Source organism: Ramlibacter sp. G4-7, from assembly GCF_057784995.1.
In genome coordinates this window covers 1-108629 of the sequence record NZ_JBYNTT010000001.1, presented here as the reverse complement: position 1 = coordinate 108629, position 108629 = coordinate 1, and the positions used below count along the sequence as shown (strand labels likewise).

Below are 108629 nucleotides of genomic sequence, written 5' to 3'. Positions count from 1 at the left end.
GGTCGCTGGCGGATGCGGGCTTCTACGACCACGACGCCCGCACCGGCATGTACTCGCCCAGCGTGCGCATCCTGCTGGCCGCGGAATGGATCGGGGAGCAGCTGCTGAGCGAGAAGAGCCTGCTGGGCCTGATGGAGAAGGTGCACGTGCAGACGGGGCACACGGTGATGGTGGGCGCACAGCACGGGCTGCACGTGCGCTACCTGCACGTGCTGCAGGCGACGCGCGAGGGGCGCTTCACCGCGAAGACCGGCTCGCTGCGGCCGCTGTTCCACAGCGCGACCGGCAAGATGCTGCTGACCCTCAAGCCCGAACGCGAGGTGGCCCTGCTGCTGCGGCGGGCCAATGCCATCGAGCCGGAGCCGGCGAAGGTGCTGGCGCTGGAGGAGGTGCTGCGCGAGCGCGAACTGACGCGCCGCAACGGCTATGCCTTGTCGCTGGGCACCTCCGTGCCGGGCGCGGCGGCGCTCGCCATCCTGCTGCCCGTGCCGCGCGGAGAAAGGCCGATGACCTTGAGCGTCGGCGGACCGATGGGCGAGGTGGCGAAGGAAAAGGACAGGCTGGTGAAGGTGCTGTCAGCGGCGATTGCGGATCGGCATTGAGGCCGGATCGATGGCTTCGCCGCAGCCTGATCGCCACTCCCGACCCGCCCCCTTTCGCCGCCAGCGAGGTGGAGCGCGTCCATGCGTGCTGCCCGGCAGCACGCCTGTTGTCCTTGCCGCAGCGCTGCCTATACTGAACCGCATGCGCGATGCCGCCCTCTCGCTGGAGGAGCTGCTCTCCGCCGCCGGGCGGGGCGACCATGACGCGTTCTCCGAGATCTACGCCCGCACCAGCGCGCACCTGTTCGGCGTCGCCGTGCGCCTCCTGGGCCGCAACCAGGCGGCGGAGGAAGTCCTGCAGGAAGCTTTCGTCAGTGTCTGGAAGAACGCGGCCAGCTACCGGGGCGAGGTGGGCGGGCAGGCGATCCAGCCGATGACGTGGCTGATCACCATCGTGCGCAACAAGGCGCTGGACGCGCTGCGCGCACGCAGGCGCCTGGGCGAGACGGAATTCGATGCGGCCGGCGATGACGAGGACGAGGACGGATCCGTGCGCGAGCCCTCGCCCAGCGCGCTGGAGCTGTTCAGCGCCGCGGCGGAATCGCTGCGCATCGAACGCTGCATGGAAGGCCTGCAAGGCACCCAGCGGCAAAGCCTCGCGCTGGCCTACTACCAGGGCCTGTCGCACACCGAGGTGGCGTCGCAGATGGGCGTGCCGCTCGGTTCGGTGAAGGCCTGGATCCGGCGCGGGCTCGACAAGCTGCGGGACTGCCTGCAGCCGCAGGGAGTCGGCGCGTGAGGTACGCACAGCCCGAACTGGTGGACCGCCTCGCGGCCGCGTACGTGCTCGGCACCTTGTCGCAGCGCGCACGGCGGCGGTTCGAGCGGCTGCGCCGCGACCGCGCGGACGTGCAGCTGGCCGTCGGCGGGTGGGAGGCGCGCCTGAATCGCCTGGGCGCCTCGGTGCCTCCCGTGCAGCCGCCGCACCGTGTCTGGCGCACGATCGAGGAGGACACGCGCAAGGACGTGTCGGCCACGGCTCCCGCTTCCCGCACCCGCTGGTGGCTGCCCGTGGGCGCAGGCGCACTGGGTGTGCTGGCGGGTGGGGCGTTCGTGGCCGCGTTGTTGTCCGTCCTGCCGTCCCTGCTGTTCACGCCGGACCAGGTGGCGATGCGCGCCGGGCAGAAGCTGCCGCAAAGCTACGTGGGCCTGCTCACGGATGCGCAGGGCAACGGCAAGCTCCTCATCAGCTCGCTGCGCCACGGCCGCACGATGACCATGAAGGTGATCGGGCCGATCACGCCGCCGGCCAGCGGACGCCTCGTGCTGTGGGCGCTGCCGCGCGACGGCGCCGCGTTCGTGATCGGCAACGTGCCCACGAGCGGATCGTCCACGAGCGAGCTGCCGGACACCTCCGAGAAGCTGCTGTCGAAGGTGCAGCGCCTTGCCGTCACGGTCGAGACCGAGGCGAACCCCGTCGCGCCATCCGTGACGCTGTTCACGGGAACCTGCGCGAAGTTGTGGTGAGGTGCATCCGCGCGCGCTCTGCGGTGCATCCATTTCCTTGCTCCGGCCGTAGCTAGGGACGTGGGCGGGCCACAGCGGCCGGCACCACATCCCCAGAGGAACCTGCGCGCAGGAGCGGAGCCGCAGGTCCATCCCCCAGCCCCGCTCACCGGAGAAGATCATGCAAGAGCGCACCACGTCCAACATCTCCTTCCTCGCTTCCGTGGCCGCCGCCGCGATGGCCGCCGCCCTCATGAGCGGCAACGCGCGCGCCGAAGGACCGATCGAGGACATCCGGCCCATCACCGGCGCCGTGAGCCGCGACGCGGTGAAGGCCGAGACGATGGCGCACCGCCGCGAGCTCACGAGTTTCGCCACCGAGTACATGCAGCAGCAGCCGCGCGAACTGCAGGCGCGCTCGGAGCGCACGCGCGAGGAAGCCCGCGCCGAATACGTCGCCGCGCGCGACGAGGTGCGCGCGATGAATGCGGAGGACAGCGGCTCGGGTTATCTCGCGCTGATGAACGTGCGGATGCCGCAGCGGATGCTGGCGCAGGTGGGGCGCTGAGGAGAGCGGCGGCAATCGGTGGCCATCGGTGGGGTTCGCTGGCGCTCACCGTTGCGCGGCGGGGCCGCGGCCACCCTACAGGGAGAGGGGCCGGACGGCGCCAGTGAGTGTCCAGCCCAATCCGAGCAGCAGCATGCGCGTGCCTAGGTCCTCGAACGCGCACGGCTCCACGCGCGGGCCCATGTTCTCCAGCTGCTTGTCGCGCACGCGCACGAACGCGAGTTCGTGCGTACGGGCGAGCGACAGCCACAGGCGATGGGCGCCTTGCGACTGGCGGGGTCCGCTGAGCAGGCACAGGCCCGCTTCCAGTGCCCACACATACACGGCGCTGGCCACGCCACGTTGCCGGTAGGCAGTGGCGTACCGGGAGTGGGGGCTGCGCAGGGGGCGGGCGGCGGCACGATCGAGCTCGGGGACGCGGTTGAACACCGTGCATCCGGCCAGGACGCCGCGTGCGGCGTCCTCGACATGGACGTGGAACTCGCCATCGGATTCCCTGAACCTGAACGCGAGCTCGGGGAAGGGGCTGGCGATGCGCTGCATGTCGTGCAGCGCGTCTCCAGGCCGGCGCATGCGCGCATGCAAGGCGGCCAGTTCGGCCTCCAGGTCGCGGTGCTCCAGCGAGACGTCAATGCGCATGGCCGCTCCACCATCCGCTCATGAGACCCAGGGGCTTGTACCGTGCCGTGACCCGCGCGCTGGTTTCCCATTCGGCGCGCTGCACGCCGAGCCCGGCGAAGATCCCGTAGCCTTCGCCGGCCTGGATAGCCCCGCCGCACTCCAGCCCTTCCCCCGCGCGGATCGCGCCGGACGACGCGATGTCGCCGCCCGACTTGATGCCCCATCCGGCGTCCAGGTGCAGGCCGCAACGGATGGCTTCGTCGCTGATCAGACCCTGCCGCACGCGCAGTGAACCGGAGGCATCCACGCCACCGCGCACGCTCAAGGCCTTCGCGCTGCAGTCCCCGCCCACCAGCAAGTCGCCCTTGACCAGGGCCGCGCCTGCGATCGAAAGCTCGCCGCTGCAAGTCAGGCTGCCGGCGGCCTTCAGGTCCCCGGCGCGCACGCGACCGCCTGCGATCACGTGCCACCCGGTGTGCAGGGATCCCGCGCATTCGATGTGGCGCGCACAGTTCATGCCGCCCCCGGCCCGGACATCGCCGCCGGCGAGCACGTCCCGGCCCGCACGGATGCTGCCTTCGCAGCGGACGGAGCCGCCCACGCGCAGCACCGAGCCGACTTCGATGCTGCCCGCGACCTCGAGGCTGCCGGCATACACCATGGCCTCGGCGTCGAGCCGTTCCAGCTTCAGCGTCGTCTTCACGGCGCCGACGTTCTCCAGCAGCCAGCACGCGTCTTCCACGCGGCTATCGCGCACCAGGTGATCGAGCACCTGCTGGTACTCGCTCCCGTCGCGGTGGTGGCGCAGGTACCACCGGAACCCGTCGGCGCACGGGTTCTTGGCTCGGACGAAATCCTTGGTGAAGTCCATGGCAGTGCGCGCGTCCGCCGCTGCGGATGCGCTGAATCGTTCGTGGTTCTGGATTCGCCTGGGCGGCCGGGTCGGGCGCGGGCCGTGGTGAAGCCCGCGGGCTCAGGCGGCGCTGTGGGGCCCGACGGTCGGTGTGCGCTGGGGGAAGCTGCTGACCGCCGGGCTCAGGGATGGCCGGGTGTTCGCCCGCGACCGTAGCGCCGCAACGCCGACGTGCACGCGCGCACGCCCACCGCCATCGAGGATGGCGCGGCGGATGCAAGCAGCGGGCAACATGGAATCGGGTGCATGACGGGCAGGAGTATAGGCAGCGAGCGCGTGCGGGGGAGTGCCCGCGCCGCATTCTGGCAAGGATCGTCGGGTCATCCGTTATTGGGGTGCCGTCTATACTCGTGGGGCCATGCAACTCCACGCGCGTTCGTACCGCCATGCACACCGCGTGCCGCAGCATCCCGCTGCGGCCGGCATGACGGCGCCTGCGCAAACGCGCGCTGCGGGCCATCGAGGCACGCCAGCAGATTCCTGAGCCCGGCGGTCCGCCTCTTCCTTCAGCGCTGACCATGGACCGCCGGGCAAAGCCCCCGGCGCGATAGCGAGCCGCCCCGTGCGCTCGCACTCCATGGGAGTGCTTCGATGCATACGACACCGCTTGGTGGACGGCAGTCCGCCAGTTTCGACTTCCCCGTGCGTTTCGGCGATGAACCCGCCATGGGCCGCCTGCCGCTGCGCCAGCGTTGGCAGCTGCTGGGTGACAGCGCGCCGGCATCGGCAGCACCGCCCCTGCGCGAGACCGTTCCAGCACGTTCGAAATTCGCGCTCATCCCGCAAGGTGCCGGCGGCGAGATCTGGGCGCTGAACGAGCGCGCACTGCGCGAAGGCCGCGCGGCCGTCAGCGCGGGACATGGCGAGGGTGTCCGCTTCGGCGAGCTCCAGGTGCACACCTACGTGGACCCCGTGCGCCGCGTCCCCATGGAGCCGCTGATGTTCGTGAAGGTGAACGCGCGGCGTGAGCACCTCGACGTCCTCCTGCAGCAGCTGCGCGCGCGGGGAGCGCGCATGCACGAAGTGGAGCTCCAGAAGCAACGGGTGGTCCTGCGCGCCGAAGCGCGCCTCGCGCGGCTGCTCGGCCTCGAAGAAGCCGTGCTGGCCGTCGGCAGGCACTCGGCCCAGGTCTTCTCGTGGCTGGTCCGCTACGAGCCGGCACCGGTCCACTTCGTCGAGGAGTAGGCATCGAAGGATTGCGGCTCATCGCCGACCTGCGAATGCCGATGCCCATCCGTCCTCACGATCTTGCAGCCCCGTCCATCCAACCCGAGGAACCACCCGTGAAATACAGATCGAGCGCCGAATTCCTGGCGCAGGTGCAGGCCCGCAATCCCGGGCAGCCCGAATTCGTGCAGGCCGTGACCGAGGTCATCGCGAGCCTGTGGCCCTTCATCGCGGAACACCCGCGGTACGCGGAGCAAGGGTTGCTCGACCGCCTCGTCGAGCCCGAGCGCATCGTGCAGTTCCGCGTGTCGTGGGTGGACGACCAGGGCCACGTGCAGGTCAACCGCGGTTACCGCGTGCAGCACAGTTCGGCCATCGGGCCGTACAAGGGGGGGCTGCGCTTCCATCCCTCGGTGAACCCGTCCATTCTCAAGTTCCTCGCTTTCGAACAGACCTTCAAGAATGCGCTGACCACGCTGCCCATGGGCGGCGCCAAGGGAGGCTCGGATTTCGACCCCAAGGGCCGCAGCCCCGGCGAAGTCATGCGCTTCTGCCAGGCCTTCATGGGCGAGCTGTTCCGACACATCGGTGGCGACACGGACATCCCCGCCGGCGACATCGGTGTCGGCGCGCGCGAGGTGGGCTACATGGCCGGCATGATGAAGAAGCTGAGCAACCGCGCCGACTGCGTGTTCACCGGCAAGGGCCTGTCCTTCGGCGGCTCCCTGATCCGGCCCGAGGCCACCGGCTACGGCACCGTCTACTTCGCGCAGGAGATGCTGCGGCGCCGCGGCAAGTCGCTCGAAGGCCGGCGGGTGATCGTGTCCGGGTCCGGCAACGTGGCGCAGTTCGCGATCGAGAAGGCCATGGCGCTCGGCGCGCAGGTCCTGACGGCTTCCGATTCCGGAGGAACCGTCGTGGAGCCGGGCGGCTTCAACCCCGGGAAGCTTGCCCTGCTGATGGAAGTGAAGAACCAGATGTACGGCCGGGTGAGCGACTACGCGCAGCGGACGGGCGCGCAGTTCCTCCCCGGACGCAAGCCCTGGTCGATCGCCGCCGACGTCGCCCTGCCGTGCGCGACCCAGAACGAACTCGACGAAGCGGACGCCCGCACCCTGATCGGCAACGGAGTGCAGTGCGTCGCGGAAGGTGCCAACATGCCCGCCACCCTGGCGGCCGTGCATGCCTTCGAGGAAGCGGACGTGCTCTTCGCACCGGGCAAGGCGAGCAATGCGGGCGGCGTCGCGACTTCCGGGCTCGAGATGAGCCAGAACGCCATGCGGCTGGCGTGGCCGCGCGAGGAGGTGGACGCACGCCTTCTGACGATCATGCAAGGCATCCATGCGGCCTGCGTGCAGCATGGATCAGGGCGCAACGGCCACGTGAGCTACGTGCGCGGGGCCAACATCGCAGGCTTCGTGAAGGTGGCCGACGCGATGCTGGCACAGGGGATCCTCTAGCGCGGAGGCAGCACGCCCACGATGCGCGCCGCGTGCACGCGTCCGAAGGAGCGCCAGGTCGCGGTCTGGCCCGTGCACCGTCCCAGCAGGCTGGCGCCCAGGGGCGAGAGCACGGAGATGCGGCCCCGCGCGGGATCCACGTCCGCCGGATAGCACACGGTGATTCGGCAGAACTCCTGCGCGGGCCCCGCGACGAGGAAGACCTGCGCGTTCATGGTCACGAGGCCAGGGGATCCGAGCTCGGCGACCGCGCTCGTTTCCAGCGTGGTCTGCACATCTTCGCGTCCCGCCAGCGCCATGCCGCCCTCGGCGAGCAGGCGCGTGAGGCGGGCATGGTCGGTGTGGGTCAGCGTGCGGCGATGCGGGCGGATGCCGGCTTCTTCCATGATCACTCCCTTGCGAGTCCGCTCTTGCCGCGAACGCATCGCCGCCAGCGGAACCGGTTGCGCCTGGAGTGCCCGGCGATCGGGCTGGCGCGGGATACGAAGGAATCGCCGGGCTCAGGAAAGTGCTGCCACGCCGCCGAGTCTAGGGTGCGCGGGGCGCCGCGCCAAGCGCGCGCGCAATGCCCCCGCATGCCTTGCCAGAATGCATTGGGCGCCGATCGCAGGTTTCTTCCTATACTCGCTTCCATGGCACGCCACGCATGCACGCATCGGATGGCACCCGCGTTCTGGTTCACGCGGGCGGCGTCGCCACGCACGCCCGCACATTCCTGAGCCCGGCGGTCGCACCTTCCCCCCAAAGCGCCAACCTTCCTCCGCCGGGCAGAGCCCCGGCGTAGCTGCACGCTTCCCGCACTCACGGCGCACCTCCATGCGCGCCGGCAGGGGGCGACTTGCAAGGAAGGAATGAAGATGAACGACGCCCGCAGCGAACGCGCTCCATCGAAAATGAAGCGAGTGCTGGTGCTGCACGACCTGCACGCCGACGCCGACAACGCCGCCTGGCGCGCAGGCATGCTGGCGCGCGCACACGGTGGCTGGCTGCGCATCCTGAACCTGGGCCGCTTCGGTGACCCGGAGTTCGCCCGCAAGCGTCTCGAGGCGCTCGCGTGGCGATTGCAGGAGCACCTGCAGATCGCCGTCCTCGCGCAGGCCTATCGCGGCTCGGTCACGGGCGAGTTGCGCCGCGCCGCCGACGAGGCGGACTTGCTCGTCATGCGTGTCCCTTCGGGGCTGGACGCCGCGACCGGGCTGCAGCCCTTGCGTGCCGCGCGGCTCGCCGGCCGGCCGACGCTGGTCGTGCGCACGCCGGCGAACGTAGCGTACCGCAGGGTCCTCGTCGCGACGCCGCCCGACGGCGACGCGGAACACATGCTGGTGCCGGCAAGGGAGATGGGCGACGGCAAGGAACTGCCATCGAGCGCGCCCCTGCAGTCCGCCGCCGCGCTGCTCGGTCGCGAACGGCAGCTGTTCCCCGACCTGGTGGTCGTGCCGTGCGTGCAGGCGCCCTCGATCGCGCGCCGCTTCCTCTCGCTGACGAAGGCGGATACCTTGCTGCTGCCCGACGCCGCGGCCGGTGTGTCGCGCACGGCGGGTTCCGCCGGCTTCGGGCACTACGTCGAACAGCCCGTACTTTCCGAGGCGGCACCATGAACGGACACCCGGAAGACGCCTCCTTCCTGCCGCTGCGCCACATCCTGGTCGTGAGCGACCTGGGCCCCGCGGCCGCCAACGCGCTCTGGCGCGCGGCGCACCTCGCGCGCGCGCAGGGGGCGGCGCTGCGCGTGCTGCACGTGTTGCAGGACGCGCGCCAGGCGGAGGCGGCGCAGTCCGTGCTCGCGCCCCTGGCGGACGCGGTGCAGCACCGCCTGGGAGTCGCCGTGAACGTGGACGTCGTCCGCGGCGATCTCGCACGGGAAACGGCCCGTGCTGCCGTCGGGGCGGACCTGCTGGTGCTGCCGGCGCGCGAAGGAAACACCTTGCGCGAACGCATCGCGGGCACGGCCGTGGAGCGCCTGGTCCACGCCAGCCGCATCCCGGTGCTGGTGGTCAAGCGGGCGCTGCCCCGCGCGCGCGACGGTGCGCTGCACCCGCCGTCCCGCAACGACCTCTACGACAGGGTGCTGGTGGCTGTCGATCTCACCGCGGAGGCGGGCGGTGTCATCGCTGCGGCGGCCTGCCTGTCGGCGGATCCGCGCATGGAGGTGTTCCACGCCCTGCCGCCGCAGAAGCACGCGGGCGTCGCGCTCCTGCCAGGCGGTGCCGGCTCGAACGCGGGCACCGAGGTGGAACGTGCGCGCGCTGCCCTCCTGGAGCGCATGGCACAGGCGGGGGTGCTGCGTCACGGCGCGCAAGTGGCGGTCGGGTTCGGCCATGCAGCTTTCTCCGTGGTCGCCAAGGGACGCGCGATCGGCGCCGAACTGCTCGTCATCGGCAAGCGCCAGCGCAGGCTGCTGGGCGGCCTGTTCCTGGGCGCGGTGGCGCGGGAGGTGCTTTCGGAATCCCGTTCCGATGTCCTGCTGGTGCCCACTGCGCCGCGCGCGACCACCTCGCTGCCTGCGGGATTCCGGGAGGGCTCGGGACCGGTCATCCACACGCCGGCAGCGGTGGCCGACCGCGCCGCTGTCGACTAGAGTTGTCTTTCCATGCCCGCGGGGTGGGCGCATCGCCCGCCTCGCCTGGCTCGCCCTGCGAAAGGACCGCGCATGAACCCTTCCACGAAACTCGAGCGGCTGCTGGCCGCCACGGATCTTTCCGCTCCGGCGCGCCACGCCGTCGAACGCGCGGCGCTGGTGGCGCGGGCCGCAGGTGCCCGGCTGGACCTCCTGCATGTCGCGGCGTTCTCGCGCATGGACGAACTGCGCCGCCTGGTGGCCAGCTTGCCGGCCGATGTCGAGACGCGCATGCGCGAGCAGACGCAGATGCTGGTCGACGCGCTGGCGGTCATGGTGCGTGAACGGCACGGCATCGAGGCCGCGACCCACGTGTCTTCCGGCCCGCTGCTGCCATCGATCGGGCAGGCCGCGACCGCCATCGATGCCGACCTGCTCGTGCTGGGCGCGCGCGGCAGCAGCATGCTGCGGCACCTGGTCCTGGGCTCGACCGCCGCACGGCTGATCGATGGCTTCGGCCGGCCGATGCTGGTGGTGAAGCGGGCCCCTGCCGCCGCGTACCGCTGCGTGCTGGTGCCGGTCGACTTCTCCGACGCGTCGCTGCCGGCGTTGCAGATGGCACGCGCCGTCGCGCCGGGGGCGCACATCGTGCCGCTGCATGCGTACGAGGCGCCGTTCGAAGGCAAGCTGCGCGTCGCGAGCGTCGAGGAACGCCATCTGCAAGAGTACCGCGAGCACGCGCGGGTGGAGGCGCAGGCCCGCCTGGCCGACCTGTGCCAGCGCGCGGGTCTCGGCGGCGCGGCCCCGCCCCTGCTGCTGCACGGTTCGCCCGCGCTGCGCATCCTCACGCAGGAAGACGAGCAGGATTGCGACCTCATCGTCATGGGCCGGCAGGGACAGAGCCGCATGGCGGACATGCTCCTGGGCAGCGTCAGCCGCCGCATCCTGGCGGAATCGGAGGCCGACGTGCTGGTGATGCCCTGAAGCTGCGCATCGCACGCAACAGGCCCGCAATGCCCCCGCATTCCTTGCCAGAATCGCTTCGCGGCGATATTGCACCGCGGCCTATACTTGCCCGCATGGCACGCCACGCTGCTTCCCGTCGAACCCATGGCACGGACCTCGCCCTCGCGGCGTGCGACGTGCGTGCGCGTTCGCTTGCCCCTTCGCGGGCGGGGCTGCAGCGAACGCCCGCACATTCCTGAGCCCGGCGGTCGCCACCCCCTTTCAGCGCCATCCATCGACCGCCGGGCACACACCCCGGCGTGATTGCGAGTCCCCCGTTTCTCGGAGCGGCTCGCGCTCGAATGGAGTGCCCCATGCGTGTCTCGAATGCCGGCGAGCAGAAGCTCACCGGGCTTGACTTCACCTCGCTCACCTGCAGGCCCATGCCGGCCGGCGAAGATGCCCGCCTGCCTGACGTGCGCAACAAGCTGGACCTCCTCCCGCTGCGCCAGATGGTGGCTGCGGCTGGCGATGCAGGCTGCGTGCTCGCCGGCCAGGGCTTGCTCGACTCGCTGTCCAGGCCCGGCCGCTTCCAGATCCTCCGTCACGGACACGGTGCCCAGATCCTGGCCGCGAGCGAGTTCGCCCTGGCGGAAGCGCAGGCCGTCCTGCGCGGGGCCTATGGCGAGTTGGTGATGTTCGGCGCGCCAAGCGTCCACACCTACCTGGATGCGCCAACGCAGGCCGTGATGGTGCCCGTCATGTTCCTGCGGATCGACGCGCCGCGCGCCCACCTGAAGGAACTGCTCGCGCTGCTGCAGGCGCGGGCCGCGGACCAGAAACAAGTCGATGTGCAGCGTGCGCGGGTGGTGATCCGCGCCGAGGTGGAGCTTGCCCGTGCGCTCGGCCTGCAGCGCCAGGTGCAGGAGGCCACCGACGGCGCGGCGCACTCCCTGTGCTGGCTCTCGGGCTACCGGCACCCGGTGCAGGGGTCGCGGAAGCCTTCGCAGCGATCCGCCTTCCCCGGGGACAACGAGGCAGGAGCAGCGTCATGACGACCGAAGACGTGTCCCTGCTGCTCGCCGTCCTTGGCAGCACCTCCGTGTTCACCTCCTGGGTGGCGCGCCGCACCGGCGACACCGCGCGGGATGCCTGGCTCATGTTCGGGGTGGGCGCGGGACTCCTGGGCCTCGCCGCCGCGGCCTGGCTGTGGTGAGCGTGCAAGGCACTGCCACCACCATGACAACCCTCATGCTTCCCGGGCCCCATCCTTGCTAGCATGCCCCGCACCACCATCCCGGAGCTGTTCCCATGCCTCTGCCTGTCTCCCGCATCGCCCTCGCCTGCGGCGCCCTCCTCTCCTTCGCCGCGGCGGCGCAAGTGCCGCCCACGCTGGACAAGGTCAAGGCCCAGGGCACGATCACCGTGGCCCACCGCGAATCGTCCATCCCCTTCTCCTACCTGGGGACCGAGGGCAAGCCGACCGGTTTCGGCTGGGAGATCTGCCAGCGCATCGTGGAGAACGTGAAGAAGGCCACCGGCCGCGCGGACCTGAAGGTCGAGACGCTGCCCGTCACCTCGCAGAACCGCATCCCGCTGGTGCAGAACGGAACCGTCGACGTCGAGTGCGGCTCCACCACCAACAACTCGGACCGCGCCAAGCAGGTCGCCTTCGCGATCAACTACTTCTACACGGGAACGCGCTTCCTGGTGAAGACCGACTCCAACATCAAGTCGCTCAACGACCTCAAGGGCAAGCGGGTGGTCACCACCGCGGGGACCACGAACTTCCAGGTGCTGCGCGCCGCGAACCAGCGGCAGTCCCTCGGCTTCGAGCTCTCGACGGCCAAGGACCACTCGGAGTCCGCGCTGCTGGTGGACGGCGGGCGCGCGGACGCCTTCGGCATGGACGACATCCTGCTGTACGGCCTGCGCGCCGCGGCGGCGAACCCTGCATCGCTGGCCGTCGTGGGCGAGCCGCTGCAGGTGGAGCCCTACGCGATCATGTTCCGCAAGGACGACCCCGCCTTCAAGAAGCTGGTGGACGACACCGTCGCCGGCCTGATGAAAAGCGGCGAGTTCGAGCAGCTCTATCGCAAGTGGTTCCAGTCGCCGATCCCGCCCAAGGGCATCAACCTGAACGCGCCCATGAGCCAGGAGCTGCAGGACAACCTGAAGGCGCTGTCGGACAAGCCGGCGCTCTGAGCGGCCGTATGCGGGGGGAGATGCGGCCAGCCGCATCTCCGCGCGGGTTCAGTACTCCCCGAGCGGGCGGTCGCGCCGCCGCTCAACGCGCTGGCTGCTGGGCGAGCTTCACCAGGGCCGCCGCCTGGTCTCGGTCCGCCTTCATGAAGGCCGCGAACTGCTGCGGCGACATCGGTGTCGCCTCGATGTAGCGAGCATCGAGGAACTCGACGAACTTCGGGTCCTGCAGCAGCCGCGTGAACTCCGCGTTGACGCGTTGCAGGATCGCCGCCGGCGTGCCCGCAGGGGCGGCCAGGCCCCACCAGACGCGCGCGGAGAAGCCGCCCAGCCCCGCCTCCTTGAGCGTGGGCACCTGCGGCAGCAGCGGGGAGCGCTTCTCCGCGGACACGGCCAGGGCCTTCACCTTGCCGGCCTGGAGGACGCCGGTGAAGTTGCCGATGCCCATCTGCGCCACCTGGATCTCACCCGCCGACAGCGCCGTGCTGATCGGACCGCCACCCTTGTAGGGGATGCCGGCGATGGCCGTGCCCCACTCGCGATTCAGCCAGGCCAGCAGCATCTCCTGCAGCGAGCCCTCGCCCAGCGTTCCGAAGTTGACCGCGGCCGGGTGCGACGCCGCGTAGGCACGCAGTTCCGCGACGTTGGACACGGGCAGCGTCGCGGGCACGAACAGGCCTTCGGTCACCTGGAAGAGCTTGGCGATCGGCGCGAAGTCGCGCTCCGGGTCGTAGGAGAGCCTGGGCGTCGTGTGCGGGTTGAGCGACATCGAGCCGAAGTACACCGCGCACAGCGTATAGCCGTCCGGCGCCGCCTTCGCGCAGGCGTCGGTGCCGACGATGGCGCTGGCGCCCGGCTTGTTGTCGATCAGGATCGGCTGTCCGAGCCGCGGCTGGATTTCCTGCGCGGCGGCCCGCAACACGACGTCCGTGACGCTGCCGGCGGCCAGCGGCACGATGATGCGCACGGGCCGGCTCGGCCAGTCCTGCTGCGCGTGCGCCCACAGCGGTACCAGGCCGGCGAGGAGCGCCAGGGCGCCGAGCTTGCGTCGAATCTGCATGGGGTGTCTCCGTTCTTGATCTCAGTGCAGGCTGGAAGCGCTGCCGGCCCTGGAACCGAGCAGGCCGATGATGCGGCCGAACATGGCATCGTCCTGTGCCATGTAGTGCGCGAACGCGTCGCCGAACTGCCAGGCCAGCGTGAAGGAGGAAGCCCGGGCTTCGCGCTGGAACTCCGGGTTGCCCGCCACCCGCCGCAGGGCATCGACATACCGGTCGCGCAGCGCCGTCGGCAGGCCCTTGGGCGCCACCAGGCCGCGCCAGTGCGCCACCGACCACGGGAATCCCAGCGCTTCCTCCACCGTGGGCACGGCGGAGAAGACCGCATGCCGCGTCGCATCCATGTTCGCCAGCGCCCGCGCTTGCCCGCCCTGCAGCGGACCGCGTGCATCGGTGAGCGTGATGGGAGCCACGTCGGCCTCGCCCGCGATGACCTGGGCCAGGCCCTGTTCGCCGCTGAGCGTCTCGCGCCACTGCAGGCGGCCCACGTCGATCCCCGCCCGGTCGAGAAGTCCGACGAGCGCGAACTTCCAGACGCCGAAGTTCGGGCCGCCGGAGCCGACGATGTCGCGGCCGCGGCAGGCGTCCAGGAATTGCGCCAGCGTTTGCCAGGGCGCGTCGGCACGCACGATGACCGCGGCCGCCTCCACGAAGGGCACGGCCAGGGGCGTGTAGTCGTCGGGGGCGAGCGGGGTGAGGCCGCCGTACCAGTGCATCATCCCGATCTCGCCGCTCACCTGGCCGATGGTGCGGCCGTCGGGCGCGGCCTCGGCGATGGCGGTATGGCCGACGATGGCGCCCGTGCGGTTCACCACCTCGACGGCTTCGCCGAGTTCGCCGGCCAGGTAGCGGGCCACCAGCCTTGCGCGCTGGTCGCTGCCGCCGCCCTGCACGTAGGGAACGATCAGCCGGATGGGATCACGGACATTGGCCATGCGCCCTCACTCCGGCAGGACGCCGATTTCCTTCGTCAGCTTCGCCCAGCGCGTGTGTTCCGCCTGCAGGAAGGCGGCCATCTGCTCGGGCGTTCCTGCGCCCTCGGTGATGGGGCCGACTGCCAGGATCTTCGCCGCCATCTCCTTGTCGCCCAGCACCGCATCCAGGTCGCGGTTGAACCGCTGGATGGCGGCAGCAGGCGTGCCCGCGGGCGCGACGATGGCCTGCCAGCCGGCGTAGTCGAAGCCGGGGATCACCTCGGACAAGGGGGGCACGTTCTCCAGGCCGGCCACGCGCGAGGCCGTGGTGACGGCGATCGGGCGCAGGCGACCGGACTTGATCATCTGCACCAGCGCGGGCACGTCGCCCATCACCGCGTCGGTCTGCCCGCCGACGGTGTCGGTGACCGCGGCACCGACGGACACGTAAGGTACCGCGTTGACCTGCACGCCCAGTTGGGCGCCGACCAGGCGGGTCATCATGCCGCCGAAGGTCTTGGGGCCCTCGTTGGCGACCGTCAGCTTGCCGGGGTTGGCCCTCGCCTGCGCGACGAAGTCCTGCAGGCTCTTCACCGGCGAAGATGCATTCACGCACAGCACGAACGGCACCTTGCCGATCATCCCCACGGGCACGAAGTCCTTCTGCGGGTCGTAGGGCAGCGTCTTGAACAGGTAAGGGTTGCTCACCAGCGCCGCGGAGGTGGCGTAGTAGAAGTTGTAGCCGTCGGCCGGCGACTTCGCGGCCGCCTGGGCACCGATGGCGTTCTGTCCGCCGGGCTTGTTCTCCACCACGATGGCCTGCTTCCACTTGCGCGAGAGCTGGTCGCCGATCATGCGCGCCATCGCGTCCGGACCGGACCCGGGCGGCTGCGACAGGATCAGCTTCACCGGCTTGTCGGGCCAGGTTTGCGCGCGCGCCGCGCCGGCCCCGAACGCGGTGAGCGATACGGCCGCGGCGGCCTGCATGAAATCCCTGCGCTTCATCGTCTGTCTCCTGTGTGTATGGGTTCTGTCAGGCCGTCGCCGTTTCCGGCTGCGACGCCGCTTGCGGCCAGCGTTGCCGCCACTGCGCAAGAAGTTCCTGCGTCTCGACACGGCCCAACGCCGTGCCGAAGACGTAGTGGTCCGGGCGCACCAGCGCGGTGTCGCAGCCGTGCTTTTGCATCCAGCGCGCGACCACGCCTTCGGCTTCGGGCGTGCGCTGCAGCGCCACGACCGTGATGCCTGGCGGCACATCGGCCGGCGCATCGCTGCCGGCAGCGAGCACCAGGCGCCAACCGCCGCCCACCGCGTGGTCCATCAGCGCGCCGGAGGCGGCCAGGCGGGGCTGCGGGAACAGCGTGCCGCGGCCGGTGGTGTCGCGCTCCATGAGGAAGCCGCCTTCGACGCGCGGCAGGATGTCCTGCCGCGGCGTGTCCTGCACGATGCCGCCGCAGTCGGCCAGCATCTTCGCGTCGCGCGCACGGGCCTTGGCCGCATCGCGCTCGCAGATCACGGCGCCCACGCCCTTGATGCGGCTGGTGAGCTCGCGCACGTGCGCCTTGCGCTCGGTGCCGTAGCTGTCCAGGAGCGCCTCGGCGGCGCCGCCTCGCACCTCGCCCTTGAGCACAGCGGCGAGCTTCCACGATAGGTTGCTCACGTCGCGCATGCCCTGGCACATGCCCTGGCCGAGGAAGGGCGGCTGCATGTGCGCGGCATCGCCGGCGAGGAACACGCGGCCCTTGCGCCATTGCGCGGCCACCAGCGCGTGGAAGCGGTAGCTGGCCTGCCGCCACAGCTCGCCGTCCTGCGGCGTGAGCCAGCGCGAGAGCAGCTTCCAGGTCGCCTGCGGCGTCGCGGCCTGTTTCGGGTCCTCGCCCGGCTTGAGGGAGATCTCCCAGCGCCTGTGGTTCTTCGGGCCGATCACCAGCGTGCAGGGGCGCTCCGGCTCGCAGTACTGCACGCTCACCTTGGGAAGCTTCGCGAGGCCGCGCTCGTTGACGAGCACGTCCACCACCAGCCAAGGCTCGTCGAAGTCCAGGTCTTCCAGCGGCATGTCCAGTTGCGTGCGCACGAAGCTCGCGCCGCCGTCGCAGGCGATCACGTACTGCGCGCGGACCGCATGCTGGGTGCCTGCAGCATCGCGCACCTGCAGCGTCGCGCCTTGCGCGTCCTGCTCGACACCGACGACCTCGGCCCCCAGCTCCACCTGCACGTTGGACATGGCCGCCACGCGCTCGCGCAGCGCCCGCTCCACCGGCGGCTGCGTGAACACCAGCGAAGGTGTGTGGCCCTGGGGATAGGGCGGCTCCACCATCGTCATGCGGCGGATCATCTTCCCGTCCACCCCGAAGTACTCCGAGGGGGTGAAGGGCTCCGTGAACGGCTGGACCGCATCGACCACGCCCAGCTGCTGGAACACCCGCATGATCTCGTGGTCCAGGGAGATCGCACGCGGGATCTCGTAGACGCCCGGCAGCTTCTCGCAGGCGTAGACCTTCAGCCCCGCCTGCCCCAGCAGCCCCGCCGCGACGACGCCGCTCGGGCCGAAGCCGACGATGGCGACGTCGTACAGTGCCTCGCTCATGCGCCCTCGGCCGCGATCGGGTTGCTCAGCGCGCCGACCTTCTCGATGTCGATCACGATGGTGTCGCCGGCCTTCATCCACACGGGCGGGTTGCGCGCCTGGCCCACGCCGGCCGGCGTGCCCATGACGATCACGTCGCCCGGCTCCAGCGTCAGCACGTCGGCCAGCAGCGCGATGGTCTCGGCGACGCTGAAGATCATGTCGCTGGTGTTCGCGTCCTGCATCACCTGGCCGTTGAGCAGCGAGCGGATGCGCAGGCCGGCGGCGCCCGGCTGCAGTTCGTCGGCCGTCACCAGGTGCGGGCCGAAGCCGCCGGTGCGGTCGAAGTTCTTGCCGATGGTCCACTGCGGCGTGCGCTTCTGGTAGTCGCGCACGCTCATGTCGTTGAAGCAGCTGTAACCGAAGACGTACTGCAGCGCGTCGGCTTCCTTCGTGTGGCGGGGCACCGTCTTGCCGATCACCACCGCCAGTTCCGCCTCGTAGTCGAACTTCGTGGACACCTGCGGCGCCCAGCCCGCTTCGCCATGCGCGACCAGCGAGGACGCGGCGCGGAAGAAGAACCAGGGGTAATCGGGCTTCTCGCGGCCGCCTTCCTTGGCATGGTCGTAGTAGTTCAGGCCCAGGCAGACGATCTTGCCGGGCTCGGGCACCAGCGGCGCGAGCCTGGCGTTGGCCAGCGGCTGGCGCTTGGCCTTGTCCTTGAGCGCCGCTTCGCCGACGGAGCGCAGGTCCACACCGGCTTTCAGCGCCATGCGCAGGTCGGCCGGCGTCTTGGCATTCGCGTCGTTGAGGTCGACGAGCGCATCGCCGTCGACGAGGGCCAGGCGGGCTTCGCCGCCGCGCAGGTAGGTGGTGAACTTCATGGCAGGGATCTCTCGCGGTTGATCAGGGGTTGGGGGCGAAGAAGACGCGCTTTTGCGCCTCCTTCAGGGTGGCGGAGGGCGGGGCGGAGATGCCCCACTGGTCGACGCGGCCGGCCGGCCACTTCCAGTGCTCGGGGCCGTGCGCCTCGTAGCTCTCGTCGATCTGCTCCACGTCGGCCGTGTACTCGATGACGATGCCGAAGGGGTCGAGGAAGTAGTTGAAGAGGTTGTTGCCCGGCCCGTGCCGCCCGGGGCCCCACTGGATGGGGAAGCCCGCGTCGCGCATGCGGCCGCCGCCGCGCATCACCGACTCGAAATCCGGCATCAGGAAGGCAATGTGGTTCAGCGCGTCGTTGTCGGAGATGCCCAGCGCGATCGTGTGGTGGTCGCGGTCGCAGTTCATGAAGGCCATGATTCCGGTGCGATCCGCCAGTCGGAAGCCCAGCGCCTCCTGCAGGAATTGCTGCGAGGCGTCGACGTCGTGGGTGTTGAGCACCACGTGCGTGAGGCGGATGGGACGGTCCTGCACCGGTGCGCTCTCGGCGCGGCGCGCGTCGCCGTGCACCACCTGGAAGGTGCGGCCATGCGGGTCCTGGAACTTCAGGCCGATGCCGCCGGCGGGGTTGCGCGTGAGCTCGTGCGGCTCGGCGAGGATCTTGCCCCCGGCACGCAGCACGTTCGCACGCACCGCATCCAGCGCCTCGCGATGGCGCGCCCGCAGCGTGACCTGGCGGATCTGCGGCACCTCGCCGCCCTGGTGCAAGGCGAGCAGGTGGTGGTCGCTGCCGCTGCCACGCAGGAACAGCTCGCCGTCGCCGCGGTGCGCGACCTCCAGGTGCCAGGTCTTCGTGTAGAACTCTTCGGCCTTTGCCAGGTCGGGCACGTAGAGCGCCACGCTGCGCAGGCCTGCGATCCAGGGACTCATGCGTTCGTCACTTTCTGCCGGGCGAGGAAGCGCTCGGCGTTGCGATGGACCAGCAAGGCAACGGTGTCGGCATCGAAGCCGGCGGCCTCGATGCGCTGCACCGGCGTGCGGTCGTGGAAGTTGAAGGGGTAGTCGGTACCGACCAGCAACTGCGTGGCACCGAAGGTGTCCGCGAGGTAACGCAGTGCCTTGTCGTCGAACACCAGCGTGTCGTAGAAGAGCCGGCGCGCCTGGTCCGCGGGCGCTTCGCTGACCTGCTCCTTCAGCGCCGGGAACACGCCCCAGCCCTGCTGCAGCCGCGGTAGCAACAGGCCCAGCGTGCCGCCGCCGTGGCTGAAGGCGATGCGCAGCTTCGGGCGGCGCGGCAGCAGGTTGGAGGTGATCACCGACGCCGCCGCCAGCCCCACGTCACCCGGGTACGCGAGCACCTGCTGCAGCGCCGGCGGGCCGACCAGGCGGTCCATGCCGGCCGGACGGATCGCGTGCACGAAGACGCTGGCGCCCAGCGCCTCGCAGGCCTCGAAGAAGGGGTCGAAGCGCGGATCGCCGATGGGCGCGCCGTTGACGTTGCTGCCGACTTCCACGCCCGGAAAGCCGAGCACCTTCACCACATATTCCAGTTCGCGGATGGCCAGGTCCAGGTCCTGCAGCGGCACGGCGCCGAGGCCCGCGAGCGCGCCGCTGCTTTCGGCCACCATGCCCGCGATCTGGTCGTTGAGGAAGCGCAGGAGCTGCTGCGCGTCGGCCGGCTGCATCCAGTAGGACAGCAGTTCCGGCATCGGGGAGACCACCTGCAGCGCGAGCCCCATCCCGGGCAGGTCCGCGAGGCGCTTGCCCGTGTCCCAGCACCGGTCGGACACGGTGCGGTACACCTTGCCCGAGATCATCACGTTGCGGTGGCACGCCTGCGCCGCGGCCATCGACGGCCAGTCGGCGGGGGCCTTGCTGCCGAGGTACGCAGGGAAGTTCTCCGGCACCACGTGGGCGTGGGCGTCGATCCCGCAGGGGCAGCCGGACGGATGGTTGTGCGCGCTCAATGTCTGTCTCCGCTGCGCATGGTAGGGAGGCCCGCCTTATCCGAACAGCCGATCCCGTGGATACATAGAATCCATGCCATGGATATCCGCGCCGTCGACCTCAACCTGCTGGTGGTGTTCGACGCCATGGCCCGCCACCGCAGCGTCAACCGCACCGCGGAGGCGATCGGCCTGAGCCAGCCCGCCACCAGCGCGGCGCTCGCCCGCCTGCGGGCGCAGTTCGACGACGCCCTGTTCGTGCGCGCCGGTGCGCAGATGGAGCCGACGCCGCGCGCCCTGGAGCTCGCGCCCGCCGTGCGCCGCGTCGTCGAGGCGATCCAGTCGGAGATCCTGCAGCCCGCGGGCTTCGATCCCGCGACGGCGCAGCGCAGCTTCACCATCCTCACGCCCGACATCGGCGAGGTCGCGTTCCTGCCCGGCGTGCTGCGGCGGCTGCGGCAGGAGGCGCCGCACGTGAAGCTGCAGGCAGTGGCCAAGCCGCGCGCGGCGGCGGGCTCGGCGCTCGAAGCGGGCGAGGCGGACCTGGCGGTGGGCTTCTTCCCCGACCTGCAGAAGGCCGGCTACTTCCAGCAGGCGCTGTTCAAGACCTCCTATGCGTGCATCACCTGCGCGCGCAACGAGGCGGTGGGTTCGCGCCTCACGCTCAAGCAGTACCTGGCCGCGCGCCACGTCGTCGTGCGCCCGGATGGCCGCGAGCACCTGCTCGATCGCTTCCTGGAGGACAAGGGCTGGCAGCGGCACGTGACGCTGGAGTTGTCGCACTTCATGAGCCTGCTGTCGCTGCTGCCCGGCACGGACCTGGTCGCGACCGTGCCCGACGACATCGCCACCGTCGTGGGCCGCCACGCGCCGCTCAAGCGCATCACGCTGCCGTTCCGCCCGCCCCAGATCCAGGTGCAGCAGTTCTGGCACCGCCGCATGCAGGACGACGCGGCCAACCGCTGGCTGCGCGGCCTGTTCTACGAGGTGAACCGTCGGGATGCCGGGTCGGCGCTTGCGCTGTGACGAAGATGCGGGGACTGCGTGCCCATGACCGCGAGGCTGTGACCATGGACATCGTGATCACCGAAAGCGAGGGCCTGCGCCAGCTGCGCTTCGGCAGCGCGTGGTGCCAGGGCGTGATGCGCATTGCCGCGCCGGACGCGCTGGAGCTCGCGTATGCGGTGCGCATGTTCGCCTGGCTGCCGTTCCACGACTGCGCATCGCTGGCGGACAAGCACCTCGTCACGCTCGGCCTGGGCGCCGGCTCGCTCACGAAGTTCGCCTGGCGGGTGCTGGGCATGCGGGCCACCGCGGTGGAGATCGACGCGGCGGTCATCGCCGCCTGCCGCTCGCATTTCATGCTTCCCCCGGACGGCGACCGCCTGCAGGTGCTGCATGCCGACGCGCTGGCGTTCGTGGCCCGCGCCGAAACGCGCGGCAGCATCGACATCCTCCAGGTGGACGCCTACGACGCCTCGGTCGACCGGCCCGCGCTCGACACGGAAGCGTTCTACAGCGACTGCCGCGCCAGCCTGCGGGAAGGTGGGACCGTGGTCGCCAACCTCATCGGGCGCGACCTGGACGTGCGCGCCTGCGTGGCGCGCATCCGCAAGGGCGTGCAGCCCCGCGCCGTCTGGCAGTTCCCGCCCACCGAAGCCGGCAACGTGGTCGTGGTCGCGCACTGCGGCGACGTGCCGACCGAGCAGGTGCTGGCGCAACGTGCCCGGGAGATCGAGCGGCGCTGGGACCTGCCGGCGCCGGCCTGGCTGGCCATGGCGCGGCGCTCCGCCTGAGCGCTCAGGACTTGGCCGGCTTCTTCGCGGGCGCTTCCGGCGCCTTGGCCAGCGCCGTGTCCCGGGGCACGTCGTAGGAGCCGAACTGCTGCTGCGGCGTGCGTGTCTCGGGCAGCACGTACACGTAGGCGCCCTGCTTCAGCACCGTCGGCCGCAGCACGCTGTTGTAGAACGCGGGCGGCACGTTGACGCAGCCGTTGGAGATGCGGTTGTCGCCGGGGTCGGGCGTGGCCATGCGCTCGGCCCGCCGTTCGCTGGCCGACACGCTGTGCATGCGGTGCATGGAGACGGCCGCCGCATAGTCGATCCAGATGATGTCGTCGTTGCGCGTGTTCTTGCCCGGCATGGCGAGGAAGCGGCCCGCCGGCGTGGTCTTCTCGCTTTCCTTGAGCTGCGACAGGGGCTTGTCACCGACGCCGGGCGCGGACGTGTCCCCGATCGCCTTGCCCAGCAGGACCTGCGAACGGCTCTTGAGCTTGCCCTGCGGATCGAAGACGTACATCTGCGCCTCCTTCTTGTCGATCACGACGAAGGCCTTTTTGCCGGCATTGCGCGTGTAGGAGACCCAGTTCGCGATGTGCACCACGTCCGCCGGTGCGTTCGTGCCGGCGAAATCGGCCAGCGGCCCGGGTTTCTGCTCCGTCGCCTTGGCCGTGGGCTTGGCCTTCGCGGTCGCCTTGGTCTTGGACTTGGCCTTGGCAGGGTCGTGCTTCTTGGCCTTCGCCACCGTCATTGCCGAGCCTGCCGCATCCTTTTCCGCCTGCGCACCCACGGCCGATCCGAGCGCCAGCGCCGCGCAAAGCGCAAGGCATCCGCGCAGCACGAGCCTGGAACAGGGTGCTGGCAGGCGTTGGGCGTTCTCGGTCGGCATCGGCATCCTCTGGTGTGGTCCTGTCCGCCCAGCGTACGGGCAGGCTGCGCCGCGGCGGTGCGACGCGGTCGGCAGCGCGTGTAGGAAAGTCGAGGTGCGGAGAGTCGCCGCTGTGCCAGCATGGCCGGATCGACCGGCGCCGCGCCCGCTACTCCGGCTGCACCCCGGCCGCGGCGATCGCCTTGCGGTTCGCCTGGATGTCGCGCGCGAGGTAGTCGCGAAACTCCAGCGGCGTGGAGCCGTGCGGCACCGCGCCGTTGCTCTCGAAGGCCTTCTGCACATCGGGCGCTTGCGCGGCGGTGGCGACCGCTTTCGCCAGCGTGTCGAGCAAGGCGGGCGGCAGGCCGCGCGGACCCAGCAGCCCGATCCAGCTGGAAAACTCGAAGCCCGGGAGGTCGGCCGCAATGGCCGGCGTCGGTCCCAGCGGCTGCGTCGCCGCCGCCATGCTGTGACCCAGCAGGCGCAGCCGCTTGCCGGCCACCAGCGCCATGGCCGCGGGCGCGGGCGTGAGCACCCAGTCGGTTTCACCCGCGACGACCGAGGCCACGCCCTGGCTGCCACCTTTGTACGGCACGTGCAGCGCCTTGAAGCCGGCGGCGCTCTGGAAGGCAGCGCCCGCCAGGTGGCTCACGGACCCAATGCCGGCCGACGCCATCTTCAGCTCGCCGTTTTTCGCGCGCCCGTACTCGATGAGCTCGCGCACGCCTTGCACCGGCAGCGCGGGATTGCACACCAGCACGTTGGGCAGCAGGGCCACGAGCGACACCAGCTCGAAGTCGCGCAGCGGCTGGTAGGTCACGGCTTTCTGCAGCAGCGGCGCGACCGAGATCGCGCTGCTGGATCCCACCAGCACCGTGTAGCCGTCCGGCGGGGCGGTGCGCGCGAGCTCGACGCCGATCGCGCCCGCGGCACCGGCGCGGTTGTCCACCACGAACGGCTGGCCCAGCACCTTCGCCAGCTCGATGCACAGCGCCCGGCCGATGGTGTCGACCGAGCTGCCCGGCGCGTTGGGAACGACGGCCTTGACGGGCCGCTCGGGATACGCGCGCTGCGCGTGCAGCGCAGGCGCGAGCGCCGCGCCGGCTGCGGCCAGCAGGGTGCGTCGGCGCAGCACTGCGGCGGGCATGTCAGCCGTGCTGCAGTCCGGCGGCCTGCACGCCGGCGATGCAGATGGCCTCGTCCTCGTCGCCGGTGCCGCCGCTGGCGCCGACGGCACCGATGCGGTTGCCCTGCGCGTCCTGGATGACGACCGCGCCCGTTTGCGGCAGGAACCTGCCGTCGGAGGTGGCCGCGAGCGAGACGAAGAAATTGGGATTGTCCTTGGCACGCTGGCCGAGGACGCGGCTGGACACGCCCATGCCGATGGCACCCCAGGCCTTGGCACGCGCGATGTCGAAGCGGAACATGCTGGCGCCGTCCTCGCTGGCGAAGGCCTTGAGGTTGCCGGACGCGTCCAGCACGGCGATGCCCATGGGCTGGTAGCCGCTCTCCTTCGATTTGGCGAGGGCGGCGGTGATGATCTGGCTGGCTTGTTGCAGGGTGAGCTGGTTCATGGCGCGATTGTGGCCTCAGAACGGATAGTGGCGGGGCGCGGTCTGCACCGTGATCCAGCGCAGGTCCGTGAACGCCTCGACGCCGGCCTTGCCGCCGAAGCGGCCGTAGCCCGAGTCCTTGACGCCGCCGAAAGGCATCTGCGCCTCGTCGTGCACCGTCGGGCCGTTGACGTGGCAGATGCCCGACTCGATGCGGCGCGCCACCTGCAGCGCACGGGCGATGTCGCGGCCGAACACGGCGGCCGACAGGCCGTAGGCGTTGTCGTTGGCGCAGGCGACGGCGGCTTCGAGGCCGGCCACGCGCACCACCGGCTTCACCGGACCGAAGCTCTCCTCGTGGAAGATCTTCATGTCGCGCGTCACGTGGTCGAGCACCGTGGCGGGCATCAGCGTGCTGTCGGCCTTGCCGCCGCACACCAGCTTGGCGCCCTTGGCCAGCGCGTCGTCGATCAGCGCGTTGCAGCGCTCCACCGTGCCCATGTCGACCACCGAGCCCAGCACCACGGGACCCTTGCGCGGGTCGCCCAGCGGCAGGCCGACGGCGCGCGCGGCCAGCTTGGCGACGAAGGCGTCGGCGATCTTCTCGTCCACCACGATGCGCTCGGTGGACATGCAGATCTGGCCCGAGTTGGCGAAGGCGCCGAAGATCGCGCCATTGACCGCCGCGTCGAGGTCCGCGTCGTCCAGCACCACCAGCGGCGCCTTGCCGCCCAGCTCCAGGATCGCGGGCTTGAGGTACTTGGCGCAGGTCTGCGCAATCAACCTGCCCACGCGCGTGGAGCCGGTGAAGTTCACGCGCCGCACCATGGGGTGCGCCACCATGGCTTCGACCACGGCGGCGGCATCGGCGGGCGCGTTGGTCACGAAGTTCACGACACCGGGCGGCAGCCCGGCCTCCTGCAGCGCCTCGATGATCAGGCCGTGCGTCGCCGGGCACGGCTCCGAGCCCTTGAGCACCACCGTGTTGCCGCAGGCCAGCGGCATCGCCACGGCGCGCACCCCCAGGATCACCGGCGCATTCCAGGGCGCGATGCCCAGCACCACGCCCGCGGCCTGCCGCACGCCCATCGCGAGCGAGCCGGGCACGTCGGAAGGGATCACCTCGCCGCCGATCTGGGTCGTCATGGCGGCGGCCTCCTGCAGCATGCCGGCCGCGAGGTGCACGTTGAAGCCGGCCCAGGGCGCCGCGGCGCCGGTCTCGGCGGCCATCGCGGCGATGAACTGCGGCGTGCGCGCCTCGAGCGCGGCGGCCGCCTTGAGCAGCAGGCCGCGGCGCTCGCCGGGGCCCAGCGCGGACCAGGCCGGGAAGGCCTTGGCCGCCGCCTCGACGGCGGTGAGCGCGTCCTGCGGCGTGGCGGCGGGCGCGCGCGTGGCCACGGCGCCGTCCAGCGGGTTGCGGCGCTCGAAGGTCTTGCCGGAGGCACTCGCGGTGCGTTCGCCGGCGATCAGCATCTTGATGTCGTTCATGGTGGTTTCCTTGGGCAGGGGCGCGCTGCGCGTGAGCGCCTCGAAGCCGTAGCGGTTCATGCTGCCGAACATCGGCATGGCGGGGTGGGGGAGGAATTTCGTGCGGCAGTCGATCACCGCCGGCAGGCCGCAAGCCAGCGCGCGTGCGATCGCGGGCGCCACGTCCTGCGCGCGCGTGACGGTCTCGCCGTGGCAGCCGAAGCCGCGCGCCACGGCGGCGTAGTCCGTCTCTTCGAGCCCGGTGCCGAGCTCGAAGTCGAACTGCATCTTCTGGCCCTGGCGGATGATGCCCCAGGCCGCGTTGTTGTGGATGATGTTCACCACCGGCAGGCCGTGCCGGCGCGCGGTGTCCAGCTCGTTCATCGTGAAGCCGAAGGAGCCGTCCCCGGTGATGTTCACGACCGCGCGGCCCGCGTGCTGCGACTGGATGGCCAGCGCGTACGGCAGGCCGAAGCCCAGGTGGCTCATGCCCGGCTCGTGGAAGCGCGTGCGCACGGCATGCACGGGCGTGAAGTCGTTGCTCCAGAAGGTGGTGTGGCCGCCGTCGAAGACCGCCAGGGCGTCGGCCGGCAGCGCGTCGGCGATCGCCTTGGCCAGCGCCGCCGGGTGCATGGTCTCCTCGGTGTCGGCCGCCATCACGGCAAGCTTGCGCTCGTAGCGCGCACGCACGGCGCGCACGTCGGCGAGCCAGCCCTTGTCCGAGGAAGCTTCGCCCTCGCCCCAGGCCGCGAGCAGGTCGTCCAGCGCGCTGCGCGCGTCGGCCTGCATGGCCACGGCGTGCAGCACGGGTTGACCGAGTGCGGCAGGGTCCACGTTGATGCTGATCACCCGGTGGTGCCGGCGCGCATAGGCACCGTGCTCGTCCCACATCCACGAGGACCAGCGGCAGCCGACGCTGAGCACCACGTCGGCGTGCGCGAAGGCATGGCGCACGGCCTCGCCGGCGATCAGGCCGCCGTGACCGATGAAGTGGGGGCTGTCGGTCGTGACCACGCCCAAGGCCATCTGCGTGGGCAGCACCGGCGCGCGCAGGTGCGCGGCGAGCGCGCGCACCTGCGTCTCCGCACCGCTGGCGACGACGCCGCCGCCGGCGACGATCAAGGGACGGCGCGCGGCGCGCAACAGGGCGACCGCCTCGCGCACATCGGCCGCGTCGGGCCGCGGACGCGAAAGCGCGCGGTAGCGCTCCGGCGCGATGTCGAATTCCTCGGGCGCGAAGCTGCACAGTTGCACCAGCACGTCCTGCGGCACGTCGAGGTGCACCGGCCCGGGCCGGCCCGACAGCGCCTCGCGGAAGGCGCGGCGCACGAGTTCGGGCAGGCGCCGCGCATCGTTGACCACCGCGTTCCACTTGGTGATCGGCCGGGTCACGGCGACGGTGTCCAGGTCCATGAACATGCCGCCGTGCGGATACGAGGCGGCGCGGTGCTGGTTGGTGGTGATCGCCAGCAGCGGCAGGTTGTTGGCGAAAGCGGTCCCCAGGCCGGAGGCCATGTTGAGGCCACCGGGACCCATCTCGCCCAGCGCCACGGCGACCCGGCCCGTCGCCGCGTGCACGGCGGCCGCCATCATGGGCCCGGCCGCCTCGTGCCGCACGCCGAGGAAGCGCATCTGCGGCTCCTGGGCGATCGCGTGCAGCAAGGGCCCGAGCTTGCCGCCGACGATGCCGAACACCTGGCGCACGTCCTCGGCGCGCAGCAGCTTCACCAGCGCCTGCGCGCCGGTGAGCATGCGCGCGCCGGCGCCGGTCGGGGTGTGGCTCACGCGCTCAGTCCTCCGCCGTGAAGCCGCTCGCCTTCACCACCGGTTGCCAGCGCGCGTAATCCGCCTTCAGGATGCGGCCGAACTCCTCCGGCGACTGGTGCAGCGGCTGCAGGCCGTTGTCCGCCAGCGCCTTGACGTACTCGGGCGAGGCGAGCGCTTCGCGCACCTGGGCGTTCAGCCGGTTGACGACCTCGGGCGGCGTGCGCGCGGGCACGAACCAGCCCAGGTACTCCTGCACCACGATGTCCTTGTAGCCCTGCTCCACCAGCGTGGGCACCTCGGGCAGGAAGACGGAGCGCTGTGCGCTCGTGACCGCCAGGCCGCGCAGCTTGCCGCTCCTGATGTGCGGCAGCACTTCGCCCAGCACGTTGATGCTCACCGGGATCTGGCCGCCCAGGACGTCGGCCAGCAGCGGCGCGCCGCCGCGGTAAGGCACGGCCTGCATCTCCACGCCCGATTCGCGCGTGAGCATCATGCCGACGAAATGCAGGGCCGACCCCGCCGCGGGCACGCCGTAGCTCGCCTGCTTCGGATTGGCCTTGGCCCACTTCAGCAGGTCCGGCAGCGTGCGGATGTCCGCCGGCAGGCCGGGCCCGGCGGTCACGACGAACTGGTAGGTGACCGTGCTCGTCACCGGCACGAAGTCGGCCAGCGGGTCATAGGCCAGCTTGCGGTAGGTGTGCGGGTACAAGGCCATCACGCCGCTGGGAATCTGCAGGATGGTCAGGCCGTCGGGCGCGGCGCGCTTGACGTATTCGGTGGCGATGCGGCCGCCCGCGCCCACCTTCGCCTCGACCAGCACGTTGCTGGCGTACTTGCCGCGCAGCTTGTCGGCGATCGGCCGGGCCACGTAGTCGCCCATGCCCCCGGGCGGGAAGCCCGAGATGATGAAGGCGTTGCCGTTGAGGGGCTGGGCGCGGCTGGCACCGGTCAAGCCCAGGGCGGCCAGGCCGGCGCCGCCGGCCAGGAAGTCTCGTCTTTGCATCGCTTGTCTCCAGGGGCGCGCGGCCCGCGTCGGGGGTGAACGCGTGGATCATGCGCGGCCGCCGCGCCGGTGGCGATGGACGAATGGGGCGCCGGCTTGTACTTTTCCGGCATCGCCGCACAATCGCGCCATGAAGCCCGCGCCCCTGCTCCTGGTTCCCTTCCGCGAGGTCCGCCACGACCAGCCGGACGACTGCGTCCACTACGAGGCGGTGGCGGTGCGCGGCCAGGAGATGGACTGGACGATTCCGGCCCACCGCCACGAGGGCCTGCACCAGTTCCAGCTGCTCGCGCGGGGCACCGTGCGCGGCAGCATCGACGGCCGCGCGTTCGAGGCGGCGGCGCCGGTGCTGCTGATGGTGGCGCCGGGCTCCGTGCACGGCTTCACCTACAGCCGCGACGCGGTCGGCCACCAGCTCACCATCCCCACCGGCACGCTCAGGCAGTTGCTCGGTGGCTCCGAGCTCGCGCAGGACACCTTGTCCGCCTCCTTCCTCGTGGACGGCGACGCAGCCGCGGCGACGGCAGGCGAAAGCGTGCGGCAGTTCGAGGCCCTGGCGCGCGAGTTCCTCGCCGACGCGCCCGGCCGCGTCCACGCGCTGCTCGCGCAGGCGACGCTGCTGGCGGTGGCCTTCCTGCGCCTGCGCGGCGCGCAGCACGCCTTGCAAAAGCCCCGCGGCGCCCGCGACACGCTGGTGCAGCGCTACCGCACTCTGGTGGAAGCGAACTTCCGGCGGCAGCAGCCGCTGGCCTTCTATGCGCAGGCGCTGGGCGTGAGCGCCGACCACCTGAGCCGCGCCTGCCGCAACGTGGCTGGCCAGTCGGCACAGCAGCTGCTGCACGAACGCCTGCTGCTGGAAGCCCGCCGCCTGCTCGCGTACACCGCGGCGCCGGTGGCGCAGATCGCGGCCCAGCTGGGTTACGCGGATCCGGCCTACTTCACGAAGTTCTTCGCGCGCAGCGTCGGCGAGACGCCGTCCTCATACCGCGGGCTGGTGGCACGCGGCGTGCGCAGCGCGGCTTAAGCTCCCGCCGGTGCGACCGACGCGCCTTCGATGCCGTGGCGCGCGAGCGCTTCGGCGACGAAGCCGCTGGCCTTCATCTCCTCGACGAAGGCGGACAGGGCGGCGGCCGCTTCCGCCCCGCGGCTGCGCGGGCAGCCCATGGCCTGGCGGATCACCATGAAGCGTCCGGGCAGCAGGCGCAGGCCGCCGATGCGCCTGGCGTCCATCTCCAGCTGCTGCTTCACGCCGGCCGCCACCTCGGCGCCGCTGTCCACGAAGTGCTGCACCACCGCCGGCGACGAGGGCGCGTGCACGACCTGCGCGGCCTTCAGCTCGCGCGACAGGTACAGGTCGTAGGCGCTGCCCTTGCCCACCACGACGCGGTGCCCGGCGCGGTCCACTTCCTCGTTCGCACGCAGCGGCGAAGCGTTGCGCACGAGGTAGCAGCCTTCGATCAGCACGTACGGCGGGGTGAAGGCGATGTGTTCGCTGCGCTTGGGATCGATGGCGAAAAAGCCGATGTCGGCCTGCTCGCCGGCAACGGCATCCACCGACTTGCCCGCCGTGTCGAAGACCACCAGTTCCAGCGGCACGCCCAGGCGCTGCGCGAAGGCGCGCGCGAGGTCGACCGATACGCCCCTGGCTTCGCCGGTGGCCGCATCCCTGCCCGCCAGGATGGGGTTGCCCAGGTTGATGGAGGCGCGCAGGGCGCCTTGCGGCGTGAAGCTCTTGGCCAGGGGCGCGGGCAGGTTCATGGCCCGCGACCATACCGCAAGTTCAGAACAGCGCGGGCTCCAGCCGCACCGGCACGGGGGGATCGAGCGGCTCCCAGCCGCGCTGGCGGATCACGTCGTTGCTCTCCACCGCCCGCCGGCCGGGGCCCAGCGACCAGGTGATGTGGTACGTGCTGCCGTCCGGGCGGTCCGTGCTGCCATCGAGCTGCACCACCATGGCTTCGACGCCGCGGCCGTCGTCGCTGCGGCCGACGATCACGCCGGTGGCCACCGGCGGCAGCACGGCGTCCTCGTGCACCCGCGCCTTGAGCGTGACGTGGTCGGCAACGACGTTGCCGTAGCGGGCGGGAAAGCGCGCCAGCAGGGCGTCGCGTTCGGAACGGTCCAGCTTCCAGCCCATGACGCGGCGCCCCGCGCGCGCCTGGTGGAAGGCCTGGCTGGCGGTGAGGACGGGAGGTTCTTGCCTGCTCATGACGCCTTTTACAAGTGTGCCGCGCCGGTGGTCTGCTCGCACTCACTGCTTGCCTGTCCGCGGGTCTATGCTGCGGGAGTGTGTTTCCCGGCGCGCGCCGAAGATCGCGCTGCGAGGGGGAATGATGTCCGCCAGCCATTCTGCAGTCTTGCACGTCACGGCCTTGCAGGCCGCGGCCGCATTGGCGCGCTACGAGGGCCACGTGCGCGCGCTGGCGGGCACCTGGCTGGACATGGAGTTGTACGAACAGGTCAGCGGCGAGATCGACGAGATCAAGGCCTTCTGCGCGGGCATGCCGCAAGTGACCGTGGCCTGGTCCGCGCTGCTCGTGTCGCATGCCGAGCTCATCCACGCGCTGTGGAAGGACGCCCACATGGCGCATCCCGCGGGGACCGAACCGGCCGATCGCCTGCTGAACGAACACATCGCCTGCATTCGCGTCCTTTCGTGGCGTTGCCTGCGGGTGGCCGCCGAGGTGGAGCGCCAGGGCCGGATGTGAGCGGCGCGCCGCTGCACGATCACGTAGCGCACCGTCCGACGCCCGAAGCTCCGCCGCTCCTGCACCGCCGCGCTTGCCCTCTTGGGAAGCTGTGCCACACACCCAGGAGCAAGCCATGGCTTTGAAGCGCCAGCCCGCCACCACCGACCCTGCCGAAGCCTCTGTCGTGCAGGAGAAGGATTGCGCCGGCCACGACAAGTCGGCGCCCAAGGAGCCGATGCCGCCGCGCGCGGGCCGCACCGGCGGCCTGGGCACCCGCGCGGAGCGCCCCTCCGACGGCAAGGGCCGCAAGCTCGCGGACAAGGGAACACCGGGGCGCGGCGCCAAGGCGCCCAGCGCGAACCAGGCTTTGGGTTCCGAAAAGTAGGGCGGCGCTGGCTGCCTATGATCGGCGGATGAGCTTTTCCTCCGCCCCCATGGCGCGCCGTCCTTGAGCGGCGAGCTGCGCAGCCTGTTCGCCGAACGCGAGTTCCTGCGGCTGTGGAGCGGCCGCATCCTGGCCGGTGCCGCCACGCAGATGATGATGGTGGCCGCCGCCTGGCAGATGTACGAGCTGACGGGCAGCGCCTGGGACCTGGGCCTGGTCGGCCTGCTGCAGTTCCTGCCCGTGCTCGTGTTCACGCTGCCCGCCGGCCACCTGGCCGACCGCCATCACCGTGGCCGCATCCTCGCGGCCACCCAGGCGGTGCAGATGCTCGCCGCGGCGGTGCTGCTGGCCGCGACGGTGGGCGGACATCTTTCGCGCGAACTGCTGTTCGGCGTCTCCATGCTGCTGGGCGCCGCACGCACCTTCCAGATGCCAGCACAACAGTCGCTGGTGCCCAACCTCGTGCCGCCCGGGCTGCTGGCACGCGCCATGGCGATGAGCTCCGCCGGCAACCAGGTGGCCGTCATCGGCGGGCCGGCCGCGGCCGGCGTCCTCTTCATCGGCACCGGCACGGCGGTCTACGTCGCGGCGGTGCTGCTGCTTGCAGGCGCCTTCTTCACGATCCTGAAGCTGCAGGACCGCCGGGTCGTGAGCCAGCGCGAGCCCACGACCTTGCGCTCCATGCTGGCCGGCGCGCATTTCATCTGGACGCGCAAGCCGCTGCTGGGCGCCGTGTCGCTGGACCTCATGGCCGTGCTGTTCGGCGGCGCCACGGCGCTGCTGCCCATCTTCGCCAAGGACATCCTGCACGTGGGCCCGGAAGGACTGGGCGCGCTGCGGGCGGCGCCTGCCGTGGGCGCGCTCGCCACCTCGCTGCTCCTGACGCGGCATCCGATCCGCGCGCACGTGGGACGCTGGCTGCTGGGCGCGGTCGCTTTCTACGGCGTGTGCATGCTGGTGTTCGGCGCATCCAGCAGCTTCCTGCTGTCGCTCGTGGCGCTGGCCTTGAGCGGCGGCGCCGACATGGTGAGCGTCGTCGTGCGCCAGACGCTGGTGCAGCTCGATACGCCCGATGCCATGCGCGGCCGCGTGGGTGCCGTGAACTCCATGTTCATCGGCGCCAGCAACCAGCTGGGGGAATTCGAATCCGGCGCGACGGCGGCGTGGTTCGGCCCGATCGGCTCCGTCCTGTTCGGCGGCGTCGCGACGCTGCTGGTGGTCGCGTCCTGGTGGCGGCTGTTCCCGGGGCTCGCACGGCGGCAGACGTTCAGCGAAGCGCCGCCGCCCTGAGCCGCGCTGCCGGTCCGCTCGGCGCGCAGGTGTGCCGCATCGCATGCTGCACCGCCACACCGATCGGGGTTTCCAAACGCGCGCGGCACGGCTAGAGTGGTGCCATGCAGATCGCACACGGCACGCACCACGCCGGGCTCATGAGCTCCGTCGCTGCGCCGCGGCCGCTCGTGCGACGGCAGCGCGTGCTGCGCTCCAATGCGCGGCGGCTCGATACGTCGGCCGCGCGGGCAGCCCACCTCAAGAGTCCGTGACGCCGCGCGTCCAGCGCACGCTGGACCGGCCGCCCCCCTGACGCCACACGCCGCGTGCCACGCGGCAGCTTCGTGCCGCGCCGGGGGCGCGTGTTTCTCAACCGTCACAAAGGAAAGCGTCATGTACAACCCCGTCCTGGCCTGGGGCGTGGGCGCCTGCGCCCTCGTCCTCGCGCTGCCGGCCGCCGCGGCCAACGGCAGCATGCCCAACGCCATGGTCCGCGACTCGGCACGCCGCATCGAACTGCAGCAGCGCGCCCTGGGGCCCGCCTGCGAAGGCATGAAGCGCGATGCCAACTCCGTGTGCGCCTCCGGCGCGGGCCCGGCCCGCGAGAAGGTGAAGAAGACCTGATGGATGCGACGCTCCGGCACCGTGCCCGGCAACGGGGCACGGCCGCCGAGCTGCTCGCGCGGTCCTTGCATCCGCGGCTACCCTGACCATACTGCGTAGCATCCACGCGCAAGGAGCCCGCGATGTGCTACCTCGTTCGCCAGAATGCAACTGAAGCGGAACACGGCGCCCTCTCGCCGCCGCCCGGATCGGAACGCATGCGCTCGCGCTGGGCAGGCGCCGCGGCTGCCACGCTCATCGGCGGCCTCGCCCTGGCCGGCCTCTTCTCGCCCGCCCCGACCGCGCCACCGAGCGTGCCCGAGCAACTCGCCGCCGCGCCGGTCGCCACTCGCACCGGCGCCGTCTCGGAGCGCCTGGTCATCGAGCAGACCGCACTGCCCGCCGGCGACGACGTGCCGACCGCGCCCGACGCGACCCGCGCCGGCATCGGCGGCTGCCACCACGGGCTCTAGCCTGGTGGGTCTTCTCCGGGGTCCTTGAACAGGTCCTCGAGCGACTTCCCGCCAGCCGCGCGGCCGGCGTTCCTCGGCGTGCCCTTCGGGTATTCCTCCGCGATCCGGTCCTCCCAGTAGGTCGCCGGGTTGGGCGCGCTGCAGAGCCTGCGGAACACTTCTTCCGGCACGTGCTTGTACGCGGTCACGGACTGGTTCTCCCAGTGCAGGTCGAGCTGGCGGGAGGAAGGGTCGTAGTCGGCCTTGCGGATGCGACCGCTGGTGAAGACCTTGATGGGCATGCCTGCACTCCGTGAACCGCGGGAAAGCGAATCATAGGGAGCGGCGCTTGCCGCTTGGTGCCCAGGAGAGGACTCGAACCTCCACGGAGTTACCCGCTAGTACCTGAAACTAGTGCGTCTACCAATTCCGCCACCTGGGCGTTCAGGAAGCCGGAGTATGCGGTGCGCTTCGGGCGCAAGCTGAAGCGTGGCTGAAGGGGACTACAGGTCGAGCTCGAGCTCGGGCCCGAGCGACCCCGAGCAGCACACCATCATCGTGCGGCCGGCCGCGCGGTCCGCGTCGGACAAAAGCATGTCGCGATGCTCCGGCTTGCCGCGCAGCACGCGCGTCTCGCAGGCGCCGCAGACGCCCTCGCGGCAGGAGAACGGCACGTCCACGCCGCAGGCCTCCAGCGTCTCGAGGATCGTTCGCCCGGGCGCGACCAGCACGCTGCGGCCGGTCCGCGCGAGATGCACGACGAAGCCGCCGCTGCGCGCGGAGGCCTCCGCCGGCCCGAAGGCTTCGAAATGCACGCGCGCCGGCTCGACCTCTCTGCACGCCGCCTGGAAGGCCTGCAGCATGCCGGCAGGCCCGCAGCAATAGAAGTGCGCGCCGTGCGGCGCCTCGCGCACGATGCGCTCCACATCCAGCCTCGCGTCACCCTCGTCCGCGAACGACAGGTGAACGCGGCCGGCGCGGTGCGCTGCCTGCACTTCCTCCAGCAACGCCGCCGTCGCGCGGTTCGCGTTGCCATAGTGCAGGACCCACGGCCGGTCCAGCTCCTGCAGCCGCTGGATCATGCTCCACAAGGGCGTGATACCGATCCCACCGGCAAGGAACACCGACGCCGGCGCGTGCTCGTGCAGCGCGAAGTTGTTGCGGGGCACGCTGACCTCGACCAGCTGGCCGGCGCGCGCCTGTTCGTGCAGCCAGGCAGAGCCGCCGCGGCTCGCCGGATCGCGCTTCACCCCGATCAGGTAGCGGTGCCGTTCCTTCGCGCTGTTCACCAGCGAGTAGCTGCGCACGACGCCGGTGGTCATGTGGACGTCGACGTGCGCGCCCGGTTCGAACGCGGGCAGTTCCGATGCCTGGGGTGCACGCAGGTCGAACAGCAGCACGCCTTCGGCGGCGTAGCTGATGGACTGGATCCGCAGGGGAAGGCGGCTCGCTTCGACGCTCACGCCTTACCCCGGCCCACCGGCGCGGGGCCGAGCACCTGGGCCGTGACCGGCGCAAGGTGGACGTTCACCACGGCGCTACGGCCGCCGCGCACGACCTCGCGTGCCTGCGCCAGCGTGGATCGCAGCTCCGCCCGCGCGGTCACGCTGAATCCCGCCGCACCGGTCGCCTCCGCGATCTGTTCGAAGCGCGTCCCCCGGCCCGCCGCGACCCAATACGTGTCGTTGCGATGGGCCGGTCCCTCCGGGTGCACCAGTTCGGTGGACACGCGCGGCGACTTCCAGCCGCCGTTGTTGTAGATCACCGTGAGCTGGGGGGCGCCGCAGGCGCCGGCGACCCAGTAGGCGCTGGCCGGCACGCCAAACTGGAAGCAGCCGTCGCCCACAAGGGTGATGACTTCCGCTTCCGGCACGGCCAGCTTCACGCCGACCGCTGCGTTGACGGCCCAGCCCAGGCCGGCGCCGTGGTTCTGGTAGTAGCCCCCGGGGCGATCGGTCTGCAGCACGGAGGCGATCATCATCGCGTGCGAGGGTGCCTCGACCAGAACCACCGTTCGTTCGCCGACCAGCTCGCGCACCGCCCGCGTGAGTTCGACCGGCGTGATGGGGCCCGTCGCCGGTGCGTCGGCCAGCGGCAGCGCGCAGCGTTTCTTCGCCTGCGCGATCCAGGCGAGCCGCTCCTGCTGCCCTTCCTGCGCAGGTGCTGCGTCGAAGGCGAGCAGCTGGTCCAGCACCTCGCAGGTGCTGGCGTGGTAGCTGCGCTGCACCGGAAAGTGCCAGTACCCCAGGTCACCCTTGAGGGGGTCGACGTCGACGTGGAACACGCGCGCATCCGGCCGCGGGCTGACGTTGGACTCCATCCAGGGCACGTCCACGTCCAGCAGCAGGATCAGGTCGGCTTCCCCCACCAGCACGTTGCGCTGGTAACCCAGGTGCATGGCGTGGCTGCCCGGGAAACTGACGTACTGCGGGCCCAGTTCGACCACGCCGACGCCGAAGCGTTCCGCCAGCGCGACCAGCTTGGCGACCACCTCCGGCTCACGTCCCGCATAGCTGGTGAGCACGAGCGGACGCCGGGCGCGGCAGAGCGCGTCGTGCAGTTCACGCGCATCGGCGGGCGCGAGCGCTCCCAGGCGCGCCGGCGTCCAGTTGGCCGCGGCTTCGCCCGCCGCCGGCGTGGCTGCTTCCCACAATTCGCGCGCACCGGTGAGATAGACCGGGCCCTGCGGCGCGGTCGAAGCAAGCTGCAGCGCACGTCGCACCACCGCCTCCGTCATCTCCGGGGCGCGCAGCTCGTACATCCACTTCATGAACGGCGCGACAATGTCGCTCTGGCGCGTGGTGTCCTGCGTGTAGTGGATGTATTCGTTGCGATGTCCCGGAACCGAGGGATCGGTGGACACCGGCGACAGGCCCGCCACCACGATCGCGGGGATGCGGCCGCGTGCCGCGTTGTGTACGCTCGCGCCCAGGTTCTGGGTGCCGACGTCCACGTGCACGAGCACCAGCTGCGGCCGGCCCGTCACCATGGCGTAACCGTCCGCCGCGCTGAGCGTCGTCATCTCGTGCGGGCAGACCACCACTTCGGGCATGGGTGCGCCCTCTTCCCGCAGCTTGGCGAAGGCGCTGATGAACGCCGGGTGGTCGCTGCCCAGGTTGCTGAAGATGTACTTCACGCCTTGCGATGCGCACACCCGCAGGAGTTGTTCGGCCGCGGTCTGCGGGCGCGCGTCGTTCGAGTCTTGGGTCATGTCAGAACAGCCACCCCTGAGGCGCGGAAATGCTTTGGCAGCCGAGGAAACCCAGCACGCCTTCGAAACCGAGATTGCGGCCGATGCCGCTGTCCTTGAAGCCGCCGAAGGGGGCGCGGTTGTCCTGCGCGAGCGGCCCGTGGCCGTTGACGTAGGTGTAGCCCGCTTCCAGCCGTCGCGCGGCCGCCAGCGCCCGCTGCGAATCCTGCGTCCACACCGAGGAGCACAGGGCGAAGCGCGAATCGTTCGCGAGCGCGATCGCTTGCGCCTCGCTGTCCACGGGGATGATCGGCAGCACGGGGCCGAACTGCTCCTCGCGCACGACGTCCAGCGACAAGTCCGGATCCATCACGAGCGTGGGCCGCTGGAAGAAGCCTTCGCGGTACAGGGGCTCGTCCGGCACTTCGCCAAGCTCGTGCACCTGCGCACCGGCGCTGCGCGCCTGTTCGATCAGGGCCGTAACGAACTTCAGCTGCCGCGCGTTGTTCAGGGGGCCCATGGTGGTCTGCTCCAGCAAGGGATCGCCGATCACCTGCCGCGCGGCGATCGCGGACAGCCCGTGCACCACCTCGTCATAGCGCGAGCGGTGCACATAGAGCCGCTTGATCGCCATGCAGATCTGCCCCGCCGTCATGAAGGCTCCGAGGTACATGCGTGTGAGCGCATCCTGGTCCAGCTTCGCGTCGTCGAACACCAGGGCAGCGTCGTTGCCGCCCAGCTCCAGCGTCACGGGTGTGAGGCGCGCCGCAGCCATCTGCATCACGTGCTTGCCCACGCGGACGCTGCCGGTAAAGTTGATGGTACCCACCTTCGGATGCGTCAGCATCGCGTCGCCGATCTCGGCCGCATCCCCGGTGACGACGTTGAGCACGCCCGGCGGCAGCATCTCGGCCATCATGGCCACGGTGTGCGCGGGGGCGATGGTCGCCTGTTCCGGCAGTTTGACCACCACCGTGCTGCCGGCCAGCAAGGCCTGCGGCAGCTTGGCGCCAAGGATGGACAGCGGCCAGTTCCACGGCACCACCAGCAAGGCCACGCCGCGCGGCTTGCGCGTGACGATGGTGTCGAAGGGCGGCCCGGGCAGGCGCTCGTCCTGCTCCAGGCGCGCGGCGTAGTCGGCCGCCTGGGTGAAGCGGGAGCCGAGGCGTCCCATCTCCACGGCCGACTCCTTCAGGATCTTGCCGTGCTCTCGCGTGAACAGGCGAATACGCTGTCGCAGTTCGGCTTCGTCCTGCGTCAGGCGCTCCGCGATGCGGCGCAGGAAGCCCGCCCGTTCGCCGTAGCCCAGTGCTGACCAGGCCGGGAAGGCGCGGCTTGCAGCATCGAAGGCGGCGTCCACGTCCTTGCGGCTCGCGGCGGCCGCATGCCCGACCACCTCGCCCGGGCGCGCGGGATTGTGCACGGCGTACGTCCGGCCGCCCTCGGCCGGCAGCGAGCGGCCGTCGATAAACAGGCCAGACGCGGCGGGTGTTTCGTTCGCATTCGTCAGCATCATTTCTCCTCTGTCTGCCCGCGGCGCTAGTCGGCGGTAACGCCGAGTTCACGCACCAGGGCACCGAGCCGGCGCGATTCGGACTGCACCAGCGCGTCGAAATCGGAAGCGGGGCCGGTCGCCACCAGCGACCCCAGCTCTTCCCACCTGCGCCGGATGGCCGGATCGCGCAGCACGTGCTGAAACACCTCGTTGAGGCGCATGACCACCGGTTGCGGGGTGGCCGCAGGCACCGACGCGCCATTCCAGGCGGTGAAGTTGAAGCCGGGCAGCCCCGACTCGGACAGCGTGGGCACTCCGCGCAAGGCAGGCAGGCGCTCCGCGCTCGTGACGGCGATCGGCCGCACACTGCCGGAGGCGATGTGCGGGATCGCGCCACCGGCGATCTCGAACATGAAGGGGATGCGGCCGGGGATCAGGTCCACCATCGCCTGCGCCGCTCCGCGGTAAGGGATGTGCTCCAGCTTCACGCCGGCGCTGCGCGCGAAGAGCTCGGCGGCCAGGTGTTGCGGCGTTCCGTTGCCGGCCGACGCATAACTCTTCGACTCGCCGTGGCGCAGCCATGCCAGGAACTCCACGGTGTTCTGCACCGGCAGCTTGCGATGCACGATCAGGACGAGCGGAAAGGCGGCGAGTTGCGCCACGCCGCGCAGGTCACGCTCCGGATCGAAGGGGAGCTTGCCTTGGTACAGCGTGCGGTTCACCGCAAGCGGACCGCTCGCGCCGAACAGGAGGGTGTGGCCATCCGCCGCAGACTTGGCGACCAGGTCGGTGCCCAGGTTGCCGCCGGCGCCGGGCTTGTTTTCCACCAGCACGGGCTGGCCGAGCTGCGCCTGCAGCAGGGGCTGCAGCAGCCTTGCCATCGCGTCGGCGATACCCCCGGGCGGATAGGGAACCACGAAGCGCACTGGCCGTGACGGGAAGGGCGCCTGGGCCAGCAACGCACGCGGCGAGAGAACGGCGGCGAGGCCGCCCGCCAGAACGTTGCGTCTTGACGGTGTCATGGGGCCTCAGAAGTCGTGCCGGATGCCGACGATCGCGGCACGCGGATCGGCATCGAAGGTCGTGCCGCCCACCTTCACGGTGCCCACGTTCAGCGGCAGGCGCGTGTTGGCATCGTTGCGCACCGTGCCCACGCCGGCGTACAGGGACGTGCGCTTGGACACGTGGTGGATGTAGGCGACGCCTCCCGTGAGCGCGCTGCCATGGCCGCGAGCCAGGGAATCGATGCTGGTGCGGGTCACCTGCGCCTTGATCTCACCCACTCCGACCGGAACGCTGGCGCCCAGCCACACGGCGCGGCTCTTGTCGACCGCGCCCGCGGTGGCCGTCACCGGATCCGCCTGCCAGTAGCCGGCGCTCGTCACGACGCTGCCGAAGTCGTACTCGAAGCCCGCGCCGCGTTCCTTCAGGGAGGTGAGCGCGGTCGTCGAGCCCGGCACCTGGTCGTGCCGGTTCTGCGCCGCCACGCTGAGGAACAGCTTGCCCGCGCGGTATTCGAGTTGCGCGCCGGCGAGGCGTCCGAGTTCATTCTCGGCGGCGGACTCCTTGCCGAAGGTGTAGGCGAGGCGCGCCCGGAATCCGCCCAGCACGGGGCTGTGATAGAAAAGTCCGTTGCTGGCGCGCGTGACCACGATCCCGCTGGAGGTGGCGTTGGTGCCCGGCAGGCCGAATCGGAAGCGATCGCTCTGGAAGACATTCCACCACCCGGGGGTGTAGTCGCGCCCCAGGAACAGGTCGCCCCATCCCCCGTGGATGCCCACCACCGACTTGCGGCCAAAGGTCGTGCCCGCGGGCTCGCCGAACGTGATGAACTCGCCGGTGTCGTTGAAGATGCCCATCTCCAGCTGGAAAGAGGCCTTCAGTCCGCCGCCCAAGTCCTCGGTGCCACGGAAGCCGAGGCGCGTGCCTGCTCCGTTGCCGGTGGCCAGCTCGCTCTCGTGGTGCTGGCCGGGCGCTCCCGTATTGCTCACCAGCACACCGGCGTCCATGATGCCGTAGATCTGCAGGCTGGACTGCGCCTGCGACGCGCAGGCAGCGGTGGCAAGCAGGGCCGCGGCCGCAGCCCGGATCGTCTTCGTGGATTTCAAGTTCTGTCTCCTGGTTGTTGTCATTCAGCGGGGCTGCGGGCACTGCGAGGGCTGCCCGCGTGGGTCCGTGGCGGGCCTCAGTTCGCCTTGAGGCCCAGTTCCTTGACCAGCTTCGCGTACTTGCCCATCTCGGCGACCTGGAACTTCGCGAGTTGCTGCGGCGTGCCCACGACGACGTCCACGCCGTCCTGCACAAGCGGATCGCGTACCTTGGGATCCGCGAACGCCTTGGCAGTCTCGGCATGGAGCTTCTGCACGATCGGCTGCGGCGTGCCGGCCGGCGCATACAGCGCGAACCAGAGCAGCACCTCGTAGCCAGGCAGGCCGGCTTCGGCCATCGTCGGCAGGCTGGGCACCGCCGGCGAGCGCTCGCTGCTCGTCACGGCCAGCGCCTTCAGCTTGCCGGTCTTGACCAGCGGCAGCGAGATCAGGGTGCTGTCGAACAGGATGTCGACGTGGCCGGCCAGCGTGTCCTGCACCGCCTGCGCCGGGCCGCGCGCCGGGACGTGCAGCAGTTCGATGCCGGCCATGGAGGCCAGCATGGCGCCGGCGATGTGGCCCGAGGTGCCGATGCCGGCGGAGGTGTAGGTCAGCTTCCCGGGATGGGCCTTGGCCTGCGCGATCAGGTCGCGCAGCGAGCGCGCCGGATTTGAGGGGTTCAGCAGCAGCATGTTCGGCACGGTGACCAGCAAGCTGATCGGCTCGAAGCTCCTGACCGGGTCGTAGCTCAGCTTCATCAGGCTGGGATTGATGCCGTGCGAAGCGTGGGCGCCGAGCAGCAGCGTGTAGCCGTCCGGCTTGGCGCGTGCGACGAAGTCGCTGCCGATGGTCGCTCCGGCACCCGGCTTGTTCTCGATGACGAAGGGCTGGCCCATGGTCTCGTACAGCTTCTGCCCCAGGGAGCGGCCGATGCGGTCGGTGACACCGCCCGGCGGGAACGGCACCACCAGCTTGATCGGCTGCTGGGGATACGGGCCCTCGTCGGCCCATGCGGGCAGCACGGCGACGGGCGACAGGGCGGCGAGGCCCAGGGCCCCGATGGCGTTTCTTCGGTTCATGCGACCACCTTCACTTCTTGTTGCGGGGCGGCTTCCGCCGCGGCCATCTGCTCGAGCAAGCGGCGCACGCGCGAGGGCCCCGCGTCGATCGCGAGCCAGGTGTACTGGCGCACGCCCGTGGCCTCCTGCTCGCGCTGGATGGCGCCGCAGATCACGTTGTCCTCCTCGAAGGTGCGGGTCATGCCCTCGATCAGGGAGGGTTCGAGCGCCTGGTCATCGACGCCGAAGTTGCGCACGTGCATCCAGAAGAAGTGCGTGGTGCCTTCGGTCTCGGGCGTCAGGAACTTGTAGCTGAATGCGCGGTGCCCGCGGTCCATGTTCTCTTCGCTGTGTTCCTGCCCCGCGTCCAGCGTGCACACGTCGACGCGGGACACGCAGGGGGCGAAGAAGTTGTAGTACTGGCAGCGGTCGGTCAGGCCGGTGAAGCCGCCGATCTGGCGATCGATCGGAGGCGGCGGGGCGTTGTTGGTCCAGCGCCAGCTCACGACGTGCTCGCCGTCCTGTTCCACCTTCACCGGAACCTCGCTCGCGGCGGGATTGCCGATCGTGGAGCGGTGCGTGTACGTGGTGTGCGCCGGGTCCTGCAGGTTCTCGGCGATGTTGAGGTAATTGGTCCGGTGGTACTGGTACTGGCTGTCGATGACGGCCCAGCCGGGCTCGCCGTAGCGCAGCACCTGGTGGACGGTGGCGGGGTCGGCCCTTTCCGGATCGCCCATCCAGATCCAGATGGCGTTGTAGCGCTCGACCACCGGGAAGCTGCGCACCATGGCCGTCGGCGGGATGCGGTCCTGGCCCGGCACCTTCACGCATTTTCCCGAGCAGTCGTACTCCATGCCGTGGTAGCCGCACTGCACGAAGTCGCCAACGAGTTGCCCCATTGACAGGGGCACGAGCTTGTGCGCGCAGCGGTCCAGCAGGGCGGCGGGGCTGCCGTCCTGCTTGCGGTACAGGACCACGGGCTCGCCGAGGATGCGGCGCTTGAACAGGGTGCGGCCGATCTCCTTCGACCACGCCGCTACGTACCAGGCGTTCCGGATGAACGTCGTCATGAAAGTCTCCAATGGGGGAGTGCGCGCCCCGGGTTTGTCAGTGGCCGTCCGTGAGCGTGATGAGGCCCATCCCGGTGGTCATCGGGGCGTAGTAGTTGCGGTGGATGCGTTTCACGTCGGGCGAGAGCGCCCCGCGCATCACCAGCCACATGATCAGTTCGATGCCCTCCACGCCGTACTTGTGCATCATCTCCTCGTGCGTGAGGCGCGTGAGGCTCTCCGGGTCGCTCTCCAGCTTGTCCAGGAAGACGAGGTCCTCGTTCTCGTTCATCGTGCCGAAGTTCGGGCCGGTGAGCAGGTGCGACATGCCGCCGGTGCCGACGATGGCCACCTTGATGTCCTTCGGATAGCTCTCCACCGCGCGGCGGATCGCCTGCCCGAACTTGTAGCAGCGGCGCGCCGTGGGCAGCGGGTGCTGCAGCACGTTCACCTGCACCGGGACCGAAGCCACGGGCCAGCCGTCCGCCCGCGGGTCGAAGCACAGGTGCATGGGCACGAGGAAGCCGTGCTCCACGGCCATCTCCTGGCAGATGGTCAGGTCGAACTCGTCGTACACGAGCGAGGTGCACAGGTGCTGGGAGAAGGCGACGTCGCCGCGGATCTCCGGCAGCGGCCGCACGCCGAAGCCCTCGTCGGCGACCGCGTAGCGGTCGGCGCAGCCCACCGCGAAGGTCGGGTACTTGTCGAAGAAGAAGTCGGCGCCGTGGTCGTTGTAGACCATGATGCAGACGTCCACTTTCTGCTCCTGCAGCCACTGGCGCACGGGCACGTAGGCGTCGAACAGCGGCTTCCAGGCCGGCGTGGCCGTCTTGCCGCGGTCGTAGGCACCGCCGATGGAAGGAACGTGGGAGGTGCCGATGCCGGCGACGATGCGTCCCATCACGTGGCTCCTGCGTCGTTGCGGGTGGCGAGGAACTGCTCGTAGCTTTCGCCACGCATCTTCGCGCCCATCTTGTAGAGGCCGTTGCCGGTGACCACACCGAGCTTGAGCAGGAAGTAGATATTGCCGCCGGCCGCCAGCAGGCCGGAGAAGTCGCGGCTGCGCACGAGCTGCTTTTCTTGCTCGCTCAGGGCGAAGCGGGCCATGAAGGCCTCCTCGTCCTGCTGGAAGGCGCTGCGGTTTTGGGCCTGCGACAGCGCGTTGCACATCTTGTTGATGCGATAGCCGCGCCAGGAAGCGGCGAGGTCGAAGACCTCGGAGCCCTGGATGCGCAGGCCGGGAGTGAGTTGGGTGACGGACATCGACTGGTGCTTCGAAGGATGCCGCCCAGTCTAGGAGTCGCGCCGATAATTCAACTATTGAACCATCGGCGCGGCAGCCTCCGCACAAACCCTGATGTCACTTTCTCATCCGCGCGGGTCGCGGGACCTCCTGAACTATCGCCTGAGCCGCTTGCTGTCGGCCAGCACGGCCATGCTCGTGCGCCTTTGCGAAGGACGTTACGGGATCACGCGGCGCGAGTGGCGGGTCATCGCCCAACTCGCTGAGGAAGGCGCGATGTCGCCCTCGGGCCTGGCCGAGCGCACGCACCTCGAGCGCGGACGCGTGTCGGCACTGATCACACAGCTCGTCGCCAAGGGGCTGGTGCAGCGCCTTGCGGTCGCCGGGGACGCCCGGCGCGCGGTCGTGAGCCTGAGCGCCAACGGCCGCGCGGTGTACGACGAGTTGCTGCCGCAGTCCGCTGCGTTCAACGGCGAGGTGCTCGCCGCCCTTTCCCCGCAGGAGCAGGAGGCGTTCGACACCATGCTGCAGAAACTGACGGAGGCCGCAGAGCGGCTGGAAGCGGCGCGGCCCGTGACGGAGAAGGCAGACCGCCGGCACGGCGGCGCGCGGCGCCTGCGGCCTCATTCACACGGTTGAGGCGACGTTCCCCTTCAACACCCCGCGGTGCACTTCCCGGCACCGTCGAATTCCATCGTGCGGCCCGACAGCGGGATGTACACCGGCATCTTCGCCGCGCGCTGGAAGGCTTCCGTCTTGCTGCCCGGACGCACCTTGCCGTTCACCGTGCCGACTTCGTTCGCATGCGATGCGATCACCGAGGCGGCCTTCACGAGATCGTTGACCACGTAGGCGGCTTCGACCGGGCCGGTGGTGAAGCCGTCGCCGATGTTCATCACGACGAGGCTGGCGCGGTACAGGTCGCGCACGACGCGCTCCTGGTCCGCCGTCACGCCGGTGTCGCCGGACAGATAGGCCACCAGGCCGTTGCTGAAGCGGACCACGTAACCCGTGGGCAGGCCGACGTCGCCCGCGATGCCGGCGTCCTTCATCGCCTTGCCCAGCTCGCCGCCGATGTAGTCGGGGTCCAGGCCGTTGCTGTGCATGGCCGTGACCGTGGCGATGCGGATGCCGTTGACGGTGACGCTGCCGCCGAAGCGCGCCAGGATGGAGTTCGCGGGATTGCCGCCGTTGGCGCGCAGCTTGGCCGCGAAGAAGGCGGGCATCTCGCTGCCGGTGACGACCTTCGCGTTCTTGGCCAGCGCGATGTTCACGGCGTTCGAGTTGGGCGTCGCCGCGACCGACATGTCCGGGTCGGCGCAGGTGCCGGAGTTCGGCGCCTTGTTGTGCGCGTTGCCCGCATGGTCGCCGTGCATGTGGCTGACCAGGAGGATGTCGATCTTGCCCAGGCGCGGATCGGTGGCGCCGGCCACGGTGCGTCCCGGGTCGTAGAGCACGCGCGTTCCGTTCGGGTCCTCGAAGACCAGCGCGCGGTCCTGCGGGCAGAACTCACCGTCGATGCCGCCCAGTGGCGTCACCTTCACGGTCTGGGCGAAGGCCGGCAAGGCCAGCGCGGCCACCAGGGCAACCAGGCCTGCCATCCAGGAACGACGTTTCATCTTCAACCTTTGCCGTGGTGTGGGGTGGCACGCTAACCGAGCCGGCGCCGGCGGGCAACAGCAGCTTCCCCGAGAATGCTCTCCGCCATGCAGATCTTCGACGCCGCCGCCACGGCCGCCGCCCTGCCCTTCGACCGGCTCGTGCCGGCCTTGCAGTCGCTGTTCGCGCAAGGCTGCGAGGTGCCGCCGCGCCACGTGCACGAGGTGCCCGTTCCGTGCGGCGCCGCCTTCACCTCGCTGATCATGCCGGCATGGATCCCCGGCCGGTACTACGGCATCAAGACCATCAACATCGCGCCGGGCAACGCGGCGCGCGGGCTGCCGGGCCTGCATGCGAGCTACATGTTGTACGACGGCAGCACGGGCGCGCCGCTGGCGGCGATCGACGGCGACGCGATCACGCACAGGCGCACGGCAGGCGCTTCGGCGCTCGCGGCACGCTGGCTGGCGCGCGAGGACGCGTCGCACCTCCTGGTGGTCGGCGCGGGCCAGGTCGCGCGCCTGCTGCCCGCCGCCTACACCGCCGTGCGTCCGATCGCGCGCGTGAGCGTCTGGGCGCGCGACGCCGCGAAGTCGCAGGCGCTCGCCACCGAACTGCAGCGACAAGGCCTGCCCGCACGCGCCGTCGCCGACCTGCAAGCGGCTTGCGGCGAGGCGGACATCGTGAGCTGCGCCACCTTGGCGACCGCCCCGGTGGTGCGCGGCGCGTGGTTGCGCCCGGGCACGCACCTGGACCTGATCGGCAGCTTCACGCCCGCGATGCGCGAGGCGGACGACGACTGCTTCGCGGGTGCCTCGCTCTACCTCGATACCGAAGAGGCACTGAAGAAGAGCGGCGAGCTGCTCGGCCCGCTGTCGCGCGGCGTGTTCCGGGCGGACGCCGTGCGCGGCACGCTCGCCACGCTCAGCCGCGGCGCGGCCGACGGACGCCGCACGCCCGCCGAGCGCACCGTGTTCAAGTCGGTCGGGACGGCGCTGGAAGACCTGGCAGCCGCGGTGCTCGTGTACGAGGCCCACAAGCAGACCCCTTGATCCCCTACACGGGCACCCGGCCCGCCGGCGCTACATTGGTCAGGCCATGCACGACAAGCCCGCCTCCGCCCCCGATGTGATGCCGCCGCACGAGCTGCCCAAGCCCGAGGACGACCCGATCCCGGAGGGCAGCAACGCCACCATCCACCACCCGGACCCGGACGCCGAGCGGCACCGGGTGATCCCCGAGCACCGCAGGGAGCGGGGACCGTACACCACCGGGAACGACTGAGCCCCGGCTGCGCGCCTGCGGCACACTGCGGGCCATGCACACCGACATCGCCCGCTCCTGGCTGGAGCGCAGCGCGCCCGTCGCCGCCGGCCAAGCCGCGGGCCGGCCGGTCGTCGCGCTCGAATCCACCATCATCGCCCACGGCATGCCTTACCCCGAGAACGTGCGCACGGCGCGCGAAGTCGAGGCGGTCATCCGGGCCCACGGTGCGGAGCCGGCGACGATCGCGGTGATCGACGGCCGGATCCGCGTTGGCTTGTCCGATGAACAGCTCGAGTTGCTCGGCCGCAGTGGCACGGCAGCCAAGGTGAGCCGGCGCGACCTCCCCGCGGTGCTGGCCAGCGGCGCGCTCGGCGCGACGACCGTCGCAGGCACGATGATCTGCGCCGCGCTGGCGGGCATCGAGGTCTTCGTCACCGGCGGCATCGGCGGCGTGCACCGCGGTGCCGCCGAGACCTTCGACATCTCGGCGGACCTGCAGGAGCTCGCGCGCACCTCGGTGGCCGTGGTGTGCGCCGGGGCCAAGTCCGTCCTGGACCTGGGCCTCACCCTCGAATACCTGGAGACGCACGGCGTGCCGGTCCTGAGCTGCGGCCAGGACAACTTCGCCGCCTTCTACACGCGCGACAGCGGCTTGCGCGCGGACTACCGGCTGGACACGCCGCAGGAGCAGGCGCGTTTCCTGCGCACCAAATGGGACCTGGGCCTGGCCGGCGGCGTGGTGCTGAGCGTGCCGGTGCCGCCAGCGGCAGCCATGCCGCGCGAGGAGATCGACCGGATCACGGACCAGGCGCTGGCCGAAGCGGGCGAGCAAGGCATCGCCGGCAAGGCCGTCACGCCCTTCCTGCTCGCGCGCATCCAGGCGCTCACCGCCGGGCGCAGCCTGGCCACCAACATCGCGCTGGTGAAGAACAACGCCGAGGCCGGCGCGAAACTGGCGGTCGCGCTGGCGCAGGCCAGGCGCGGCGCCTGATAGGCTCGCCCCCATGCTGCTCCAGGTTGGCGCCCTGGCCCGTTCCACGGGCCTCACGGTGCGCACGCTCCACCACTACGACGAGATCGGGCTGCTCAAGCCCTCGGTGCGTGCCGAGTCCGGCTACCGCATGTATGCCGAAGCCGACGTCGCGCGGCTGCACGCGATCCAGGCGCTGCGCCACCTCGGCCTGCCGCTGGCGGAGATCGGCCCGCTGCTCGATGGCCGCGGCGGCAGCCCGCAGCGCATCATCGAACAGCAGATCGTGCAGCTGGAGCAGCAGATCCGCCAGGCGAGCGAGCTGAAAGAGCGGCTCGCGCTGATGCGCGACACCCTGCAGAAGGGGGACGCGCCGTCCATGGACGACTGGGTGCGCGGCCTGTCCTTGATGACGACCTATGCCCGCCACTTCGACCCGCGCGAGATCCGCGACATCCTGCAGTCCTTCGCGGCCATAGAGCAGGAGTGGCTGGCGCTGATGCAGGAGGTGCGCGCGTGCATGGACGCCGGTGCGGGGGTGGACAGCGTGCGGGCGCAGGCCCTCACCCGGCGCTGGATGGCGCTGATGGTGCGCTGGATGGATGGGGACTTCGAGCGCCTGGACCGCTGGGGCGCCATGTACCGCAGCGAGCCCTCCGCGCACGGCGTCGGGTCGGCCCCTCCCAGCGACATGGTCGCGTACATGGAGGAGGCGATCGCCGTGCGCGTCGGCCTGCTGCGCGCGCACTTCGGCGAGCTGGACTTCCGCCCCGCACGGCTGGTGCCCGACGAGGACTTCGCCGCGATCGAGCGCGCCGGCCGCAAGCTGCTGCAGTCGCGCGTGCGTCCCGGCAGCCAGCCCGCACGCGCGCTGCGCGAGCGCTGGATCGGCCTGCTGGACCAGATGACTGGGGGCGATCCCGCCCGGCGCGAGAAGCTGCTCACGCTGCACCTGGGCGATCCCCTGCTGCTGGCCGGTGCGCCGCTCAGCCGCGAAGTGCGCGATTTCCTGCTCAAGGTGCCGCCCGCCCCTTGACCCTCACGCAACGTGAGGCCGCACAGTGCGTCCCGTTCGAAGAAAGACGAGGACCCCTGATGCATCCCGATCCCGGCGCCCGCGCCGCCCTCCTGCGCAGCCCCAACTTCCGCTGGCTGCTGGCCGGCAGCGCCATCTCGCTGCTTGGCGACCAGTTCACGCTGGTGGCGCTGCCCTGGCTGGTGCTGCGCATGACCGGCGACACCGTGGCCCTGGGCACCGTGCTCGCCCTGGTCGGCGTGCCGCGCGCCCTGCTGATCCTCGTGGGCGGCGCCCTGGTCGACCGGCTCTCGCCCCGGCGCGTGCTCATGGCCACGAAGCACGTGAACACCCTGCTGCTGGCGGTGCTCGCGCTGGGCGTCTGGCGCGACGCCTTGTCGCTGCCCGCCATCTATGCCCTCTCGCTGGCCCTGGGCATCAGCAGCGCCTTCGGCATCCCTTCGGGGACGTCGATGTTGCCGCACGCCTTGCCGCCGGCGCAGCTCGGTCCCGCCAACGGCATGATCCTGGGCCTGCGCCAGCTGAGCATGTTCGTGGGTCCGCTGCTCGCGGGCTTGCTGATCGCGCTGTTCGGCGACGGCTCGGGCGCGGTGCACGACGCGACGGGAATGGCGCTGGCCTTCGGCCTGGACGCGGCCAGCTTCGCGCTGTCGGCCTGGACGCTCTCGCGCGTGCGCACCCAGGAGCCGCCGGCGCGCACTGCGGCGCCCACCGGCATCTGGCGCTCGGTGCTCCAGGGCCTGCAACACGTGGCCGGCGACGCGCAGTTGCGCACCTGCTTCGCCTACTGGGCTGCGGTGGCGCTGCTCGTGCTCGGGCCGCTGCACATCGCCCTGCCGGTGCTGGCCAACAGCCAGCCGCAGCTCGGTGCGTCCGCCCTGGGGCTGATGCTGGGCGCGCACGGCGCGGGCACGCTGGCCGGCATGGTGGCCGGCGGCTTGCGGCCCGGCCTGCGGGTGGGCACGCTGGGCACCAGCCTGCTGCTGGCCGATGCGGTGATCGGACTCCTGTGCATGCCGCTGGGCGGCATCGGTGCGGCCTGGCAGGGCGCGCTGCTGATGCTGTCCATCGGCGTGCTCGGCGGCTTCCTGCAGGTCGCGGTGTTCACCTGGATGCAGAAGCGCGTGCCCGCCGCGATGGTGGGGCGCACCACCAGCCTGTTCATGTTCATCTTCATGGGCCTGGTGCCGCTGTCCTCGGCGCTCACCGGCGTGGCGATGAAATTCATCAGCCTGCCGCAGCTCTTCGTCGCGGCCGGCGGCCTGCTGTTGCTGGTGGCGGCGCTCGCCTGGGTGCTCACGCCGATCCGCCGCGTGAGCGATGCACCGGCCTGATCGGCTATCGTGCGGGTCTTCAGCGACCAGCGCACGGAGCGAGCATGACGACAGCGACCGCGCTTCCCACCTACGACGACGTCGCGGCCGCGGCGGCGCGCCTGCAGGGCCAGGCGCACCGCACGCCGGTGCTGACCTCGCGCACCGTCGACGAGGAGTTCGGCGCGCAGGTGTTCTTCAAGTGCGAGAACCTGCAGCGCATGGGGGCCTTCAAGTTCCGCGGCGCCTTCAACGCGCTGGCGCAGTTCACGCCGGCGCAGCGCCGGGCCGGCGTGGTCGCCTTCTCCTCGGGCAACCATGCCCAGGCGATCGCGCTGTCCGGGCGGCTGCTGGGGATTCCGGCGACCATCCTGATGCCGCACGACGCGCCGGTGTCCAAGGTGGAGGCGACGCGCGGCTACGGCGGCCGCGTCGTGCTGTTCGACCGCTACCGGGAAGACCGCGAGCAGATCGGACGCGACCTTGCGGAGAAAGAAGGGCTGACGCTGATCCCGCCTTATGACCACCCGCACGTGCTGGCCGGCCAGGGGACGGCGGCCAAGGAGCTGTTCGAGGAGGTCGGCCCGCTCGATGCCTTGTTCGTGCCTCTGGGCGGCGGCGGCCTGCTTTCCGGCTGCGCGCTGGCCACCAAGGCCCTGGCGCCGGCCTGCCGGCTCTACGGCGTCGAACCCGAGGCGGGCAACGACGGGCAGCAGTCCCTGCGCAGCGGCAGCATCGTCCACATCGAGACGCCCAGGACCATCGCCGACGGGGCCCAGACCCAGCACCTGGGCGCGTTCACCTTCGCGATCATCCGCCGCGACGTGACGGACATCCTCACGGCCAGCGACCAGGAGCTGGTGGAATGCATGCGCTTGCTGGCCGCACGCATGAAGATCGTGGCCGAACCGACGGGCTGCCTCGCCTTCGCGGCCGCCCGCCGCATGCGGGCGCAGCTGCGCGGCCAGCGCGTGGGCGTGGTGCTCAGCGGCGGCAACGTGGACCTGGCGCGCTTCTGCAGCCTGCTCGCCGCCTGAGCGCGCGAGCGCTGCTCACTCCCTCTGCGGCTTGGGCTCGTTCGGGTCCGCGTCGCGTTCCTTGCGGCCCTCGCGCGCCATGCGCGCCGTTTCCTCGATCACGCGATCGTCGGAGGCGGAAGGGATCGGTTCGTCCTCGGTTTCCGTGCCAGTCCTGGAGTCCGGATCGGAATTGCGGTTCGGTTGGGTGGGCATGTCTTTCCTTTGGCTGGGCCAGACGATTGTTGGCGTTGCGCGCGGGCCGCGGGTGGGAGCCGGACCCTGCGCGACGTAGGCGCGGGACTACCCGACCCGGTCAGGTCAGGCCCACGCCCTGCGCGCCCATGGCCCGCAGGCAGCGCCGGCGCAGCCCCTCGACGGCCGCGAGGTGCTCGTGCAGCAGCGCGGACGCGGCGGGCGCCGTGCGCTGGCAAAGCGCCTGCAGCAGGCGTGAGCGCGACAGCAGCACAGCCGTCCAGGACACGGACAGCTTGGGCAGCGAGGCGCACAGCAGGCGCAGCTCGCCGAACTCCTGCTGCACGCGCCGCACCAGGTCCAGGTCGAGCGACCTGTCGGCGAGCGCGCGCAGCCGCATGTCGTAGCGTTCGAGTGCAGCGGCCAGCTTGAACGTGGCCACCGGTGCGGATAGTTGCTTGAGTCGCATCGGTCCCCCTTGTCGTTGTGGCCCGGACTCTAGGCGATCCATGTGAGCTTTCCATGACGGTCATGGACTGTTACGGCGCGAGGTGTAAGCCCCTCCTGCGCCGCCGGCGGCGAGGTTCGCGATTTCCGTACTTTCGATCAGGAAATCCGGGAGCGATACCAAACGAATACAAACGCGCGGCGCGCTGAAACGACGCGATTACCGCCGGCGACCAGACTTGCCTTCAACCCACCCGGGGGCCGGCGGCAGGAGCGGAGCCGCAGGCCAATCCCCATCCCTTCGCTCACGGAGATCGCCATGAACCATCGCATCACTTCCTCCTTCGGCTTCCTCGGCAGCGTTGCAGCGGCCACCCTGGCCGCCGCCGTGATGACCGGGCAAGCCCGGGCCGAAGGCCCCATCGAGGACATCAAGCCCATCGCCGGTGTCCTGAGCCGTGCCGAAGTGCAGGCGGCCGTCATGGCCAACCGCAGCCAGATCACCAGCTTCGCCAGCGAGCTGTATTCGCAGCAGCAGGCGCCGGTGCTGGCCGCCAGCGGCTACACGCGGCAGGAAGCCCGCGCTGCCTTCCTCGCCTCGCGGGAGGAGGTGCGTGCCATGAACTCGGAAGGCGGCGGCGCCGGCTACGTCGCCCGCGCGATGCACCGCGCGTCCGCCACCGAGATCGCGGCGCGCCAGCAGTAGGCGCGAGGGCTAGACTTGCAGCCATGAGCAGGCCCGCGCTGCCACCCGTCGAGGACATGAGTGTCTCGCAGGTGCGCGGGTTTGCCCGCCTCGCGCTCGCCGCCGCGCAACCCGCGGGGGCGAGTTTTTTTGCGGACCTCGTGCAGGCGCTCGCCGCCGTCCTGCAGATGCCGCTGGTGCTGCTGGCCGTTCCGGCCGAGCAGTCGCGCCGTACGCTGCGCACCCTGGCCGTCTGCCTCGATGGCCAGCCCCTTCCGAATTTCAGCTTCGGGCGGCGCAGCGTCCCCGGTGCGGACGCCTCCCTGCTCGACTACCAATGCATTCCCGGTGGCGCGCTGGCGCAGTTGCCGGCGCGCTCCTTGTTCGCGCGCGAGCGCATGGACGCCGTCGCGACGCTGCCCCTGGTCGACAGCGCAGGCGACACGGTCGGCCTGCTGCTGGCCATGGATCGCCGGGGCCTGTCCGCGGGCGACGCCGAACGCGTCGAAATGCTGCTCGCGGTGGTCGCCGCCCGCGCTGCCGCCGAGCTCGAGCGCTCGCGGACCGACGAGACGCTGCGCGCCGTGGCGCTGGCGGTGTCCGCCTCCGGCAGCGGCTCGGTGTTCGAGGAGCTGGTCCGGCTGCTGGCCACCATCCTGCAGGTGGAGGTCGCCTTCATCGCGCAACCCGATCCCACCCAGGCCGAAGGCATGCGCATGCTCGCCATGTTCTGCCAGGGCAAGGTGCTGCACGACATCCCCTACCCGCTCGCCGGCACGCCCTGCGCCACCGTGCTGGGCCATTCCTTCCGCGCCTATCCGGCCGACGTGCAAGGGCTCTTCCCGGGCGACAAGGACCTGCGCGACCTGGGCAGCGAAGGCTATGCCGGCCATCCGCTGACCGCGCTGGACGGCACGCCCCTGGGCATCGTCTCGGTCGCCTCGCGCCGGCCGCTCACGCAGCTCGATCGCGTCAAGGCCACCCTGAAGATCTTCGCGGTGCGCGCCGCCGCGGAAGTGGAACGCCTGCGCGCCGGCGAGGCCCAGAAGCAGGCGGTGGAAGACCTGCGCCAGCGCGAAGCGCAGTACCGCGCGATCTTCGAAGGCTCGGTCGACGGCCTGTTCCTGTGGAACGAGGAACTTCGCATCGTGGACGTCAACCCCGCCGGCTGCGCCCTGTACGGCCACTCGCGCGAGGAGCTGGTCGGCCAGACCTATCCCGACACGATGCCGGCCGGCTACGTGCGCGAACGGCTGGACATGGTGCGGCGCGCCCTGGCCGGCGAGGGCACGCACGTGGAGACGACCGTGCTGCGCCCCAACGGCACCAGCTTCGACGCCGACCTGCGCGTGCTGCCCTTCGTGCAGCGCGGCCGGCCGCACGCGCTGGCGGTGCTGCGCGACATCAGCGAGCGGCGCCAGCGCGAGCGCGACCTGCAGCGCAGCGAGGAGCAGTACCGCGCGATCTTCAATGCCTCCGCGGACGCACTGGTGCTGCGCGCCGCCGACTTCAGCATCGTCGACGTCAACGCGACCTACGAGGCGTGGACCGGCTACACGCGGGCCGAGGTGCTCGGGGTGAATCGCATCATCGCCAACCCGCCCGAGGTCGCCGCGACGATCCGGGCACTGCACGAGGAGGCGCTCGCCGGCAAGACGGTGCGCCTGGAGACGCAGATCCGCCGCCGCGACGGCCACACCCGCGAGCTCGAGCTGCGCGGCGCCCCCTTCCTGCACCGCGGCGAGCCCCACGTTCTCTATATGGGGCGCGACATCACGCAGGCGCGGCTGGCCGAGCGCGCCCAGCGCGACAGCGAGGAGCAGTACCGCGCGATCTTCAATGCGTCGGCCGACGCGCTGGCGCTGCGCGATGCGTCCTACCGTGTCGTCGAGGTCAACCCGGCCTACCTGGCCATGAGCGGCTACACCCGCGAGGAGGTGATGGCCGCGGACCGCGTGCTCACCCAGCCCGACCCGGTGCTGCAAGGCCGCTACCGCGCCGACCACGCCCTGGCGCTGGCGGGCCGGGAGCTGCGCGCGGAGGCGGCGGTGCGGCGCAAGGACGGCTCCACCCTGTACGCCGAGGTGCGCGGCACGGCCATGACCTACCGCGGCCAGCCCCACGTGCTGTACGCCGTGCGGGACATCGGCGATCGCGTGGCGGCGGAACAGCGCCGCTCCGAGCTGGAACGGCAGCTGCGCCAGGCGCAGAAGATGGAGGCCATCGGCCAGCTCACCGGCGGCCTGGCGCACGACTTCAACAACATCCTCACCAGCGTGCTGGGCTATCTCGGCATGGCGCAGGAACGGCCCGCGGCCGAACAGGACGCCGTGCTGGCCAGCGAGCTGGGACAGGCCCGCCTGGCCGCCGAGCGCGCCCGCGAGCACGTCGCGCAGCTGCTCGCGTTCTCGCGGCCCCGGCGCGGAGAACGCCGCCTGCTGGGCGCCGCCCAGGTCACGGCCGAGGTGCTGCAGCTGCTGCGTCCCAACCTGCCCTCCACCATCGAGGTCGTGCGCGAAGGGTGCGATGCCGCGGACGCCGAGGTGCCGCCCGTGCTGGCGGACCCGGTGCAGTTCGAGCAGGTGCTGCTCAACCTGTGCCTGAACGCGCGCGACGCGATCGGCGAGCACGGCAGCCTGCGCCTGGGCATCGCCCACCGTGCCGCGCATGGCCATTGCTCCTCGTGCGGGGCCGCGCTGGACGACCGGCGCTGGGTGGCCTTCTCGGTCGAGGACAACGGGCGCGGCATGACGCAGGAAGTGCTCGACCGCATGTTCGAGCCCTTCTTCACCACCAAGGAGGTCGGCCGCGGCACCGGGATGGGCCTGGCGATGGTGCACGGGATCGTGCACGACCATGCCGGCCACATCCAGGTGAGCACGCAGCCGGGCCGCGGCTCCACCTTCCACGTCCTGCTGCCGGCGGCGGCGGAAGACCGCAAGGCGATGCTGCCGTGCACGCCCTCCGCGCCGCGCCCCGCCGCGATCGCGCCGCTGCAAGGCCGGGTGCTGCTGGTGGAGGACGAGCCCATCGTCAGCAACTACATGCGCGACCTCATGCGCGGCTGGGGCCTGGACGTGGTGCTGGAGCAGGACCCGCTGGCGGCCGCCCGGCGCCTGGACAGCCCCATGGAAAGCTTCGCCCTGCTGCTGACCGACCAGACCATGCCCGGCATGACCGGCCTGGCCCTGGCCCGGCACGCCCGCGCGCAGCGCCCCGGCCTGCCGGTGCTGCTGTACACCGGCAACGCCTTCGACATTGCCGAACAGGACCTCGCCGACAGCGGGGTCACGACGCTCCTGCGCAAACCGGTGGACACCGCCCTGCTGCGACCGCTGCTGGGGCGGCTGCTGGCGGGCGGGACGTAACCCGTGGTATCGCCGCTCGCCACCTGCGCCAACCCTGCTGCAGAATTTCCGGCCATGAACGCGCACTCGCGCCTGCTGGTGGTGGACGACGATCCGTCCGTGCGTTCGCTGCTGCGCGACTATCTGCAGAGCCACGGCTTCGGCGTGGCGGAAGCGGCCAACGGCGCCGAGATGCGCGCGCAGCTGGAGCGCGAACTGCCGGACGCCGTGCTGCTGGACATCCGGCTGCCGGGCGAGGACGGCCTGGTGCTGGCCCGCTACCTGCGCGAGCGCTACGAACTGGGGGTCATCATGGTCACCGCCTCCGGCGACGTGATCGACCGCGTGGTCGGGCTGGAGCTGGGCGCGGACGACTACATCGCCAAGCCCTTCGACCTGCGCGAGCTGCTGGCGCGCATCAAGAGCGTGCTGCGCCGCCTGCAAGCGACGCCGGCAGCGCCGCAGCCGCCGGCGGCCACGCCGGCCCAGCCTGCCGCCATCGCGCCCATCGCGGTCGCGCCGGCACGCCGTTGCCGCGTCGGACGCTGCGAGCTCGACCTCGATTCGCGCCGCATGTTCGAGGCCGACGGGGCCGAGGTGACGCTCACCAGCATGGAGTACGACCTGCTCGCCGCTTTCCTGGCGAGCCCCAACCGCGTGCTCACGCGCGACCAGCTCCTGCTGCGCACGCGCAACCGCGAGTGGGAACCCTTTGACCGATCGGTCGACATCCGCATCGGCCGCCTGCGCCGCAAGGTCGAACACGATCCCGAGGGCGAACCGCGGGTGATCCGCACCGTCCGCAACGCCGGCTACATGTTCGTGCCGGGCGACAACTAGCGACCTCCTTGGAGCGGCGGGGGGCCGAAGGCGCCGCCGCGTGCCTTACGCCAGGCGCACGCGGAAACCCACACCGCCCCCGGCCAGCCCCTCGGTGATCTCCACCTGCCCGCCCATGCGGGCCGCGGCCTGCTGCACGATCGCCAGCCCCAGGCCGGAGCCCGGGCGCTCGTTGCCCGGCACGCGGTAGAAGCGCTCGAACACCCGGCCGCGTTCCTGCGGCGGGATGCCGGCGCCGTCGTCGCGCACCAGCAGCTCCAGGCCGCCCTCGGCGGCGCGCAGGGTGGCGACGATCGCGCCGCCGTCGCGCCCGTAGCGGATGGCGTTGTCCACGAGATTGCCGAGGATGGAGCCGAAAGCGGCCGCGTCGACCTGCGCCCAGAGCTGCTCGGGCGCGTCGAGCGACAGCTCGATGCCGCGCTCCATGGCCAGCGGCGCGAGTTGCGCGAGCAGTTCACGCGCGGCCTGGGCGACGTCGACCCGGCGCGGCGCCGGGCGTGCATCCCCGTCCAACGTGGCGAGCACGAGCAGCTGCTGGGCGAGATGCGAGGCGCGGGCGATGGCCTGGTTCAGCAGCGCCAGCGCGCGCTCGCGGTCCTCCGCGGCCGGCGCATGCGCGAGCACGTGCGCCTGCGTGCCGACGACGGCCAGCGGCGTGCGGATCTCGTGCGCGGCGTCCTGCACGAACAGGCGTTCGCGGTCCAGCTTCTGCCGCAGCTGCGCGAGCAGGTCCTCCAGCGCCTCCGACAAGGGCTGCAGCTCCCGGTGACGCACCGCGTGACCGACCGGCGCCAGGTCGCCCTGCCGTCGGCCCTTGAGCGCGTGCGCGAACTGCTCCAGCGGCCGCAGCCCGGTGCGCACGGACCACCACACGGGCAGGACCACGAAGGGAAGCGCGAGCAGCAGGTACTCGATCAGGACCGAGGAGTTGTACGAGAGGAAGCGCTGCGTGGTGCGCACCGGCTCGGCCACGCGCAGTGTCCAGCGCGTGCCCCGCGTTTCGTGCAGCCGGAAGGCGCGATCCCCGATCTTCACCGTGTCGCCGCGCACCCAGGCATCGGGGCCCAGCGCCGCGAGCTGCGCCGATGCGTGCACCCGGTGGCCGGACGGATCCAGCAGCTCCGCGTCCATGCCCACCGGGAAGCGCGGGCCTTGCGCGCGGCGTTCGTTCAGCCAGCGCAGCGTCGCGCGCACCACGGCCTGCGCCTGGGCGGGATCGGGCGTGTCCTCCAGCGCGCCATGCAGCGCCTCGGTGAACTTGCGCAGCGGCTGCTCGGTGGCCAGGATGCGCTCGTTCTGCCAGTACACGTACGCCAGCAGCACGACCCAGATCAGCGCGAAGGCGAACAGCACGTAGCCCACGCTGCGCCGCTGCAGCGTCGGCTGCGTGATGCGGCCCCACCAATCCAGCGCTGCGTTCATGCCGCCGCCAGCATGTAGCCGACCCCGCGCACGGTCAGGATCGCCTGCGCGCCGATCTTGCGCCGCAGGTTGGAGACGTGCACCTCGATGGAAGCGAAGTCCACCGGGTCGCCCAGCGGCTCGAGGCGCTGGGCGATCACCCCCTTGGGCACCACCGTGCCCGCATCGCGCGCCAGGGCGAGCAGCAGCTGGAACTCGCGCGGCGACAGCTCCAGTGGTTCGCCCGCGCGCGCCGCGCGGTGGCTGCGCGGCTCGATCGTGAGGTTGCCCAGCGTCCAGCGCTCGCTGGTCTGGCGCGCCGAGCGGCGCAGCACCGCGCGGATGCGCGAGACCAGTTCGGCCGTCGCGAAGGGCTTGACGACGAAATCGTCGGCGCCGCCGTCCAGGCCCCGCAACCGGTCCTCCACCGCGCCGCGCGCCGTGATGACGATGACGGGCACCGGGTTGTTCGCAGCGCGCCAGCGCGCCAGCAGGTCGAAGCCGCTGCCGTCCGGCAGGGTCAGGTCCAGCAGCACGCAATCGACGACGGCGGGATCCACGGAGGCGGGCGCGTCGGCCGCGCGCCGCAACCATTCGCTGCTGAGGCCTTCCACCTTGAGGGCGGCCTGCAAGGCGCGGCCCAGGTCCAGGTCGTCCTCGATCAGCAGGATGTGCATGGCTGGATTCTCCGGGCGCGTTCCTCAAGGCCAGCCAAAGCGGCCCTTTGGCTGCCGTTAAGCATACCCAAGGAAGAATGCGCGCCACGCCATCCCCAAGGAGGATCCATGCGCCGTCCCGCGCTCCTGCTGTTCGCCGCCTTCGCGCTGCTCGCCGGCTGCGCCACGGCGCCCCGGCATCCCGCCATCGTCGGCGCCGAAGCGGCCGGCACGCTGCCGCCGCTGGTGCCCCTGCGCCGCTTCGTCGCCAACATCGATTACGCGGGCGGCTACAGCCTCTCCCCGGACGGGACGCAGCTGGTCTGGTCCCAGGTCGTGGGCACGGACACCGGCCTGGCCGTGCGGCCGGTCGCCGGCGGCGCGGCGCGCTCCTTCGCCACCGGCTACCTGGCCCGGCCGGCCGGGCCCATCTACGTCTGGCTGCAGGACAGCCGCCACATCGCCTACCTGAAGGACCTGCGCGGCGACGAGAACACGCAGCTGCACGTGTTCGACAGCAGCCGCGACTTCGCGCCGTGGAACGTGACGCCCTGGCCCGGCGTGCGCTCGCACTTCGTCGGCCACGGCGCGCCGGGCAGCGCGAAGTTCTTCTTCGCGAGCAACCGCCGCGACCGCGCCACCATGGACCTGTACGAAGCGGATGCGGACGCGCGCACGGTGCGCGAGGTCGCCCGCAGCGACGGCAACGTGCTGTGGTGGGTGGTCGGCAGCGACCACCAGCTGGCCGCGCGGGGCCGCCAGCTGCAGCCGCAGGACGGCGCCGACGTCGCCTTCGAGGTGGTCGATGCGCAAGGCCGGTGGCGCACCGTGAAGGTGGGCGGCGGCTGGGACGCGCTGTGGGTGCACCGTGTCGACCGCCAGGCCGGCAAGGCCTGGGCGCTGTCCAACATCGGCCGCGACCGCAATGCGCTGGTGGAAATCGATCTCGCCACGGGCGCGGAGAAGGTGCTGGCGGAGCACCCCGAAGTGGACCTGCAGGTCGTCTACTACCCGCGCGCGCCGGGCGGCCCCGTCGGCTACTTCGCCGACGCCGGCCACCCGCGGGCGCTGTACCTGGACGCGGCGCTGGCTGCCGACGTCGAGCGCGCGGTGCAGCGGGCGCTGGAGCGCGGCTGGCTGGGCGCCGCGCCCCGCTTCACGCGGCCGCAGAGCGTCTCCGAGGACGGCCGGCGCTGGGTGATGCGCGCCATCGGCGATTTCGAGGATGCGGAACTGCTGGTCGACCGGGCCACCGGCGACGTCGCCCGCCTCGACCCGCCGGAGCCGGAAAAGCGCGCGCTGCTCTCCGCCGAGGAACCCTTCGCCTTCAATGCGTCCGACGGGCGCAGGGTGCACGGTTATGTGGTGCGCCCGCGCGGCCTGGACAAGCCGGCACCGGCGGTGGTGGTGATCCACGGCGGCCCCTGGGCGCGCGACTCCTGGTCCAGCGCCGCGTTCAACGCCACGCAGATGCTGGCCAACCGCGGCTATGCCGTGCTGTCGGTCAACTACCGCGGGTCCTGGGGCTACGGCCGCGAGTTCATGATGGCCGGCGCCAAGGTCACCTTCACGCGCCTGCAGCAGGACATCGCGGAGGCGGCGCAGTGGGCGGTGGACCGCGGCATCGCCGACCCGGCACGCATGGCCGTGCTCGGTGGCAGCTTCGGCGGCTTCTCCGTGCTGGCGCAACTGCAGCGCAAGGACCACGACTGGCGCTGCGGCGTCGACATGGTGGGCGTGGCGAACTGGCCGCGCGTCATCGAGAACTGGCCGCCGTTCTGGCGCAACCGCCACATGTTCCACGCCTTCTTCGGCGACCCCGCGGACCCGGCACAGCGCGCCGAGATGCTCGCCAATTCGCCGATCTCGCACCTGGACAAGATCACGGCGCCGCTGCTCGTCATCCACGGGGCCAACGACATCCGCGTGCTGCGCCAGGACTCGGACGACGTGGTCGCGGGACTGCGCGCGCTGGGACGGCCGGTGGAGTACCTGTCCTTCCCGGACGAAGGCCACCAGGTCCGCCGCTGGCGCAACCGCCTGGAGATGTGGCGGCGCGTGGAGGACACGCTGGCCACCTGCCTGGGCGGCCGCAGCGCGGGCTGGGACTACTACCAGCTGATGCCGCGCGCGCAGTGAGGAACGTAAAGTTGCGGCGGATCCGGCGCCTCGCGGCATGAGGCGCCCCCATGGGACGAAAGTCCCGATGGCGCGCCGCGCGGCAGCGGAGTATGAAGGCGGCAGCGGCGCAGCCGTTTGCCGCCAGGAGAAACGCATGAACTCCCTTCTCCTCCCGCTCGCGCTCGCGGCCGCGCTGGCCGGTTGCACGACGTACTACGCGCCGGTCGCCCCGCCGCAAACCGTCGTCGTGCCCAACTCCGAGGCCAATGCGGTGGTGCAGTACTACCCGCCCTCCGCGTCGGGATATCCCCCCTACCCGTATCCGTATGCGTATCCGTACGCGTACGGCTATGGCTACCCTTACTACCCCTGGTACGGGGGCCTGTGGCTGTCGGGCGCCTTCGTGTGCTGCGGCGGCGGCCATGGCCACGGCCATGGACACGGCCATGGCCATGCGCACGGAGGCTCCTGGGGGCACACCGGTGCCGCGGCCATGGGCGGGTCGCGCGGCGGCGGCTGGGGCGGTGGGGCCCGGGGCGGTGGCGGGGGCGGCGGCAGGGGCCGCTGAGCCCCGGGCCGTCACCGCGGCTCAGAACGCGTGCCGGATCCCGACGTCGATGCCCGAGGCCGCGCGCCCCGGCGAGGGCGTGGGTCCCGCTTCCGCGCCGACGTTCACGGGCAGCGCCAGCGCGTTGCGGTTGTCGATGTGCGCGTAGGTCGTGTAGAGCGCGGTGCGCTTGGACAGGCTGTACACGTAGCCGAAGGCAATCTTGGTCGCGTAGCTGTCCTGCGCGTCGTTGCGGCTCACGCGCGTGAAGGCGATCGGCACGTAGCCCGGTCCCAGGTAGACCATGGCCCCGAGCTGCCAGAACGGCGCGCGCGTGCCGTTGTTCAGCGCCGCCACCGGGCGCCCGGTGCGGTTTTCACCCGCGAGGAACATCAGGCGGGCGAAGCCGGCCTCCCACATGCCGCCGCCCGCGGTCTGCGTGAACTCCAGCACCGTGTCGTTCTTGGTCTTGCTCTGGGCGATGGAGACCTCCCAGGTCGGCGTGGAGTAGCCCAGGCGCACGCCGGCCACGTTGCCGTTCCTCGATTGCGGCGTGCCGCTCGGGTTCTCCCCGAAGGCGTACATCAGCTGCGCGAACGCGCCCTTGCACTGCACCGCATCGCACCCGGGCGTGAAGTAGCCGATGCTGTTGGATGCGCGCAGGTTGGTGACGGTGGAGCCGAGGATGGTGACGCCGCCGAAGCCCACGCCGGTGCGGAACGGGTCGTAGAGATACAGGGGCCAGAACGAAGGCACGTAGTCGCGGCCGAACCGCAGCTCGCCCCAGCCGCCCCCCATCGCCACGATGGAGCGGCGGTTGAAGGTGAGCGAACCGTCGGCGGGCGCCAGCCCCGTGACCTGGTTGTTGTTGTTGGAAGTCAGACCGAGGCCGGTGTCGGGGCTGAACCCCGCTTCCAGCTCGAACCACGCATACAGGCCGCCGCCGAGGTCCTCGCGGCCGCGGATGCCGATGCGGTTGTTCTGGTTGCCGCCCGGCATCAGCTGGGTCTTGGAGCCGCCGCCGTTGCCCTTGTAGTACGCAACCGCGAGGTCGATGCCGCCGTAGACCGTGAGCGACGACTGCGCGCACGCAGGCCCGGCCCACGCTGCCGCCCACAGGGCAGCCACGATTCTTCCGTCCATGTCCCAGCCCTCCGCGAGGGCCGAGCTTACTCCAGCGTGAATCCGACTTTCAGCGTCACCTGCCAATGGGCGACCTTGCCGTCGCGGATGTGCCCGCGCGTCTCGATCACCTCGAACCACTGCATGTTGCGCACCGTTTCACTTGCCTTGGCGATGGCGCCGCTGACCGCCTCCTCGATGCCCGCGGAGGACGAGCCGGTGAGCTCGAGGATCTTGTAGACGTGGTCGGACATGCAGCCTCCTGCGTTCGGGGTGGGGTGGAGCGCGCCCGCTGGAGAAACAGGGGCAGCACGCGCGCGGGGAGAGCATAGGAGTTCCTCCTGCGCGCGGCAACACGACCGCCCCGGTCAGCCGGGGCGAGGCCTGCAGTCGAGCAGGCCAGCCTCGCCCCGTGCGGCTTCAGCGACGGTACGGATTGTTCGGCGCGTGGTCGTAGCGGTTCGGCACGCCGTCGCGGTCGGCATCGCCCCAGCCGCCGTGGCGGTGGTGCGCCCGGTAACCGTGGCCGTAGCCGTACCCACCCTGGTAGTAGACCGGTTGCGGCTGCACGTACACCGGTTGCGGCTGCACGTACACGGGCTGCGGCTGGACGTACACCGGCTGCGGCTGCACGTAGACCGGGGCGGGCTGCACGTAGCGCACGGGCGCATCGATGCCGATCGAGAAGAACACGTCGGAGCGGGCGTGCGCCGCGGACGTGGCGGCCAGGGCGCCGAATGCGATGGCGGCGGCGGCGAGGGTCTTGGCGTTGGAGAGGCGGTTCATGGTGGCTCCTCGGTTGGGATGCCCGCATGGTGCGCCGGTGCAGATGAATCGAACCTGAACGGCGCGCAGACAGGGACAACCGTGGTATTTCCCCCAAAGGGAGGGCGAGGAACGCCCGCTAAGCCCCCGCCGGGCGCTGCTCCGCCTCGAAGCGCTCGCTGAATTCCTTGCGCAGCGCCTTGCGCAGCGTGGCCGCCTCGCAGCGGCGCTTTTCGTCCGGTGTGAAGGGCCGCAGCGGCGGCACCGCGACCGGCTTGCGCTCGTCGTCCACGGCCACCATGGTGAAGAAGCAGCTGTTCACGTGGCGCATGCGCTGGCTGCGGATGTCCTGCGCGAGCACCTTGATGCCGATCTCCATGGAGCTGGTGCCGGTGTGGTTCACGCTCGCCAGGAAGGTCACCAGCTCGCCGACGAAGATCGGCTCGCGGAAGGTGACCTGGTCCACGGAGACGGTGACGACGTAGCGCGCCGCGTAGCGGCTGGCGCAGGCATAGGCCACCTGGTCCAGCCACTTGAGCAGGTGCCCGCCATGCACGTTGCCCGCGAAGTTGGCCGTGTCGGGGGTCATGAGCACGGTCATGCTCAATTGGTGGGCGGGCAGGTCCATGCTCGGAAGGAAGGTGGCGCGGGCGCCCATTATCGATCGGAGCGCCGCGGCCTTCCCGGCGCTACACGACCGTGACGCTCACGTCCATCTTCGTGATCTCCAGCGGCCCGTAGTTGGAGAGGAACGCCACGTCGGCCGCGTCGCGCCCGTACGCGACCACCACGCGGCCGCCGCGGGGCTCCGGCTGCGTGGGATCGAACGCGTACCAGTGGCCGCCCAGGTACACCTCGTACCAGGCGTGCATGTCCATGGGATCGAGCTCGTGCAGGTAGCCCACCACGACCCGCGCCGGCATCATGAGGCTGCGGCACAGGGCGATGCCCACGTGGGCGAAGTCGCGGCAGACCCCGGCGCCCTGCTCCAGGGTGTCCATCGCGCAGGTGCTCGCCTCGCTCACCCCGTACTTGTAGACGATGTTCTCGCGGATCCAGTCGGCGATGCGCTGGGCCTGCGGGTAGCCGGGCGTGCAACCGCTGACGATCTCCTCGGCGCGCTCGGACATCTTGTCGCTGGGGCAGTAGCGGCTTTGCAGCATGTACTGCAGCGTCTCGTCCGGCAACTGCGCCGGCGGCACCCGCAGGGCCCGCCCGTTCACGTCGATCTGCGCCGCGACTTCGACCTCGTGCTGCACGTCCAGCACGCTCTCGCCCTGCGGCAGGGTGAAGCGCTGGCACAGGTTGCCGAAGGCGTCGACGTACTCGGTGGCCGGCACCCAGGGTTCGATCCCGTAGCGTTCCGCCACCACCCACTGCTGCGAACCGCTGCGCGGACGCAGCAGGGCAACGAGGGGACAGGCTTCCTCGCAATGGATGGCGATGCGGTTGCGGGTACGGAGTCGCATGGCCGGGAGGATGAGCCATGCGGCCAGGCTGGGCCGTAGGAGGCGGACGATTGTCACGCGCCCAGGCTTCCGACAGGGCGACGGACAAGGTGCACCGGTCCCTGTCCGCGCGCCGCCTGGACGAAGCATCCGGCCCACCGCGGCCCCGCGCGGTCCCCCTCAGCGACGGGTGATCACGATCTCGAGATACTCGCTCGGCAGGACGAGGTCGCCGCTGGCGGAGGTGTTGAACTCGTTCATCAGGGCGATCAGTTCCGTGGCCAGCGCCTGCTGTCCGTCGGCGTCCAGGGCGGCGAAGGCCTTGAGCACCGGCCCGTAGTAGCCGCGGAAGACCTCCAGCATGTGCTCGGGCGAGCGGTAGCGGAAGGTGAAGTGGCGCTTGACGGTCACGACGGACTGCGCGCTGGCCTCGAACAGTTCGTTGATGCGGTCGCGGCTGCCCCATTGCGCCGGCGAGGTGACGCCCGCCGGCGGCGGCACGTGCCGGCCGACCGTCCTGAACAGCTGGCCGATGAAGCTCTCCGGCGTCCAGTTGGCCATGGCGATCCGGCCGCAGGCGCGGCACACCCGCAGCAGTTCGGCGGCCACGCGCGGCGGGTTGGGGGCGAACATGCAGCCGAAGGTGGAGAGCACCACGTCGAAGCTGCTGTCGTCGAAGGGCAGCGCCTCCGCGTCGGCTTCGCGGAAATCGATGGCGTGCAGGCGCTCGGCCGCCGCCCGCTCGCGCGCGCGCTCCAGCAGGGCGGGCACGTAGTCGGTCGAGGTGACCTCGCACCAGCGGCGCGCCGCCGCCAGCGTGGCGTTGCCGTTGCCGGCGGCAACGTCCAGCACGCGCTCGCCGGCGCGCAGGTCGGCGGCCTCGCAGAGCGTCTCGCCGACGATTTGCAAGGTGGTACCGACCACGGCATAGTCGCCGGACGCCCAGGCGGCCTTCTGGCGCGTCTTGATGGCGGCGAAGTCGGGCGTGGCGGCGGCCTGCGGGGCGGTGGCGGTCAAGGCGGTCATGGCTTGGCTCCTGGGTGGTGGGACGGTGTCGCGGCGGCTGCCGCCGACCGGCACACTCTCGATGGGCGGTGTGGAAGCCAGCGTGGAGGCCAGCGTGGAAATTGCCGTGGAAACGCCGACGCCGGCGCAAGGGCAGCCGGCCACCCCGACCGTCCTGGCGCTGCGGCTGCTTGGTCCCTTGACGGTCACGCGCGCCGGCACCTCCCTGGCCCTCCCGCGTTCGCGCAAGGTGCGCGCCCTGCTCGGCTATCTGGCGCTGGCCGGCCGCGCCACCACCCGCAGCCACCTGTGCGAACTGCTGTGGGACCTGCCCACCGACCCGCGCGGCGAACTGCGCTGGTGCCTGAGCAAGCTGCGCGCGGTGCTGGACGAACCCGGCCGGCAGCGCGTGCTGGCGGACGGGGACAGCGTGGCGCTGGACCTGTCGGATTGCAGCGTCGACGTGCAAGAGGTCGCCCAGGCGCTGCGCAACGGCGTCGCGGAGCTGCCGCCCTCGCAGCTTGCGGCGCTGTCTGCCGCCTTCGCGCAGGGCGATTTCCTCGCCGGCCTCGACGTCCCCCGCAGTCCGGCGTTCACCGGCTGGGTGATGGCGGAACGCCGCCGTTTCCGCGCGCGCCACGCCGCCGTGCTGGAGCACTGGGTGCGTGCCCTGCCGCTGGCCAGCGACACCGCCCTGGCGGCCCTGGAGCGCTGGCTCGCCATCGCCCCCTTCGACCGGCAGGCGCACGAGCGGCTGCTGCAGACGCTCGCTGCGCTGGGACGCCTGCGCGAAGGCGACGAACACCTGGCGGCCGTTGCCCGACAGTACGAGGCCGAAGGACAGGACTGGGGCTGGCTGGGACATGCCTGGCGCGCGGCCAAGGGCGGCCATGCGGGCGGCGTGAGCTCGCTCGTCACGGTCACGTCGGCGCCGGAAGAAGACCCCGCGGCGCCGCCGCTGCGCGCCTCGCTGGGCGTCATGCCCTTCACGGACCGCACGCCGGGCGCCGCCCTGCGCGGCGGCCTGGGCGACGGCATGGCGCACGACGTGATCAACCGGCTGGCCAGGCTGCGCAGCATGTTCGTCATCGCCGAAGGCACGATGTTCGCCCTGTCCGAGCGGCGCGTGGACGCGGAGGACGCCGGCCGCCGGCTCGACGTCGATTACGTGGCCAGCGGATGGCTGCGGCGCGGCCCCGGCTCGCGCCTGACCGTGACCGTGCAACTGGCCGAGACGCGCACGGCGCAGGTGGTCTGGGCCGAAGACTTCTGCGGCCACCTCGATGACACCTTCGCGGTGCTCCAGGAGATCGGCGACCGCATCGTCACCGGCCTGGCCAACCAGGTCGAGGCGGCCGAGCGCAACCGCGCGGTGCTGAAGAACCCGCATTCGCTCAACGCCTGGGAAGCGCACCACCGCGGCTTGTGGCACATGATGCGCTTCAACCGCGAGGACAACGAGCAGGCGCGCCACTTCTTCGAGACGGCGGTGCGCCTGGACCCCACGTTCGCGCGCCCGCAGGCCGGCCTGTCGTTCACGCATTTCCAGGACGCCTTCCTGGGCTGGCGCGATCGCGCCGGCGCGATCGAACGCGCCTATGCCGCCGCCGCCGAGGGCGTCATGGCGGACGACCACGATCCGGCGGCGCACTGGGCGCTGGGGCGTGCGCTGTGGCTCAAGGACAGCCAGGACGAGGCCTTGCGCGAGCTGCACGCGGCGGTCGATCTCAGTCCCAACTTCGCGCTCGGCCACTACACCCTGGGCTTCGTGCATGCGCAGTCCGGCGACCCGGAGATGGCGATCGAGGAGGCGGATCACGCGCGCGAGCTGAGCCCGATGGACCCGATGCTGTTCGCGATGCTCGCTTCCCGCGCCCTGGGCCTGCTGCGCCTGGGCCGCTACGAGGAGGCGGCCGACTGGGCCGTCCGTTCGGCTGCGCGCCCCAATGCGCACGTGCACATCCGGGCGATCGCCATGCTGTGCCTGGCGTCGGCGGGCCGCCTGCCGCAGGCCCGGGCGCTGGCCGCCACGGTGCGCCAGGCGCAACCGGGCTACGGCCTGGCCAGTTTCGCGCAGGCCTTCCGGTTCGGCCCCGATCTCACCGCGCTGGTGCGCAAGGCGGAGCCCCTGTTGCGCGAGTGAGGTTGCAAGCGGGCCGCTTCGCGGGCACGATCCTCCTGCACTGCCATGTTTTACCTCTGGCCCCAGTATCTCTGGCTGTTGCCGGCGCTCGCGCTGCTGCCGGTGGTGTACGTGTGGCTGCTGCGGCGCCGGCGCAAGTCGGCGGTGCGCTACAGCAGCCTGGCCGTGGTGCGCGCGGCCACGGCGGGCCGCGCATGGCGGCGGCACGTGCCGCCGGCGCTGTTCCTCCTGGCGCTCTCGGCGCTGCTGTTCGGCGCCGCGCGTCCGGTCGCGCGCGTGCCCTTGCCGTGGGCGCGCTCGACCATCATGCTGGCGATCGACGTGTCCCTGAGCATGCGCGTCAACGACGTGAAGCCCACGCGCCTGGTCGCGGCGCAGGAGGCGGCCAAGCTGTTCCTGCGCGACCTGCCCAAGGACATCGAGGTGGGCCTGGTCACCTTCGCGGGCAGCAGCCAGGTGGCGCAGCGCGCGACGCTGGACCGCGAGTCGCTGGTCGCGGCCATCGACGGCTTCCAGATGCAGATGGGAACGGCGGTGGGCAACGCGATCGTGCAGTGCCTGGCCGAACTCTTCCCGGACCAGGGCATCGACGTGGGCGAGATGACCTTCGGCAGCAAGCCGCCGCGGGGACGCAGCCTCGACGAGAAGGACAAGCCGCCGCCCAAGGAGATCAAGCCGGTGCCACCGGGCTCCTACGGGCCCGCCGCGATCATCCTGCTGAGCGACGGCAGGCGCACCACCGGCGTCGACACGCTGGAAGCCGCGCAGATGGCGGCCGACCGCGGCGTGCGCATCTACGTGATCGGCCTGGGCACCTCCGTCGGCGACGCCGCGGCGCCCGAAGGCATCCCGATCTACATGCAGCTGGACGAACCCACCTTGCGCGAAGTGGCGCGCATGACCGGCGGCGAATACCACCACGCCGGCACGGCCGAGACCCTGCGCACCGTCTACGAGAACCTGGGCTCGGAGATGCAGGTGGTCACGCGCGAGACGGAGCTGACCGCTCTGGTGGCCCTGCTGTCGGCACTGCTGATGGCGGCGGCAGGGGTGCTGTCGGTGGTGTGGTTCCGGCGGCTGGACTGAGGGCGGCGCGCCGCGTTCAACCCACCGCCCGAACCACCTTGCACGGATTGCCCGCCGCGAACACGTCCGCCGGCACGTCCCGTGTCACCACGCTGCCGGCGCCGATCACGGCGCGGTCGCCGATGCGCACGCCGGGCAGGATGATCGCGCCGCCGCCGATCCACACGTCCGCGCCTATGTCCACCGGCCGGCCGAACTCCTGGAGGCGGCGCTCCTGCGCATCCATCGGGTGCAGCGGCGTGTAGATCTGCACGCCGGGGCCGATCAGCGTGTACGCGCCTATGCGCACCTTGCACACGTCGAGGACGACACAGTTGAAGTTGAAGTACACGCCCTCGCCCAGCTCGATGTTCGTGCCGTAGTCGCAATGGAACGGCGAGGTCACCGACACGCGGGTGCCCAGCGCGCCGAACAGCTGGTTCAGCAGGACGGCCCGCTCGGGGTCGTCCGCTTCCATGCCGTTGATGCGGCGGCACAGGGACTGCGCCCGCAGGCGCGCCGTGACGAGCTCCGGGTCCTGGGCGTTGTAGAGCTCGCCCGCCAGCATCCTGTCGCGTTCCGATCGCATCCGCGCATTCTGGCCGCGGCCGCGGCTCGGTGCGCGTAGGCATGCAACTACACGAAGGGGCGTGCCCGGTTGCGGCCTGCTCGTGCGCAGGCGGGTTAGCTTGGAGCTTCGACCCAAAGCAAGGAGAACACACGATGGCTCAACAGGATGCAACCATGCTGCTCGACGCGGACCACAACGAGGTGATCCGCATGTTCGAGCAGTACAAGGCCGCACACGATGCGCGCCGGCAGCAGGCGCTGGCTTCGGAGATCCGCCAGTCCCTGCTGGTGCACATGCAGATCGAGGACGAGATCTTCTATCCGGCCTTCCAGCAGGCGACCGGCGACCAGGAACTGCTGAAGGACGCACAGCGCGAACACGCGGAAGCGCGCGAGATGCTGCGCAAGATCGATGGCGACCGGCAGAACGCGAAGCTGATGCTGGAGCTGGAGGACGCGATCCTGCACCACGTGAACGACGAGCGCGAGAAGATGTTCCCCAAGGCGCGTGCGACCAAGTCGATGGACCTCATGCAGCTGGCCGACCGGCTGCAGGCGCGCAAGGCGGAACTGCAACTGGCGGAGGGGCACCCGGCCTGACCGGCCCGGTGCGCGCGCGGCGGGCTCAGGCCGCCGCGTAGCGCAGCACCGCGACGAAGTGGCAGCCGCTGGCGCCCAGCACCAGCAGGTGCCACACGAAGTGGGCATAGGGCACGCGTTCGTCCAGGTGGAAGACGATCGCACCCAGCGTGTACAGCACCCCGCCGGCCACGATCAGCGCCAGCCCTTCCTGCGGCACGTTGCGCAGCAGCGGGTCGAGGATGAACACCGCCAGCCAGCCCAGCGCGAGGTACGCCGCCGTGGAGAGCACGGGGTGCGTGAGGCGGTTGGCGCACTTGGCCACCGTGCCGGCGGTGGCGATCAGCCACACGAGGCCCAGCACCCAGTAGCCGCTGTCCTCGGCCAGGCTTCCCAGCATGAACGGCGTGTAGGTGCCGGCGATGAAGAGGAAGATCGCCGCGTGGTCCAGGCGGCGCAGCAGGTCCTTGGTCGCACCGGCGGGCAGCCAGTGGTACGCGGCGGACACCGAGAACAGCAGGATCATCGAGGCGCAGTACACCGTGGCGGCCAGCGCCTGGGTGGTCCCCGCCTGCATCGCGTTCATGATCAGCTGCGGGCTGAAGATGGCGGCGAGCACGGCACCAAGGCCGTGGCTCAGCGAGTTCGCGACTTCTTCCTGCGGCGTCTGGGCCCTGCACGCGACGGCGGCCATGGAATCTCCCTTCTTGGACTGCATCGTGGCAGTCCGCGCAGGGGCGCCTTGTCAGCCGCGCGTGTACAGCCAGGTCGGAGATGCCCCGATTCCCGCGCCAGCCACGGGGTGGCTCAGAACTTCCCGAATTGCCGGTAGGCCAGCTGCGGGTCCATGCCTGCGAGGATGGCCGTGCGCACCTTGTTCTCGGTGGCGATCGCCGCCTCGGCCTGCTCCAGCACGTCTTCGACGATCGCTTTGGGCACACGCAGCAGGCCGTCCCGGTCGCCCAGCAGGAAATCGCCTGGCGCGATGATCACGTCGCCGATGCGGATGTCGACGTCCACGGCGCGCGGCAGCCAGTAGCCGACGATGTCGCGTGGCGTGAAGCCGCGCGACCAGGTCTGGAAGCCCATGGCGAGGAGGAAGTCCACGTCGCGCACGTAGCCGTCGGCCACGCATCCGAGCACGCCCTTGTTCTTCAGGGTCTCGGCCGAGAGCTCGCCCATGTGCGCCACCACGCGGTCGTTCGGCTGGCTGACCCACAGGTGCCCGGGCCTGGCCCGGGACAGCAGCCCGGTCCACGCGAGCAGCGTCTCGTGCGCGTCGGCGCGCGGGTCCACGCGGCCATCGATCGTGAAGGCCGGCCCGGCCATGCGGCGCTCGGGAAAGAGCGGCCGCAGTTCGGGCGGCAGCGTGAAGTCGCGCAGTCCCATGGCGCGCATCACGTCGTGCACGACCCCCGTGTAGCACTGGGCCAGGCGTTCGCTGGTGCTGTCCATCGTTTCTCCGTCGGTGTCGGTTCAGGCGCGGATCGCCTGCAGGCGCGCCCAGTCGAAGGCAATGCCGTGCCCCGGCAGCTCGGGCGCGTACGCGTAGCCGTCGGCGATGCGCAAGGGCGCGGCGATGTAGGCGTCCAGCCCGAAGCCGTGCGCCTCCAGGAAGCTGCCGTTGGGCACGGCCGCCAGCAGGTGCACCGTCACGTCGTGCGCGCCGTGCGAGGTCACGGGCAGGTTGAACGCTTCGGCGAGGTGGGCGATCTTCAGGAAGCTGGTGATGCCGCCGCAATTGGTGACGTCCGGCTCGGGAAAGGTGACGCCGCCTTCGGCGATGAGCTGCTTGAACTCCCACAGCGTGCGCAGGTTCTCGCCGGCCGCGATCGGGATGCCCGCCTCGCGCACGACGCGCACGTGGCCAGCGACGTCGTCCGGCACGATGGGCTCCTCCAGCCAGGTGAGGTCGTACGGCTGGAAGGCGCGGGCCGCGCGGATCGCCTGGTCGGCGGTCCATTTCATGTTGGCGTCCGCCATCAGCGGGAAGCCCTCGCCCAGGTGCTTGCGCATCGCGGCGACGCGCTCCACGTCCTCGGCGAGGCGGTCGCGCCCGACCTTCATCTTGATCGCGCGAAAGCCCCGCTCCAGGTTCCCATCGGTCTGGCGCAGCAGCTGGTCGACCGACAGGTGCAGGTCGATGCCGCCGGCGTAGCAGCTCACGCGCGGCGCGTGCCCGCCCAGCAGCTTCCACAGCGGCTGCTTCAGCCGGCGCGCCTTCAGGTCCCACAGCGCCATGTCCAGCGCCGACAGCGCCAGCACCGTCGGGCCGCCGCGGCCGCCGTAGTGCGAAGCCCACCACAGGCGCTGCCACAGGTGTTCGATGCGATCCGCGTCCTCGCCGATCGCCACCTCGGGAAAATCTCGCCGCAGCACGGCATCGATCGCCGCGCCATTGCGGCCGCAGGTGAAGGTATAGCCCACGCCCTCCTCGCCGTCCGCATCGCGCACCCGCACCGTGTTCAGCTCGAAGGCGCGCATCTCGCCGTGCATCGCGTCGCTCAGGCCCTCGGGCAGAGGCAAAAGGTAGTAACCGGGTTCGATCGCGGTGAGTTTGGCCATGCGGCGGTGTATGCGATGCCCGCTCGCGCGGCCATCGTGGTTTTCCTTGAGCGTAGACTGGCCGCATGCAACGCGAGCTCCCCGGCGGTGAGTCCGTGTCCGCGCTCGGGCAAGGCACCTGGCACGTCGGTGACGACCCGCTGCGCCGCGGCGAGGAGATCGCCGCGATCCGCCGCGGCCTCGACCTCGGTCTCACGCTGGTGGACACCGCGGAGATGTACGGCGACGGGCGCTCGGAAGAACTCGTGGGCGAAGCGATCGCCGGCCGCCGCGACGAGGTCTTCCTGGTGAGCAAGGTCTATCCGCACAACGCATCGCGCGGCGCCATGCCGCGCTCCTGCGATGCCAGCCTGCGCCGCCTCGGCGTGGAGACGATCGACCTGTACTTGCTGCACTGGCCGGGGAGCGTGCCCCTGGCCGAGACGGTCGCGGCGTTCCAGGCCTTGCAGCGCGCCGGCAAGATCCGCCATTGGGGCGTGAGCAACTTCGACACGGAAGCGATGCAGGAGCTCTGGCAGATGCCGGGCGGCACGCAGGCGCAGGTGAACCAGGTGCTCTACCACCTGGACGAGCGCGGCATCGAATGGGACCTGCAGCCGTGGCTGCGCGAGCGGCGCGTCCCCTTGATGGCGTACTCGCCGTTCGACCAGGGACGGCTGCTGCGCCGGCCGGCCCTGCTGCGCTTCGCGAAGGCCTGCGGCATGACGCCGTCGCAGGTCGCCCTCGCGTGGCTGCTGGCACGCGAGGACGTGATCGCGATCCCGAAGACCGTCAGCGCGCGGCGGGTGGAGGAGAACGCCGGCGCCCTGGCCCATCCGCTGACGGCTGATCAATTGCGCGAACTCGACCGCCTGTTCCCGCCGCCTCCTGGCCCCACGCCGCTCGCGATGCTCTGACGCGGCAGCAGCTGCCTCGGCACTTGCGGGATTTCGGTCGCCGCCAGGCATCGAATTACGCCAATCGCCGAATAAGGCACAGGCCGAGCTGGAACGCGAGGGCTCCTACGGCGTCTATCCATGCCGTCCTACAGAACAAGGCAGCCCCCAAAGATGCAGAGCTTCACCAAGTCCCCCACCCGTACCGCAGCCCTGATCGCCGTCCTCGGCGCCGCTGCCCTGTCGAGTCAAGCGGGTCTGACCATGGCGAAGCATCCTTCCGCGCAGCCGGCCCGCAACGCAGTCAGCGCGATCGCCGCGCGCGCGGTGGGCACCACGGCGGCCAACGCCGTTGCCGCCGTCGCTGCGGTGGCTGGCCCGCAGGACATCGCGAAGAAGATCCGCTGGGTGCCGGTGCGCCAGGGCGGCAAGACCCTGCGCACGCTGGACGAAGCGTCGCGCCTGATGCTCGCGCGCTCCGCCGCCGAGCGCGCCGGCCTTGCGAGCGTGGGCCTGTCCTACCAGGACGTGTACGGCGTGATCGAAGCGGAGACCTCGTGGGTGCCGCGTGAAGGCATGGGCCGCAACGGCGTCGCCAGCATGGGCCTGGCGCAATTCGAGCCGCGCACCGCCAAGGGCCTGGGCCTCGAAGATCCCAACGACCCCGTGCAGGCCGTGCACGCGGCCGCGGTGTACATGAAGCACGGTGCCGAGTGGGCGGCGCAGCGCATCGCGCACCTGAAGCTGTCGCCGCAGGAGCACGCGGCCAAGCTGCGCGAAGGCGTGTCGGTCTACTACAACCTGTCCGTCCGCGGCCGCAACAAGTGGGACGGCATCAACACCGCCTCGCTGCCGCTGGAAACGCAGCGCCACATCGCCAACGTGCGCACCGGCGCGCAGGAAGCGCTGCAGCTCGCCGGCCAGTTCGCCTGAGTCTCAGGCGAGTTCGAAGCAGCCGATCTCCACGCTGTCGGGACGGCGCACGCCGGTGCCCACGAAGATGCGCTCGTTGATCCAGCGCAGCGAGGGCGCCGCGGTCTCGAAGGACGGGACGCAGCGGAAATACACGAGCGCCGGATCCACCGGCTCGCCGCGCACCAGCTTGGCCGTGATCTCGGGCGGCGCGACGCGGATCGCGCTGTTCTGCACGAAGATCAGCTCGCCCGCTTCGGTCTCCAGCAGGTAGCGCGCATCCAGCTTCGCCAGCGTGGGCGTCACGATCTGCTGGAAGTCCGCGCCCCCGGGCAGGATGCGCGCCTTCCAGCCTTCCCCGACGGCTTGCCCGCCCAGGATGGAGATGACCCGCCGGCGTCCGCCGGGCGTTTCACCGACCTCGTGCGCGGCGGCCACCTGCACGGACAGGTCGGCAAAGAAACGGAGCTGGGGCGGGGACATTCGCGACATGGCACGATGATGCCCGATGCGCTGTGAAGACGTTCCCTCCAGTCCCGAGTTCCGCCACCTGCCCAGCCTCGCGGGACTCGCCGTCGACCTGCGCTATGCCACGGTCCACAACTTCGTCGGCCGCAACCTGTACGGGTCGCTGGACTGCGCCTTCCTGCACCGCATGGCGGCCGCCGGCCTGGAGCGCGCGCTCACCTTCCTGGCCAAGGAAGGGCCGGGCCACCGGCTGCTCGTGCTTGACGCGCTGCGTCCCCACCGCGTGCAGGTCCAGCTGTGGGACCACCTGGCCGGCACCGACCTGCGCCAGTACGTGGCCGACCCGGCGCGCGGCTCCATCCACTCCTTCGGCATGGCGCTGGACCTGACCCTGCTCGACCCGCAGGGCCGCGAGCTCGACATGGGCACCGGCTACGACGCGATGACCGAGCTGTCGCACCCCAAGCTCGAGGCGGAACACCTGGTGACCGGCCGGCTCACGCCCCAGCAGGTCGGCCACCGCGAGCTGCTGCGCAGCGTCATGGGCCAGGCCGGCTTCAACGGCATCGACAACGAGTGGTGGCACTTCGAGATGCTCGACCGGGATCACGTGCGCCGCCACTTCACACGCGTCGACTAAAAAAAAAGCCACCTTGCGGTGGCTTTCAAGTCCTTGGAAGGACGTCGTTGGGAGGAGGCCAGTGTGCCGCTGCCGCGTCGCGCTGTCCATGCCCTTTGGTCCCATTGGCGTCTTTTCGACGGACGGAAAATGCAGCATGGCCGACCTCCCCCACAGCCCCGCCGCGGAGCGCAACCGCCAGCCCATCCTCGACGTCCTGCGCGCCGTGCTGGGCCCGCAAGGGACGGCCCTGGAGATCGCCTCCGGCACCGGCCAGCACGCCGTTTTCTTCGCTGCTGCGCTGCCGCAGTGGTCCTGGCAGACCAGCGAGTTCGATGTGGGCTTGCTGCCGGCGCTGGCCGCGCGCATCGCGCAGGCGGGGGTGTCCAACGTCCGCGCGCCCGTCCGGCTGGACGTGACGGCCGCGTCCTGGCCCGTCACGGGGCGGTTCGACGCGATCTTCTGCGCCAACCTGCTGCACATCGCGCCTTGGGCCGCCTGCGCCGGCCTCATGGCCGGGGCGGCGCGCCACCTGGCGGCCGACGGCCTGCTGCTGACCTATGGGCCTTACCTGGAAGACGAGGTGGAGACCGCCCCCAGCAACCTGGCCTTCGACCAGAGCCTGCGCGCGCGCGATCCGGCCTGGGGCCTGCGCCGCAGGAAAGACGTGGAAGCCACCGCACGGCAGCACGGACTCGGGCTGCGCCAGCGGCACGCCCTGCCCGCCAACAACCTCCTGCTCGTCTTCGGGGCGGCCCGCTCGGCATAGGCCGCGCGCCGATGCGCGGCTCCGCGCCCTCCTACTGGCGCGGCCCGCGAACTCAGGGGATACTCGCCACAACCGTGGCCCGAAGAGACATGGACAGCGGAAACAAACGCAAGCCCCCGCGCGACGACGACAGCAAATGGCAGGAATCCCGCCTGCCCGGGCAGCGCTCGGGCGAGGGATTGAAGGACCTGTTCGAACTGCTGCTGCGGGACATCCGCCGCAAGGCCGGCTTGCCGCCCAAATCCGGCGACGACCCCAAGTCCTGAGCGGACTCAGCGCTTGGTGGCGCCGGCCGGACCATCCAGGTCGGCCTGGACGCTGGCGCTCCAGTTGGCCGGCATGCTGTCCGGAAGCTGGGCATCCAGTTCCAGCAGCTTGATCGCCTCCCGGATGTCGCCCATCACTTCGCCATTGCGCAGGCTGGACGAGGCATGCACCCAGATCCCGCCGAAGTGGCTGACGTCCATGAGCCAGGTGGTCTCCAGGGACTGGCGGGTCTTGGCTTCCAGCAGGGGCAGCGCGACCAGCAGGCGCAGCGTCGTGCGCGCCTCCCACTTGACCAGCCGCACCATCGCCAGGTAGACCTTGCGGCCGTCCTGCATGGTGCCGGCCGAGCGCACTTCCACTTCCACGTTTTCCAGCGGGACGCCCAGGCGCACGAGCTGGGCGCGGACGAGCTCCTCGTACTCGCGCTCCAGCCCTTCGCCGGCCAGCTGCGAGCTGTAGTGGGTCTGCGCGGATTCCTGCTCCGCCGGTTCGGGCGTCTGCGAACGTTTCGCGAAGATCATCGTGGGAGGTGGTGGGGCCGGTGCTCTTCCGGCGTTTGCCAGCCCGACTGTATAGCCCCGGCCCCGGCTTGCGAAGGATTCGCGGTGGCGCAGCCCCGATCTGTGGCGGCCGGCCGACGAGGGCCGCTGGCTCTCCGGTACCATTGCTGCACCGCAGCAGCCCATCGCGCACATCCCATGACCATCGACGAGTCCTACCGCGAACTTGGCCTCGCCCCTGGCTCGACCGACAGCCAGGTGAAGGAGGCCTGGCGCCGGCTGGCCGCCCGCTGGCATCCGGACCGCAATGCCAGCCCCCACGCGCTCAAGAAGATCCAGCGCATCAACCGAGCGCTCGACGAGATCCGCCGGGCCAAGGGCGAGGACGGTTCCAGCGCCGAGGCGCCCGCAGCGTCGCCGGCCGGTCCAGTGGTCGAGCACACCGTGCGCATCCGGCTGGAAGAGGCGTGCACCGGCTGCATCCGCGAACTGCAGGGCGAGGTGCGCGAGGAATGCGGCGAGTGCGCCGGCACGGGACTGCACCAGCGGCCCAGCACCTGCGGCGATTGCGGCGGCAGCGGCAGCGTGCGGCCGCACCTGTGGTTCTCCTGGCTGTCGGGCAGCACGGAATGCGGCACCTGCGCCGGCCAGGGCACGCGCCGCCTGCGCTGCCCCGCCTGCGAAGGCAGCGGCCACGCCCGCCCGCGCAAGTACCGTTGCCGCGTGGAGGTGCCTGCGGGCGCCCGCACCGGCACGCTGCTGTCGGTGCGCGCGCGCGTGCACGGCCGCAGCCGCCACCACGAAGTGGACTTGCGCGTGCGCGTGGAACTGCTGCCGCATGCCCTGTTCACGCTGCAGCCCGACGGCAACGTGCACTGCGAGATGCCGGTCGATGGTTTCGCCTGGATGGCCGAGCGCTGGACCGAGGTGCCCACCCCGCGCGGGCTGCAGCAGATGCGGCTGCGCCGCGGCTTCCTCAGCTACCGCATCAAGGGCCAGGGCCTGCCGGCAGGCGAGGCGCAGCCGGCGGCGGCGGACTGCATGGTGACGGTGGTGCCGCTGTTTCCCGAGGAACTGGACGCGCGGCAGCAGGCGCTGGTCGACAAGCTGGTGGCGGGCAACACGGGCGCGGCCGCGACCGCGGCCGGCCAGCGCATGGCGCAATGGCAGGCGGCGATGCGCGCGTCCCTGGCCGGCGAAGGCTAGGACCGCGCAGGCGAGGACAGCGCTTCAAGCAAGCGGCATCGGCCGCACGTCGCCGGCCACCTCGAGCTTCGCCTCGGTGGCCGCAAGCACCTGCTCCACGCTCACGCCCGGCGCCGTCTCCAGCAGCTTGAGGCGCCCGCCCTCCTGCGCAATGACGGCCAGCTCCGTCACGATCAGGTCGACCGGCCGCGCGGAGGTCAGCGGCAGGCTGCAGCGCTGCACGATCTTGGCCTTGCCCTTGGCCGTGTGCTGCATGGCGACGACGACCCGGCGCGCGCCGGTCACCAGGTCCATCGCCCCCCCCATGCCCGGCACCATCTTGCCGGGGATCATCCAGTTCGCGAGCAGTCCGGCCGCATCCACCTGCAGGCCGCCCAGCACCGTCATGTCGACGTGGCCGCCGCGGATCAGGCCGAAGGACATCGCGCTGTCGAAGGTGCACGCACCGGGGATGGCCGTGACCGGGCGGCCGCCGGCGTCCGTGAGCCGCGCCTGCGCCATCGCCCCTTCCGGGATGGCGCCGGTCCCGATCAGGCCGTTCTCCGACTGGAAGAACACGGCCACTCCCGGCGCCACGTAGCCGGCGACGAGCGTCGGGATTCCGATGCCCAGGTTCACCAGCATGCCGTCGCGCAGCTCCAGCGCGATGCGGTGGGCGATGACGGTCTGCGCGTCCATGGTCAGGCCCTCGCCACGAGATGGTCCACCAGCACGGCCGGCGTGACCACGTGGTCGGGCGAGATCATGCCCACGGGCACGACCTGCTCGACTTCCGCGACGACGGTGCGGCCCGCCATCGCGATCACGGGATTGAAGTTGCGCGCGGTCAGCGCGTACACCAGGTTGCCGAGGTAATCGGCCATGAAGGCCTGCACCAGGGCGAAGTCGGCGTGCAGCGCCGTCTCCAGCAGGTAGGGACGGCCGTCCACCTCGATGCGGCGCTTGCCTTCCTCGACGATCGTGCCCACGCCCGTCGGCGTGAGGATGCCGCCCAGGCCATGCCCCGCGGCGCGGATGCGCTCGATCAGCGTGCCTTGCGGGACGAGCTCCACCTCCAGCGCGCCGGCGATCATCTGCTTCTGCGTCTCGGGATTCAGCCCGATGTGGCTGGCGATCACCTTGCGCAGCACGCCCGCGCTCACCAGCTTGCCGATGCCGGTGCCGGGCAGGGCGGTGTCGTTGGCGATCACGGTCAGCTCGCGGCGCCCCTGTCGCACGATCTCGTCGATGACGCGCTCGGGCGTGCCCACGCCCATGAAGCCGCCGATCATGAGCACCGCGCCATCGGGGATGAGCGCGGCCGCTTCTTCCGCGGTGTTCGCTTGCATGGACCCACGATAGGACGGGCGACCGGCCGGGAGGATTGGACCTTGGGGCCATGTGCGGCGCTTTTCGCGCTAGGCTTGGCCCCATGAGCCGTTTGTTCGAACGCTGGCAGCTCGGCGAGCTGCAGCTGCCCAACCGCATCGTGATCGCTCCCATGTGCCAGTACTCGGCGAAGGAGGGCAGCGCCACCGACTGGCACCTGGCGCACCTGGGCCAGTTGGCCCTGTCCGGCGCCGGCATGCTGATCGTGGAAGCCACGGCGGTCTCCGCCGAGGGCCGCATCTCGCCCCAGGACCTGGGTCTCTACTCCGACGAGAACGAGGCGGCGCTCGCGCGCGTGCTCAGGTTCGTGCGGGAGCATTCGCCGATCCGCATGGCGATCCAGATCTCGCACGCGGGACGCAAGGCCTCGAGCCGGGCGCCGTGGGAAGGCGGCTCGCAGCTGCACCCGCAGGACCCGGGGGGCTGGAAGACGCTGGCTCCCAGCCCCGTGCCGCACTCGGACGGCGAAGACCCGCCGCTGGCACTCGATGCAGCGGGCTTGCGCAAGGTGCGCGAGGACTTCGTGGCGACGGCGCGGCGCGCGGTGCGGCTGGGCTTCGACGGCATCGAGATCCACGGCGCCCACGGCTACCTGCTGCACCAGTTCCTGTCGCCGCTGGCGAACGAACGCGGGGATGCCTACGGGGGCAGCCTGGAGAACCGCATGCGCTTTCCGCTCGAAGTGTTCGATGCCGTGCGCGCGGCGGTGCCTTCGCACATCCCGGTGTGGATGCGCATCTCGGCCACCGACTGGGTGCCGGGCGGCTGGGACATCGACGGCACGGTGGCGCTCGCGCGTGTCCTGAAGGGGCGCGGCTGTGCCGCCATCCACGTCACCACCGGCGGCGTGTCGCCGGCGCAGGCGATCAAGCTCGGGCCCGGCTACCAGGTGCCTTATGCGCAGCGGGTGAAGGCGGAGGTCGGCTTGCCGACGATCGCGGTGGGGCTCATCACCGAGCCGGAGCAGGCGGAGTCCATCATCGCCGCCGGCGAGGCGGACGCCGTGTCGCTCGCGCGCGCCATGCTCTACGACCCGCGCTGGCCCTGGCATGCCGCCGCCAGGCTGGGCGCCAAGGTGTTCGGACCCAGGCAGTACTGGCGTTCGCAGCCGCGGCAGTACAAGGACCTGTTCGAAGGCGCGCACTTCGGCCAGCGGTGAACTCCATGCGCCGCGTCCTGCCCTGCCTGTTCGCCGCCGCCCTGTTCGCAGGCGCGGCGGCGGCGGCGGATTGGCGGGCCGTGCCCGGCGCGCCGGACCTGGAGGTCGACGTCGCCTCGCTGCAGCAGGAGCGCACGCGCGTGACCGGCTGGCTGCGCTGGTGGGGCCGTCCGGCGCTGGTGGCGGAGCCGGCGGCCTGGCAGGCACGCGGGCGCGTGCACCGCACCACGGTGCGCACCGAATTCGATTGCAGCGGCCGCACCGTGCGCGTGCTGGCGGCGCACGCCTACGACAGCAACGGGGCCGCCCTGTTCATGTCCAGCGTGCCCGGCCCCGTCGCCCGCATCGACGACCCCGAACTCGCCTGGGCCTACGACGCGGTGTGCGAAGCCGCGCGCGCGGCCGGCCGCCTCTGAGCCCCGCCTGCGCGCGCCACAATGGCGCGATGCAAGACGTCGAAGCGATCGAACGCGCCACCCTGGACGCCGTGCCGCCGCAGCGCCTCGTCCCCTGGGGCGACTGGCTGCTGGCCCTGGACGACGGCACCGTGGCCCGCTCGCACAGCGCCGTGCCGCTGCGGCACGCGGGCGCGGCGCCCAGCGTGCTGCCGGAGCTGGAACGCCGCTACCGCGAGGCGGGATTGCCCGCGGTGCTGCGCGTGCCGGAGCTTGCGGCGTTCGCGCCGCTGCAGGACGCGATGCGCGCGCGTGGCTATGCGCGCGCCAAGCCCACCCTGGTGCAGACCGCGCCCCTTGCGCCGCTCGTGCGTGCGGGCGAGCCGCCCGGCGACATCGCATTCGACTCCGCACCGGGTCCCGAATGGGAACAGCTGTTCGTGGGCGAAGGCCTCGACAAGGTCGATGGGGCCAGCCGCCTGGCGATCCTGCGGCGCGGCCGGCACTCGCTGTTCGCGAGCATGCGGGTGCAGGGCCGCACCGTCGCCGTGGGCGCCGCCTGCATCAGCCATGGCTGGTGCGGCGTGCACGGCATGCGCACGCTCCCCGCCTGGCGCAACCGTGGCCTGGCCGGCGCGGTCCTTTCCGGCCTGGCGCGGCAGGCCCTTGCCCGCGGCGTGCAACGCTGCTTCCTGCAGGTCGAGGCGGGCAACGCCACCGCGCAGGCGCTCTACGCCCGGCGCGGCTTCACCACGGCCTGGGCGCACGCGTACTGGACGCAGCGCTGAGGCCCTTGCAGGGCCGGCTGCGGCCCCTTCAGGGGTGCTGCCCGCGCAGCGCGAGGAGTGCCGCGCGCAGGCCGCCCACGACGATGCGGCACGGCACCGCCAGCATCAGGTTCAGCGGCAGGCCGAACTCTTCCAGCTGCCAGCCGGCGGCGTCGACCAGCCCGGCGCCCACGGCCTGCGGATACCGGCGCCGGATGCGCTCGGCCAGGCTGCCTTCTTCCGGCACGTAGCCGATCACCGGCTTGCCGCGCGCGACCGCGTAGCCCACCTCGAAGCAGGTGCCGCTGTCCGGCTCCGGGCCGCGGAAGAAGTCCAGGTTGGCGAGCACCGCATCGCACTCCGCGATGTGGTCGACATTGGCCTGGTAGATGTGCCGCGCGAGGGCCTGCGGCGAGAGCCCATCGGGCAGTGATGCGGCCAGCGGGAACACGGCACGGAAGCCGTGTTCCGCGCACAGGGCGACGAGCTGCCTGCCGTGGTCGGCGGCATCGGGCCGGAACACGTCGGGGCCGGCGAGGTAGAGGCGGTTCAGGGGCACCCGCGCATTGTGGCGGCTACGGACGCCGCCGGGACCCGCAGGAACTACGATGGCGCATGCGCATCCTGCTGGTCGAAGACGATGCCGTCCTGCGCGACGTGATGCGGCGGCGCCTGCAGGAGGACGGCCACCGCGTCGACGAGGCCGCCACCCTGGAGCGGGCGGACCACCTCTGGCGCGTGCAGTCCTTCGACGTCGTGCTGCTGGACCTGAACCTGCCCCTGAGCGAGCGACCGCATGCCGGCCTGGGCAGCGGCCTGGCCCTGCTGCGCGCCGCCCGCGCGCGCGGCGACCGCACGCCGGTGCTAGTGCTCACCGCGCGCAACCGCACCGACGAGCGGATCGCGGGCCTCAATGCCGGCGCCGACGACTACCTGGGCAAGCCCTTCGACCTGGAGGAAGTGGAGGCGCGGCTGCGCGCCGTGGTGCGCCGCGCCCAGGGCAGCAACGACCAGGTGGCGGTGGGCCGGCTGGCGCTGGACCGCGTGAGCCGCCGCTTCGAGCTGGCCGGGGAGCTGCTGGAGCTGCCTGCCCGGGAGTTCGAGGTGCTGTGGGAGCTGATGACCCCGCCCGGGCGCGTGTGCAGCAAGCGCGAGCTCTCGGCCAAGCTGTCGGAACTGGAGGAGCTGCTGCCGGACAACGCGCTGGAAGCCTTCATCTCCCGCCTGCGCAAGAAGATCGCCGGCTCCGGCGCGCAGATCCGCACGCTGCGCGGCCTGGGCTACCTGGTGGAGGCGGCGCCTTGAGCCCCACGCTGTCGCAGCGGCTGCTGCGCACGGTGCTGCTGCCGCTCGCCTGCACCTGGATCGCCGGGACCGTGGTCGCTTTCGCGGTGGCCCAGTACTTCGCGCAGCACGCCTTCGACCGCTCGCTGCTGGACGACGCCTACCTGCTGGCGGCGCACGTGCACGCCGAAGGCGGCCGGCTCGGGCTGGACATCACGCCCGGCGAGGAGAACACCGTGCTGTTCGACCAGGCCGAAACCATGTACTTCAGCGTGCGGGCGCCGGACGGAGGGCTGCTGGGCGGCCAGGCCGGCCTGCAGATGCCCGCGCCCCGCGGCCACGCGGCCTTCCGCTTCGAGGACATCGCCTACGCCGGGCAGGTGCTGCGCGCCGTGTCCCTGCACCACGAGCGGCCCCTGCCCTTCGACGTGGTGGTCGCGCAGACCACCAGCTCGCGCAACGCGGCGCTGCGCCAGCTGATGCTCTATTCCCTGCTGCCGCAGCTCGTGCTGCTCGTGCTGCTGGCCGCCTGGCTGCGCCGCTCGATCCGGCGCGACCTGCAGCCGCTGGCGACGCTGCGCGGCGCGGTGGAACACCGCGGCTCGCAGGACCTCGCGCCGGTGCCCGTCGAGGGCTCCACGCGCGACGTGCAGACGCTGGGCGCGGCGATCAACGCGCTGCTGCAGCGGCTGGAGCGCAGCATCCGCGCGCAGAAGGAATTCGCCGGCAACGTGGCGCACGAACTGCGCACGCCCCTGGCCGGCATCCGCGCGCTGGCGGACTACGGCCTGGGGCACGCCGAGCCGCAGGTGTGGCGCGCGCAACTGGCGGCCATCGCCACCAGCGAGGCGCGCGCGACCTCGCTGGTGGATCGCCTGCTCGCCCTCGCCGTGGCCGCCGAAGCGGAGAGCGGCCTCGCCCTGCAGCCGATCGCCCTCGATGCCGTCGTGCGCGAGACCCTGCTGCGCTACCTGCGGCGCGCCGACGCGGCCGGCGTGGACCTGGGCGCGCGCGGCATCGACACGCCGGCCTGGATCGCGGCCGAACCGGCGCTGCTCGAAGGTATCCTCGCCAACCTGGTCGACAACGCACTGCGCTACGGCGTTGCCGGCAGCGCGGCACCCGCGGTGACGGTGGCCGTGGAGCGCAGCGGCGACGAGCTGCTGCTGTCCGTGCACGACAACGGCCCGGGGGTGCCGCGCGAGCAGCGCCGTGCGCTGGCCGAACGCGGCGCGCAGGGACAGGCCGGCCAGCTGCTCGGCAAGGGCGTGGGACTCGGGCTCGCGCTGGTGGCGCAGTACGCCCGCCTCATGAACGCGCGCATGGCCTTGCGCGCCGGGGAGGACGGCCGCGGCTTCGTCTGCGAGATCGCCTTCCCGGCGATCGCGGCCCCCGGCGCCTGAGGCGGCCGCGGCCGGCGCGTACGTACTTTCCGGTCAGGCCAGGTCAGATTCCGGTCAGGCGCCCGGCCCGAACATTCGCCGGCCCCCGCGACTCCCGCGGACAACCCCCGCCTTCCCATGATCGACCGCAACCTCGCCAGGGGACTCTTCCTGCTGGCCATCTCCCTCGCCTTCGGGCTGACGGCGTTGAGGTACCCCATCGGGGACTTCGGCCGGGCCGGCCCGGGGCTGTTTCCCGTCGTCGTCAGCACCATGCTGGCGCTGATCGCGATCGCCACCATCGTGCGCTCGCGCTTCGTCGACAAGGCCGCGCTCACCCTGCAGGTGAAGAACATCGGGATCATCCTGGCCAGCCTGTGCGCCTTCGCCCTGGTCACGCTGCTGGTGAACATGCTGGTGGCGATCGTCACGATGGTGTTCATCGCCACGCTGGCGGGCACCAGCTACTCCTGGAAGCGCAACGTGAAGATCGCCTTCGGCCTGTGCCTGATGGCCTTCGCGTTCGCCAAGCTCCTCGGCATGAACCTGCCCCTGTACTGACCATGGAAGTCCTGCACAACCTGGCGTTCGGCTTCTCGCACGCCCTGACGCTGCACAACCTGATGTACTGCGCCATCGGCTGCGTGGTGGGCACGCTCGTCGGCCTGCTGCCCGGCCTCGGCCCGCTGGCGACGATCTCGATCCTGCTGCCGCTGACGTACTCCATCCCCACCACCGGCGCGCTGATCATGCTGGCCGGCATCTACTACGGCGCGCAGTACGGCGACTCGGTGTCGGCGATCACCATGAAGATCCCGCACGCCAGCTCCATCGTGGCGTGCATCGACGGCTACGCGATGACGCTCAAGGGCCAGACCGGCCTGGCGCTGTTCACCGCCGGCTTCTCCAGCTTCATCGGCGGCACGGTGGCCATCGTGGTGCTGGCGTGGCTGGCGCCGGTGCTGGGCGAAGTCGCCTTCCTGTTCGGCCCGGCCGACTACTGCGCGCTGATGCTGGTGGGCTTCGTCTGCGTGTCCTTCGTGACCACCGGCAGCCTGCTCAACGGCCTGGCCATGTGCCTGATCGGCGTGCTCCTGGGCCAGATCGGCACCGACGTGAACAGCGGCATGCAGCGCTTCACGCTGGACCTGCCCTTCCTGGCGGACGGCATCGGCATCGTGTCGATCGCCCTGGGCTGCTTCGGCATCGCCGAGATCACCAAGAACCTCGACGCGCGGGAGGAAAGGTCGCCCTTCAACGGCAAGATCAAGCTGATGCCCACCTGGCCCGAGTTCAAGCGGATCTGGCCCAGCGCGCTGCGCGGCAGCCTGATCGGCTCCTTCCTGGGCATCCTGCCCGGCGGCGGCCCCACCATCGCGCAGTTCGCGGCCTATGCCGTGGACAAGAAGGTCTCCAAGTACCGGCACGAGATCGGCACGGGCTGCATCGAGGGCGTGGCCGGCCAGGCCGCGGCCGACGAAGCCGCCGCCCGCACCAGCTTCATCCCGCTGATGTCCATCGGCATCCCCGAGAACGCGGTGATGGCGCTGATGATGGCCGCCTTCATCATCAAGGGCATCCAGCCCGGTCCCAACATGATCGCCGGCCACCCGGAGCTGTTCTGGGGCCTGGTGGCCTCCATGTGGGTCGGCGGCTGCTTCCTGCTGCTGCTGAACGTTCCGCTGGTGCGCTACTGGCTGTCGGTGTTCAAGATCCCGTACAACGTGCTGTTCCCCTGCATCCTGTTCTTCTGCTGCATCGGGACCTACAGCGTCAACAACAACATCGACGACATCTTCATCACCGCCGCCTTCGGCCTCACCGGCTACCTGATGATGCGGCTCGAGCTGGACCCGGCGCCGCTGATGCTGGGCTTCATCCTCGGCCCCATGATGGAGGAGAACTTCCGCCGCGCCCTGCTGCTGTCGCGCGGCAGCTTCGGCACCTTCGTCACCCGCCCGATCAGCGGCACGCTGATGGCCCTGATCGCCGTGTTCATCGTGTGGCAGGTGGTGAGCTTCTTCCGGCAACCCCGCGCCCAGCGCACCGAACCCCACGGCGCCAGCGAGGACGACGCCCAGGCCCGGGTGACTACGGCTTGAGCTCGCGGATGTCGGGCTGTCCCTTGTCCAGCCAGGCGCTCATGAGCGTGTGGGTGACGGCGAGGACCACCGGTCCGACGAAGATGCCGATCAGGCCGAAGGCCACGAGGCCGCCGATCACGCCGACGAAGATCAGCAGCAGCGGCAGGTCGGCGCCCATCCTGATCAGGATGGGGCGCAGCACGTTGTCCAGGGTGGCCACGACGATGGTCACCACCAGCAGGAAGGTGCCCCAGCCCGGCGAACCGGTCCAGTACAGCCACACGGTGGGGATGACCATCACGATCGCGGCGCCGATCTGCGCCACCGCCCCGAGGAACATCACCAGCGCCAGCAGCGCCACGAAGGGCACGCCCGCGATCAACAGCCCCAGGCTGCCGATCAGCGTCTGCACGGCCGCCGTCACGACGACCCCCATCGCGACGCCGCGGATCGCCTGGCCCGAAAGCCGGACCGCGTTCTCGCCCGCGTCGCCCCCCAGCCGCTGGCCGAAGCGCAGTGCCCAGGCCGCGGCCGATTCGCCGGTCGCGTAGAACACCGCGGCGGCGATCACCGTCAGCAGGAACTGCAGGAAGATCGCGCCGACGCCGCCGGCTTGCGCGACCAGCCAGCGCGTGAGGGCGCCCGCATAAGGCGTGACCAGCGCGATCATCGCCTGGAAGCCGCCCGTGGCCAGGTCCTGCCAGGTGGTGGCGGCGCGCTCGCCCACGAGCGGCAGGCCGCGCACCCAGGCCGGCGGCGGTGGCAGGTGGTAGTCCTGCAGGCCGCGCACGAACGCGCCGATGGCGTCGGCGTTGGACACGACCGTGCCGATGGCCGCGGACAGCGGCAGCACCAGCACCAGCAGCAGCAGCAGCGACATGATGGCCGTCGCGATCCACCGGTGCCCGCCCACCAGCCGCTCCAGCGCCAGCAGCAGGGGCCAGGTGGCCACCACGATCATCACGGCCCAGATCATCGCGCCCACGAACGGCCGCAGGATCCAGAACGAAGTGCCGATCAGCGCCCCGATGAACAGCACGTTGAGGACGAGGCGGATGAGGTCGTTGCGCGGGTCGGTCACGGATGCCGATTGTGCGCGACCGCAGAGCCGGCGCGACATGGGACTTTCGCCCCGGTGCCAGAATCGCTTCCCTGCCGCCCCCCGATGTCCCTTTATCGCCTCATCGCCCTCTTCGTGCTGCGCCACCGCGCCGCCTATGCCTCGTCCGCGGTGATGCTGGTCCTGATCGCGCTGATGCTGGTGTGGATCCCGCGCCAGGTCGGACACGTGGTGGACGGGCTGGTGTCCCGCCGCTGGAGCGATGCCCAGCTCTGGCGGGAGCTCGGCTGGCTGTTGGCCGCCGGCGCCGCGATCTACTTCCTGCGGGTGGGCTGGCGCCTGAAGCTCTACGCCGCCGCCTACCGGCTGGGCGTGGAATTGCGGGAGCGCCTGTACGCGCGCCTGACGCTGCAGGGCGCCGGCTTCTTCCAGGACCGCCGCACCGGCAACCTGATGGCGCTGGCCACCAACGACGTCGACGCGGTCGAGATGGCCGCGGGCGAGGCGATGCTGGCCGGCTTCGACGGCACGCTCACGCTGCTGCTGGTGCTCGGCATGATGTCGCTGGGGGTGGACTGGCGCCTGGCCGCCTGCGCCGTCCTGCCGTTTCCGCTGATGGCGCTGGGCTTCTGGCGCATCTCGCGGCACGTGCACGAGGCCTCGCGCCAGTCGCTCGAGCGCTTCGCCGCGCTGAACAACCAGGTGCAGGAGACGCTGGCCGGCGTGCGCACGGTGCGCGCCATCGGGCTGCAGGCGCGCAGCGAGGCGCAGTTCCGCCAGCTCGCCGGCGGCGCGGCCCAGGCCAGCCTGGATGCGCAGCGCTGGGAAGCCGCCTACGAACCCGCGGTGGGTTGCACCTTTGCCGCGGCCACCGCGCTGGTGCTCGGTGCCGGCACCTGGCTGGTCTGGCAGGGGGAGCTGACGGTGGGCCAGCTCACCGGCTTCAGCCTCTACCTCGGGCAGCTGGTGTGGCCCATGTTCGCGGCGGGCTGGGTGCTGTCGCTGATCGAGCGCGGCAAGGCGGCGTGGGCGCGCCTGCAGCCGGTGCTGGACGAGCCGGCCGGCATCGGGGACCACGGCGCGGTGCCCACCGTGCAGCCGGGGACCCTCGTGGCGCAGGACCTGTCCTTCTCCTACGGCGAATCCGCGCGGCCGGCCCTTGCCGGCGTCTCGCTGGTGCTGCCGCCCGGCCGCACGCTCGGCCTGGTCGGGCCCACGGGGTCGGGCAAGTCGACGCTGCTGCGCCTGCTGCTGCGCCAGCACGCGCCGCAGCAAGGGCGGCTGGCATGGAACGGCGTCGACCTGCAGGACTACACCCTGGCCGCCCTGCGCAGCGGCATCGCCTGGGTGCCGCAGGAGGCCTTCCTGTTCTCGGCCACGGTCGCCGCGAACATCGCCCTGGCGCGGCCCGATGCCACGCGTGCGCAGATCGAGGAGGCCGCGCGGCTGGCGGCCGTGCACGACGACATCCTGCGCCTGCCGCGGGGCTACGACACCCCGGTGGGCGAGCGCGGCGTCACCCTCTCGGGCGGGCAGCGGCAGCGCGTGGCGATCGCGCGTGCCCTGCTCGCCGATGCGCCGCTGCTGCTGCTCGACGACGCGCTGTCCGCGGTGGACACCGAGACGGAGACGCGCATCCTCGGCCACCTGCGCGCCGCGCGCGTCGGCCGCACGGTCGTGATCGCCAGCCACCGCCTGAGTGCGGTGGTCGACGCCGACCAGCTCCTGGTGCTGCGCGAGGGGCACGTGAGCGAGCAAGGCACGCACGCACAGCTCGTCGCCGCCCGCGGCTGGTATGCCCGCCAGTGGCAGTACCAGCAACTCCAGGCGAGCCTCGATGCCAGCTGAATCCGTGCAGGCCCGCCCGTTGCCCGGCGCGCCGGCGCAGCGCCGCCGCGTCGCCGGCGACGCTGCCACGCTGCTGTGGCGCGCGGCCTCGCCCGAGCGGCGCCACCTCGTGTTCGGCACCTTGTGGCTGTTGCTCGCGGCCGGCCTGGAAGCGCTGGGCCCGCTGGCCGGCAAGGTCTTGATCGACGACTACCTGCTGCCGCGCGCGGCGGACCTGCCGCGCATGGCCGGCCTGCTGCTCGGCGCGCTGCTGGCCGGCATCGTCGCCAGTTGCCTGCGCTACCTGCAGCTCGCCCGCCTCGCCGGCGTGGCGATGCGCTCGGTGCAGCGCATCCGCGAAGGCGTCTACGCGCACGTGCTGCGCCTGCCCATGGCCTTCTTCGACCACGCGATCATCGGCCAGCTGGTCAGCCGGGTGACCAACGACACCGAGGCGGTCAAGGGCCTCTACGTGCAGGTGCTGTTCGTGATCCTGGACAGCCTGATCATCCTGGCCGGCGCGCTGCTGGCCATGCTGTGGCTGGACTGGCGCCTGATGCTGATCGTCGCGGCGCTGGTGCCGGCGGTCACGCTCATCGTGTTCCTGTACCAGCGGCTGTCGGCGCCGGCGGTCACGCGCACGCGCGAGCTGCGCAGCGAACTCAATGCGCAGGTGGCCGAATCGATCGCGGGCATGCCGGTGCTGCAGGCGGCGAACGCGACGGGGCGCTTCCGCGAACGCTTCGCGCAACTCAACGAAGCTCACTACCGCTCGCGCCGACGCGAGCTGCGCGCCAACGCCTGGCTGCTGCGGCCGGTGCTGGACTTCCTGAACGTGCTGCTGCTGGCCACCGTGCTGGGCCTGTTCGGCCTGCGCGCAGGCGGGCAGGCCCTGAGCGCGGTGCAGGTGGGCATCCTCTACGCCTTCATCAGCTACATCTCGCGCGTGATCGAGCCCCTGATCCAGATCACCATGCAGTTCTCCCAGCTGCAGCAGGCGCTGGTGAGCGCTTCGCGCTTGCACGCGCTGCTGGCGGAGGCGGAGACGCCGCTGCCCGGCGACGGCGGACGCGTCGACCGCGGCGCGGTCGCCATCGAAGGCCTGAGCTTCGCCTACCAGCCGGGGCGGCCCGTGCTGCATGACATCGCGCTGGACCTGCCGGCGGGCAGCTTCCACGGCATCGTGGGGCACACGGGCAGCGGCAAGAGCACCCTGCTGTCGCTGCTGCTGCGCTTCTATCCGGCACCCGCGGGCAGCATCCGCATCGACGGCGTGCCGCTGGAGGCCATCCCCGAGGACAGCTTCCGCGTCAGCGTCGGGCTGGTGCCGCAGGAGCCGTTCCTGCTGGCCGCGACGGCGCGCGAGAACATCGCGCTGGGTCGCCCGCTGGACGACGCGCGCGTGCAGGACGCGGCGCGTGCCGCGCATGCGCACGATTTCATCAGCGCGCTGCCGCAGGGCTACGACACCTTCCTCGGCGAAGGCGGTGCGCGCCTGTCCACCGGCCAGAAACAGCTGCTGGCGATCGCGCGTGCGCTCGCCGGGCAGCCGCGCATCCTGCTGCTGGACGAGGCGACGGCGCACGTGGATTCCGAGACCGAGCAGGTGGTGCAGCGCGCGCTGGCCGCGCTGCGCGGACGCGTCACGGTGGTGGCGATCGCGCACCGTCTCTCCACGGTGCGCGATGCCGACCGCATCGTGGTGCTGAACCACGGCCGCATCGCGGAGCTGGGCACGCATGCGCAGCTCATGGACATGCCCGGAGGGCTGTACCAGCGGCTGGTGCAGCTGCAGCAGTTGGAAGAAGAGGAAGAAAGCTAGCCGCGCCTGCCCAAGGGCAACGCGCGCAACGCGATCAACGGCCGCGGCAGCGAAAGCGACAGGAAGGGGCGACCCGCCGTCAGTCGAGGCGGATGCGCGCCGTCTTCACCACCTTGTCCCAGCGCGGGAGCTCGCGGGCGATCAGCTGGCCGAAGGCCTCCGGCGTCGCCGGCGTCGGCTCCGCGCCCTCGGAAGCCAGGCGCGTGCGCACCTCCTCCGAAGCCAGGGCCTTGTTGATGTCCTGGTTCAGGCGGCCCACGATCTCCGGTGGCGTGCCGGCCGGCGCGACGACGCCGTACCACTGGTCGGCCTCGAAGCCCCTGGTGCCGGGGACGCCGCTTTCGGCGACGGTGGGGACATCGGGCAGCACGGCCAGCCGCTTGGGGCTGGACACCGCGAGCGCGCGCATCTTGCCGGCGCGGATGTGCGGCAGCAGGGCCGGCACCCCCGTGAACAGCGCCTGCACCTGGCCCGCCAGCAGGTCGCTGACGGAAGGCGCCGTGCCGCGGTAAGGGATGTGCAGCAGCGAGATGCCCGCCTGCATCTTGAAGTACTCCATCGTGGTGTGCGCCGCGCTCCCATTGCCGCCGGAGCCGTAGGCGAGCTGCCCCGGCTTCGATTTCGCCAGCGCGACGAACTCCTTGAGGTCCTTCGCCGGGACGGAGGCGTTGACCACCAGGATGTTGGGCACGCGCGCCACCCAGGCGACCGGCGCGAAGCTGCGCACCGGGTCGTACCCCAGCTTCGGATAGAGCGCGGGGTTCACGGCGAGGGTGCCGATGTGGCCCATCAGCAGGGTGTAGCCGTCGGCGGGCGCCTTCGCCACCTTCTCCGCCCCCAGCGAGCCGCCGGCACCCGGCACGTTCTCGATCACGACCGGCTGGCCCAGCGAGCGACCGAGCTCCGTGGCGATGGCCCGCGCCAGCACGTCGCTGGAGCCGCCCGGCGTGAAGGGCACGACCAGGCGCACGGGGTGCGAGGCATAGGACTGGGCGAAGGCTGGCGCCGCGAGCGCGGCGCCAGCCAGGACGAGGGCCTGGCGCCGCGTGGCGCGAAGAGGGGACTGCAAGTGCATGGATTGGTGGAAACGGAAAATATGTGACATGCGGACGATATCGCCCGCGCCGCGCGCGCAAGGCGCACGGGCGTTGCCGCAGGCCCTACACTGTCGAGCATATGCGCGGCCGCAGCCTGTTCGTCCTCCTGGTGGCGCTGTGGGTGGTACTGGCCTCCACGGCCGCGGCCGCCGCAACGACCGCGCACGCGGGCCGGATGGAACTCACCGCCGTGCCGCGGGAGCCGCTGCCGCTCGCCGGTGAATGGGGTTTCGCCTGGCAGCGTTACGTGGACCCGAACTGGCAGCAGCTTCCCACCAGCGCCCTCGCGCCCGTGCCGCAGAACTGGAACGAACTCAGCGCCGACGGCAAGCCGCATGGCGAGAACGGCTGGGGCAGCTACGTGCTGCAGGTGGACTGCCCGCGCGGACAGTCGCTGGCCGTGGAGGCGCTGGGGCAGCGCACCGCCTCGCGCCTGTACGTCAACGGCACCCTGGTCGCGCAACACGGCACGCCCGCAACGAGCGCGGCGGCCACCTGGGCGGCGATCCACAACCGCATGCCGATCACGCGCGAGTTCGCCTGCCCGCTGCGCCTGACGCTGCACGTGGCCAACTTCGCGCACCGCGCCGGCGGCTTCGTGCGGCCCATGACGGTGGGGCCGGCGCAGGTGCTGGCGAAGCACCGCGAGTCGCAGGTGATCTACGCCGCCGCCCTGCTCACGGCCTACCTTCTCGTCGGCCTGGTCTCGCTGATCTTCTTCGCCGTGCGTCCGCGCGAACGCATGCCGCTGGTGTTCGGCCTGTTCTGCCTCGCGATGGCGACTTACACCGACCTGATCGGCGAACGGCTGTTCCTGCGCATGCTGCCCGCGCAGGTCGACTGGGCGCGCTACATGTGGGGCGAGTACCTGTCGTGGCTGGCCGCCATGGCGCTGTTCGTCCTCACGCTGCGGGGCCTGTTTCCCCAGGAGATCCACCGGCGCGCGGTGCAGGCCGTGCTGGGCGCACTGGGCGCGGCCGCCGTCGCGGTGCTGCTGCTGCCGCCGGGCGTGTATTCCTACCTCGCGCTGCCGGGGCAGGCGATTGCCGTCGGCATCGCCGCGTACGTCGCCGCGGCCATGCTGCGTGCCAAGCGCCGCACGCCGGGCGATGCGCGCGTGCTGCTGGCCGGCATGCTGGCGGTGCTGCTGGCGCTGGCGGTCGACCTGTTCCTGATCGACGCGCCGCGCCCGGACAGCAAGTTCGCGCCCATCGGCTTTGCGCTGTTCATGCTCTCGCCGGCGGTGGTGATCGCGCGCCGGCTGAGCGCGGCCCTGAACGCCGAGGAGCGCAGCCACACGCTGGAAGAGAACGCCCGACTGCGCGAGGACGTCGAACGCATGTCCCGCCACGACCTGAAGACGCCGCTGGCCAGCATCCTCGGGGCGAGCCGGCTGCTGCAGGAGGACCCGCGCCTGAGCGGCGAGCAGCGCGAACTGGCCAACGTGCTGCAGCATGCGGGCCGGCGCATGCTGGAGATGGTCAACCTGTCGCTGGGCCTGTTCCGCATGGAGACCGGCAGCTACGACTTCCGGCCGCAGCCGGTGGACCTGCGCAAGGCCGTCGGCAGCGTGCTGCTGGACCTGCACTCCTACGCCGAGGCGAACCGGGTGACGCTGCACCTGCATGGCGCGGACAGCGCGCCGGTGATGGTGCACGCGGAGGAGCCCTTGTGCTACTCCATCATCGCCAACCTGGTGAAGAACGCGATCGAGGCCGCCGCGCCCGGCGAGCGCGTGTCCCTCACGCTGCGGCCGGGACCTCCGGTCGCGCTGTCCGTGCACAACCCCGGCGAGGTGCCGCGCGAGATCGCGGGCCGCTTCTTCGACAAGTACGTCACCAGCCGCAAGAGCGGCGGCACCGGCCTGGGCACCTATTCCGCGCGCCTGATGGCCCGCGCGCAGAACGGCGACCTGCAGATGGACACCGGCGCCGCCGAAGGCACGACGGTGACCCTCACGCTGCCCGCGCAGCGGGGGGAACTGCCGCGGCCCGTGCCCGCCGTGCAGGACGAGGACACCCTGCTGCGCGCCGTCGGCGCCCTTGCCCCCTGCGACGTGCTGGTGGTGGACGACGACGAGTTCACCCGCCTGGTCACCCGCCGCATGCTGCCGCAGCCGCCCTTTCGCGTGGAGACCGCAGCGCATGGGCTGGCCGCGGCGGAATGCATGGAGCGGCAGTGGCCTCGGTACGTGCTGCTGGACATGGAGATGCCGCACCGCAATGGCCTGGACACGGTGCGCTGGATCCGCGAGCAGGAAGCCACCCGCGCACGCCCGCGCTGCAGCGTGGTCATGCTCTCCGGCAACGACGATCCGCAGACACCGGCGCGCGCGCTGGCCGCCGGCGCCGACCGCTTCCTCGCCAAGCCGGCGACGCGCGAGCGCCTGCTGGGGGCCATCATCGAGCTCCAGCGCGGCGCGCACGCACCAGCTGCCGCACCACCGGCGACTCCTGCGGCGCGCGTGCAGGAAGCAGGCGACGAGGCGATCCTCGTGGTCGACCCGGAATGGGCCGAGGCCTTGCCGGGCTTCCTGCAAGGCTACCGCTCCACGGTGGAAGGCATGGCCAGGGCACTGGCCGAAGGCGACCGCGAGGACCTGCAGTTCCTCGCGCACCGGCTGGCGGGGGGGCTGGCAGCCATGGGCCTGCACCGCGGCGCGAGGGAGGCCCGTGCCATCGAGCACGGCGCGGCCGAGGCCGCGCGCGAAGCGCTGCAGGCGCGCATCGACGCGCTGCGCGAGCACCTCGCGCGCGTGAAGATCGAGACGGCCTGAGCCCTGCGGGCATCCCAAAAAAAGTGCCCGCCGGCCAGGGCCGGCGGGCGACTCCACGCCATCTAGGCCTGTCGAAGGGGAGACACTTCCACACAGGCCCGGCGGGACACCTCGCAATCGGGACCGAAGCAGAATGGTCGATGATGCAGCGCAAAAATATGGGACCTTGGGGCTACTAGTCGCCGCACGCGCCCCTGTGGTGGAGTGGCGGCCGTGCCGCTCCTGCCCCCGACCCGCGCCGCGCGCCTGTTCGCCATCGCACTGCTGCTGGCACTGGCGGGTTGCGGCACGCTGCCCCCCGGGCCGCCGGCGGATCGCGTGGCGAGCCAGGCCTACCAGGACACGGACGGCACGCGCATCGGCGCCGGCGCCAGGCGCCTCGCCGCGGCCCATCCGGGCCTGAACGGCGTGCGCGCGCTGCTGCAAGGGCGCGAGGCGTTCGTCGCGCGCTACGTCCTCGCGGCCGGCGCGGAGCGCAGCATCGACGTGCAGACCTACATCTGGCATCCGGACACCAGCGGCAACCTGCTGGCCGAGGCGCTGTGGAACGCCGCCGAACGCGGCGTGCGCGTGCGCGTGCTGCTGGACGACGCCAACACCGCGGGGCTCGACGAGATGATCGCGGGCATCGACGCGCATCCGAACATCGAGGTGCGGCTGTTCAATCCCTTCGCGAACCGGACGTGGCGGCTAGGCGATTTCGCCGTGGACTTCAGCCGGGTCAACCGGCGCATGCACAACAAGGCGTTCATCGTCGACAACGCCGCGGCCGTGGTCGGCGGCCGCAACATCGGCGACGAATACCTGGGTGCCGAGACCTCGGTGGCCTTCACCGACCTGGACGTGCTGACCATCGGACCGGTCGTGCCCGAGGTGTCCTCGGTGTTCGACCGCTACTGGAACAGCGCCTCCGCCTGGCCGGCTGCGGCGCTGCTCGCACCGCCGTCGCAAGGCACGCTGGAGGCCACCCGCCGCCACTGGGCGGAGCAACGCGCGCGCGCGGAGGCGATGCGCTACCTGGAGGCGGTGCGCAACCTGCCGCTGCTCGGGCAGCTCGTCGCCGGCACGCTGCCGCTGGACTGGGTGCAGGCGCGGGTGGTGAGCGACGACCCGGCCAAGGTGGTGCTGCCGCCCGACCGGCGCGAGGCGCAGCTGCTGCCGCACCTGCAGGAGGCCTTCGGCCAGCCCGCGCGCGAACTCCACCTGGTGTCGCCCTACTTCGTCCCGGGACGCGCAGGCACCGATGCCCTGCTGGCGATGGCAGCGCAGGGCGTGCAGGTTTCGGTGCTCACCAATTCACTGGCGGCCACCGACGTGGGACCGGTGTACTCCGGATACGCACGTTACCGTCTGGAACTGCTGCGGGGAGGCGTGCGCGTCTTCGAACTCAAGCCCGCGGCGGTGCCGCCCGGCACGAAAGACGAGGACGAGGTCAGGCGCGGCGGCCTGGGCGGCAGCACCGGAGGCAGTTCCTCGGCGAGCCTGCATGCGAAGACCTTCGCGGTGGACCGCAGCCGCATCTTCGTGGGCTCGTTCAACCTGGACCCGCGCTCGATCGCCCTGAACACGGAGATGGGCGTCGTGCTCGAAAGCCCCCAGCTCGCCGGCAAGCTCGCGAACGCCTTCCGCGATCCGATCCCGCAGGACGCCTACGAGGTGAGGCTGGAGAACGAGGAAGTGATGTGGATCGAGCGCACCCCGGCGGGCGAGGTGCGGCACACGAAGACGCCCGGCGTCGGTTTCCTGCGCAACCTGTGGATCGCTTTCCTCGCGGTGCTGCCGATCGAGTGGCTGCTGTGAGCGCTACTTGACGCTGTAGCCGCGGCCTTCCATGCAGGCGGCGAATGCGTTCGCGCCCTGGCTGGCGGCGGCGTTGGCCTGCGCCTGCTTCTGCCGCCCGCCGCGGACACCGCCGACCACCGCACCTGCGGCCGCGCCCTTGCCCGTGTCGCCGTCCGCGACCCCCGCGATCACCGCGCCCCCGACGGCGCCGCGCGCTGCGCCGCGTGCGACCTGGCCTTGCTGCGGCGGTGGGGCGGCCGGCGTCTGGCTGGCGGCCCAGGACTGGCATTCACCCGTGTCCTTCTGCTGCTGGCTGGCGCTCTGGCCCTTGGCGGGATAGACGGCCTGCGCCTGCGCGCCCGGCACGGCCAGGGCAAGCACGACGGCGGCGAGGAGGCAAAGACGGTGTTGCACGGACGGTCTCCTGGGATGACCGCTGCATTTCAGCGAAGGCGGCCGGCGCCGCCAATGGGACCAAAGTCCAAACCCTCAGAGCCGGTCGTGGATGGCGCTCTGGATGGCCTCGATCAGCATCGCGTCGTCCACGGGCTTGCGCAGGTAGGCCAGGGCGCCCTGGCGCAGCGTGCGCTCGCGTGTCTGCGGTGAATCGTCGCCGGTGATGATGATCACGGGCAGGCGCGTGCCGCTGCGCAGCAGCGCGCTCTGCACTTCCGTGCCGGTGAGGTTGGGCATGCGCACGTCCAGCACGACGCAGTCGGGGGTGTGGCGCTGCAGGGACTGCATGAACTCGAGGCCGGAGCCGAACATCTCCACGCCGAAGCCCGCCGAGCGGATCAGTCGCCCCAGCGCGCGACGCACCGACTCTTCGTCATCCACTACCGCAATGAGGGACGTGTCCTTGTGCATTGGCCGTGAAACTACGCGGGGGCAGCGGCACAGCCAATGAGACCTTGGTCGTAGGTAAAGTGAGACGCTTGCCGGTCATCCGAGCCAGGACATGCTGAAGCGCGCGCGCTCCACCATCCGCACCAGCTCCGCGACCGAGCGCACGTGCATCTTTTCCATGGCGCGCGCGCGATGCACCTTCACCGTCTTCTCCGCGGTGCCGAGGTCGGAGGCGATCTGCTTGTTCAGGCGGCCGTTCATCACGTGGTCCAGCACTTCGCGCTCGCGCGGCGTCAGGGTGGCCAGGCGCGTCTCGGTGGCGGCGCGCTGGCGTCCCGCCGCGCGGCGCACCGTGTCGTGCTGCAATGCCGTCTCGATGGCGCGCACGAGATCGTCCTCCTCCACCGGCTTGGTCAGGAAGTCGACCGCGCCGTTGCGCATGGCCTCGGCGCAGATCGGCACGTCGGCCGAACCGGTGAGGAAGATGACGGGCAGGCCTTCGCCGTCCGCCAGCAGCCTGCGCTGCAGTCCCGGGCCATCGAGGCCGGGCATGGACACGTCGAGCAGGATGCAGCCGTGCGCCTGCGGATCGTGGTCATCCAGGAAGCTCTCGGCGCTGCCATGGTCGACCGTTTCGTAGCCACGGCTGCGCAGCAGGCGTGCGAGGGCCGCGCGCACCGCAGGATCGTCATCCACGATGTGGACCTGCGCCGGTGCCTGCGCCAGGGCACCGGGCTGGCGTTCGCTCACCAGTCTCGTGTGTTCCATGATTTCCCCTTCTCCGACTCGACTTAACAACGCTTCTGTAAGAATTACGAATGTAGTGTAGAAGTAGACTTCGACCCGTCAAGAGGCGATCTCTTTATCCGGAAACACATCGTGCGGCGGGACCTGTGTGCAGACACGGGTCAAGGGAAGGCAGCCCCGGAAGGGCGAAAAAAAGAACGGGGACCCCCGGACCGTACCCGGGTCGTCCTGGAAGGGCATCCATGCGCGAAGCGGCCGGGCTCCATGTGCAATCCCCGGGACTCCCAGACCCGGCGTGGGCGCTGCTGCGCCTGGCCGCGCTCGTGGGCCTGGGCTACTACGTCGGCGCGCGCATCGGCATGGCACTCACCTTCGCGCCGATGCCGGTCGCGGTGCTGTGGCCGCCCAACTCCCTGCTTTTCGCCGCGCTCATCCTCACGCCCACGCGCTGGTGGTGGGCGGCGCTGGCCGGGGCGCTGCCGGCGCACCTGCTGGCGGAGCTGCAGGGCGGCGTGCCCCTGGCCATGGTGCTGGGGTGGTTCGCCAGCAATGTCACCGAAGCCGCCATCGGCGCGCTGATCGTGCGGCGCTACTCGGACTCGCGCGGGCTGCGCACGCTGCGCTCCGTGGTGGTCTTCTGCAGCGCGGCCGTGCTCGCGCCCTTCCTCAGCTCCTTCCTCGATGCCGGACTGGTGCGCGCGGTCGGCTGGGGCGAGGCCGATTTCGGGACGCTGTGGCAGGTGCGCTTCTTCTCCAACGTGCTCGCGGCCCTCATCTTCGTGCCCGTCATCCTCACCTGGAGCGCGCTGGAGCCGGTAATGCTGCGACAGGGCGGCCGGGCGCAGCTGGCCGAAGTCGCTGCCCTGGTCGCGGGCCTGCTGGCCGTCAGCGTCGTGGTCTTCGACTCGGGCATGTCGCCCAGCGCCGGCCCGCCCACGTTGCTGTACCTGCCCATCCCCTTCCTGATCTGGGCGGCCTTGCGCTTCGGCCCCGCGCTGACCAGCGCTGCCTATGCCATCGTCGCCTTCCTCGTGGTGTGGGGCGCGGCGAATGGCCGGGGGCCCTTCCACGCGGCGGCCCTGCTCTACGATGCGCTGCCCATCCAGCTGTTCCTCATGAGCCTGTCCGTTCCCCTGCTGCTGCTGGCCGCGGTGATCGAGGAAAGGCGCGCCTCCGAGCGCAGGCTGCGCGCCTCGGAGGAACTGTTCTCGACGGCTTTTCACCAGGGACCGGACGCCATCGCCCTGAGCAGCCGGGAGGACGGGCGCATCATCGAAGCGAACGCCCGCTGGCTGCAGCTCATGGGTTACGCGCCGGGCACGCGGGCGGACGCGGTCGCTCCGCTCATGGATCACCTGGACGACGCGAGCCGCCGGCGCGTGCAGGCGATGGCCGCCGACCCCCCGCACGGCGTGGACCTGGAGATCGCCACCCGCGACCGCCTCGGGCGGCAGCACGCGGCGCTCGTCGCCATGGCGGCAGTGGAGGTCGCGGGCGAGCCCTGCCACATCACGATCCTGCGCGACATCACGCAGCAGCGGCAGGCCGAGAACGACGCGCGCGACCAGCGCCGCCAGCTCACGCACCTCACGCGCGTCGCCTCCCTGTCGGACTTCTCCAGCACCATCGCGCACGAGCTGAACCAGCCGCTCACCGCGATCCTGGCCAACGCGCAGGCGGCGCTGCGCTTCCTGCAGCGCGATCCGCCCAATGTGACCGAGATCCGCACCATCCTGGACGACATCGCCGACGCGGACAAGCGCGCCGGGCTCCTGATCCACCACCTGCGCCTGCTGATGAAGAAGGGCGAGGAGGAATTCGTGCAGGTGGACATGAACCACCTGGTGCGCGACGTCCTGGACTTCATCCGCGGCGAGTTCCTGCTGCGGGGCGTCGAAGTCAAGACCAGCTTCGGCGGCGACCTGCCGCAGGTGCGCGGCGACCGCGTGCAGCTGCAGCAGGTGGTGCTCAACCTCGTGTGCAACGCCTGTGACGCCATGCAGGGCCAGTCGGCACGGCGCGTGCTGGGCATCGGCACCGAGCAGACGGCGGCAGGCGACCTGCAGCTGACCGTGACCGACACCGGCCCCGGCATCGCGCCGGACCGGCTGGAGCGCGTGTTCGACCCCTTCTACACGACCAAGGAGAGCGGCCTCGGCATGGGGCTGGCGATCTGCCGGCGCATCGTCACCGCGCACTCCGGCCTGCTGTCGGCGCAAAGCCGGCCGGGCGAGGGCGCCACCTTCCGCGTGGTGCTGCCCGCCGTGGTGGCAGGCGCGCAGGGCAATCACTTCGACGCGGGCTCCAGGCCGACCACCACGGCTTCGTGAAGGACGGCGACCACCTGGTCGCCCGCGCGCACGCCGACCAGGTCGGCCTGGTCCTGGACGCGGAAGTCGCCCACCCGCCCTTGCGGGCCTTTCAGCCGCACCGTCTGCGCGGCGCGATCCACCGCCAGCACCCTGGTGACGACCGTGGTGCCCAGCGCGACCGGCTGCCCAGGCTCGCTGCGCGCGCGCAACTCGCCCTCGACCTGCTCCTGCATCTGCCGGCCGCCGCGCTTGAGCGTGAGCACCATCGCGGCCACGTAGTCGACCTTCACGCGCTCGCCCACCTTGACCTGGTCCAGCCGGTCCACCTTGGGATCGATGCGATAACGGGCCAGGCCGCGCTCGCCCTTGAGCGTGAGCTGGCGCGCGGCGGGATCGATCGCGGCCACCGTGCCGACGGCACTGAGCCGCAGCGTCACGTCCTTCGCCTCGCCTGGCGTCGTCGCCGCCTGGGCCGCGCCCGCGCACGATGCAAGGAGGACGACGAGCGCCGCGCGGCGGCTCGGGAGTGCGTGGGGGGAGACCATGCGCCGCCTCAGATCAGCAAGCCCAGGACCGCCTTGAGCAGCGTCTCGAAGGGCACCGCCAGCAGCGCCACCGGAGCGAAGGGCACCAGCGTCGCGCCGGCCACCATCATCACGTTGGTGCGGTCCAGGGGCACGAAGCGCATCTCCTTGACCCGGTCCATCACCTGGTACAGGTCGGTGGCCGCCGAGAAATCGCCGCGGTCCAGGGCTTCGCGCTCGAGCTTGCGTCCGGGCGTGAACCACTCCTGCGCGAACTGCAGCCCGAAGGACGTGGCCAGCTGGCCGAACTGGCGCATGCCGCGGCGGCGCTCCGCCGCCAGACGCGGCGCGAACACGAGCAGCGGCGCGCAGAACAGCACCACGCTCACCGCCGCCGTGCCCAGGACGACGTACTTCATGCCCGTGAAGGACAGTCCGTTGTGCACCACCTGGTTGGCCACCGCGCCCGCCACGACCGCGCCCAGGGCTGCGGCGACATAGGTGAAGCCGCGCACCGAATAGCCGACGAAGCCCATGCCGCCGGCGCGATCGGGATGCTCCGGCACGATGGCGAGGTCCAGGCGCGCGACCTGCCACAGGAAGCGCGTCCACAGCAGCAGGCGCCACAGCCAGCCCACCACCAGCACCAGCAGCAGAGGCAGGCTCACCGTGGCGTACCACCAGCCGGCCGCCGAGAGCCGTTCCGGATTGGCGGCGCTGTGGTGCCAGAGCGGCAGCTGCGAAAGGGACAGCCCGTTGATCATGGAGACCACCAGCAGCAGCACCGTGCCGGCGACGGCGGCTTCGAGCCAGGCGCCGTCACGCAGCCTGAGGGTCGAGGCCACGATGCGGGTGAAGCCCTCGCGCGCGCTGGGCGAGATCGCGCACATCCAGCCGAAGCGCCCGGCGATCCGGCTCAGCTCGCGCCCGGCATAGAGGTCCGCGGCGAGCAGCAGCGGCCCGGCGATCCAGGAGCGCGCGAACGCGCCCATGTCGGCGAGGAACGCGATGCCGTCCGGGCGCGGCAGCAGCGTGCCCTCCAGCGCGGTGAACACGCACAGCGGCACCCAGGTGAGGAGCACGAACAGCAGGCAGCGGCGCGGGGTGAGCAGCCGCCCGGGGCGCAGCAGCCCCAGCCGTGCCTCCACCAGCATCGGCGGCCCTTCCATGAAGAGGCTGTCTTCCTCGGGGAGCGTGGCGACGGGGCTCGCGGGCGCCGGAGCCTCGGCGGCCAGGCTGGCCTCACGCAGCGTGTCCATGGCAGCAGGATCGCGATGGCGCCCCTGCGGGCCTATTGGACTTTTGTCCAACTGGCCGCGCCGCACTGCCGGGCCGAACATGCCCCGCATGCAAGTTGCCGTGCTCTGGTCCGTCATCGCCGCCCTCGTCCTGGCCAGCGGCGCCGCGCTGCTGCGCCAGTGGCAGCTGCTGCGCGGCGCGCGCGAGCGCGAGCGCCTGCTCGATCGGCAGCTTGCACACGCGTGCGGCTTCGCGCTGGCGGCACCCCTGGCCGCCGCGGGCCTGCAGGAACTCGGGCGCGCGCTGGACGCCATCCCCGACGCGACCGGCAACGACCAACTCGGCCACGTCCGCGAGAACGTGCGCGCGCTGATGGCACTGCTGCAGCCGCACGAGCGCAGCCGCGAGCCCTTCGACGCCAACGAGATGGCGCAGGACGCGTTGCGCCTGTTCGCGCCCGAGGGGCGCCGCCACGGCGTGGAGCTCGTGCTGCTGCCCTGCCCCGGCACCGCCGTGCTGGCCGGCGAACGCTCGGAGCTGCAGCTCGCGCTGCTGCAGCTCGTGGCCAACGCGCTCGAGGCCATGCAGGAGACGCCGCTCGCGCACCGGCGCGTCCTGGTCGCCACGCATCTCGTGGCCGCAGGCGTGCAGCTGCAGGTCAGCGACCGCGGCCACGGCCTGGGCGCGCGCCGCCCGGAAGCGCTGTTCTCTCCCTACTACACGTCGCGGCCCGGCCACATGGGGCTGGGGCTGAAGGTCGCGCGCAGGGTCGTGCAGGCGCACGGCGGCCGCCTCGAGGCGCGCCGGCGCGCGGGCGGCGGCGCCGTCTTCACCATGACCCTTCCCCGTGGCGTCGCGGCGTCGGCGACGCGGGCGGCGCACTCCACTTCCTTCACAGCCCCCTGCGTGGTCCAGCCATGAACGGAACCATCCACATCATCGACGACGACCCGTCGGTCCGCGGCGCGCTGCAGCGCATGCTGCTGGCGGCGGGCCACACGACGCGCAGCTACGCGGCCGCCGGCGACTACCTGCTGCCGCCGCCCGACCCGTCGCCGGGGTGCCTGCTGCTCGACGTGCAGCTGCCCGGCTTCAGCGGCCTGGACCTGCAGGATGCGCTGCCGCGGCATCCGGGCTACGAGCACCCGATCGTCTTCCTCAGCGGCGCCGACGACATCCGCGCCAGCGTGCGCGCGATGCGGGGCGGCGCGCGCGAGTTCCTCACCAAGCCCGTGGACCACGACGTGCTGCTCGCCGCCGTGCAGGACGCGATCCGCTACGACGTGCGGATGCGCACGCTGCGGCAGGAAACCGAGCTGGCCCGCGCCCGCATCGCAACCCTGGGCGAGCGCGAGCACCTCGTGCTCGAAGGCATCGCCGCGGGGCGCCTGCACAAGCAGCTCGCCGCCGACCTCGGCGTCAGCGAGCGCACCATCAAGGCCGACCGCGCGCGCATCATGCGCACGCTCGCCGTCGACACCTTGCCTGCCCTGCTGATGACGCTGCGCCACGCGCAGGACCACGTGTCCCACGTCCACTGACCGGAGACCGCCATGCGCCTGCCGCCCGCCGCCGCCCTCGCGCTCGCCTTCGCTCTGACCCTCAGCGCCGCGCCGCCGGCCTTCGCGCAGACAGAGGCGGGCCCTGCCATCGAACCCGAGGCCGTGGCCGCGCTCGCCCGCATGGGCCGCTACCTGCAGACGCTCAAGACCTTCAGCGTCAAGGGCGTGGCGAGTTCCGAGGAAGTGCTGCCGCAGGGGCTGAAGGTGCGCCACGACCTCACCTCCAGCATGGAAGTCGCGCGGCCGGACCACGTGCGCGCCGAGCAGACCAGCGACCGGCGCCATCGCCAGATCTTCTACGACGGCACGACCTTCAGCGTCTACAGCAAGTCCAGCGGCTACTACGCCCAGGCCCCCGCCGCCGGCACGATCCAGGAGCTCGGTGGCAAGCTGCAGGCGGACTACGCCGTGGGGCTGCCCCTGCTCGACCTCTTCGCCTGGGCGGACGACAAGGCCCCCAAGCCCACGCTGCAGGTGGCGCGCGTGGTGGGCCTGTCCACCATCCGCGGCATCGCCTGCGACCAGTACGTGTTCCGCCAGGGCGACCAGGACTGGCAGGTGTGGCTGCAGCGCGGCGGACAGCCGCTGCCGCGCCGCATCGTCGTGACCGCCACCGGCAGCGAGGCCCGGCCGCAGACCAGCGCGGATTACGACTGGACGATCAACCCGCCGCTGTCCGCCGCCACCTTCAAGTTCACGCCGCCGGCAGGCGCCGTCTCGGTGCCGCTGCAGCGCGTCAAGGAGATCGTCGTCCCGAAGCGCTGAAGCGGGTGCCGCATTGTCCCCGCGATGCCGTGCACAAGCAGCAGGGATGGATGGCCAGGGTGAGCCTGGACGGCACCAGCATCGGCCGCCTGCAGACCTGAGCCGCAGCGGGTGGGCGCGCCGGCTTTTTCCCGGCCGTGATTGGCTCTGCACCGCCGTCCTGGCCGTGCTGCCGCTGGCGGCCGCGGCACAGGCGCCGGCGCTGCCGGCCGTGCCCCCCGCATCGACCGCGCCGGAAACCCCGGGCACGCGTCCCAAGGTGTGCCTCGTGCTCTCCGGCGGCGGCGCGCGCGGCGCCGCCCACGTGGGCGTGCTCAAGGTGCTGGAGGACCTGCGCGTGCCGGTGGATTGCGTGGTCGGCACCAGCATGGGCTCCATCGTCGGCGCGGCGTACGCCTCGGGCGCAACTGTGCAGGAGATGGAGCAGGTGCTGCACCGGCTGAACACCCGGCTGCTGTTCAAGGACCTGCCGCCGCGCGAGGAACGCGCCGTGCGCCTGAAGCGCGACGACGCGCTGAACCTCGCCCCGGCCGAGATCGGCCTGGGCAGCGAAGGCCTGCTGCTGCCCAAGGGCCTGGTGTCCGGCGTGCAGCTCGAAGCCGTGTTGCGCGAGCTGAGCAAGGTGCGCGGCTACCGCAACTTCGACCACCTGCCGATTCCCTACCGCGCGGTGGCCACCGACCTCGTGAGCGGCAAGGCCGTCGTGCTGCGCGAAGGGGAACTCGCCACGGCCATGCGCGCGAGCATGTCCGTGCCCGGTGCGATCGAGCCGCTGCGCGTGGGCGGCCGCCTGCTGGTCGACGGCGGCCTCACGAACAACCTGCCGGTGGACGTGGCCCGCGCGCTGGGCGCGCAGGTGGTGATCGCGGTGAATCTGGGCACGCCGCTGCTCAAGCCGGAGGAACTCACTTCCATCATCGGCGTGACCAGCCAGATGGTGAACATCCTGACCGAGCAGAACGTGCAGGCCTCCCTGGCCAGCCTCAAGCCCACGGACATCCTCGTGCTGCCGGAGCTCGGCGGATTTTCCGCCGGCGATTTCGACCATCTGCCGGACACCGTCCCGAAAGGGGAGGCCGCGACGCGCGCGGTGGCGGCGCAGCTCGCACCCTACGCGGTCTCGCCGCTGGCGTATGCGCAGTGGAGCGCGCGCCGGCAGGCCGTGCCGCCGCCGGAAGCCGCCACCGTGGACGAGATCCGCTTCAACGAGCTGCAGCGCGTGAACCCGGAGATCGCCCGCCAGGTGCTGCAGACGCGGGAAGGCGTGGCGATCGACCAGAAAGTGCTCGATCGCGACATGCAGCGCCTGTACGGCACCGGCGACTTCGAGCACGTGAGCTACTCGCTGCTGGAGGAACCGGGCAAGCGCATCCTCGCGGTCGACGCGGTGGAGAAAAGCTGGGGCCCGAACTACCTGCGCGGTGGCCTGGGGCTGTCCACCGACTTCAGCGGCGACGCCTTCTTCAACCTGCTGGCCAGCTACCGCATGACCTGGCTGAATTCGCTCGGCGCCGAGTGGCGCATCGACGCCCAGCTGGGGCGCACCAGCCGGCTCTCCACCGAGTTCCACCAGCCGCTGCAGCGCGGCCCGGGCCTGTTCGTCGCGCCGCACGCCATGGTGCAGCGGCGCACCACCGACGTGTTCCAGGGGGACCAGCGCGTCGCGATCTTCGACGGCAAGGACGCCGCCGTGGGCATCGCGCTCGGCGCGCAGCTCACGCGCTATGGCGAGGTGCGCCTGGGCATCGAGCGCGCCCGCCACCGCTCCTCGCTGGATACGGGGCTGCCGGTCATCGATCCCTCGCGCGCCGACCTGGACACCACGCAGTTCACCCTGCGCGCCGTCCTGGACCAGCTGGACAACCTGAATTTCCCGCGTTCGGGCTACGGCGCGACCCTCGACCTGACGGCGGCCCGCAAGTCGGTGGGCAGCGATGCGGACTACACCCGGCTGCTGGCCTCGGGCAACTACGTGCACTCCTTCGGCGATCACACCTTCCAGGTCGGCGCCAAGCTGGGTCGCCGGCTGGGCAGCGACCCGCTGCCGCCCTCGGAGATGTTCCAGTTCGGCGGCTTCCTGCAGCTCTCCGGCCTGCCCACGGGCGCGCTGATCGGCGAAGACCTGCGCTTTGCCCGCGTCGTCTACTACAACCGCGTCGCGCGCTGGAGCCTGCTCGATGGCGTGTATGCGGGCGCTTCGCTGGAGATCGGGCGGATGGAGCGTTCGCTGCTGCCGGGGAACAACCTGGGCACCTTGCGCGCCGGCGCCTTGCTGCTGGGCGTGGACACGCCCATCGGGCCGCTGTACTTCGGCTACGGCCGCGCGAGCAAGGGCTTCGACAGCTTCTACCTGTTCCTCGGGCGGCCCTGAGTCTTCAGGACAGCGCCGCCGCGGCGGCGGCAAGCAGGTCCTCGGGATGCAGCATGGCTTCGCGCGCGCGGCGGGCCGTCTCGTACTGGTGCAGCACCGCGCGCAGGCGAGGCTCGCACAGCAGGCGCCCGAACAGCGGCGCAAGTTGCTCGTGTGCAGGCTGAGCTCCTTGCGCCAGCTCGCGCGCGAAGCCGAGGGTCTCCGGCTCCTGCAGCAGGATGGCGCGGGCTGCCGCCCCGAGCAGCGGCATGCGCTGTTCGCCGGCCGTGCAGGCATAGAAGACCTGCGGCGGCGCCAGCCCGTCGCGCGGCGCGAGGGCGCGCAGCGAAGCGCCGCGCACGCGCACGGCGGCCTCGGCGCTGGAGAACGCGAAGTCCTGATCCGCATCGACCGCGGACAAGCGCTCCAGGCCGGCAAGCAGGCGCGGCCAGTCGCCCGCCGCCGCCGAGGGCGCCGCCTTGCATTCGGCCAGCAGCACGATGTCGCAGGCGCCGCCTGCCTCGCGCAGCAGCGCGACGTCCCACTCGTCCTTGGCGCCGCGCGCAGCCGGTGGAAAGGCGCCGGCGGGACGCAGCCCTTGCACCGCGCGGTGGCGATGCGGGCCGGCCGCATCCAGCCAGCGCGCGAGCGTGGCGAAGGCCTGCAGTGTGTCCGCCTCCACGGCCTCGCCGGCGGCAGCCGCGGCGCGTCCACGCTGGACGGCGGCCTCGCTGCCGGCAACCGGCCCCTGGTCCGCCAGCAGCGCGAGGTAGCGCTGGACGGCGGCATCCCGGCGCAGGTGGGCCAGGCGCTCCAGCCGCGCGAGCGCCGGATCGGCGAGCACCGCTTCGAGTTGCGCACCGAGATCGGGGTGGGCAGCAAGCAGCGCCTGCGCGCCGACGCGCACCTGCGGCCAGCGCTGCGCGCGCACCGCGGCGTGCAAGCCGGCCAGGGCCTGCTGCGCAGCGCCGGGCGCCTGCCCGCGCAGCTTGCCCGGATGCGCGAAGGCGTCCACGCGCGCCGCCACGCGGCTGCGGTCCGCCCGCTCCTGCACAGCCAGCTCGGCGTACTGCGCCACCTGCGGCTGCTCCGCGCGCAGCACGGCGGCCTGCAAGGCCGCGTCGCCGTGCAGCGCGCGTGCGACCAGCGTGGCCAGGGACTGCGTGAACAGGTCCGCCAGCTGCGCATCGGCACCGCCGGTGCGCGCCGCCTCGATGGCGAAGGCCAGGGCCGCATCGGTCCCCCGTGCGGCCGCCCCCGCCGCTTCGGCGGGCAGCGGCGGCATGCGGTAGCGGCGCGGCGCCGCCTGCAGCGCCTCGAGCACGCGGCTGGCGGCGTCCGGAGGGCGCGGAGCCGGCGC

113 protein-coding genes, 1 tRNA gene and 1 pseudogene (1 of these 115 running past the window's edge) are annotated in these 108629 nt (G+C 71.2%); 58 read left to right on the top strand and 57 right to left on the bottom strand.

Translation table 11 applies throughout. The features are described 5' to 3' along the window. The 4 genes from AC3EGR_RS00575 to AC3EGR_RS00560 form a co-directional block, all read left to right on the top strand. A protein-coding gene (locus AC3EGR_RS00575) for an IclR family transcriptional regulator (RefSeq protein ID WP_488544476.1) crosses the window boundary here: on the top strand, positions 1–602 show its 3' portion. The gene continues 139 nt to the left of window position 1, outside the view; 602 of the gene's 741 nt are visible here — the last part of the coding sequence; its start codon lies beyond the left edge, outside the window; the stop codon is at positions 600–602. Positions 603–744: 142 nt separating this feature from the next. Continuing rightward, positions 745–1341, top strand: coding sequence for a sigma-70 family RNA polymerase sigma factor (locus tag AC3EGR_RS00570; RefSeq protein ID WP_488544475.1), 597 nt, complete (start codon positions 745–747; stop codon positions 1339–1341). Beyond that, positions 1338–2069: an anti-sigma factor gene (locus AC3EGR_RS00565; RefSeq protein WP_488544474.1), complete on the top strand. Its 732-nt coding sequence runs from the start codon at positions 1338–1340 to the stop codon at positions 2067–2069. Before AC3EGR_RS00570 ends, AC3EGR_RS00565 begins: the two co-directional genes overlap by 4 nt. A 160-nt stretch (positions 2070–2229) precedes the next feature. Beyond that, on the top strand, positions 2230–2616 hold the full coding sequence (locus AC3EGR_RS00560; RefSeq protein WP_488544473.1) for a hypothetical protein: 387 nt from the start codon (positions 2230–2232) through the stop codon (positions 2614–2616). 75 nt (positions 2617–2691) lie between these two features. Here AC3EGR_RS00560 and AC3EGR_RS00555 read toward each other — a convergent pair whose 3' ends face one another. Continuing rightward, complete coding sequence (locus AC3EGR_RS00555; RefSeq protein WP_488544472.1) at positions 2692–3255, bottom strand: N-acetyltransferase; 564 nt, start codon at positions 3253–3255, stop codon at positions 2692–2694. Further along, positions 3245–4108 (bottom strand): hypothetical protein, encoded by an 864-nt coding sequence (locus tag AC3EGR_RS00550; protein ID WP_488544471.1) that lies wholly within the window; start codon positions 4106–4108, stop codon positions 3245–3247. The genes AC3EGR_RS00555 and AC3EGR_RS00550 overlap by 11 nt, the downstream gene beginning before the upstream one ends. Before the next feature lie 633 nt (positions 4109–4741). On the opposite strand from AC3EGR_RS00550, the gene AC3EGR_RS00545 reads away from it, so the two are divergent. Further along, on the top strand, positions 4742–5335 hold the full coding sequence (locus tag AC3EGR_RS00545) for a hypothetical protein (protein ID WP_488544470.1): 594 nt from the start codon (positions 4742–4744) through the stop codon (positions 5333–5335). Positions 5336–5433: 98 nt separating this feature from the next. Continuing rightward, a complete protein-coding gene (gdhA, locus tag AC3EGR_RS00540; RefSeq protein WP_488544469.1) occupies positions 5434–6777 on the top strand; it encodes an NADP-specific glutamate dehydrogenase in 1344 nt (447 codons plus the stop codon). Here gdhA and AC3EGR_RS00535 read toward each other — a convergent pair. Next, positions 6774–7163 (bottom strand): GreA/GreB family elongation factor, encoded by a 390-nt coding sequence (locus tag AC3EGR_RS00535; protein ID WP_488544468.1) that lies wholly within the window; start codon positions 7161–7163, stop codon positions 6774–6776. The two genes, gdhA and AC3EGR_RS00535, sit on opposite strands and share 4 nt — an antisense overlap. Positions 7164–7670: 507 nt before the next feature. Here AC3EGR_RS00535 and AC3EGR_RS00530 point away from each other — a divergent pair. From AC3EGR_RS00530 to AC3EGR_RS00505, 6 genes are all read left to right on the top strand, one after another. Then, positions 7671–8375 carry a hypothetical protein gene (locus tag AC3EGR_RS00530; RefSeq protein WP_488544467.1) on the top strand — a complete coding sequence of 235 codons (705 nt, stop codon included), beginning with the start codon at positions 7671–7673 and terminating at the stop codon, positions 8373–8375. Beyond that, positions 8372–9355 carry a universal stress protein gene (locus tag AC3EGR_RS00525; RefSeq protein WP_488544466.1) on the top strand — a complete coding sequence of 328 codons (984 nt, stop codon included), beginning with the start codon at positions 8372–8374 and terminating at the stop codon, positions 9353–9355. The genes AC3EGR_RS00530 and AC3EGR_RS00525 overlap by 4 nt, the downstream gene beginning before the upstream one ends. Before the next feature lie 72 nt (positions 9356–9427). Beyond that, positions 9428–10318 (top strand): universal stress protein, encoded by an 891-nt coding sequence (locus AC3EGR_RS00520; RefSeq protein ID WP_488544465.1) that lies wholly within the window; start codon positions 9428–9430, stop codon positions 10316–10318. Positions 10319–10653: 335 nt separating this feature from the next. Then, a complete protein-coding gene (locus AC3EGR_RS00515) occupies positions 10654–11334 on the top strand; it encodes a hypothetical protein (RefSeq protein WP_488544464.1) in 681 nt (226 codons plus the stop codon). Beyond that, positions 11331–11495, top strand: coding sequence for a hypothetical protein (locus AC3EGR_RS00510; protein ID WP_488544463.1), 165 nt, complete (start codon positions 11331–11333; stop codon positions 11493–11495). The genes AC3EGR_RS00515 and AC3EGR_RS00510 overlap by 4 nt, the downstream gene beginning before the upstream one ends. Positions 11496–11590: 95 nt before the next feature. Then, a complete protein-coding gene (locus AC3EGR_RS00505; RefSeq protein ID WP_488544462.1) occupies positions 11591–12484 on the top strand; it encodes an amino acid ABC transporter substrate-binding protein in 894 nt (297 codons plus the stop codon). 82 nt (positions 12485–12566) lie between these two features. Here the strand turns inward: AC3EGR_RS00505 and AC3EGR_RS00500 are convergent, their stop codons facing one another. Genes AC3EGR_RS00500 through AC3EGR_RS00470 form a run of 7 tightly spaced genes read right to left on the bottom strand, consistent with a single transcriptional unit; the run spans position 12567 to position 19865 of the window. Further along, positions 12567–13541 carry a Bug family tripartite tricarboxylate transporter substrate binding protein gene (locus AC3EGR_RS00500; protein WP_488544461.1) on the bottom strand — a complete coding sequence of 325 codons (975 nt, stop codon included), beginning with the start codon at positions 13539–13541 and terminating at the stop codon, positions 12567–12569. Between the two features lie 21 nt (positions 13542–13562). Further along, entirely contained in the window at positions 13563–14474 is a 912-nt protein-coding gene (locus AC3EGR_RS00495) for a tripartite tricarboxylate transporter substrate binding protein (protein ID WP_488544460.1), read from the bottom strand. 6 nt (positions 14475–14480) lie between these two features. Next, a complete protein-coding gene (locus AC3EGR_RS00490) occupies positions 14481–15458 on the bottom strand; it encodes a Bug family tripartite tricarboxylate transporter substrate binding protein (RefSeq protein WP_488544459.1) in 978 nt (325 codons plus the stop codon). 28 nt (positions 15459–15486) lie between these two features. Beyond that, the gene (locus AC3EGR_RS00485) at positions 15487–17040 is read right to left on the bottom strand and encodes a bifunctional 3-(3-hydroxy-phenyl)propionate/3-hydroxycinnamic acid hydroxylase (protein WP_488544458.1); all 1554 of its coding nucleotides are present in this window, start codon (positions 17038–17040) and stop codon (positions 15487–15489) included. Continuing rightward, positions 17037–17903 carry a fumarylacetoacetate hydrolase family protein gene (locus AC3EGR_RS00480; protein WP_488544457.1) on the bottom strand — a complete coding sequence of 289 codons (867 nt, stop codon included), beginning with the start codon at positions 17901–17903 and terminating at the stop codon, positions 17037–17039. Before AC3EGR_RS00480 ends, AC3EGR_RS00485 begins: the two co-directional genes overlap by 4 nt. A gap of 22 nt (positions 17904–17925) precedes the next feature. Continuing rightward, on the bottom strand, positions 17926–18828 hold the full coding sequence (locus tag AC3EGR_RS00475; RefSeq protein ID WP_488544456.1) for a VOC family protein: 903 nt from the start codon (positions 18826–18828) through the stop codon (positions 17926–17928). Continuing rightward, positions 18825–19865, bottom strand: a complete 1041-nt coding sequence (locus AC3EGR_RS00470) for an amidohydrolase family protein (RefSeq protein WP_488544455.1) — start codon at positions 19863–19865, stop codon at positions 18825–18827. The genes AC3EGR_RS00475 and AC3EGR_RS00470 overlap by 4 nt, the downstream gene beginning before the upstream one ends. A 78-nt stretch (positions 19866–19943) precedes the next feature. Here AC3EGR_RS00470 and AC3EGR_RS00465 point away from each other — a divergent pair, with 78 nt between their 5' ends. Then, complete coding sequence (locus AC3EGR_RS00465) at positions 19944–20870, top strand: LysR family transcriptional regulator (RefSeq protein ID WP_488544454.1); 927 nt, start codon at positions 19944–19946, stop codon at positions 20868–20870. 44 nt (positions 20871–20914) lie between these two features. Continuing rightward, the gene (locus tag AC3EGR_RS00460; protein ID WP_488544453.1) at positions 20915–21640 is read left to right on the top strand and encodes a spermine/spermidine synthase domain-containing protein; all 726 of its coding nucleotides are present in this window, start codon (positions 20915–20917) and stop codon (positions 21638–21640) included. A gap of 4 nt (positions 21641–21644) precedes the next feature. Here AC3EGR_RS00460 and AC3EGR_RS00455 read toward each other — a convergent pair whose 3' ends face one another. From AC3EGR_RS00455 to AC3EGR_RS00430, 6 genes and pseudogenes are all read right to left on the bottom strand, one after another. Further along, positions 21645–22511, bottom strand: a complete 867-nt coding sequence (locus AC3EGR_RS00455) for a hypothetical protein (RefSeq protein ID WP_488544452.1) — start codon at positions 22509–22511, stop codon at positions 21645–21647. 148 nt (positions 22512–22659) lie between these two features. After that, on the bottom strand, positions 22660–23637 hold the full coding sequence (locus tag AC3EGR_RS00450; RefSeq protein ID WP_488544451.1) for a Bug family tripartite tricarboxylate transporter substrate binding protein: 978 nt from the start codon (positions 23635–23637) through the stop codon (positions 22660–22662). A 1-nt stretch (position 23638) separates the two neighbouring features. After that, a complete protein-coding gene (locus tag AC3EGR_RS00445) occupies positions 23639–24064 on the bottom strand; it encodes a GlcG/HbpS family heme-binding protein (protein ID WP_488544450.1) in 426 nt (141 codons plus the stop codon). Between the two features lie 15 nt (positions 24065–24079). After that, positions 24080–25531, bottom strand: coding sequence for an aldehyde dehydrogenase (locus tag AC3EGR_RS00440; protein WP_488544949.1), 1452 nt, complete (start codon positions 25529–25531; stop codon positions 24080–24082). 117 nt (positions 25532–25648) lie between these two features. Next, positions 25649–27262, bottom strand: a pseudogene (locus AC3EGR_RS00435) (thiamine pyrophosphate-binding protein); the annotation flags it as partial. Positions 27263–27299: 37 nt separating this feature from the next. Further along, complete coding sequence (locus AC3EGR_RS00430) at positions 27300–28280, bottom strand: Bug family tripartite tricarboxylate transporter substrate binding protein (protein WP_488544449.1); 981 nt, start codon at positions 28278–28280, stop codon at positions 27300–27302. Positions 28281–28410: 130 nt separating this feature from the next. Here AC3EGR_RS00430 and AC3EGR_RS00425 point away from each other — a divergent pair, with 130 nt between their 5' ends. Continuing rightward, the gene (locus AC3EGR_RS00425; protein ID WP_488544448.1) at positions 28411–29304 is read left to right on the top strand and encodes an AraC family transcriptional regulator; all 894 of its coding nucleotides are present in this window, start codon (positions 28411–28413) and stop codon (positions 29302–29304) included. Here AC3EGR_RS00425 and AC3EGR_RS00420 read toward each other — a convergent pair. Further along, positions 29301–30038 carry an ABC transporter substrate-binding protein gene (locus AC3EGR_RS00420; RefSeq protein WP_488544447.1) on the bottom strand — a complete coding sequence of 246 codons (738 nt, stop codon included), beginning with the start codon at positions 30036–30038 and terminating at the stop codon, positions 29301–29303. The genes AC3EGR_RS00425 and AC3EGR_RS00420 overlap by 4 nt on opposite strands. A gap of 22 nt (positions 30039–30060) precedes the next feature. Continuing rightward, complete coding sequence (locus AC3EGR_RS00415) at positions 30061–30489, bottom strand: hypothetical protein (RefSeq protein WP_488544446.1); 429 nt, start codon at positions 30487–30489, stop codon at positions 30061–30063. 148 nt (positions 30490–30637) lie between these two features. Here AC3EGR_RS00415 and AC3EGR_RS00410 point away from each other — a divergent pair, with 148 nt between their 5' ends. The 6 genes from AC3EGR_RS00410 (at position 30638) to AC3EGR_RS00385 (ending at position 33703) form a co-directional block, all read left to right on the top strand. After that, positions 30638–30988, top strand: a complete 351-nt coding sequence (locus tag AC3EGR_RS00410; RefSeq protein ID WP_488544445.1) for a hypothetical protein — start codon at positions 30638–30640, stop codon at positions 30986–30988. Between the two features lie 115 nt (positions 30989–31103). Beyond that, positions 31104–31355, top strand: a complete 252-nt coding sequence (locus AC3EGR_RS00405; protein WP_488544444.1) for a hypothetical protein — start codon at positions 31104–31106, stop codon at positions 31353–31355. 63 nt (positions 31356–31418) lie between these two features. Next, positions 31419–32645, top strand: coding sequence for an MFS transporter (locus tag AC3EGR_RS00400; protein ID WP_488544443.1), 1227 nt, complete (start codon positions 31419–31421; stop codon positions 32643–32645). Between the two features lie 104 nt (positions 32646–32749). Next, positions 32750–32899 carry a hypothetical protein gene (locus tag AC3EGR_RS00395; RefSeq protein ID WP_488544442.1) on the top strand — a complete coding sequence of 50 codons (150 nt, stop codon included), beginning with the start codon at positions 32750–32752 and terminating at the stop codon, positions 32897–32899. 121 nt (positions 32900–33020) lie between these two features. Next, positions 33021–33251 (top strand): hypothetical protein, encoded by a 231-nt coding sequence (locus AC3EGR_RS00390; RefSeq protein WP_488544441.1) that lies wholly within the window; start codon positions 33021–33023, stop codon positions 33249–33251. 122 nt (positions 33252–33373) lie between these two features. Continuing rightward, a complete protein-coding gene (locus tag AC3EGR_RS00385; RefSeq protein WP_488544440.1) occupies positions 33374–33703 on the top strand; it encodes a hypothetical protein in 330 nt (109 codons plus the stop codon). Here AC3EGR_RS00385 and AC3EGR_RS00380 read toward each other — a convergent pair. The 11 genes from AC3EGR_RS00380 to AC3EGR_RS00330 all read right to left on the bottom strand — a co-directional run bounded on the left by AC3EGR_RS00380 (position 33700) and on the right by AC3EGR_RS00330 (position 43824). After that, positions 33700–33984: a KTSC domain-containing protein gene (locus AC3EGR_RS00380; RefSeq protein ID WP_488544439.1), complete on the bottom strand. Its 285-nt coding sequence runs from the start codon at positions 33982–33984 to the stop codon at positions 33700–33702. The two genes, AC3EGR_RS00385 and AC3EGR_RS00380, sit on opposite strands and share 4 nt — an antisense overlap. A 55-nt stretch (positions 33985–34039) precedes the next feature. Continuing rightward, positions 34040–34124 (bottom strand) — tRNA-Leu (locus AC3EGR_RS00375). A 61-nt stretch (positions 34125–34185) separates the two neighbouring features. Beyond that, entirely contained in the window at positions 34186–35145 is a 960-nt protein-coding gene (locus AC3EGR_RS00370) for a PDR/VanB family oxidoreductase (RefSeq protein WP_488544438.1), read from the bottom strand. Further along, entirely contained in the window at positions 35142–36893 is a 1752-nt protein-coding gene (locus tag AC3EGR_RS00365; protein ID WP_488544437.1) for a thiamine pyrophosphate-requiring protein, read from the bottom strand. Before AC3EGR_RS00365 ends, AC3EGR_RS00370 begins: the two co-directional genes overlap by 4 nt. Position 36894: 1 nt before the next feature. Next, the gene (locus AC3EGR_RS00360; protein WP_488544436.1) at positions 36895–38385 is read right to left on the bottom strand and encodes an aldehyde dehydrogenase family protein; all 1491 of its coding nucleotides are present in this window, start codon (positions 38383–38385) and stop codon (positions 36895–36897) included. Between the two features lie 26 nt (positions 38386–38411). Then, positions 38412–39389: a Bug family tripartite tricarboxylate transporter substrate binding protein gene (locus AC3EGR_RS00355; RefSeq protein WP_488544435.1), complete on the bottom strand. Its 978-nt coding sequence runs from the start codon at positions 39387–39389 to the stop codon at positions 38412–38414. 6 nt (positions 39390–39395) lie between these two features. Continuing rightward, the gene (locus AC3EGR_RS00350) at positions 39396–40475 is read right to left on the bottom strand and encodes a porin (RefSeq protein ID WP_488544434.1); all 1080 of its coding nucleotides are present in this window, start codon (positions 40473–40475) and stop codon (positions 39396–39398) included. Positions 40476–40552: 77 nt separating this feature from the next. Then, on the bottom strand, positions 40553–41533 hold the full coding sequence (locus AC3EGR_RS00345) for a Bug family tripartite tricarboxylate transporter substrate binding protein (protein WP_488544433.1): 981 nt from the start codon (positions 41531–41533) through the stop codon (positions 40553–40555). Continuing rightward, the gene (locus AC3EGR_RS00340; RefSeq protein WP_488544432.1) at positions 41530–42582 is read right to left on the bottom strand and encodes an aromatic ring-hydroxylating dioxygenase subunit alpha; all 1053 of its coding nucleotides are present in this window, start codon (positions 42580–42582) and stop codon (positions 41530–41532) included. Before AC3EGR_RS00340 ends, AC3EGR_RS00345 begins: the two co-directional genes overlap by 4 nt. A 37-nt stretch (positions 42583–42619) precedes the next feature. Then, complete coding sequence (locus AC3EGR_RS00335) at positions 42620–43462, bottom strand: class III extradiol dioxygenase family protein (RefSeq protein WP_488544431.1); 843 nt, start codon at positions 43460–43462, stop codon at positions 42620–42622. Next, the gene (locus tag AC3EGR_RS00330; protein WP_488544430.1) at positions 43462–43824 is read right to left on the bottom strand and encodes a protocatechuate 3,4-dioxygenase; all 363 of its coding nucleotides are present in this window, start codon (positions 43822–43824) and stop codon (positions 43462–43464) included. The genes AC3EGR_RS00335 and AC3EGR_RS00330 overlap by 1 nt, the downstream gene beginning before the upstream one ends. A gap of 151 nt (positions 43825–43975) precedes the next feature. Here AC3EGR_RS00330 and AC3EGR_RS00325 point away from each other — a divergent pair, with 151 nt between their 5' ends. Beyond that, positions 43976–44443, top strand: a complete 468-nt coding sequence (locus AC3EGR_RS00325) for a MarR family winged helix-turn-helix transcriptional regulator (RefSeq protein WP_488544429.1) — start codon at positions 43976–43978, stop codon at positions 44441–44443. A 14-nt stretch (positions 44444–44457) separates the two neighbouring features. Here AC3EGR_RS00325 and AC3EGR_RS00320 read toward each other — a convergent pair whose 3' ends face one another. Then, a complete protein-coding gene (locus AC3EGR_RS00320; RefSeq protein ID WP_488544428.1) occupies positions 44458–45423 on the bottom strand; it encodes an MBL fold metallo-hydrolase in 966 nt (321 codons plus the stop codon). Positions 45424–45510: 87 nt separating this feature from the next. Here AC3EGR_RS00320 and lhpI point away from each other — a divergent pair, with 87 nt between their 5' ends. From lhpI to AC3EGR_RS00290, 6 genes are read left to right on the top strand one after another with little or no spacing between them, the layout of a single operon-like run. Then, positions 45511–46455, top strand: a complete 945-nt coding sequence (lhpI, locus tag AC3EGR_RS00315) for a bifunctional Delta(1)-pyrroline-2-carboxylate/Delta(1)-piperideine-2-carboxylate reductase (RefSeq protein ID WP_488544427.1) — start codon at positions 45511–45513, stop codon at positions 46453–46455. A 46-nt stretch (positions 46456–46501) separates the two neighbouring features. After that, positions 46502–46687, top strand: coding sequence for a hypothetical protein (locus tag AC3EGR_RS00310; RefSeq protein WP_488544426.1), 186 nt, complete (start codon positions 46502–46504; stop codon positions 46685–46687). A gap of 34 nt (positions 46688–46721) precedes the next feature. Next, positions 46722–47660: a pseudouridine-5'-phosphate glycosidase gene (locus AC3EGR_RS00305; RefSeq protein WP_488544425.1), complete on the top strand. Its 939-nt coding sequence runs from the start codon at positions 46722–46724 to the stop codon at positions 47658–47660. Positions 47661–47673: 13 nt separating this feature from the next. Next, positions 47674–48675 (top strand): MerR family transcriptional regulator, encoded by a 1002-nt coding sequence (locus tag AC3EGR_RS00300; RefSeq protein ID WP_488544424.1) that lies wholly within the window; start codon positions 47674–47676, stop codon positions 48673–48675. Between the two features lie 59 nt (positions 48676–48734). Then, on the top strand, positions 48735–50009 hold the full coding sequence (locus AC3EGR_RS00295) for an MFS transporter (RefSeq protein WP_488544423.1): 1275 nt from the start codon (positions 48735–48737) through the stop codon (positions 50007–50009). Positions 50010–50053: 44 nt separating this feature from the next. Beyond that, positions 50054–51025, top strand: coding sequence for a threo-3-hydroxy-L-aspartate ammonia-lyase (locus tag AC3EGR_RS00290; protein WP_488544422.1), 972 nt, complete (start codon positions 50054–50056; stop codon positions 51023–51025). 15 nt (positions 51026–51040) lie between these two features. Here AC3EGR_RS00290 and AC3EGR_RS00285 read toward each other — a convergent pair whose 3' ends face one another. Together AC3EGR_RS00285 and AC3EGR_RS00280 are read right to left on the bottom strand one after the other, a co-directional pair. Beyond that, positions 51041–51220: a hypothetical protein gene (locus AC3EGR_RS00285; RefSeq protein ID WP_488544421.1), complete on the bottom strand. Its 180-nt coding sequence runs from the start codon at positions 51218–51220 to the stop codon at positions 51041–51043. 100 nt (positions 51221–51320) lie between these two features. Then, positions 51321–51668: a hypothetical protein gene (locus AC3EGR_RS00280; RefSeq protein ID WP_488544420.1), complete on the bottom strand. Its 348-nt coding sequence runs from the start codon at positions 51666–51668 to the stop codon at positions 51321–51323. A gap of 297 nt (positions 51669–51965) precedes the next feature. Here AC3EGR_RS00280 and AC3EGR_RS00275 point away from each other — a divergent pair, with 297 nt between their 5' ends. Genes AC3EGR_RS00275 through AC3EGR_RS00265 form a run of 3 tightly spaced genes read left to right on the top strand, consistent with a single transcriptional unit; the run spans position 51966 to position 56518 of the window. After that, positions 51966–52352, top strand: a complete 387-nt coding sequence (locus AC3EGR_RS00275) for a hypothetical protein (protein WP_488544419.1) — start codon at positions 51966–51968, stop codon at positions 52350–52352. Between the two features lie 23 nt (positions 52353–52375). Beyond that, positions 52376–55699 (top strand): PAS domain-containing hybrid sensor histidine kinase/response regulator, encoded by a 3324-nt coding sequence (locus AC3EGR_RS00270; protein WP_488544418.1) that lies wholly within the window; start codon positions 52376–52378, stop codon positions 55697–55699. Positions 55700–55753: 54 nt separating this feature from the next. Beyond that, complete coding sequence (locus AC3EGR_RS00265) at positions 55754–56518, top strand: response regulator (RefSeq protein WP_488544417.1); 765 nt, start codon at positions 55754–55756, stop codon at positions 56516–56518. Between the two features lie 45 nt (positions 56519–56563). Here AC3EGR_RS00265 and AC3EGR_RS00260 read toward each other — a convergent pair whose 3' ends face one another. Beyond that, a complete protein-coding gene (locus AC3EGR_RS00260; protein ID WP_488544416.1) occupies positions 56564–57940 on the bottom strand; it encodes a sensor histidine kinase in 1377 nt (458 codons plus the stop codon). Further along, positions 57937–58596: a response regulator gene (locus AC3EGR_RS00255; RefSeq protein ID WP_488544415.1), complete on the bottom strand. Its 660-nt coding sequence runs from the start codon at positions 58594–58596 to the stop codon at positions 57937–57939. The genes AC3EGR_RS00260 and AC3EGR_RS00255 overlap by 4 nt, the downstream gene beginning before the upstream one ends. Before the next feature lie 108 nt (positions 58597–58704). On the opposite strand from AC3EGR_RS00255, the gene AC3EGR_RS00250 reads away from it, so the two are divergent. After that, positions 58705–60714, top strand: a complete 2010-nt coding sequence (locus tag AC3EGR_RS00250) for a S9 family peptidase (protein ID WP_488544414.1) — start codon at positions 58705–58707, stop codon at positions 60712–60714. A gap of 136 nt (positions 60715–60850) precedes the next feature. Further along, positions 60851–61264: a hypothetical protein gene (locus AC3EGR_RS00245; RefSeq protein WP_488544413.1), complete on the top strand. Its 414-nt coding sequence runs from the start codon at positions 60851–60853 to the stop codon at positions 61262–61264. A gap of 21 nt (positions 61265–61285) precedes the next feature. Here the strand turns inward: AC3EGR_RS00245 and AC3EGR_RS00240 are convergent, their stop codons facing one another. From AC3EGR_RS00240 to AC3EGR_RS00215, 6 genes are all read right to left on the bottom strand, one after another. Further along, complete coding sequence (locus AC3EGR_RS00240; protein ID WP_488544412.1) at positions 61286–62386, bottom strand: porin; 1101 nt, start codon at positions 62384–62386, stop codon at positions 61286–61288. Between the two features lie 26 nt (positions 62387–62412). Further along, positions 62413–62619, bottom strand: coding sequence for a dodecin (locus AC3EGR_RS00235; RefSeq protein WP_488544411.1), 207 nt, complete (start codon positions 62617–62619; stop codon positions 62413–62415). A 166-nt stretch (positions 62620–62785) separates the two neighbouring features. After that, positions 62786–63151, bottom strand: coding sequence for a hypothetical protein (locus AC3EGR_RS00230; protein ID WP_488544410.1), 366 nt, complete (start codon positions 63149–63151; stop codon positions 62786–62788). A gap of 118 nt (positions 63152–63269) precedes the next feature. Continuing rightward, positions 63270–63758 carry an acyl-CoA thioesterase gene (locus AC3EGR_RS00225; protein ID WP_488544409.1) on the bottom strand — a complete coding sequence of 163 codons (489 nt, stop codon included), beginning with the start codon at positions 63756–63758 and terminating at the stop codon, positions 63270–63272. 61 nt (positions 63759–63819) lie between these two features. After that, positions 63820–64599 carry a transglutaminase family protein gene (locus AC3EGR_RS00220; RefSeq protein WP_488544408.1) on the bottom strand — a complete coding sequence of 260 codons (780 nt, stop codon included), beginning with the start codon at positions 64597–64599 and terminating at the stop codon, positions 63820–63822. A 159-nt stretch (positions 64600–64758) separates the two neighbouring features. Further along, entirely contained in the window at positions 64759–65604 is an 846-nt protein-coding gene (locus tag AC3EGR_RS00215) for a class I SAM-dependent methyltransferase (RefSeq protein WP_488544407.1), read from the bottom strand. On the opposite strand from AC3EGR_RS00215, the gene AC3EGR_RS00210 reads away from it, so the two are divergent. Next, positions 65603–67726, top strand: a complete 2124-nt coding sequence (locus tag AC3EGR_RS00210; RefSeq protein WP_488544406.1) for a transcriptional regulator — start codon at positions 65603–65605, stop codon at positions 67724–67726. The two genes, AC3EGR_RS00215 and AC3EGR_RS00210, sit on opposite strands and share 2 nt — an antisense overlap. A 45-nt stretch (positions 67727–67771) precedes the next feature. Next, positions 67772–68812: a VWA domain-containing protein gene (locus AC3EGR_RS00205; protein ID WP_488544405.1), complete on the top strand. Its 1041-nt coding sequence runs from the start codon at positions 67772–67774 to the stop codon at positions 68810–68812. Between the two features lie 16 nt (positions 68813–68828). Here the strand turns inward: AC3EGR_RS00205 and AC3EGR_RS00200 are convergent, their stop codons facing one another. Continuing rightward, positions 68829–69380, bottom strand: a complete 552-nt coding sequence (locus tag AC3EGR_RS00200; protein ID WP_488544404.1) for a sugar O-acetyltransferase — start codon at positions 69378–69380, stop codon at positions 68829–68831. A 134-nt stretch (positions 69381–69514) separates the two neighbouring features. On the opposite strand from AC3EGR_RS00200, the gene AC3EGR_RS00195 reads away from it, so the two are divergent. Then, positions 69515–69961 (top strand): hemerythrin domain-containing protein, encoded by a 447-nt coding sequence (locus AC3EGR_RS00195; protein WP_488544403.1) that lies wholly within the window; start codon positions 69515–69517, stop codon positions 69959–69961. Between the two features lie 25 nt (positions 69962–69986). Here the strand turns inward: AC3EGR_RS00195 and trhA are convergent, their stop codons facing one another. The 3 genes from trhA to AC3EGR_RS00180 form a co-directional block, all read right to left on the bottom strand. Next, positions 69987–70634: a PAQR family membrane homeostasis protein TrhA gene (gene trhA / locus AC3EGR_RS00190; RefSeq protein WP_488544402.1), complete on the bottom strand. Its 648-nt coding sequence runs from the start codon at positions 70632–70634 to the stop codon at positions 69987–69989. A 113-nt stretch (positions 70635–70747) separates the two neighbouring features. After that, positions 70748–71395, bottom strand: coding sequence for an RraA family protein (locus tag AC3EGR_RS00185; RefSeq protein WP_488544401.1), 648 nt, complete (start codon positions 71393–71395; stop codon positions 70748–70750). A 21-nt stretch (positions 71396–71416) separates the two neighbouring features. Next, positions 71417–72505, bottom strand: coding sequence for a mandelate racemase/muconate lactonizing enzyme family protein (locus tag AC3EGR_RS00180; RefSeq protein WP_488544400.1), 1089 nt, complete (start codon positions 72503–72505; stop codon positions 71417–71419). A 65-nt stretch (positions 72506–72570) separates the two neighbouring features. Here AC3EGR_RS00180 and AC3EGR_RS00175 point away from each other — a divergent pair, with 65 nt between their 5' ends. After that, complete coding sequence (locus AC3EGR_RS00175; RefSeq protein WP_488544399.1) at positions 72571–73401, top strand: aldo/keto reductase; 831 nt, start codon at positions 72571–72573, stop codon at positions 73399–73401. Between the two features lie 243 nt (positions 73402–73644). After that, positions 73645–74313 carry a transglycosylase SLT domain-containing protein gene (locus AC3EGR_RS00170; protein WP_488544398.1) on the top strand — a complete coding sequence of 223 codons (669 nt, stop codon included), beginning with the start codon at positions 73645–73647 and terminating at the stop codon, positions 74311–74313. A 3-nt stretch (positions 74314–74316) separates the two neighbouring features. On the opposite strand, the gene AC3EGR_RS00165 is transcribed toward AC3EGR_RS00170, so the two are convergent. Beyond that, a complete protein-coding gene (locus AC3EGR_RS00165) occupies positions 74317–74784 on the bottom strand; it encodes a DUF3237 domain-containing protein (protein WP_488544397.1) in 468 nt (155 codons plus the stop codon). Positions 74785–74800: 16 nt separating this feature from the next. Between AC3EGR_RS00165 and AC3EGR_RS00160 the strand changes: the two genes are divergently transcribed. The 3 genes from AC3EGR_RS00160 to AC3EGR_RS00150 all read left to right on the top strand — a co-directional run bounded on the left by AC3EGR_RS00160 (position 74801) and on the right by AC3EGR_RS00150 (position 76414). Next, positions 74801–75400 carry a M15 family metallopeptidase gene (locus AC3EGR_RS00160; protein WP_488544396.1) on the top strand — a complete coding sequence of 200 codons (600 nt, stop codon included), beginning with the start codon at positions 74801–74803 and terminating at the stop codon, positions 75398–75400. Between the two features lie 136 nt (positions 75401–75536). Beyond that, the gene (locus tag AC3EGR_RS00155; RefSeq protein ID WP_488544395.1) at positions 75537–76148 is read left to right on the top strand and encodes a DUF938 domain-containing protein; all 612 of its coding nucleotides are present in this window, start codon (positions 75537–75539) and stop codon (positions 76146–76148) included. An 89-nt stretch (positions 76149–76237) separates the two neighbouring features. Beyond that, positions 76238–76414 (top strand): hypothetical protein, encoded by a 177-nt coding sequence (locus AC3EGR_RS00150; protein WP_488544394.1) that lies wholly within the window; start codon positions 76238–76240, stop codon positions 76412–76414. Positions 76415–76420: 6 nt separating this feature from the next. Here the strand turns inward: AC3EGR_RS00150 and AC3EGR_RS00145 are convergent, their stop codons facing one another. Continuing rightward, positions 76421–76936, bottom strand: a complete 516-nt coding sequence (locus AC3EGR_RS00145; protein ID WP_488544393.1) for a hypothetical protein — start codon at positions 76934–76936, stop codon at positions 76421–76423. Positions 76937–77113: 177 nt separating this feature from the next. Here AC3EGR_RS00145 and AC3EGR_RS00140 point away from each other — a divergent pair, with 177 nt between their 5' ends. After that, complete coding sequence (locus AC3EGR_RS00140; RefSeq protein WP_488544392.1) at positions 77114–78121, top strand: DnaJ C-terminal domain-containing protein; 1008 nt, start codon at positions 77114–77116, stop codon at positions 78119–78121. Between the two features lie 24 nt (positions 78122–78145). On the opposite strand, the gene AC3EGR_RS00135 is transcribed toward AC3EGR_RS00140, so the two are convergent. Beyond that, positions 78146–78799: a 3-oxoacid CoA-transferase subunit B gene (locus AC3EGR_RS00135; RefSeq protein ID WP_488544391.1), complete on the bottom strand. Its 654-nt coding sequence runs from the start codon at positions 78797–78799 to the stop codon at positions 78146–78148. A 2-nt stretch (positions 78800–78801) separates the two neighbouring features. Further along, positions 78802–79449, bottom strand: coding sequence for a CoA transferase subunit A (locus AC3EGR_RS00130; protein WP_488544390.1), 648 nt, complete (start codon positions 79447–79449; stop codon positions 78802–78804). An 83-nt stretch (positions 79450–79532) separates the two neighbouring features. Between AC3EGR_RS00130 and AC3EGR_RS00125 the strand changes: the two genes are divergently transcribed. From AC3EGR_RS00125 to AC3EGR_RS00115, 3 genes are read left to right on the top strand one after another with little or no spacing between them, the layout of a single operon-like run. Then, positions 79533–80648 carry an NADH:flavin oxidoreductase/NADH oxidase gene (locus tag AC3EGR_RS00125; RefSeq protein WP_488544389.1) on the top strand — a complete coding sequence of 372 codons (1116 nt, stop codon included), beginning with the start codon at positions 79533–79535 and terminating at the stop codon, positions 80646–80648. A gap of 5 nt (positions 80649–80653) precedes the next feature. Then, complete coding sequence (locus AC3EGR_RS00120) at positions 80654–81064, top strand: hypothetical protein (RefSeq protein ID WP_488544388.1); 411 nt, start codon at positions 80654–80656, stop codon at positions 81062–81064. Positions 81065–81093: 29 nt separating this feature from the next. Next, positions 81094–81831 (top strand): GNAT family N-acetyltransferase, encoded by a 738-nt coding sequence (locus AC3EGR_RS00115; protein ID WP_488544387.1) that lies wholly within the window; start codon positions 81094–81096, stop codon positions 81829–81831. Between the two features lie 28 nt (positions 81832–81859). Here the strand turns inward: AC3EGR_RS00115 and AC3EGR_RS00110 are convergent, their stop codons facing one another. Next, positions 81860–82369, bottom strand: coding sequence for a nucleoside 2-deoxyribosyltransferase (locus AC3EGR_RS00110; RefSeq protein ID WP_488544386.1), 510 nt, complete (start codon positions 82367–82369; stop codon positions 81860–81862). Between the two features lie 56 nt (positions 82370–82425). Between AC3EGR_RS00110 and AC3EGR_RS00105 the strand changes: the two genes are divergently transcribed. The 4 genes from AC3EGR_RS00105 to AC3EGR_RS00090 all read left to right on the top strand — a co-directional run bounded on the left by AC3EGR_RS00105 (position 82426) and on the right by AC3EGR_RS00090 (position 86578). Next, positions 82426–83115, top strand: a complete 690-nt coding sequence (locus AC3EGR_RS00105) for a response regulator transcription factor (RefSeq protein ID WP_488544385.1) — start codon at positions 82426–82428, stop codon at positions 83113–83115. After that, entirely contained in the window at positions 83112–84497 is a 1386-nt protein-coding gene (locus tag AC3EGR_RS00100) for a sensor histidine kinase (RefSeq protein WP_488544384.1), read from the top strand. The genes AC3EGR_RS00105 and AC3EGR_RS00100 overlap by 4 nt, the downstream gene beginning before the upstream one ends. A gap of 117 nt (positions 84498–84614) precedes the next feature. Further along, positions 84615–85037, top strand: coding sequence for a tripartite tricarboxylate transporter TctB family protein (locus AC3EGR_RS00095; protein WP_488544383.1), 423 nt, complete (start codon positions 84615–84617; stop codon positions 85035–85037). Between the two features lie 2 nt (positions 85038–85039). Continuing rightward, entirely contained in the window at positions 85040–86578 is a 1539-nt protein-coding gene (locus tag AC3EGR_RS00090; protein WP_488544382.1) for a tripartite tricarboxylate transporter permease, read from the top strand. Here AC3EGR_RS00090 and ydiK read toward each other — a convergent pair. Then, positions 86568–87641, bottom strand: a complete 1074-nt coding sequence (ydiK, locus tag AC3EGR_RS00085) for an AI-2E family transporter YdiK (RefSeq protein ID WP_488544381.1) — start codon at positions 87639–87641, stop codon at positions 86568–86570. The genes AC3EGR_RS00090 and ydiK overlap by 11 nt on opposite strands. Before the next feature lie 84 nt (positions 87642–87725). Here ydiK and AC3EGR_RS00080 point away from each other — a divergent pair, with 84 nt between their 5' ends. Continuing rightward, entirely contained in the window at positions 87726–89468 is a 1743-nt protein-coding gene (locus AC3EGR_RS00080; protein WP_488544380.1) for an ABC transporter ATP-binding protein, read from the top strand. After that, a complete protein-coding gene (locus tag AC3EGR_RS00075; RefSeq protein ID WP_488544379.1) occupies positions 89458–91269 on the top strand; it encodes an ABC transporter ATP-binding protein in 1812 nt (603 codons plus the stop codon). The genes AC3EGR_RS00080 and AC3EGR_RS00075 overlap by 11 nt, the downstream gene beginning before the upstream one ends. 79 nt (positions 91270–91348) lie before the next feature. On the opposite strand, the gene AC3EGR_RS00070 is transcribed toward AC3EGR_RS00075, so the two are convergent. Continuing rightward, on the bottom strand, positions 91349–92344 hold the full coding sequence (locus AC3EGR_RS00070) for a Bug family tripartite tricarboxylate transporter substrate binding protein (RefSeq protein ID WP_488544378.1): 996 nt from the start codon (positions 92342–92344) through the stop codon (positions 91349–91351). Positions 92345–92445: 101 nt separating this feature from the next. Between AC3EGR_RS00070 and AC3EGR_RS00065 the strand changes: the two genes are divergently transcribed. Further along, positions 92446–95142, top strand: a complete 2697-nt coding sequence (locus AC3EGR_RS00065; protein ID WP_488544377.1) for a response regulator — start codon at positions 92446–92448, stop codon at positions 95140–95142. 213 nt (positions 95143–95355) lie between these two features. After that, positions 95356–96942: a phospholipase D family protein gene (locus tag AC3EGR_RS00060; RefSeq protein WP_488544376.1), complete on the top strand. Its 1587-nt coding sequence runs from the start codon at positions 95356–95358 to the stop codon at positions 96940–96942. Between the two features lie 3 nt (positions 96943–96945). Here the strand turns inward: AC3EGR_RS00060 and AC3EGR_RS00055 are convergent, their stop codons facing one another. From AC3EGR_RS00055 to AC3EGR_RS00045, 3 genes are all read right to left on the bottom strand, one after another. Continuing rightward, a complete protein-coding gene (locus tag AC3EGR_RS00055) occupies positions 96946–97338 on the bottom strand; it encodes a hypothetical protein (protein WP_488544375.1) in 393 nt (130 codons plus the stop codon). A 75-nt stretch (positions 97339–97413) separates the two neighbouring features. After that, positions 97414–97761, bottom strand: coding sequence for a response regulator transcription factor (locus tag AC3EGR_RS00050; protein WP_488544374.1), 348 nt, complete (start codon positions 97759–97761; stop codon positions 97414–97416). Positions 97762–97866: 105 nt separating this feature from the next. Continuing rightward, entirely contained in the window at positions 97867–98538 is a 672-nt protein-coding gene (locus AC3EGR_RS00045) for a response regulator transcription factor (protein ID WP_488544373.1), read from the bottom strand. 221 nt (positions 98539–98759) lie between these two features. Here AC3EGR_RS00045 and AC3EGR_RS00040 point away from each other — a divergent pair, with 221 nt between their 5' ends. Then, on the top strand, positions 98760–100847 hold the full coding sequence (locus AC3EGR_RS00040) for an MASE1 domain-containing protein (protein WP_488544372.1): 2088 nt from the start codon (positions 98760–98762) through the stop codon (positions 100845–100847). Here the strand turns inward: AC3EGR_RS00040 and AC3EGR_RS00035 are convergent. Both AC3EGR_RS00035 and AC3EGR_RS00030 read right to left on the bottom strand, forming a co-directional pair. After that, the gene (locus tag AC3EGR_RS00035) at positions 100805–101374 is read right to left on the bottom strand and encodes a hypothetical protein (RefSeq protein ID WP_488544371.1); all 570 of its coding nucleotides are present in this window, start codon (positions 101372–101374) and stop codon (positions 100805–100807) included. The genes AC3EGR_RS00040 and AC3EGR_RS00035 overlap by 43 nt on opposite strands. Positions 101375–101382: 8 nt before the next feature. After that, positions 101383–102612 carry a hypothetical protein gene (locus AC3EGR_RS00030; RefSeq protein WP_488544370.1) on the bottom strand — a complete coding sequence of 410 codons (1230 nt, stop codon included), beginning with the start codon at positions 102610–102612 and terminating at the stop codon, positions 101383–101385. A gap of 79 nt (positions 102613–102691) precedes the next feature. On the opposite strand from AC3EGR_RS00030, the gene AC3EGR_RS00025 reads away from it, so the two are divergent. From AC3EGR_RS00025 to AC3EGR_RS00010, 4 genes are all read left to right on the top strand, one after another. Then, a complete protein-coding gene (locus tag AC3EGR_RS00025) occupies positions 102692–103513 on the top strand; it encodes a sensor histidine kinase (protein ID WP_488544369.1) in 822 nt (273 codons plus the stop codon). Further along, on the top strand, positions 103510–104133 hold the full coding sequence (locus tag AC3EGR_RS00020; protein WP_488544368.1) for a response regulator transcription factor: 624 nt from the start codon (positions 103510–103512) through the stop codon (positions 104131–104133). The genes AC3EGR_RS00025 and AC3EGR_RS00020 overlap by 4 nt, the downstream gene beginning before the upstream one ends. Before the next feature lie 12 nt (positions 104134–104145). After that, positions 104146–104919: a DUF2092 domain-containing protein gene (locus AC3EGR_RS00015; RefSeq protein WP_488544367.1), complete on the top strand. Its 774-nt coding sequence runs from the start codon at positions 104146–104148 to the stop codon at positions 104917–104919. 166 nt (positions 104920–105085) lie between these two features. Beyond that, positions 105086–107290: a patatin-like phospholipase family protein gene (locus AC3EGR_RS00010; protein ID WP_488544366.1), complete on the top strand. Its 2205-nt coding sequence runs from the start codon at positions 105086–105088 to the stop codon at positions 107288–107290. Between the two features lie 4 nt (positions 107291–107294). Here the strand turns inward: AC3EGR_RS00010 and AC3EGR_RS00005 are convergent. Continuing rightward, positions 107295–108629: hypothetical protein (locus AC3EGR_RS00005; protein WP_488544365.1), on the bottom strand; the 1335-nt coding region annotated here is incomplete at its 5' end.

Coding starts and splice junctions, on each gene's coding strand:
- AC3EGR_RS00125 (WP_488544389.1), top strand. CDS start 79,533: ATGAGCCGTTTGTTCGAACGCTGGCAGCTCGGCGAGCTGCAGCTGCCC.
- AC3EGR_RS00180 (WP_488544400.1), bottom strand. CDS start 72,505: ATGGCCAAACTCACCGCGATCGAACCCGGTTACTACCTTTTGCCTCTG.
- AC3EGR_RS00555 (WP_488544472.1), bottom strand. CDS start 3,255: ATGCGCATTGACGTCTCGCTGGAGCACCGCGACCTGGAGGCCGAACTG.
- AC3EGR_RS00365 (WP_488544437.1), bottom strand. CDS start 36,893: ATGACCCAAGACTCGAACGACGCGCGCCCGCAGACCGCGGCCGAACAA.
- AC3EGR_RS00130 (WP_488544390.1), bottom strand. CDS start 79,449: ATGCAAGCGAACACCGCGGAAGAAGCGGCCGCGCTCATCCCCGATGGC.
- AC3EGR_RS00090 (WP_488544382.1), top strand. CDS start 85,040: ATGGAAGTCCTGCACAACCTGGCGTTCGGCTTCTCGCACGCCCTGACG.
- AC3EGR_RS00345 (WP_488544433.1), bottom strand. CDS start 41,533: ATGAACCGAAGAAACGCCATCGGGGCCCTGGGCCTCGCCGCCCTGTCG.
- AC3EGR_RS00135 (WP_488544391.1), bottom strand. CDS start 78,799: ATGGACGCGCAGACCGTCATCGCCCACCGCATCGCGCTGGAGCTGCGC.
- AC3EGR_RS00475 (WP_488544456.1), bottom strand. CDS start 18,828: ATGAGTCCCTGGATCGCAGGCCTGCGCAGCGTGGCGCTCTACGTGCCC.
- AC3EGR_RS00490 (WP_488544459.1), bottom strand. CDS start 15,458: ATGAAGCGCAGGGATTTCATGCAGGCCGCCGCGGCCGTATCGCTCACC.
- AC3EGR_RS00200 (WP_488544404.1), bottom strand. CDS start 69,380: ATGCGATCGGAACGCGACAGGATGCTGGCGGGCGAGCTCTACAACGCC.
- AC3EGR_RS00065 (WP_488544377.1), top strand. CDS start 92,446: ATGCGCGGCCGCAGCCTGTTCGTCCTCCTGGTGGCGCTGTGGGTGGTA.
- AC3EGR_RS00360 (WP_488544436.1), bottom strand. CDS start 38,385: ATGCTGACGAATGCGAACGAAACACCCGCCGCGTCTGGCCTGTTTATC.
- AC3EGR_RS00535 (WP_488544468.1), bottom strand. CDS start 7,163: ATGGAAGAAGCCGGCATCCGCCCGCATCGCCGCACGCTGACCCACACC.
- AC3EGR_RS00440 (WP_488544949.1), bottom strand. CDS start 25,531: ATGAACGACATCAAGATGCTGATCGCCGGCGAACGCACCGCGAGTGCC.
- AC3EGR_RS00020 (WP_488544368.1), top strand. CDS start 103,510: ATGAACGGAACCATCCACATCATCGACGACGACCCGTCGGTCCGCGGC.
- AC3EGR_RS00160 (WP_488544396.1), top strand. CDS start 74,801: ATGCGCTGTGAAGACGTTCCCTCCAGTCCCGAGTTCCGCCACCTGCCC.
- AC3EGR_RS00445 (WP_488544450.1), bottom strand. CDS start 24,064: ATGAACCAGCTCACCCTGCAACAAGCCAGCCAGATCATCACCGCCGCC.
- AC3EGR_RS00295 (WP_488544423.1), top strand. CDS start 48,735: ATGCATCCCGATCCCGGCGCCCGCGCCGCCCTCCTGCGCAGCCCCAAC.
- AC3EGR_RS00425 (WP_488544448.1), top strand. CDS start 28,411: ATGAAGCCCGCGCCCCTGCTCCTGGTTCCCTTCCGCGAGGTCCGCCAC.
- AC3EGR_RS00465 (WP_488544454.1), top strand. CDS start 19,944: ATGGATATCCGCGCCGTCGACCTCAACCTGCTGGTGGTGTTCGACGCC.
- AC3EGR_RS00210 (WP_488544406.1), top strand. CDS start 65,603: ATGGCTTGGCTCCTGGGTGGTGGGACGGTGTCGCGGCGGCTGCCGCCG.
- AC3EGR_RS00225 (WP_488544409.1), bottom strand. CDS start 63,758: ATGGACCTGCCCGCCCACCAATTGAGCATGACCGTGCTCATGACCCCC.
- AC3EGR_RS00150 (WP_488544394.1), top strand. CDS start 76,238: ATGGACAGCGGAAACAAACGCAAGCCCCCGCGCGACGACGACAGCAAA.
- AC3EGR_RS00170 (WP_488544398.1), top strand. CDS start 73,645: ATGGCGAAGCATCCTTCCGCGCAGCCGGCCCGCAACGCAGTCAGCGCG.
- AC3EGR_RS00485 (WP_488544458.1), bottom strand. CDS start 17,040: ATGAGCGAGGCACTGTACGACGTCGCCATCGTCGGCTTCGGCCCGAGC.
- AC3EGR_RS00115 (WP_488544387.1), top strand. CDS start 81,094: ATGCAAGACGTCGAAGCGATCGAACGCGCCACCCTGGACGCCGTGCCG.
- AC3EGR_RS00155 (WP_488544395.1), top strand. CDS start 75,537: ATGGCCGACCTCCCCCACAGCCCCGCCGCGGAGCGCAACCGCCAGCCC.
- AC3EGR_RS00030 (WP_488544370.1), bottom strand. CDS start 102,612: ATGGACACGCTGCGTGAGGCCAGCCTGGCCGCCGAGGCTCCGGCGCCC.
- AC3EGR_RS00280 (WP_488544420.1), bottom strand. CDS start 51,668: ATGCGACTCAAGCAACTATCCGCACCGGTGGCCACGTTCAAGCTGGCC.
- AC3EGR_RS00080 (WP_488544380.1), top strand. CDS start 87,726: ATGTCCCTTTATCGCCTCATCGCCCTCTTCGTGCTGCGCCACCGCGCC.
- AC3EGR_RS00310 (WP_488544426.1), top strand. CDS start 46,502: ATGCACGACAAGCCCGCCTCCGCCCCCGATGTGATGCCGCCGCACGAG.
- AC3EGR_RS00560 (WP_488544473.1), top strand. CDS start 2,230: ATGCAAGAGCGCACCACGTCCAACATCTCCTTCCTCGCTTCCGTGGCC.
- AC3EGR_RS00420 (WP_488544447.1), bottom strand. CDS start 30,038: ATGAACCTGCCCGCGCCCCTGGCCAAGAGCTTCACGCCGCAAGGCGCC.
- AC3EGR_RS00195 (WP_488544403.1), top strand. CDS start 69,515: ATGGCTCAACAGGATGCAACCATGCTGCTCGACGCGGACCACAACGAG.
- AC3EGR_RS00220 (WP_488544408.1), bottom strand. CDS start 64,599: ATGCGACTCCGTACCCGCAACCGCATCGCCATCCATTGCGAGGAAGCC.
- AC3EGR_RS00145 (WP_488544393.1), bottom strand. CDS start 76,936: ATGATCTTCGCGAAACGTTCGCAGACGCCCGAACCGGCGGAGCAGGAA.
- AC3EGR_RS00320 (WP_488544428.1), bottom strand. CDS start 45,423: ATGAAACGTCGTTCCTGGATGGCAGGCCTGGTTGCCCTGGTGGCCGCG.
- AC3EGR_RS00205 (WP_488544405.1), top strand. CDS start 67,772: ATGTTTTACCTCTGGCCCCAGTATCTCTGGCTGTTGCCGGCGCTCGCG.
- AC3EGR_RS00250 (WP_488544414.1), top strand. CDS start 58,705: ATGCGCCGTCCCGCGCTCCTGCTGTTCGCCGCCTTCGCGCTGCTCGCC.
- AC3EGR_RS00390 (WP_488544441.1), top strand. CDS start 33,021: ATGTACAACCCCGTCCTGGCCTGGGGCGTGGGCGCCTGCGCCCTCGTC.
- AC3EGR_RS00075 (WP_488544379.1), top strand. CDS start 89,458: ATGCCAGCTGAATCCGTGCAGGCCCGCCCGTTGCCCGGCGCGCCGGCG.
- AC3EGR_RS00040 (WP_488544372.1), top strand. CDS start 98,760: ATGCGCGAAGCGGCCGGGCTCCATGTGCAATCCCCGGGACTCCCAGAC.
- AC3EGR_RS00430 (WP_488544449.1), bottom strand. CDS start 28,280: ATGCAAAGACGAGACTTCCTGGCCGGCGGCGCCGGCCTGGCCGCCCTG.
- AC3EGR_RS00240 (WP_488544412.1), bottom strand. CDS start 62,386: ATGGACGGAAGAATCGTGGCTGCCCTGTGGGCGGCAGCGTGGGCCGGG.
- AC3EGR_RS00235 (WP_488544411.1), bottom strand. CDS start 62,619: ATGTCCGACCACGTCTACAAGATCCTCGAGCTCACCGGCTCGTCCTCC.
- AC3EGR_RS00515 (WP_488544464.1), top strand. CDS start 10,654: ATGCGTGTCTCGAATGCCGGCGAGCAGAAGCTCACCGGGCTTGACTTC.
- AC3EGR_RS00500 (WP_488544461.1), bottom strand. CDS start 13,541: ATGCAGATTCGACGCAAGCTCGGCGCCCTGGCGCTCCTCGCCGGCCTG.
- AC3EGR_RS00140 (WP_488544392.1), top strand. CDS start 77,114: ATGACCATCGACGAGTCCTACCGCGAACTTGGCCTCGCCCCTGGCTCG.
- trhA (WP_488544402.1), bottom strand. CDS start 70,634: ATGGCCGCCGTCGCGTGCAGGGCCCAGACGCCGCAGGAAGAAGTCGCG.
- AC3EGR_RS00480 (WP_488544457.1), bottom strand. CDS start 17,903: ATGAAGTTCACCACCTACCTGCGCGGCGGCGAAGCCCGCCTGGCCCTC.
- AC3EGR_RS00495 (WP_488544460.1), bottom strand. CDS start 14,474: ATGGCCAATGTCCGTGATCCCATCCGGCTGATCGTTCCCTACGTGCAG.
- AC3EGR_RS00185 (WP_488544401.1), bottom strand. CDS start 71,395: ATGGACAGCACCAGCGAACGCCTGGCCCAGTGCTACACGGGGGTCGTG.
- AC3EGR_RS00550 (WP_488544471.1), bottom strand. CDS start 4,108: ATGGACTTCACCAAGGATTTCGTCCGAGCCAAGAACCCGTGCGCCGAC.
- lhpI (WP_488544427.1), top strand. CDS start 45,511: ATGCAGATCTTCGACGCCGCCGCCACGGCCGCCGCCCTGCCCTTCGAC.
- AC3EGR_RS00340 (WP_488544432.1), bottom strand. CDS start 42,582: ATGACGACGTTCATCCGGAACGCCTGGTACGTAGCGGCGTGGTCGAAG.
- AC3EGR_RS00095 (WP_488544383.1), top strand. CDS start 84,615: ATGATCGACCGCAACCTCGCCAGGGGACTCTTCCTGCTGGCCATCTCC.
- AC3EGR_RS00380 (WP_488544439.1), bottom strand. CDS start 33,984: ATGCCCATCAAGGTCTTCACCAGCGGTCGCATCCGCAAGGCCGACTAC.
- AC3EGR_RS00230 (WP_488544410.1), bottom strand. CDS start 63,151: ATGAACCGCCTCTCCAACGCCAAGACCCTCGCCGCCGCCGCCATCGCA.
- AC3EGR_RS00385 (WP_488544440.1), top strand. CDS start 33,374: ATGTGCTACCTCGTTCGCCAGAATGCAACTGAAGCGGAACACGGCGCC.
- AC3EGR_RS00255 (WP_488544415.1), bottom strand. CDS start 58,596: ATGCACATCCTGCTGATCGAGGACGACCTGGACCTGGGCCGCGCCTTG.
- AC3EGR_RS00545 (WP_488544470.1), top strand. CDS start 4,742: ATGCATACGACACCGCTTGGTGGACGGCAGTCCGCCAGTTTCGACTTC.
- AC3EGR_RS00305 (WP_488544425.1), top strand. CDS start 46,722: ATGCACACCGACATCGCCCGCTCCTGGCTGGAGCGCAGCGCGCCCGTC.
- AC3EGR_RS00570 (WP_488544475.1), top strand. CDS start 745: ATGCGCGATGCCGCCCTCTCGCTGGAGGAGCTGCTCTCCGCCGCCGGG.
- AC3EGR_RS00175 (WP_488544399.1), top strand. CDS start 72,571: ATGCAACGCGAGCTCCCCGGCGGTGAGTCCGTGTCCGCGCTCGGGCAA.
- AC3EGR_RS00395 (WP_488544442.1), top strand. CDS start 32,750: ATGCAGATCGCACACGGCACGCACCACGCCGGGCTCATGAGCTCCGTC.
- AC3EGR_RS00120 (WP_488544388.1), top strand. CDS start 80,654: ATGCGCCGCGTCCTGCCCTGCCTGTTCGCCGCCGCCCTGTTCGCAGGC.
- AC3EGR_RS00165 (WP_488544397.1), bottom strand. CDS start 74,784: ATGTCGCGAATGTCCCCGCCCCAGCTCCGTTTCTTTGCCGACCTGTCC.
- AC3EGR_RS00300 (WP_488544424.1), top strand. CDS start 47,674: ATGCTGCTCCAGGTTGGCGCCCTGGCCCGTTCCACGGGCCTCACGGTG.
- AC3EGR_RS00450 (WP_488544451.1), bottom strand. CDS start 23,637: ATGCCCGCCGCAGTGCTGCGCCGACGCACCCTGCTGGCCGCAGCCGGC.
- AC3EGR_RS00335 (WP_488544431.1), bottom strand. CDS start 43,462: ATGGGACGCATCGTCGCCGGCATCGGCACCTCCCACGTTCCTTCCATC.
- AC3EGR_RS00105 (WP_488544385.1), top strand. CDS start 82,426: ATGCGCATCCTGCTGGTCGAAGACGATGCCGTCCTGCGCGACGTGATG.
- AC3EGR_RS00405 (WP_488544444.1), top strand. CDS start 31,104: ATGGCTTTGAAGCGCCAGCCCGCCACCACCGACCCTGCCGAAGCCTCT.
- AC3EGR_RS00045 (WP_488544373.1), bottom strand. CDS start 98,538: ATGGAACACACGAGACTGGTGAGCGAACGCCAGCCCGGTGCCCTGGCG.
- AC3EGR_RS00245 (WP_488544413.1), top strand. CDS start 60,851: ATGAACTCCCTTCTCCTCCCGCTCGCGCTCGCGGCCGCGCTGGCCGGT.
- AC3EGR_RS00285 (WP_488544421.1), bottom strand. CDS start 51,220: ATGCCCACCCAACCGAACCGCAATTCCGATCCGGACTCCAGGACTGGC.
- AC3EGR_RS00025 (WP_488544369.1), top strand. CDS start 102,692: ATGCCCCGCATGCAAGTTGCCGTGCTCTGGTCCGTCATCGCCGCCCTC.
- AC3EGR_RS00415 (WP_488544446.1), bottom strand. CDS start 30,489: ATGAGCAGGCAAGAACCTCCCGTCCTCACCGCCAGCCAGGCCTTCCAC.
- AC3EGR_RS00275 (WP_488544419.1), top strand. CDS start 51,966: ATGAACCATCGCATCACTTCCTCCTTCGGCTTCCTCGGCAGCGTTGCA.
- AC3EGR_RS00530 (WP_488544467.1), top strand. CDS start 7,671: ATGAAGCGAGTGCTGGTGCTGCACGACCTGCACGCCGACGCCGACAAC.
- AC3EGR_RS00070 (WP_488544378.1), bottom strand. CDS start 92,344: ATGCACTTGCAGTCCCCTCTTCGCGCCACGCGGCGCCAGGCCCTCGTC.
- AC3EGR_RS00525 (WP_488544466.1), top strand. CDS start 8,372: ATGAACGGACACCCGGAAGACGCCTCCTTCCTGCCGCTGCGCCACATC.
- AC3EGR_RS00290 (WP_488544422.1), top strand. CDS start 50,054: ATGACGACAGCGACCGCGCTTCCCACCTACGACGACGTCGCGGCCGCG.
- AC3EGR_RS00270 (WP_488544418.1), top strand. CDS start 52,376: ATGAGCAGGCCCGCGCTGCCACCCGTCGAGGACATGAGTGTCTCGCAG.
- AC3EGR_RS00505 (WP_488544462.1), top strand. CDS start 11,591: ATGCCTCTGCCTGTCTCCCGCATCGCCCTCGCCTGCGGCGCCCTCCTC.
- AC3EGR_RS00215 (WP_488544407.1), bottom strand. CDS start 65,604: ATGACCGCCTTGACCGCCACCGCCCCGCAGGCCGCCGCCACGCCCGAC.
- AC3EGR_RS00520 (WP_488544465.1), top strand. CDS start 9,428: ATGAACCCTTCCACGAAACTCGAGCGGCTGCTGGCCGCCACGGATCTT.
- AC3EGR_RS00510 (WP_488544463.1), top strand. CDS start 11,331: ATGACGACCGAAGACGTGTCCCTGCTGCTCGCCGTCCTTGGCAGCACC.
- AC3EGR_RS00265 (WP_488544417.1), top strand. CDS start 55,754: ATGAACGCGCACTCGCGCCTGCTGGTGGTGGACGACGATCCGTCCGTG.
- AC3EGR_RS00355 (WP_488544435.1), bottom strand. CDS start 39,389: ATGACACCGTCAAGACGCAACGTTCTGGCGGGCGGCCTCGCCGCCGTT.
- AC3EGR_RS00330 (WP_488544430.1), bottom strand. CDS start 43,824: ATGTCCGTCACCCAACTCACTCCCGGCCTGCGCATCCAGGGCTCCGAG.
- AC3EGR_RS00460 (WP_488544453.1), top strand. CDS start 20,915: ATGGACATCGTGATCACCGAAAGCGAGGGCCTGCGCCAGCTGCGCTTC.
- AC3EGR_RS00015 (WP_488544367.1), top strand. CDS start 104,146: ATGCGCCTGCCGCCCGCCGCCGCCCTCGCGCTCGCCTTCGCTCTGACC.
- AC3EGR_RS00455 (WP_488544452.1), bottom strand. CDS start 22,511: ATGCCGACCGAGAACGCCCAACGCCTGCCAGCACCCTGTTCCAGGCTC.
- AC3EGR_RS00260 (WP_488544416.1), bottom strand. CDS start 57,940: ATGAACGCAGCGCTGGATTGGTGGGGCCGCATCACGCAGCCGACGCTG.
- AC3EGR_RS00035 (WP_488544371.1), bottom strand. CDS start 101,374: ATGGTCTCCCCCCACGCACTCCCGAGCCGCCGCGCGGCGCTCGTCGTC.